Origin of the sequence: Ensifer sp. ENS06 (genome assembly GCF_014852205.1) — a bacterium.
GTDB classification, from domain to species: Bacteria; Pseudomonadota; Alphaproteobacteria; order Rhizobiales; family Rhizobiaceae; genus Ensifer; species Ensifer adhaerens.
On the sequence record NZ_JACVBC010000016.1, the window covers coordinates 1 to 115,343 of the forward strand.

General features: G+C 61.8%; 95 protein-coding genes and 3 pseudogenes (1 of these 98 running past the window's edge). 33 read left to right on the forward strand and 65 right to left on the reverse strand.

The genetic code is table 11. The features are described 5' to 3' along the window. The 3 genes and pseudogenes from IB279_RS37465 to kduI all read right to left on the reverse strand — a co-directional run. Positions 1 to 127, reverse strand: a pseudogene (locus tag IB279_RS37465) (5-dehydro-4-deoxyglucarate dehydratase); the annotation flags it as partial. 92 nt (positions 128 to 219) lie between these two features. Further along, positions 220 to 963, reverse strand: a complete 744-nt coding sequence (gene kduD / locus IB279_RS31865) for a 2-dehydro-3-deoxy-D-gluconate 5-dehydrogenase KduD (protein WP_060644514.1) — start codon at positions 961 to 963, stop codon at positions 220 to 222. Then, a complete protein-coding gene (gene kduI, locus IB279_RS31870; protein ID WP_060610057.1) occupies positions 960 to 1,784 on the reverse strand; it encodes a 5-dehydro-4-deoxy-D-glucuronate isomerase in 825 nt (274 codons plus the stop codon). The genes kduD and kduI overlap by 4 nt, the downstream gene beginning before the upstream one ends. A gap of 85 nt (positions 1,785 to 1,869) precedes the next feature. On the opposite strand from kduI, the gene IB279_RS31875 reads away from it, so the two are divergent. The 9 genes from IB279_RS31875 to IB279_RS31915 all read left to right on the forward strand — a co-directional run bounded on the left by IB279_RS31875 (position 1,870) and on the right by IB279_RS31915 (position 9,837). Continuing rightward, complete coding sequence (locus tag IB279_RS31875; RefSeq protein ID WP_090302369.1) at positions 1,870 to 2,664, forward strand: NAD(P)-dependent oxidoreductase; 795 nt, start codon at positions 1,870 to 1,872, stop codon at positions 2,662 to 2,664. A 2-nt stretch (positions 2,665 to 2,666) separates the two neighbouring features. Continuing rightward, a complete protein-coding gene (locus tag IB279_RS31880; RefSeq protein ID WP_192340525.1) occupies positions 2,667 to 4,184 on the forward strand; it encodes an aldehyde dehydrogenase (NADP(+)) in 1,518 nt (505 codons plus the stop codon). A gap of 83 nt (positions 4,185 to 4,267) precedes the next feature. Beyond that, positions 4,268 to 5,005 carry a FadR/GntR family transcriptional regulator gene (locus IB279_RS31885; protein WP_060516792.1) on the forward strand — a complete coding sequence of 246 codons (738 nt, stop codon included), beginning with the start codon at positions 4,268 to 4,270 and terminating at the stop codon, positions 5,003 to 5,005. Positions 5,006 to 5,085: 80 nt separating this feature from the next. After that, entirely contained in the window at positions 5,086 to 5,826 is a 741-nt protein-coding gene (locus tag IB279_RS31890) for a FadR/GntR family transcriptional regulator (protein ID WP_034801882.1), read from the forward strand. A 74-nt stretch (positions 5,827 to 5,900) separates the two neighbouring features. Beyond that, positions 5,901 to 6,230 (forward strand): cupin domain-containing protein, encoded by a 330-nt coding sequence (locus IB279_RS31895; protein ID WP_060517377.1) that lies wholly within the window; start codon positions 5,901 to 5,903, stop codon positions 6,228 to 6,230. A gap of 95 nt (positions 6,231 to 6,325) precedes the next feature. Next, positions 6,326 to 7,348 (forward strand): ABC transporter permease, encoded by a 1,023-nt coding sequence (locus IB279_RS31900; RefSeq protein ID WP_043619645.1) that lies wholly within the window; start codon positions 6,326 to 6,328, stop codon positions 7,346 to 7,348. Continuing rightward, on the forward strand, positions 7,348 to 8,235 hold the full coding sequence (locus IB279_RS31905) for an ABC transporter permease (RefSeq protein WP_192340527.1): 888 nt from the start codon (positions 7,348 to 7,350) through the stop codon (positions 8,233 to 8,235). The genes IB279_RS31900 and IB279_RS31905 overlap by 1 nt, the downstream gene beginning before the upstream one ends. A gap of 4 nt (positions 8,236 to 8,239) precedes the next feature. Beyond that, the gene (locus IB279_RS31910; protein ID WP_060610052.1) at positions 8,240 to 9,076 is read left to right on the forward strand and encodes an ABC transporter ATP-binding protein; all 837 of its coding nucleotides are present in this window, start codon (positions 8,240 to 8,242) and stop codon (positions 9,074 to 9,076) included. Next, entirely contained in the window at positions 9,076 to 9,837 is a 762-nt protein-coding gene (locus tag IB279_RS31915; RefSeq protein ID WP_034801890.1) for an ABC transporter ATP-binding protein, read from the forward strand. The genes IB279_RS31910 and IB279_RS31915 overlap by 1 nt, the downstream gene beginning before the upstream one ends. 456 nt (positions 9,838 to 10,293) lie before the next feature. Here the strand turns inward: IB279_RS31915 and IB279_RS31920 are convergent, their stop codons facing one another. The 3 genes from IB279_RS31920 to IB279_RS31930 form a co-directional block, all read right to left on the reverse strand. Beyond that, positions 10,294 to 11,892: an ABC transporter substrate-binding protein gene (locus tag IB279_RS31920; RefSeq protein ID WP_060610049.1), complete on the reverse strand. Its 1,599-nt coding sequence runs from the start codon at positions 11,890 to 11,892 to the stop codon at positions 10,294 to 10,296. 90 nt (positions 11,893 to 11,982) lie between these two features. Further along, positions 11,983 to 12,612 carry an SGNH/GDSL hydrolase family protein gene (locus IB279_RS31925; protein ID WP_034801894.1) on the reverse strand — a complete coding sequence of 210 codons (630 nt, stop codon included), beginning with the start codon at positions 12,610 to 12,612 and terminating at the stop codon, positions 11,983 to 11,985. A 17-nt stretch (positions 12,613 to 12,629) separates the two neighbouring features. Further along, positions 12,630 to 13,778, reverse strand: coding sequence for a mandelate racemase family protein (locus tag IB279_RS31930; protein WP_060516797.1), 1,149 nt, complete (start codon positions 13,776 to 13,778; stop codon positions 12,630 to 12,632). Positions 13,779 to 14,432: 654 nt separating this feature from the next. Between IB279_RS31930 and IB279_RS31935 the strand changes: the two genes are divergently transcribed. Further along, complete coding sequence (locus tag IB279_RS31935; protein WP_060644510.1) at positions 14,433 to 14,657, forward strand: hypothetical protein; 225 nt, start codon at positions 14,433 to 14,435, stop codon at positions 14,655 to 14,657. A 102-nt stretch (positions 14,658 to 14,759) separates the two neighbouring features. Here IB279_RS31935 and IB279_RS31940 read toward each other — a convergent pair whose 3' ends face one another. Together IB279_RS31940 and IB279_RS31945 are read right to left on the reverse strand one after the other, a co-directional pair. Then, positions 14,760 to 15,263, reverse strand: a complete 504-nt coding sequence (locus IB279_RS31940) for an SRPBCC family protein (RefSeq protein ID WP_060644509.1) — start codon at positions 15,261 to 15,263, stop codon at positions 14,760 to 14,762. Further along, positions 15,256 to 15,603, reverse strand: a complete 348-nt coding sequence (locus IB279_RS31945; RefSeq protein WP_113136423.1) for a helix-turn-helix transcriptional regulator — start codon at positions 15,601 to 15,603, stop codon at positions 15,256 to 15,258. Before IB279_RS31945 ends, IB279_RS31940 begins: the two co-directional genes overlap by 8 nt. Before the next feature lie 138 nt (positions 15,604 to 15,741). Between IB279_RS31945 and IB279_RS31950 the strand changes: the two genes are divergently transcribed. Beyond that, positions 15,742 to 16,527 carry a L,D-transpeptidase gene (locus IB279_RS31950; RefSeq protein ID WP_113136422.1) on the forward strand — a complete coding sequence of 262 codons (786 nt, stop codon included), beginning with the start codon at positions 15,742 to 15,744 and terminating at the stop codon, positions 16,525 to 16,527. A gap of 298 nt (positions 16,528 to 16,825) precedes the next feature. Here the strand turns inward: IB279_RS31950 and IB279_RS31955 are convergent, their stop codons facing one another. Then, a complete protein-coding gene (locus tag IB279_RS31955) occupies positions 16,826 to 17,311 on the reverse strand; it encodes a BA14K family protein (protein ID WP_060585980.1) in 486 nt (161 codons plus the stop codon). Positions 17,312 to 17,671: 360 nt separating this feature from the next. Next, positions 17,672 to 18,583, reverse strand: coding sequence for a LysR substrate-binding domain-containing protein (locus IB279_RS31960; protein WP_113136420.1), 912 nt, complete (start codon positions 18,581 to 18,583; stop codon positions 17,672 to 17,674). Between the two features lie 122 nt (positions 18,584 to 18,705). Here IB279_RS31960 and IB279_RS31965 point away from each other — a divergent pair, with 122 nt between their 5' ends. Both IB279_RS31965 and IB279_RS31970 read left to right on the forward strand, forming a co-directional pair. Beyond that, positions 18,706 to 19,959: an SRPBCC family protein gene (locus tag IB279_RS31965; RefSeq protein ID WP_060516815.1), complete on the forward strand. Its 1,254-nt coding sequence runs from the start codon at positions 18,706 to 18,708 to the stop codon at positions 19,957 to 19,959. Beyond that, positions 19,949 to 21,034, forward strand: coding sequence for a hybrid-cluster NAD(P)-dependent oxidoreductase (locus IB279_RS31970; RefSeq protein ID WP_090428935.1), 1,086 nt, complete (start codon positions 19,949 to 19,951; stop codon positions 21,032 to 21,034). The genes IB279_RS31965 and IB279_RS31970 overlap by 11 nt, the downstream gene beginning before the upstream one ends. Before the next feature lie 45 nt (positions 21,035 to 21,079). Here IB279_RS31970 and gfa read toward each other — a convergent pair whose 3' ends face one another. The 6 genes and pseudogenes from gfa to IB279_RS32000 all read right to left on the reverse strand — a co-directional run bounded on the left by gfa (position 21,080) and on the right by IB279_RS32000 (position 27,392). Continuing rightward, positions 21,080 to 21,652 carry an S-(hydroxymethyl)glutathione synthase gene (gfa, locus tag IB279_RS31975; RefSeq protein ID WP_060609992.1) on the reverse strand — a complete coding sequence of 191 codons (573 nt, stop codon included), beginning with the start codon at positions 21,650 to 21,652 and terminating at the stop codon, positions 21,080 to 21,082. Between the two features lie 118 nt (positions 21,653 to 21,770). Beyond that, a pseudogene (locus IB279_RS31980) lies at positions 21,771 to 22,897 on the reverse strand (S-(hydroxymethyl)glutathione dehydrogenase/class III alcohol dehydrogenase). Between the two features lie 91 nt (positions 22,898 to 22,988). Beyond that, positions 22,989 to 23,930, reverse strand: a complete 942-nt coding sequence (locus IB279_RS31985) for an electron transfer flavoprotein subunit alpha/FixB family protein (protein WP_192340529.1) — start codon at positions 23,928 to 23,930, stop codon at positions 22,989 to 22,991. A gap of 22 nt (positions 23,931 to 23,952) precedes the next feature. After that, on the reverse strand, positions 23,953 to 24,702 hold the full coding sequence (locus IB279_RS31990; RefSeq protein ID WP_192340531.1) for an electron transfer flavoprotein subunit beta/FixA family protein: 750 nt from the start codon (positions 24,700 to 24,702) through the stop codon (positions 23,953 to 23,955). Between the two features lie 45 nt (positions 24,703 to 24,747). Then, entirely contained in the window at positions 24,748 to 25,353 is a 606-nt protein-coding gene (locus IB279_RS31995) for a dimethylsulfonioproprionate lyase family protein (RefSeq protein ID WP_060607854.1), read from the reverse strand. Between the two features lie 2 nt (positions 25,354 to 25,355). Then, positions 25,356 to 27,392 carry an NADH:flavin oxidoreductase gene (locus IB279_RS32000; RefSeq protein ID WP_113136337.1) on the reverse strand — a complete coding sequence of 679 codons (2,037 nt, stop codon included), beginning with the start codon at positions 27,390 to 27,392 and terminating at the stop codon, positions 25,356 to 25,358. Between the two features lie 147 nt (positions 27,393 to 27,539). On the opposite strand from IB279_RS32000, the gene IB279_RS32005 reads away from it, so the two are divergent. The 7 genes from IB279_RS32005 (at position 27,540) to IB279_RS32035 (ending at position 35,240) form a co-directional block, all read left to right on the forward strand. Continuing rightward, positions 27,540 to 28,169 carry a TetR/AcrR family transcriptional regulator gene (locus IB279_RS32005; protein WP_192340533.1) on the forward strand — a complete coding sequence of 210 codons (630 nt, stop codon included), beginning with the start codon at positions 27,540 to 27,542 and terminating at the stop codon, positions 28,167 to 28,169. Positions 28,170 to 28,176: 7 nt separating this feature from the next. Then, positions 28,177 to 28,977, forward strand: coding sequence for a pyrroline-5-carboxylate reductase (locus IB279_RS32010; protein WP_060519182.1), 801 nt, complete (start codon positions 28,177 to 28,179; stop codon positions 28,975 to 28,977). 65 nt (positions 28,978 to 29,042) lie between these two features. Beyond that, the gene (locus IB279_RS32015) at positions 29,043 to 30,044 is read left to right on the forward strand and encodes an ABC transporter substrate-binding protein (RefSeq protein ID WP_192340535.1); all 1,002 of its coding nucleotides are present in this window, start codon (positions 29,043 to 29,045) and stop codon (positions 30,042 to 30,044) included. A 103-nt stretch (positions 30,045 to 30,147) separates the two neighbouring features. Beyond that, positions 30,148 to 31,035, forward strand: coding sequence for a proline/glycine betaine ABC transporter permease (locus tag IB279_RS32020; protein WP_192340537.1), 888 nt, complete (start codon positions 30,148 to 30,150; stop codon positions 31,033 to 31,035). Continuing rightward, positions 31,028 to 32,107 (forward strand): glycine betaine/L-proline ABC transporter ATP-binding protein, encoded by a 1,080-nt coding sequence (locus tag IB279_RS32025; RefSeq protein ID WP_192340539.1) that lies wholly within the window; start codon positions 31,028 to 31,030, stop codon positions 32,105 to 32,107. The genes IB279_RS32020 and IB279_RS32025 overlap by 8 nt, the downstream gene beginning before the upstream one ends. A 123-nt stretch (positions 32,108 to 32,230) precedes the next feature. Beyond that, positions 32,231 to 34,216, forward strand: coding sequence for an FAD-dependent oxidoreductase (locus tag IB279_RS32030; RefSeq protein WP_192340541.1), 1,986 nt, complete (start codon positions 32,231 to 32,233; stop codon positions 34,214 to 34,216). A gap of 1 nt (position 34,217) precedes the next feature. Continuing rightward, a complete protein-coding gene (locus tag IB279_RS32035; RefSeq protein ID WP_192340543.1) occupies positions 34,218 to 35,240 on the forward strand; it encodes an Ldh family oxidoreductase in 1,023 nt (340 codons plus the stop codon). Between the two features lie 22 nt (positions 35,241 to 35,262). Here the strand turns inward: IB279_RS32035 and IB279_RS32040 are convergent, their stop codons facing one another. The 7 genes from IB279_RS32040 to IB279_RS32070 form a co-directional block, all read right to left on the reverse strand. After that, on the reverse strand, positions 35,263 to 35,436 hold the full coding sequence (locus IB279_RS32040) for an FCD domain-containing protein (RefSeq protein ID WP_192340545.1): 174 nt from the start codon (positions 35,434 to 35,436) through the stop codon (positions 35,263 to 35,265). Between the two features lie 221 nt (positions 35,437 to 35,657). Next, positions 35,658 to 36,479, reverse strand: a complete 822-nt coding sequence (gene proC, locus IB279_RS32045) for a pyrroline-5-carboxylate reductase (protein WP_112986050.1) — start codon at positions 36,477 to 36,479, stop codon at positions 35,658 to 35,660. 48 nt (positions 36,480 to 36,527) lie between these two features. Then, positions 36,528 to 38,060, reverse strand: a complete 1,533-nt coding sequence (locus IB279_RS32050) for an AMP-binding protein (protein WP_192340547.1) — start codon at positions 38,058 to 38,060, stop codon at positions 36,528 to 36,530. A gap of 20 nt (positions 38,061 to 38,080) precedes the next feature. Beyond that, positions 38,081 to 39,847, reverse strand: a complete 1,767-nt coding sequence (locus IB279_RS32055) for an ABC transporter permease subunit (RefSeq protein ID WP_192340549.1) — start codon at positions 39,845 to 39,847, stop codon at positions 38,081 to 38,083. Beyond that, complete coding sequence (locus tag IB279_RS32060; protein ID WP_112986053.1) at positions 39,844 to 40,923, reverse strand: ABC transporter ATP-binding protein; 1,080 nt, start codon at positions 40,921 to 40,923, stop codon at positions 39,844 to 39,846. The genes IB279_RS32055 and IB279_RS32060 overlap by 4 nt, the downstream gene beginning before the upstream one ends. Before the next feature lie 11 nt (positions 40,924 to 40,934). Continuing rightward, positions 40,935 to 42,011, reverse strand: a complete 1,077-nt coding sequence (locus tag IB279_RS32065; protein ID WP_192340551.1) for a polyamine ABC transporter substrate-binding protein — start codon at positions 42,009 to 42,011, stop codon at positions 40,935 to 40,937. A 58-nt stretch (positions 42,012 to 42,069) separates the two neighbouring features. Beyond that, entirely contained in the window at positions 42,070 to 42,840 is a 771-nt protein-coding gene (locus IB279_RS32070; RefSeq protein ID WP_112986055.1) for an enoyl-CoA hydratase/isomerase family protein, read from the reverse strand. A gap of 148 nt (positions 42,841 to 42,988) precedes the next feature. On the opposite strand from IB279_RS32070, the gene IB279_RS32075 reads away from it, so the two are divergent. Further along, positions 42,989 to 43,813 carry an IclR family transcriptional regulator gene (locus IB279_RS32075; protein ID WP_192340553.1) on the forward strand — a complete coding sequence of 275 codons (825 nt, stop codon included), beginning with the start codon at positions 42,989 to 42,991 and terminating at the stop codon, positions 43,811 to 43,813. A gap of 200 nt (positions 43,814 to 44,013) precedes the next feature. Here IB279_RS32075 and IB279_RS32080 read toward each other — a convergent pair whose 3' ends face one another. After that, the gene (locus tag IB279_RS32080; RefSeq protein WP_113294937.1) at positions 44,014 to 44,463 is read right to left on the reverse strand and encodes a lipocalin-like domain-containing protein; all 450 of its coding nucleotides are present in this window, start codon (positions 44,461 to 44,463) and stop codon (positions 44,014 to 44,016) included. Between the two features lie 312 nt (positions 44,464 to 44,775). Next, positions 44,776 to 44,985: a dodecin gene (locus IB279_RS32085; RefSeq protein WP_034799975.1), complete on the reverse strand. Its 210-nt coding sequence runs from the start codon at positions 44,983 to 44,985 to the stop codon at positions 44,776 to 44,778. A 272-nt stretch (positions 44,986 to 45,257) separates the two neighbouring features. Between IB279_RS32085 and IB279_RS32090 the strand changes: the two genes are divergently transcribed. The 5 genes from IB279_RS32090 (at position 45,258) to IB279_RS32110 (ending at position 51,048) form a co-directional block, all read left to right on the forward strand. After that, positions 45,258 to 45,536, forward strand: a complete 279-nt coding sequence (locus IB279_RS32090) for a hypothetical protein (RefSeq protein ID WP_034799974.1) — start codon at positions 45,258 to 45,260, stop codon at positions 45,534 to 45,536. 20 nt (positions 45,537 to 45,556) lie between these two features. Continuing rightward, positions 45,557 to 45,748 carry a hypothetical protein gene (locus IB279_RS32095; RefSeq protein WP_127890351.1) on the forward strand — a complete coding sequence of 64 codons (192 nt, stop codon included), beginning with the start codon at positions 45,557 to 45,559 and terminating at the stop codon, positions 45,746 to 45,748. Positions 45,749 to 46,165: 417 nt separating this feature from the next. Further along, complete coding sequence (aac(3), locus tag IB279_RS32100) at positions 46,166 to 46,978, forward strand: aminoglycoside 3-N-acetyltransferase (protein ID WP_112986060.1); 813 nt, start codon at positions 46,166 to 46,168, stop codon at positions 46,976 to 46,978. Positions 46,979 to 47,856: 878 nt separating this feature from the next. After that, positions 47,857 to 49,812, forward strand: a complete 1,956-nt coding sequence (locus tag IB279_RS32105; protein ID WP_112986061.1) for a hypothetical protein — start codon at positions 47,857 to 47,859, stop codon at positions 49,810 to 49,812. A 3-nt stretch (positions 49,813 to 49,815) separates the two neighbouring features. After that, positions 49,816 to 51,048, forward strand: a complete 1,233-nt coding sequence (locus IB279_RS32110; RefSeq protein WP_192340555.1) for an ABC transporter substrate-binding protein — start codon at positions 49,816 to 49,818, stop codon at positions 51,046 to 51,048. A gap of 441 nt (positions 51,049 to 51,489) precedes the next feature. Here IB279_RS32110 and IB279_RS32115 read toward each other — a convergent pair whose 3' ends face one another. Both IB279_RS32115 and IB279_RS32120 read right to left on the reverse strand, forming a co-directional pair. After that, positions 51,490 to 52,680, reverse strand: coding sequence for a DUF2235 domain-containing protein (locus IB279_RS32115; RefSeq protein ID WP_192340557.1), 1,191 nt, complete (start codon positions 52,678 to 52,680; stop codon positions 51,490 to 51,492). 65 nt (positions 52,681 to 52,745) lie between these two features. Further along, the gene (locus IB279_RS32120; RefSeq protein WP_060643925.1) at positions 52,746 to 54,500 is read right to left on the reverse strand and encodes a lysozyme; all 1,755 of its coding nucleotides are present in this window, start codon (positions 54,498 to 54,500) and stop codon (positions 52,746 to 52,748) included. 475 nt (positions 54,501 to 54,975) lie between these two features. Here IB279_RS32120 and IB279_RS32125 point away from each other — a divergent pair, with 475 nt between their 5' ends. Next, complete coding sequence (locus IB279_RS32125) at positions 54,976 to 55,731, forward strand: hypothetical protein (protein WP_060582062.1); 756 nt, start codon at positions 54,976 to 54,978, stop codon at positions 55,729 to 55,731. 7 nt (positions 55,732 to 55,738) lie between these two features. Here IB279_RS32125 and IB279_RS38225 read toward each other — a convergent pair. From IB279_RS38225 to IB279_RS37730, 21 genes and pseudogenes are all read right to left on the reverse strand, one after another. Continuing rightward, positions 55,739 to 55,909 (reverse strand): annotated as a pseudogene (locus IB279_RS38225) (hypothetical protein); the annotation flags it as partial. Positions 55,910 to 56,063: 154 nt separating this feature from the next. Then, on the reverse strand, positions 56,064 to 59,795 hold the full coding sequence (locus tag IB279_RS32130; RefSeq protein WP_192340559.1) for a DUF6519 domain-containing protein: 3,732 nt from the start codon (positions 59,793 to 59,795) through the stop codon (positions 56,064 to 56,066). Positions 59,796 to 59,805: 10 nt separating this feature from the next. After that, on the reverse strand, positions 59,806 to 61,917 hold the full coding sequence (locus IB279_RS32135; protein ID WP_192340561.1) for a hypothetical protein: 2,112 nt from the start codon (positions 61,915 to 61,917) through the stop codon (positions 59,806 to 59,808). A 94-nt stretch (positions 61,918 to 62,011) separates the two neighbouring features. Further along, on the reverse strand, positions 62,012 to 65,098 hold the full coding sequence (locus IB279_RS32140; protein WP_192340564.1) for a putative baseplate assembly protein: 3,087 nt from the start codon (positions 65,096 to 65,098) through the stop codon (positions 62,012 to 62,014). A gap of 2 nt (positions 65,099 to 65,100) precedes the next feature. Beyond that, entirely contained in the window at positions 65,101 to 67,605 is a 2,505-nt protein-coding gene (locus tag IB279_RS32145; RefSeq protein WP_192340566.1) for a putative baseplate assembly protein, read from the reverse strand. Continuing rightward, positions 67,602 to 67,961 (reverse strand): GPW/gp25 family protein, encoded by a 360-nt coding sequence (locus IB279_RS32150; protein ID WP_090300667.1) that lies wholly within the window; start codon positions 67,959 to 67,961, stop codon positions 67,602 to 67,604. Before IB279_RS32150 ends, IB279_RS32145 begins: the two co-directional genes overlap by 4 nt. After that, on the reverse strand, positions 67,958 to 68,290 hold the full coding sequence (locus IB279_RS32155; protein ID WP_060519092.1) for a hypothetical protein: 333 nt from the start codon (positions 68,288 to 68,290) through the stop codon (positions 67,958 to 67,960). The genes IB279_RS32150 and IB279_RS32155 overlap by 4 nt, the downstream gene beginning before the upstream one ends. Then, positions 68,287 to 68,799, reverse strand: a complete 513-nt coding sequence (locus IB279_RS32160) for a phage baseplate assembly protein V (protein ID WP_090300666.1) — start codon at positions 68,797 to 68,799, stop codon at positions 68,287 to 68,289. The genes IB279_RS32155 and IB279_RS32160 overlap by 4 nt, the downstream gene beginning before the upstream one ends. Further along, positions 68,796 to 69,968 carry a hypothetical protein gene (locus IB279_RS32165; RefSeq protein WP_090300664.1) on the reverse strand — a complete coding sequence of 391 codons (1,173 nt, stop codon included), beginning with the start codon at positions 69,966 to 69,968 and terminating at the stop codon, positions 68,796 to 68,798. Before IB279_RS32165 ends, IB279_RS32160 begins: the two co-directional genes overlap by 4 nt. Then, the gene (locus IB279_RS32170; protein WP_060519086.1) at positions 69,965 to 70,273 is read right to left on the reverse strand and encodes a hypothetical protein; all 309 of its coding nucleotides are present in this window, start codon (positions 70,271 to 70,273) and stop codon (positions 69,965 to 69,967) included. Before IB279_RS32170 ends, IB279_RS32165 begins: the two co-directional genes overlap by 4 nt. 9 nt (positions 70,274 to 70,282) lie before the next feature. After that, positions 70,283 to 70,930 (reverse strand): hypothetical protein, encoded by a 648-nt coding sequence (locus tag IB279_RS32175; RefSeq protein WP_192340568.1) that lies wholly within the window; start codon positions 70,928 to 70,930, stop codon positions 70,283 to 70,285. A gap of 61 nt (positions 70,931 to 70,991) precedes the next feature. Further along, entirely contained in the window at positions 70,992 to 74,867 is a 3,876-nt protein-coding gene (locus tag IB279_RS32180) for a DUF4157 domain-containing protein (protein WP_162741434.1), read from the reverse strand. Between the two features lie 70 nt (positions 74,868 to 74,937). Then, positions 74,938 to 76,530, reverse strand: coding sequence for a DUF4157 domain-containing protein (locus IB279_RS32185; protein ID WP_176960406.1), 1,593 nt, complete (start codon positions 76,528 to 76,530; stop codon positions 74,938 to 74,940). A gap of 86 nt (positions 76,531 to 76,616) precedes the next feature. Continuing rightward, complete coding sequence (locus tag IB279_RS32190; RefSeq protein ID WP_060519078.1) at positions 76,617 to 76,886, reverse strand: hypothetical protein; 270 nt, start codon at positions 76,884 to 76,886, stop codon at positions 76,617 to 76,619. Then, positions 76,883 to 78,763, reverse strand: coding sequence for an ATP-binding protein (locus IB279_RS38025; RefSeq protein WP_060519076.1), 1,881 nt, complete (start codon positions 78,761 to 78,763; stop codon positions 76,883 to 76,885). The genes IB279_RS32190 and IB279_RS38025 overlap by 4 nt, the downstream gene beginning before the upstream one ends. Continuing rightward, the gene (locus tag IB279_RS32200) at positions 78,760 to 80,025 is read right to left on the reverse strand and encodes a DUF4255 domain-containing protein (protein WP_090300660.1); all 1,266 of its coding nucleotides are present in this window, start codon (positions 80,023 to 80,025) and stop codon (positions 78,760 to 78,762) included. The genes IB279_RS38025 and IB279_RS32200 overlap by 4 nt, the downstream gene beginning before the upstream one ends. Positions 80,026 to 80,872: 847 nt before the next feature. Beyond that, positions 80,873 to 81,553, reverse strand: coding sequence for a hypothetical protein (locus IB279_RS32205; protein ID WP_143034295.1), 681 nt, complete (start codon positions 81,551 to 81,553; stop codon positions 80,873 to 80,875). A 41-nt stretch (positions 81,554 to 81,594) separates the two neighbouring features. Then, positions 81,595 to 82,122, reverse strand: coding sequence for a phage tail protein (locus IB279_RS32210; RefSeq protein ID WP_060519070.1), 528 nt, complete (start codon positions 82,120 to 82,122; stop codon positions 81,595 to 81,597). 17 nt (positions 82,123 to 82,139) lie between these two features. Then, a complete protein-coding gene (locus IB279_RS32215; protein ID WP_250806219.1) occupies positions 82,140 to 83,657 on the reverse strand; it encodes a phage tail sheath C-terminal domain-containing protein in 1,518 nt (505 codons plus the stop codon). 148 nt (positions 83,658 to 83,805) lie between these two features. Beyond that, entirely contained in the window at positions 83,806 to 84,180 is a 375-nt protein-coding gene (locus tag IB279_RS32220) for a hypothetical protein (protein ID WP_060519066.1), read from the reverse strand. A 1,043-nt stretch (positions 84,181 to 85,223) separates the two neighbouring features. Beyond that, positions 85,224 to 91,925, reverse strand: coding sequence for an autotransporter outer membrane beta-barrel domain-containing protein (locus IB279_RS37730; protein ID WP_256439308.1), 6,702 nt, complete (start codon positions 91,923 to 91,925; stop codon positions 85,224 to 85,226). 602 nt (positions 91,926 to 92,527) lie between these two features. Between IB279_RS37730 and IB279_RS32230 the strand changes: the two genes are divergently transcribed. Together IB279_RS32230 and IB279_RS32235 are read left to right on the forward strand one after the other, a co-directional pair. Beyond that, positions 92,528 to 93,976, forward strand: coding sequence for a HAMP domain-containing sensor histidine kinase (locus IB279_RS32230; protein ID WP_090300650.1), 1,449 nt, complete (start codon positions 92,528 to 92,530; stop codon positions 93,974 to 93,976). After that, entirely contained in the window at positions 93,973 to 94,668 is a 696-nt protein-coding gene (locus tag IB279_RS32235) for a response regulator transcription factor (protein ID WP_192340572.1), read from the forward strand. Before IB279_RS32230 ends, IB279_RS32235 begins: the two co-directional genes overlap by 4 nt. A 192-nt stretch (positions 94,669 to 94,860) precedes the next feature. On the opposite strand, the gene IB279_RS32240 is transcribed toward IB279_RS32235, so the two are convergent. From IB279_RS32240 to IB279_RS32270, 7 genes are read right to left on the reverse strand one after another with little or no spacing between them, the layout of a single operon-like run. After that, positions 94,861 to 95,916: an ABC transporter substrate-binding protein gene (locus IB279_RS32240; RefSeq protein WP_060519060.1), complete on the reverse strand. Its 1,056-nt coding sequence runs from the start codon at positions 95,914 to 95,916 to the stop codon at positions 94,861 to 94,863. 17 nt (positions 95,917 to 95,933) lie between these two features. Next, a complete protein-coding gene (locus IB279_RS32245) occupies positions 95,934 to 97,076 on the reverse strand; it encodes an FAD-binding oxidoreductase (RefSeq protein ID WP_090300648.1) in 1,143 nt (380 codons plus the stop codon). After that, a complete protein-coding gene (locus IB279_RS32250; protein ID WP_090300646.1) occupies positions 97,073 to 98,476 on the reverse strand; it encodes an NAD(P)/FAD-dependent oxidoreductase in 1,404 nt (467 codons plus the stop codon). Before IB279_RS32250 ends, IB279_RS32245 begins: the two co-directional genes overlap by 4 nt. Then, entirely contained in the window at positions 98,469 to 98,777 is a 309-nt protein-coding gene (locus IB279_RS32255) for a (2Fe-2S)-binding protein (protein WP_246802208.1), read from the reverse strand. The genes IB279_RS32250 and IB279_RS32255 overlap by 8 nt, the downstream gene beginning before the upstream one ends. A gap of 12 nt (positions 98,778 to 98,789) precedes the next feature. Then, positions 98,790 to 99,584 (reverse strand): ABC transporter permease, encoded by a 795-nt coding sequence (locus IB279_RS32260; RefSeq protein ID WP_090300644.1) that lies wholly within the window; start codon positions 99,582 to 99,584, stop codon positions 98,790 to 98,792. 4 nt (positions 99,585 to 99,588) lie between these two features. Then, positions 99,589 to 100,461, reverse strand: coding sequence for an ABC transporter permease (locus IB279_RS32265; protein ID WP_090300642.1), 873 nt, complete (start codon positions 100,459 to 100,461; stop codon positions 99,589 to 99,591). Further along, positions 100,461 to 101,519: an ABC transporter ATP-binding protein gene (locus tag IB279_RS32270; RefSeq protein WP_113188521.1), complete on the reverse strand. Its 1,059-nt coding sequence runs from the start codon at positions 101,517 to 101,519 to the stop codon at positions 100,461 to 100,463. The genes IB279_RS32265 and IB279_RS32270 overlap by 1 nt, the downstream gene beginning before the upstream one ends. A 335-nt stretch (positions 101,520 to 101,854) precedes the next feature. Here IB279_RS32270 and IB279_RS32275 point away from each other — a divergent pair, with 335 nt between their 5' ends. Both IB279_RS32275 and IB279_RS38230 read left to right on the forward strand, forming a co-directional pair. Beyond that, positions 101,855 to 102,679 carry an IclR family transcriptional regulator gene (locus IB279_RS32275; protein ID WP_060519046.1) on the forward strand — a complete coding sequence of 275 codons (825 nt, stop codon included), beginning with the start codon at positions 101,855 to 101,857 and terminating at the stop codon, positions 102,677 to 102,679. Positions 102,680 to 102,691: 12 nt separating this feature from the next. Then, positions 102,692 to 102,967 (forward strand): helix-turn-helix domain-containing protein, encoded by a 276-nt coding sequence (locus tag IB279_RS38230; protein ID WP_082566333.1) that lies wholly within the window; start codon positions 102,692 to 102,694, stop codon positions 102,965 to 102,967. Here the strand turns inward: IB279_RS38230 and IB279_RS32285 are convergent. From IB279_RS32285 to IB279_RS32330, 10 genes are all read right to left on the reverse strand, one after another. Next, the gene (locus IB279_RS32285; RefSeq protein WP_034799947.1) at positions 102,891 to 103,634 is read right to left on the reverse strand and encodes an amino acid ABC transporter ATP-binding protein; all 744 of its coding nucleotides are present in this window, start codon (positions 103,632 to 103,634) and stop codon (positions 102,891 to 102,893) included. The genes IB279_RS38230 and IB279_RS32285 overlap by 77 nt on opposite strands. After that, positions 103,631 to 104,605, reverse strand: coding sequence for an amino acid ABC transporter permease (locus IB279_RS32290; protein ID WP_034799945.1), 975 nt, complete (start codon positions 104,603 to 104,605; stop codon positions 103,631 to 103,633). The genes IB279_RS32285 and IB279_RS32290 overlap by 4 nt, the downstream gene beginning before the upstream one ends. Positions 104,606 to 104,663: 58 nt before the next feature. Next, complete coding sequence (locus IB279_RS32295) at positions 104,664 to 105,494, reverse strand: transporter substrate-binding domain-containing protein (protein WP_060607905.1); 831 nt, start codon at positions 105,492 to 105,494, stop codon at positions 104,664 to 104,666. A 139-nt stretch (positions 105,495 to 105,633) separates the two neighbouring features. Beyond that, positions 105,634 to 106,023 carry a carboxymuconolactone decarboxylase family protein gene (locus tag IB279_RS32300; protein ID WP_090300640.1) on the reverse strand — a complete coding sequence of 130 codons (390 nt, stop codon included), beginning with the start codon at positions 106,021 to 106,023 and terminating at the stop codon, positions 105,634 to 105,636. After that, on the reverse strand, positions 106,016 to 106,825 hold the full coding sequence (locus IB279_RS32305) for an alpha/beta fold hydrolase (RefSeq protein WP_113188515.1): 810 nt from the start codon (positions 106,823 to 106,825) through the stop codon (positions 106,016 to 106,018). Before IB279_RS32305 ends, IB279_RS32300 begins: the two co-directional genes overlap by 8 nt. 2 nt (positions 106,826 to 106,827) lie before the next feature. Next, the gene (locus IB279_RS32310; RefSeq protein ID WP_090300637.1) at positions 106,828 to 107,904 is read right to left on the reverse strand and encodes an LLM class flavin-dependent oxidoreductase; all 1,077 of its coding nucleotides are present in this window, start codon (positions 107,902 to 107,904) and stop codon (positions 106,828 to 106,830) included. Positions 107,905 to 107,938: 34 nt separating this feature from the next. Beyond that, a complete protein-coding gene (locus tag IB279_RS32315; protein WP_060607908.1) occupies positions 107,939 to 109,453 on the reverse strand; it encodes an aldehyde dehydrogenase in 1,515 nt (504 codons plus the stop codon). 1 nt (position 109,454) lies between these two features. Further along, entirely contained in the window at positions 109,455 to 110,450 is a 996-nt protein-coding gene (locus tag IB279_RS32320) for a flavin reductase (protein ID WP_113188514.1), read from the reverse strand. 177 nt (positions 110,451 to 110,627) lie between these two features. After that, positions 110,628 to 112,430, reverse strand: coding sequence for a helix-turn-helix domain-containing protein (locus tag IB279_RS32325; RefSeq protein WP_113080473.1), 1,803 nt, complete (start codon positions 112,428 to 112,430; stop codon positions 110,628 to 110,630). A gap of 171 nt (positions 112,431 to 112,601) precedes the next feature. Then, positions 112,602 to 113,945 carry an amidohydrolase gene (locus IB279_RS32330; RefSeq protein WP_192340574.1) on the reverse strand — a complete coding sequence of 448 codons (1,344 nt, stop codon included), beginning with the start codon at positions 113,943 to 113,945 and terminating at the stop codon, positions 112,602 to 112,604. Positions 113,946 to 114,245: 300 nt separating this feature from the next. On the opposite strand from IB279_RS32330, the gene IB279_RS32335 reads away from it, so the two are divergent. Both IB279_RS32335 and IB279_RS32340 read left to right on the forward strand, forming a co-directional pair. Next, positions 114,246 to 114,848: an amino acid synthesis family protein gene (locus IB279_RS32335; RefSeq protein ID WP_060519031.1), complete on the forward strand. Its 603-nt coding sequence runs from the start codon at positions 114,246 to 114,248 to the stop codon at positions 114,846 to 114,848. Positions 114,849 to 114,885: 37 nt separating this feature from the next. Next, positions 114,886 to 115,343 carry the 5' portion of an Lrp/AsnC family transcriptional regulator gene (locus IB279_RS32340; RefSeq protein WP_060607921.1) on the forward strand. 19 nt of this gene lie beyond the right edge of the window, so 458 of the gene's 477 nt are visible here — the first part of the coding sequence; it begins with the start codon at positions 114,886 to 114,888; the stop codon falls past the right edge of the window.

The following is a 115,343-nucleotide window of genomic DNA, read 5'->3' on the forward strand; positions in this document are numbered from 1 at the left end:
AGCCGGCCAGCCACTCGACATGCGCCCGATAGCTGTCCGGCGCAAACCGACCCTCCGCATCGAAATGCGTCACCGGGAACGAAAGCAGGCCCGATCCAAGCGCGGCCTTGATCTGCTCAGGGTTCATAACGTTGATTTCCTCTATGGTTGATAGCCCCAGATAATCGGGATATCACACCAATGTCAATAGTCATCATACAACTCATCATACAAGTTATTTTAGCGCGCCAGCCAACCGCCATCGACATTCAACACCGCACCATGGATGTAGTTCGCAGCCGCCGAAGACAGAAACACGGTCGCACCCGCAATGTCTTCGGAGCGCCCCCAGCGGCCCGCCGGAATCCGCTCGAGTATTGCCTTGCTACGTTCAGGATCTGCCCTTAGAGCCTCGGTGTTGTTGGTCTCGATATAGCCGGGCGCAACCGCATTGACGTTGATGCCTTTTGACGCCCATTCGTTGGCGAGAAGCTTCGTGACGCCCACAACGCCATGCTTGGCGGCGGTGTAGGACGGTACGCGAATTCCGCCCTGGAAGGAAAGCAGCGACGCGATGTTGACCACCTTGCCGGACATGCCCTTCGCAAGCAGCTCCTTGGCAAAAGCCTGGGTCGTGAAGAACAGTGCCTTGAGGTTCACATCCATGACTGCATCCCAATCAGCTTCGGAAAAATCAACCGCGTCAGCGCGACGGATGATTCCGGCGTTGTTGACGAGAATGTCGAATTCCGCACCGGCAAATACTCCGGTTGCCGCCATCGGATTGGCGAAATCAAGCGCCAGTGCAGTCGCCCTTCCCCCGGCCTTGTCGATGAGCGCAAGGGTCTCGTCGGGCGCCCTGCGCGCGGCGCAGACAACCTCAGCGCCCGCCTGAGCCAGGCCAACTGCGATCGCTTGGCCAAGACCAGTATTCGCCCCTGTGACGAGAGCCTTATGTCCTTCAAGAGAAAAGAGATTTTTCATCGCAGATCCGCCGGTTGAATGAAATCCATATCCGTGTAATCGACGTTGTCGCCGGCCATCGCCCAGATGAAGGTATAAGAGCCGATGCCCGCGCCCGAGTGGATCGACCATGGCGGCGAGATCGCGCCTTCCTCGTTGGCGATAAACAGATGCCTCGTCTGCTGTGGCTCACCCATCAGATGGAGCACGCGAGATTTTTCGTCCATACCGAAATAGAGATAGGCCTCCATGCGGCGATCATGCACGTGGGAGGGGATCGTGTTCCAAACGGAGCCGTCTTCGAGCGTTGTGTAGCCGAGCACGAGCTGGCAGCTTTCCATCACGAGCGGGTGGATGAACTGATTGATGGTCCGCTTGTTGGAGGTTTCCATCGCGCCAAGCTTGACCTCCTTGCTTTCACCGAGTGTCACAAGCCGCGCCGGCAGGCTGCGGTGCGCCGGGCAGGAGACGATGTAGAAACGTCCGCGTCCGGCAAACGTCACCGCACCAGAACCGGCCCCGAGATAGAGCACATCGCCGCGGTTGAGCGCGTATATCTCATCACCGGCTGTCACCGTACCGGCCTCACCGATGTTCACGACACCCATTTCGCGCCGGTCAAGGAAGGACGGCGTCTTCGTTTCATCGACCCGATCGAGCGTCAGCGCAGCACCGTTAGGAACGGCACCTCCCATAACGAAGCGATCGTAGTGCGTGTAGACCAGCCGGATCTCACCGGGCCGGAACATATCCTGCGCCAGGAAATGCTTACGCAGGCCTCCTGTATCGAGCGCTCGCGCATAGTCCGGATTAACGGCCTGCCTTGTTTCGACGGTCAGCATTCGGTCCTCCTTTGAGGTATTGCGAACAAGAGATAATACATGTAAGTCCGTATTGTATGATAACGTGTTCAAGGTCAAGACCCGAATGAAACGCCTCCTGATCACGGGCGCGGCTGGCGCGCTTGGCCGCGCCTTGCGACCGCGACTGGCGTTGCTTGCCGAAACAATCCGTCTTGGCGACATCGCACCGGCTGATGTCACCGGCCCCAACGAGGAATGGATGCACTGCGATCTCGCCGAACCATGGGCCGTCGACGCGATGGTGGCGGGCTGCGACGGTATCGTGCATCTGGGCGGGATCTCCGTCGAACGCCCGTTCGACGAGGTTGTCACCGGCAACATCGTCGGCCTCTACAATCTCTACGAGGCCGCCCGCGCCCATGGCTTGCCCCGCATCATCTTTGCAAGTTCAAACCACACGATCGGCTACTATCCGCAGACTGATCGACTTGGGCCCGATGCACCGTTTCGCCCCGACGGGCTCTATGGTGTGTCCAAATGCTTCGGTGAATCGCTCGCCCGCCTGTACTTCGACAAGTTCGGACAGGAGACAGCACTGGTGCGCATCGGCTCCTGTACAACTGAGCCGATGGACCATCGGATGCTGTCGACCTGGTTTTCTCATGGCGATTTCGCATCGCTGATCGAAGCCGCTTTCCGCTCCCCAGTGCTTGGTTGCCCGGTCATTTGGGGCGTTTCAGCAAACGACAGCTGCTGGTGGGACAATTCGCATCTGGCTTGGCTCGGCTGGAGGGCGAAAGACAACGCCGAGGCCTGGCGCGAGAAAATCCAAACGAACGCCGCGAAACCAACCCCCGACAAATCAATGGCGCGCTTTCAAGGCGGTGCCTTTACCGACAATCCTATCTTCAAGGAGTGACAATGACCTTCACCCCTCACGGCAAACACCTGGTTGCGGGCTTGTGGATCGCGACCGAGCAGACATTCAGCAGCGAACCGGCCCATGGTGCCGCGTTTGACTTTTCCGTCGGCACGCCGGATCTGGTCGACAGGGCCGCGAAATCGGCCGAGGATGCCTTCTGGTCCTATGGCCATTCAAGCCGGAAAGAGCGCGCGGCCTTTCTAGAAACCATTGCCGATGAGATAGAAAGCCGCGGGGCGGCCATTACCGAGATCGGCAGTGCAGAAACCGGTCTGCCGCCCGCCCGGCTAGATGGAGAACGTGGACGCACCACCGGCCAGCTCCGACTTTTTGCAGCCCATCTCGGAAAGGGCGACTATCTCGACAGACGCCACGATGAAGCGCTGCCGGACAGAAAGCCCCTGCCGCGCCCCGATATCCGACTGCTTCAGCGACCTGTCGGTCCGGTTGCGGTGTTCGGTGCCTCCAATTTTCCGCTGGCTTTCTCGACAATGGGCGGCGATACCGCGTCGGCTCTTGCCGCCGGGTGCCCGGTCATCGTGAAGGGCCATTCAGCCCATCCTGGGACGAGCGAAGTGGTTGCCGAGGCTGCCCACGCAGCGATCAGGAAGCAAGGGCTTCACCCCGGCGTATTCTCACTCATCCAGGGCGGTCGCCGGGACGTCGGCACTGGCCTCGTTACACATCCCCTCATCAAGGCCGTCGGCTTTACCGGCTCGCTTGCGGGTGGCCGCGCGCTTTTCGACCTATGTGCGAAGCGCCCGGAACCAATCCCCTTCTTCGGCGAACTGGGTTCGGTCAACCCGATGTTCATCCTGCCCGAAGCCGGCAAGGTCCGCTGCGAGGAAATCGCCAAGGGTTGGGCAAGCTCGTTGACGATGGGCGCCGGACAATTCTGCACCAATCCAGGCATTGCCGTGATCGCAGCAGGCGAGGCGCCAGCGTTTGCGGAAAGCGTGCGTGCGGCGCTTTCGCAGATCGGCGCACAAGTGATGTTGACGGATGGAATTGCCAAAGCGTATCGCGATGGGCGCAATCGCATTGCCTCAGGCCGCGGCGTTCGCGACGTCTTCACATCCAGCTGCGATCGGCGCAACGTCACACCCAATCTCTTCCTCGTCTCTGCACGGGACTGGCTCGCCAACCATACGCTTTCAGAAGAAGTCTTCGGCCCGCTCGGCCTCATCGTCACGGCCGAAAGCATTGAAGAACTGGTCGTCGTCGCCCAGAGTTTCGATGGCCAGCTGACTGCAACTCTTCATCTCAACGACGGAGACACCGATCTTGCACGCCAACTTATGCCGATCCTGGAGCGCAAGGCCGGCCGTCTTCTCGTGAACGGATTTCCCACGGGCGTGGAAGTCTGCGACGCCATGGTTCATGGCGGGCCCTATCCGGCCTCTACGAATTTCGGCGCGACCTCGGTCGGAACTATGGCGATCCGCAGGTTTCTGAGGCCCGTATCCTATCAGAATGTACCTGACGGGCTTTTGCCTGCTGATTTGCTATCGGATTGAGGAGCGATTGCCTCGTCCGCCATCTTTGGCGTATCCAGAGATGAAGCGGCAGGTGCCGCCACATCCTGGAACCGGGCAACCACATGACGATAGCGACTGCTTCCGATACGAACGCCCCGCAGCCCAGGACCCTGGTGGCAAAGGTTACCGACGTTCTGCGCTCCCATATCGCCGAGGGCCGCTACCGGCCCGGCGACCGCCTGCCATCAGAGGCGCAACTGACCAAGGAATTTAACGTCAGCCGCACTGTCGTAAGAGAAGCGATTGCAGCACTGCGTTCCGACGGATTGGTCGAGGCACGACATGGCGTCGGCGTTTTCGTGCTGGAGCCTGCCCCGGCCGCAAGAAATTCGTTTCACAACGTCGATCTCGCCCGCGTCTCATCATTGATCGAGATGCTGGAAATCAGAACGGCAGTCGAAGGCGATGCGGCCGGGTTGGCCGCACTTCGCCGCTCCCCGGGACAGGAAGGCAAAATTATCGAAGCGTTCGAAGCATTTCGCATCCGCGCCGAAAGTGGTGAGCCGACCGCCGAAACCGATTTTGCTTTTCATCTCGCTATTGCCGAAGCGACGAACAATCCAAGGTTTGCCGAGTTTCTCCATGTGCTCGGGCCGGCTGTCATCCCGCGCCGTGCGGTCGCCCGCGAGGGAGAGGAAGCCGCCCTTCCCTCCGTCGAGATGCGCCGGCTTCTCGATGAACACGAGGCGATACTCGACGCGGTCCAAAGCGGGGATGAGGAACAGGCTCGCGCGGCCATGCGCGATCACCTGAAGAACAGCCAGACACGATATCGCTCCATGCTGCGAACCTTGCGCTAGCACTGGTTGAGAGAGCCGCACTTGCATTCGAACAGATTACGACTAACATGCCAGACAGGTTTGAGCATGTTGGGACGAAAATGGAAGCCGTAAACACTATGGAGCGTGGCACGTCGCTTGCGGCAAAAATCAGCGCCGCGCTGCGTCGCGATCTGGCGGAAGGCGTGTTTCGCCCCGGCGACCGGCTTCCGAGCGAAAGCGCTCTGACGCGCGAGTATTCCGTCAGCCGTACAGTCGTAAGGGAAGCGATTGCCATCCTTCGCGCCGACGGGCTGGTCGAAGCGCGCAAGGGCGCCGGCATATTTGCCCTTGAGACAAAGCCGGAAAAGGAGCAGCCTTTCAAGGATTTGAAGACCGAGCGGATTTCGTCGGTCATAGAGCTTCTTGAACTTCGGACGGTTTTCGAGGTGGAATCGGCAGGGCTGGCGGCCGCGCGCCGTTCACCCGCCCAGATCGAAACCATTCTTGAGGCCCATCATCGTGTTGGCGAGTGCCTGGCAACTGGCAATCCTACGCGCGATGCGGATTTCGAGCTTCACCTGGCGATTGCGGAAGCCACGCAAAACCGGCGTTTTCCGGAGTTTCTCCAACTGATCCGTACTGGCATCATTCCGCGCGGCGAGTTGCAGGGATCTGCGCCGGGGTCGCGCCCGAAGGACTACAACCTCCATCTTCAGGAAGAGCATGGCCAGATCGTTGAGGCAATCATCGAAGGCAATGCTGAAGCGGCGCGCGAGCGCATGCGCGCCCACTTGCGGGGAAGCCTTGATCGGTACAACGCGCTCTTGCGTTCCCGCACCATGAGCCCCGACGCAATTTAATAGACGCGCAGAGTTGTCATACAGGCAAAAGGACATGTATGGTGATGTTGGCATACATCATCTATGAGGTCCGCATGTCTCTTCCTACTTTCCCCACGATTTCGACCGATACCGGCGTCACCCGCCAGGTGCTTTCAGATTCGCCTGAGCTCATGGTCGTCTCCTTTCGCTTCGAAAACGGTGCAAAAGGCAAGCTCCACCGCCACCCGCACGTGCAATCGACCTATGTGGCGCGCGGCAAATTCCGCTTCTTTCGCAATGGCCAGACCTATGAATTGAAGACTGGCGACAGCCTCGTAATCCCCGGAAACACGGAACATGGCTGCGAATGCCTGGAGGCAGGAGAGCTCATCGACTGCTTCACGCCCCGCAGAGATGACTTCCTCTCCGTCAGCTCTGCTTGACACTCGACATAACCTGTGACAGGTTCAGTGAAAGTTGTCATACAGGATTGGAGCCTGTAACGCCTCACCGCAGGCGACTGACAAATGGAGGAACCATGTCAATTCGTCGCCTACGCTTCCACGGCGTGGCCGGGCAGGTCGGGACCATTGCGGTCACGTTGCTCGGCCTTCTGCTCCTGACGTTCTTCATCGGCCGCCTTATGCCTGCCGATCCGGTCCGCGCGATCGTCGGGGAGGACGCAACCCGCGAGACCTACGAACAGGTCTATCGTTCGCTCGGGCTTGATCGACCTCTTTGGGAACAATTCGCCTACTATCTTGGAGACGTTTTCACCGGCAACTTCGGAACCTCCATCCGCACGGGCCAGCCGGTCATTCAGGATATCCTGCACGTGATGCCGGCAACGATCGAGCTTGCGACCTTCGCAATCCTCATCGGAGCCGGCCTCGGCGTTCCGCTCGGAGTGCTTGCTGCCGTCAACAAGGACCGCTGGCCCGACCATGTCGTGCGCGTCTTCAGCCTGTTCGGGCACTCCATGCCGATCTTCTGGACCGGCATGATCGCGCTTATCGTCTTTTATGCTTATCTCGGCCTCGTCGGCGGCAGCGGACGCATGGACCAGTTCTATATTGGCCTTGTCGAGGAGCGGACCGGATTCCTGCTGATCGATAGCCTGATCGCCGGCGAAATGGATGTGTTTTGGTCGGCCGTCAACCACATCATCCTGCCGGCGTCGCTGCTTGGCTACTCCTCGTCCGCCTATATCACGCGCATGACCCGCAGCTTCATGCTGGATCAGCTCGGTCAGGAATATGTCACGACGGCGCGCGTCAAAGGCCTTTCTCGCAGCCAGACGATCTGGCAGCACGCCTTCATCAACATTCGGGTGCAACTGGTCACCATCATTGCGCTTGCCTATGGCTCGCTGCTCGAAGGCGCCGTGCTGATCGAGACAGTCTTCGCGTGGCCGGGCTTTGGCCAATATCTCACCAATAACCTCATTACCGGCGACATGAACGCCGTCATGACCTGCGTCCTGATCGTCGGGATTATCTTTATCGCCCTCAATCTTCTGTCCGACGTTCTCTATCGCATCTTCGACCCGAGGACACGCTGATGACCACCCAAGCTGAAACTGCGTTCCGCTTGCCGGCTCCGCTTTACGCACTCAAGAACATCATGCGCTTCCTGTTGAAGAGCCCAACCTCGACCTTCGGTCTTGCGGTCCTGGTGCTGCTCGTCCTTGTCGCAACCTTCGCGCCGCTGATTGCCACCCATGACCCCTATGCCCAGAACCTCGCAAACACGCTGCAGGCGCCTGGAAATGGACATCTGTTCGGCACCGACGAGCTTGGTCGTGACATCTTCAGCCGCCTGGTCTGGGGCTCGCGTATCACGCTTACGATTATCTTCCTCGTCTCGATTGTCGTTGGCCCAATCGGGCTCGTCATCGGCACGACTGCCGGCTATCTCGGCGGGAAGGTCGATACCGTGATGATGCGGATCACGGACATCTTTCTCTCCTTCCCGAGCCTCATTCTTTCGCTCGCCTTCGTTGCAGCGCTGGGTCCAAGCCTGAACAACGCCATTATCGCGATTGCGCTGACCTCTTGGCCACCGATCGCACGCCTCGCGCGCGCAGAGGCAATGACCTTTCGCAAGGCGGACTACATCTCGGCAGCCAGGCTCCAGGGCGCATCGGCCACACGCATCATCGTCAAGTCGATCATGCCCATGTGCCTGCCCTCGGTGCTCATTCGCCTGACACTGAACATGGCGACCGTTATCCTGACGGCTGCCGGTCTCGGTTTTCTGGGGCTCGGCGCCCAACCTCCGCTGCCGGAATGGGGCGCGATGATTGCGACAGGCCGCAAGTACATGCTGGACAGCTGGTGGCTCGTCACCTTCCCGGGTGTCGCCATTCTTTCGGTCAGTCTCGCTTTCAACCTTCTCGGCGACGGGCTGCGCGATGCGCTCGATCCGAAGCAGATGAACCGGAGGTAGACCGATGAGCAAAGACATTCTTCAGGTCGAAAACCTCCGCATCCGCTATGGCGGCGCAGCGACCGATGCCGTGCGCGGCGTGTCCTTCACCCTCGGCCGCGAACGCCTTGGCATCGTTGGCGAGTCCGGTTCCGGCAAATCGACGGTCGGACGGGCCTTGCTGCGACTTCTGCCGGGCGCCACGATTACCGCCGACACGCTGCGCTTTGCCGAGCTTGACCTGACAGCCCTTTCGGAAAAGGAACTGCTCAAGGTTCGCGGCCGGCGCATGTCCATGATCCTTCAGGATCCGAAATTTTCTTTGAACCCTATTCGCCGGGTCGGTGACCAGGTGGCGGAAACCTATCTGCGGCATTTCAATTGCACCAAGGCGGAGGCGCGTGAAAAGGCGCTCGCCATGCTGTCGGCAGTCAAGATCCGCGACCCGGAGCGCGTTTATGACCAGTATCCGCACGAGATATCCGGCGGCATGGGGCAGCGCGTGATGATTGCCATGATGCTGCTTGCTGATCCCGAGCTCGTCATCGCCGACGAACCGACCTCCGCACTCGACGTCACGGTGCGACTTCAGGTGTTGAACATTCTCGATGGGCTGGTGCGGGATCGCGGCATCGGGCTCATCATGATCAGTCACGACTTGAACCTTGTACGCAACTTCTGCGATCGCGTACTCATCATGTATGCCGGCCGTATCGTTGAAACGCTGGCCGCCTGCGATCTCGACAAGGCCCAACATCCCTACACCCGTGGCCTGCTGGCAGCTCAGCCGCGGATCGGCGGCCCACGCGCACCGCTCCGCGTGCTCGATCGCCGTCCCGAATGGCTGGAGGAGAAAGCCTGATGTCCGTCTCTATCGAAGTTCGCGATGTCTCTATCACCTTCGGTAGCGGTCCCACCGCGGTCAAGGTGTTGCCAACCGTCACCTTCTCCGTGGCGCCGGGCGAATGCTTCGGCCTCGTCGGCGAAAGCGGATCAGGCAAGTCCACGGTCCTGCGTTGCATCTCTATGCTGACCGACATCTGGACCGGCGACGTACTGATCGGCGGCAGGTCGGTGCGTGACATGCCGCTGATTGAGCGTTGCCGCACGCTGCAGATGGTCTTCCAGGATCCCTACGGTTCGCTGCATCCACGCCAATCGGTTCGCACGGTGCTGAACGAGCCTCTCGTCATCCACAAGCTCGGCGACCGGGAGGAGCGCATACGCAAGGCAATCACGGATGTGGGGCTGCCGGTCTCCTTTCTCGATCGCTTCCCCCACCAGCTCTCGGGCGGCCAGCGCCAGCGTGTTGCGATCGCGCGGGCGCTGATCCTCGAACCTTCCCTGCTGCTCCTCGACGAGCCGACGTCGGCGCTCGATGTTTCGGTGCAGGCGGAAATCCTGAACCTGCTTCAGCGTCTGCGTGAGGAGCGCGGCTTCACCTACATCATGGTGACGCACGATCTGGCCGTCGTGGACCATATGTGCGACCGTTTCGCGGTCATGTTGCGCGGAGAAATCACCGAAGTGCTGCCGCGCGAGGCGATCCCCGGCAACCAGGCAACCCACGCTTACGCGCGTGAGCTGATCGGCGCCTCGCTGGAGTACGAAGGCTCGCACTGAGCAAGCCGCATCTCCTCCCAAAAGAAGACTCCTCCTCCCCAACTCGCCCGGTCCTGTGCCGGGCTTTTCCTTGCCTGATGGCCCCGGTTGAGGACTATCGGTGTCTGAGCTTGCCAATGATCCCGGGAGCACGCCTGCGACCCTTTCGGCGAGTGCAGCCCGGGCATGTGAACCTGGCCGCGGCACGCTTGCCAATCGCTGCCCCTCCCCAGATGTACCGGTGATGAAGGTCTTCGCGAGGCGAGGGCGATGGGTAGGCAACCACGCAAATCCGCACAGATGAGGAATACTTCGGCTTCAAGCGAGAGGAAACCGAACAGCGGCAGCCACGGGGTGACGTTGCCGATTTCGTTCGGCAACGCGTTGGCGCCCGGCCGACGGCACTTTTCAATGCAAAAAGAAGGCGCATGGTCACATGCGCCTTCTTTCCTTCATTTTATTAATTCCTGGAGCCGATCACCGCTCCTTGGTGACACCTTCGAAGCGCGAGAGCCAGGGGCTGACGATCATCCCTTTCACGTCGCTGCGGTACGCGGCCGTGTCGACCACTTCCGAGAAGGGTTGGATCGACATGACGACCTCGTCCATGTACTGCTGCACGCCCTCGTAGAGCTTGGCCTGCTTGGCCTGGTCGCGCTCAACCAGGGCCTCTTCGATCATCTTGTTCAGCTTTTCGTCATAGAAGCTGGTGCGCCAGCTCTGATAGTTGGTGAGCTTGGCATCGTCCGAATTGTCGGGATTGTAGGCGATAGAGCGTAAATTGTTGTCGGGGTGCGGCTGCTGGCCACCGCCGCCGCGGCCGAGAAGCAGTTCAAAGTTCCGTTCACGCATCGCGCCGTAGATCTGGTCGCCCGAACCGCTGATGAGCTCCGCCTGGATGCCGGCCTGGGCAAGCGTGTTCTGGATGGCCGTCGCAGCCTTCATGAAAGGATCTTCAGACAGCACACGCAACGTCGTCTTAAAGCCGTCCGGGTAGCCTGCCTCGGCAAGCAGCGCCTTTGCCTTGGCCACATCCAGTTTGTAGCCTTCGTCCGGCAGCGCGCCGAGGACGCCTGTCGACAAGGGCCGCTGATGCAGCTTGCCGTAGTAGGGCATGACAGCCTTGTCGAGACCCTCGTAATCGATCAGGTAGCGCAGTGCTTCACGCACTTTCTTGTTGGCGAAGCGCTCATCCTTCATCGAGACGCTGAGGTAGTAAAAACCCGAGCCTGGTGTCGATGCGATGGCGATCGCCTCATCGGCCTCGAGCGACTTCAGGTCCGGCGCCTGCAAGGAATAGGCAACGTCAATGTCGCCTTTTTCCAGAAGCAGCCGCTGCGACTGCGATTCCGGCAGATGGCGCATCAGCACCCGCTTCATTGCGGCCTTTTCACCCCAGTAGTCGTCGTTGCGCGTGAGGATGATGTACTCGTTCGATTTCCACTGCGTGAGCGTGAATGGGCCGGAACCGGCGGAGTTCAGGGTCAGCCAGGCGGCGCCAAGATCGCCGTCCTTCTCGTTTTCGAGAACCGTCTTGCTGTCGAAGATGGAGCCAGGTCCGTTCTGCGCAAGGATCATCAGCAGCAGGTTCGGGTCGTCGGGTTTCGGAAGATTGATAACGAAGGTGTGGTCGTCTTCGGCGACGAAGGCTTTGTCGGCTTCTTCGAGCGTGAAGCCCCTTGTTTTCAGGAAAGAAGACTGCGCGAGATTACGCGCAAGCAGGCGCTTCAGGCTCCAGGCAACATCCTGAGCCGTGACGGGATTGCCCGACGCAAATTTCGCATCGCTACGCAGGTGAAAACGAATTGAATTGCGATCGGCGGAGACCTCCCAGCGCTCGGCAAGGCGTGGCTGGACACTGCGGTCCTTCGGCGAAAGGATGACCAGCGTATCGTAGATGTTGTTGAGGACCTGTACGGTCTCGCGGCCAGTGATGGCAGCGGGATCGAGCGTCAGGATGTTGCTCATTGTCGTTGCGACGACGAGTTGATCTTCCGGAGTTTCGGCGAACACGCCGTGTGGCGTTGAAGCGATGAGAAGCGCGCCGAACGCGACCGTTGCTAGAAAGCGTTTCATGTTTCCTCCTATTGCGGCCGCCCATGCGGGAGTTCGGCCTTCCGGTTACAAGTTCTGCCCCACCTGTTCCTCCACAGGCACCAGGGCAGATCAGCCAAGAATTTCGGCAACGGGTGCTGCGAGCGCCCGGCCAATCGCCGCCGTGGCAGCGGCTTCCAGATGGACCCCATCGACCCGCGAGGCGTGTGCGACAGAGCCGGCATCAAAGAAGGCGTGTCCAAGTTCATCTGCGAGCTTGCGGTAGAGCGGAGAAAGCCGCTCTGATTCAGCAATGCTGCGTCCCGCCGCTGGCACCCCGCCCGGACCGGCGCAACAGGGTGGAGGGGCGACGATCAGCATTTTTGGCCTCGCACCACTTGGCTTGTAGGGAAAAGTGTCGATGATTTGCGCCAACCGGCGCACGCCGGAGACCGCTCCCTCCGCCCGCCCGCCATGCACGGGCTTGATGTCATTTGTACCGAGCATCACGATGATGAGGTCGAGCGGCATGTGGCTTGCGAGCGCCACTTGCAGCGCCTTGGCCCCATTGCGGCACGCCGGTCCACCATGGTCGTCATAGCAGGTTGTGCGGCCACCAAGTCCTTCGGGAATGACCTTTGCCGCACCGTTGAGTTCACGCGAGAGCACCTCGGGCCAGCGGCCTTCAGGCGGATGGCGTAGCCCGGTCTGCGGATCCGCTCCCCACGTCAGGCTGTCTCCAAAAGCGAGAATGGTTTTCATGAAAGATACCCCGCTTCTCACCGCACGCGGTTGTTCTCGATGAACTCGAAGTTGATATCCTCGCCGAGCCCCGGCCGAGCTGGGACATGGACATAGCCCTCGCGATCCATTGGATCGGACAATGACTTTAGGTAGTCGTGCCCGTCGTCGTATTCGAGGAACGGGTGAAGCAGCCCGCGCTCGTACCAGCGGCAATTCTTCGTCGCCGCGACGACATGCAAGTTCATCGCCGTATTGCCGTGTACCTCGCACTCCATCCCGAAGGCCTCGGCAAGATGCATCGTTTTTAATGCCGGCGTGATGCCGCCCACGTCATTCACCCCGGTCCGCAAGATGTCGCAGGCGCCCGCCTTGATCCATTCGGCACGGTGCCAATGCTTGCCGCCAGCGCTTTCCGGACCAACGACGGGGATATCGAGATTGTCGGCCAGCCACTTGTAGGAAGACAGCGACTGCTCATCCATCGGCTCTTCGATCCAATCGAAGCCGAGCTTTTCCAGTCCCCGCCCCAACTCGAGCGCATCCGTGCGCGAGTACCAATGAAAGGCGTCGATCATCAGGCGGATATTCGGTCCGACGGCTTCGCGCACGGCCGCACAGGCCTTGATGTCCATTTTCACATCCGGCGCCCAGCTGACAGGCGGCATCCAGGTGTGCAACTTGATGCCCTTATAGCCGCGCTTGACGAGAGCTTCGGCAAAGCGACCATAGTCTTCAGGTGTTGCGAGCCCCCCTTCCAGTTCGTCGCCGCACATGATGGAACCGTAGGCCAACACCTTATCGCGATAGCCGCCCACCAACTTGTATACAGGTTGCTTCAAACTCCGCCCGGCGAGGTCCCAAAGGGCGCAGTCGACCACCGCGAGCGTGCGATCCGTCAACTGCGCGGCCGATCCGCGTTGCCAATGGGCAAGGTCCTGCCAAAGCCGCTCGCGATCTCGGTGGTCCTGGCCAATCAGGACTTTCTTGACGAATTTGTCGATGACATGCGACCGCACGATTTCCGGCGCCGTGAAGGAATGCCCCTCATGGCCGTCCTCCGTGCGAACAGTCAGCATAGCTTGCTCTACCTGGTGCGGCGGGCCTGGATGCGCGTGACCGGCGCTGTCCGAATGGCGGCGCGTGGTCGTGCGGAAAACCCGCACTTCGACGTCAGTGATGATCATTGGTCCTCCGGCATGTGAAAGGCGCGGCCTGGCCACACCAACTTGTCTAGGGCTAGATTAGACAGATATCAGTCAACCTGTCAAACCTGTATGACATGTTTTTAGAATATACCTGATAAGGACCCGGCCATCCTGTGATTTCGCATAGATCGGGACCCAAGCCATGATGCGAGCGGAGCGACAACTTCGTGCTTCAGCAGGGCGAGCGACCGGCCAACGTGTGAGATCAACATTGACGTGCCGAACGAGGGGAACATGCGCAACAGCAACGGAAACGACCGTCCACTCGCGGGCCGGGTAGGTTTCCAGTCAGCCCCCGAGGATCCAGACGTGAAATTGCCCTCGATTGGAAATCGCGCTGGCTTGTAGCAACGCTCGGCAGACCCGTCCTGATCCGGGTTTCTTCACGGTTACGCACCGCTGAGCAGGGCTTCTGGTAGAAATCGAAGGCTGTGTCACCGGCAGCGCCACAGTGTGGGACCCCATTCCTTCACGACACGCTTTGGAAGCACAAATGCGGCGGCGAGACTGCCCTATCCTTTTTGACTGCGGCTGCTACCAACGAAGGGCTATCGAAAGCACTCCCCGTCCGCACGATGTAGCTCTGATCCTTCGCATACCTTCGCCATCACCTCAGCGGACAGCCTTGCAAAGATGACCTTGAACGAAGCAGATCCTCGCCGAAAATACGCTGTCCGCTATCCGGACGGACTGACATCACGAGAAGCAATCGCCCTGCTCGAGCAGGCATGCGCCGACGTCGCCCCGAACCTAACACTGAGCGAAATGAGTGACGGAGCCACGGTCGAGGGCGAGCCCTGGCACGTTCTGTCGGTCTGCTTGGCGCTGCCGCTGTTCGAGTTGACTGAGATACTCTAGCCGCCCTCGCCAGCTATGCGCCTTTGCCCCAGCCCCCCCCAACGGCCGTGAAGTCCGCGTCAAAGGACCAGACGTCTACCGGGGAGCGTTTCCCGATCTGTGCTACTCGCCGGTGCTGGAAAGCAATTCGTCGAGCTGATCCAACTGCTCGGGCAATGCGGCCGCCCCGCTCTGCAGTGCTTCCTCAAGCGCTTCCTTGGACGGATAGACTTCGTGGAAAGTCAGCAACGTTCTGCCGCCCTCGTCCTTAAAGGTCACGGTCGTGATTGCGCCCTCTTCGCCCTCATCGTTGGTCCAGACGATGCGCTCGTTCGGCACCACCTCAAGATACTTGCCATAAAAGGCCATGGTGTCCGAACCGCCGGCGCCGAATTCCAGCCGATACCTGCCGCCCGTACGCACGTCCATCTGGCACGATACGAGCGAAACGCCAGGTGCCGATTTTGGCACCCACCAGCGCTGGAACAGCTCGGGCTGGCTCCACGCCCGGTAGACCATGCTCGGCGGCGCATTGAAGGTCCGTGTTACGACGAGTTCGCGGTCCCCTTTGCGCTCGACTGACGTGCGGTTCTGCGCGCCAGCGGCTTTGTTGACTTGCTCATTCATCGCTTACCTCCCGTTTCAGTTCGCTGATGATCTCGTCCAGTGCTGCGAAGCGGGCCTCGAAGAGTTTGCGATGCGCCTCGATCCACTCGGCCTCCGCCTCAAGGCCACGTTTCCCAAGCTTGCAGGTTCTCACCCGTCCGACCTTCTGCGTGACGACGAGCCCCGCCCGTTCGAGAACCTGGACGTGCTTCTTCATGCCGGTCAGTGTCATCTGGAACTTGTCCGCCAGACTGGTGATCGACGCGTCCCCTTGCCCAAGTAGATCGATGATCCCGCGACGGGTCGCATCGGACAGCGCCGCGAACGAGAGATCGAGAGGGGCATTATAATACTGAACCATGTAGTTCAGTATTTAACTTGCTTCCGAAGGAAACGCAAGCGGCGCGGCGGGGGACGCTTTCACTTCTTTTTAACCACGAATCGTGAAACTGCGCCGATCCGGAGGCATGATGCCGACGTTCGTCTAGGGTAAAAGTGCATGCGTAACCCGCAAGATCAGAAGCTCACTTCCGGCGCGACCAATTCGGAACCCGGCTACCTCGTCACCCGCCGTGCCCTGCTTTCGAACCTCGGCGTCATGACCCTGCTTGGTGCCTCCGGCTGCTCGCAGTCCCTCGAACTCCCATCGCTCGAGCCGTCCAGTCGGATGTCGACTGCGGGCGTTGACTATATGTCGACCGGGGCAATCCCACCGATCAGTGTCGACAGCAACATCACCGACAACAGCACGATGTATGCCTCGCTGACCGACAATGGCTTCGTCATCCCAGCAATCCCATTCCAGAAAGTCAAACCGCAATTCCGTCGTCAGATCGTTCGCGACCCTACCGGCGAGGCGCCGGGCACGATCGTGGTGAGGCTTAGCGAGCGGCATCTCTATTGGGTGCAGGAAGGTGGAGAAGCGGTCCGCTACGGTGTCGGCATCGGCAAGGCCGGCTTCGAGTGGAGCGGGCGGGCAGAGATCCAGTATACGAAGGTGTGGCCGACCTGGACGCCGCCCAAAGAGATGATTGCGCGCAAGCCGGAGCTGGTGAAATGGACGGGCGGCCAGCCGGGTGGCCTCGACAACCCGCTCGGAGCCCGGGCACACTATATCTTCAAAGACGGCCAAGACACCGGCTATCGCGTGCATGGCTCACCGGAGTGGTGGACCATCGGCACACAGGCATCTTCCGGTTGCGTACGCATGATCAACCAGGACGTTGTCGATCTCTACAACCGGGTCAAGGCGTCGCCGACCAAAGTCCCGATTGTCGTCGCATAAGAGGGCGCTTCGAGCCCATTTCTAACGGTCACGCGGGATGCCAAACACCCGGGCCGATGCGGGTGCGGATAAAGCCGCCGCCACCGCAGCCGAAATCGAGCGGCAAGGTGAAAGCCAGCAATTGACGGCCCGAGCAGCCGTGGAGACGGGGCAAGAAGTAGAGCCCCTACTAGCAGGCGGCATGATCCCCCAAATTCTGGGCCACCACTTCAAGAAACGCGGCTGAAGCAGCGCCCACCACGGTGTCGGAGAGCATCGAAGCGACCCGACGCATTCTCGCAACCGGGCGCCTCGCTGGTCAGTAGTACGGCGACACACATTCCTGGCGCGGCCCATAATAGGGTTGGAAGGAGTTGTCGTAGGCACGGTATGAACGATAGCGGTCATAGCACCATTCGACATGCGACGACGGCGCGTTGGAATAGACCCGCCGAGGCGGTGAGGCGATCGCGCCACCGATGATCACTCCTGTCCCGAATGCGGCCAGGGGATACCACCATCCATCACTGTGACGACGGTACCCGTCGCGGCGGTACCGGTAACCCTCATAGCCATTGTAGTAGCCGTAGCGTGGAGCCGCATTGTAACGGTTGCCGCCGTAACGGTAGACGTCGTAGCCGCGCTTGTGCGGAGGTCCGCCGTAATGACCTGGCTTATGATGGATCAAATCGACCGGCTGGGAAGTCGTCTGCCCAGCGGAAACAGAGAACATCGGCGCCGCCTGCGCCGACACCGCCGATAGCGCCGTACCGGCGGCCAAGAGTACTGCACCTATTTTCTTCATAATTTCCCACCTACAGCGTCAAAGTGATCGGTATTCGACCCCTAACGGGCCAAACGGGCTCGGCACCATGCAGGTGCCACCGATCATCAACAGATCGAATCCCTTCGACGAACTTAGTCAACGCGAGAGGTTCTGCCATAGGACCTCAGTCCGATGGCAGCCGGCAAAGGTCTTATGTGCTCGGCAAGCGCAGCGGTTCGCACCAAAAGAAGAAGGCGCATGTTGTATTCCGGAGCGGCCTCGGCCCGCCGTCGAGGAGCATTTAGCGATCAGCAGACGGCCGTCGCTCAGTGTCTAAAAAAGAAGAGTGGCGGGAGGCGCTAAATTGGTCCCCCGCGACCGCAAGTTACGGACGATTTCTCATTCAGCGATTGCAGAGACCTCGTGCAGCCACTCGATGAACAGCCGTCCGCTTTCCTTTTTCGGTCTTCTCGCCGGCACCACGACAAAATATGCCGCCCTGGTGCGAATGGAGGCTTCGGTAAGGCGGACCAAACGAGTTTGCCGAATAAGGTCGGAGACAAGGCGATTCCAACCGAGCGCAATGCCTTGCCCGTTCATCGCCGCATAAATGGCTTCCGTATAGAAGCTGCATCGCAGGCCGCGGGCGCGTTTCGGCGCCTTTACGGAAAATGCTGCAAGCCATTCATCCCAGCCCGTCCATGTCGGGTCATCAATATCGCTCGTAATCAGCGGATGATTGATGAGGTCTCCCGGCGTGCGGATCGGATCCGCCGTGGCCAGATAATCTGCACTGCAAATCGGGAAAACCTCGTCCTCGAACAAGAACTCCGCCTGGCCGTCCGGCCAGGTGCCGGTCCCATAGCGGATCGCCAGGTCCACATCGCTAGCCTCGATGCTCGTTCGGGCATCTTGTGTGATGATGCGAAGCTTGATTTCGGGATAGGCTCGAGAAAAGGCAGCGATCCTTGGCAGCAGCCAGAAATGTGAAAAGGAGATGGTCGCTGCAATTGCCAGCTCGTCATCTGCTCCCTCCGACCGAAGATCCGCAACGGTGTCGGCAATAAGATTGAACGCGTCGCCGGCCGCTGCGGAAAGCAGCCGGCCTTTATCAGTCAGTTCGATCTTGCGATAAAGCCGCCGAAACAAGGGGAACCCAAAGTCCTCTTCGAGCAAATGGATCTGTCTGCTTATAGCCGCCTGCGTCACGCCGAGTTCCGTCGCGGCCCGTGTGAAGCTCGACAATCGAGCCGCTGCCTCAAAGGCCGTCAGCGCGGTGAGCGGCGGTAGTTTCTTCCTCAGGTTGACCATCTTGGATCCATTACATTTGGTAATGTGAAACGCGCATATTTGTGCCGTTGAGCGACTGCCGCGCCTGAGCGATCCTCTTTGTGGAGCCCGTCGAGCTTCCGATCGGAACATAAGGTGGAATTATGCTGCAGACATTTGCTTCTCCCATATCATCGCTGCTTGATGCAAGAGCGGAGGGCCATTCGCTTCCCGCCGGTCTCTACACGCGAGAGGATGTCTTCGAGGCGGATCTGGAGGTCTTTTTCCGCCGGCACTGGATCTGCATTGGGCTTGAATGCGATGTACCGGAGCCGGGCGATGCAACCGTCGTCGATATTGGCAAGACCAGCCTCATCCTCCTGCGCGACGATGACGGCGGGATCCGCGTCATGCACAATGTCTGCCGCCACCGAGGCGCCCGACTGCTCGATCCAGGCAAGACGATCGTTTCGAAGCTTGTCTGTCCCTACCACACCTGGACCTATGAGCTTTCCGGTGAACTGAGCTATGCGCCCCATATGGGCAAGAGCTTCGACAAGGAATGCCGCAGCCTCAAGCCCGTGATCTTCAAGTCGGTTGGCGGCCTTGTTTATGTCTGCCTTTCGAACGATCCGCCCGAAGATATTGAGCGTCTCGTCGGGGTCATGGCAGAACGACTTGCTCCCTACGATATCGCCAACGCCAAGGTCGCGTATGAATCCGATGTCATCGAACAAGGCAACTGGAAGCTCACGATCGAGAACAACCGTGAATGCTACCACTGTTCCGCCAACCATCCCGAGCTCTGCGTCTCCTTCGTCGACCTCGATTTCGGCTTCGATCCGGACGCTTTGAGCCCGGAAGATCGCGCCCAGGCGGAGGAGCATTTTTCGCTCTATGAGGAGCGCACCAGGCGGTGGGAGGCAGATGGCTACCCCTCCGCGGCGGTCGAGCAACTGGTGGACTGCACCACCAACTTTCGGACGCAACGGCTGATCATTTCGGGGGCGGGCGAATCCCAGACGCCCGACGCGACCGCTGCCTCGGCAAAGCTGCTCGGCACGATGTCGCGCAAGGATCTCGGCGACATGCATCTCTGGGGTCACAACAGCTGGAACCACTTCATGGGCGACCACGCCGTCGTTTCGGTTGTCATCCCGCTCTCGGCCGACAAGACGCTCGTGCGGACGAAATGGCTTGTGCACAAGGATGCCGTCGAGGGGGTCGACTACGAACTCGAAAAACTCACCAACGTCTGGATCGCCACAACCGAGCAGGACGCCGAACTGGTCGCCCGCTCCCATGCCGGCGTCGAAGATCCCGCTTACGTGCCGGGTCCCTACTCGCCCTTCTCCGAAACAAACCTCGACAAATTCGCGTCGTGGTACATCGACCGGATGCGCGCCCATGGATACTAAGAGCAACTTTTCTCCCGCCGGGCGTCTCGAGCCGAGCGATATCTGGAGCCGCGACGCGGACGAGGACCTGGTCTGCATCGATGTCCATCAGGAAACACACGACGTGAAGACCTTTACCTTTGCGTCCACCGAAGGCAAACGTTTTGCCTTCGAAGCCGGTCAGTATTTCCTGTTCGACCTCGATATCGAGGGCGAGCCGGAAAGCCGCTGCTACAGCATCTCGTCCTCGCCGAAGCGCAGCAATGCGTTCTCGGTGACCGTCAAGCGCGTCGCCGACGGCAAGATCTCGAACTGGCTTCACGATCGGCTCACGGTCAACGCCAAGGTCAAGGCGAACGGTCCTCTCGGCCAGTTCATTCGCCCGAACGGTCGGAAGTACCTTTTTCTGTCGGGAGGGTCGGGGATCACACCGGTCATGGCGATGGTTCGCGAATTGGCCGATACATGCGAGCCTGTCGACGTCGTCTTCATGCACGCGGCGCGAACCCCGAAGGACCTCATCTTCCGCGACGAACTCGCGTCACTCGCCAACCGGATGAAGGGCCTGCGCTTGCAGTTTCTGCCGGAAGTCGTTACCGGCGAAACCAACTGGCATGGCCTGACGGGACGCATATCGGCTGCTTACTTGCAGCTTGCTGTTCCCGATATCGCCGAACGCATTGTCATGTGCTGCGGCCCTGCGCCGTTCATGGCGGCAGCGCGCACGATCGCTGCCGAACTCGGCGTTCCGCAATCCAACTACATCGAGGAGAGCTTCGATGCGGCCGTGATCGACACCCCGGATATTCCTATCGTCGATCAGCCGGCGACCCGAACGTTCCAGGTCGAGTTCTCCAAACAGGGCCGCAAGATCGAAATCGGGGGCGAGCAGACCGTGCTCTCCTGCGCAAAGAAAGCGGGCGTAAAACTCGCCTCATCGTGTTCGAACGGCGTCTGCGGCACGTGCAAGTCCAAGCTCGTATCGGGTTCGGTCGAGATGAACCACAATGGCGGAATAAGGCAACGAGAGATCGATGCTGGGCTTTTCCTTCCTTGCTGTTCGAAGCCGCTCAGTGATCTCGTCGTCGATCGCTAGGCTTGGCCTAGCGATCGACATAGCGGACAGTCAGGGGTCTGACTATTAGGCAGGAAGCGCGCCGCTCTTCTTGGCCGCCCAGGTGGCGAGAACGTCCATCAGGACTGGGTTGAGACAGTCATAGGGTTCGAGGCCCAGTTCGCGCAGCCGCGCGCGCATGCTGTCCATTCCGGCCGGGTCATAGCCGCTCTCGATGATCGACGAGACGAAGGCGGCAAAACCCGGTTTTGCCCAGCCTGCCTCCTGGAAGCGCTCAGGATGAACGAAGGAAAGCCCCTTGAACGCGTGGTCACGCTCGACCGGGCCGTACATGTGTACGCCGCAATCCTTGCACGCATGGCGCTGGATCAGCGCCGCCGGGTCCACGACCGCAAGCTTGTTGCCGTTTTCCAGCACCTCGACGTTGGCCGTCGGTGCGACGGCAACGACCGAAAACACCGCACCTTCGGGTTTCCAGCACTTTGTGCAGCCGCAAGCATGGTTGTGGGCGATATCACCCTTGACGCGCACTTTCACGGGATTGCTCGCGCAGTTGCAGACCAGCGTGCCGCCGGAAAAGGCAGCGTCCGTCGCCTTGAACCCGCTGTCGAGGGATGGATGGATCGCAATGCTTGGCATGGGCTTCTCCTCCTTCTGGCCGGCGCACAATGCCCGGCTGCTTGTTGGCGCCGCCGGCTAGATCACGCTGCGGCGCAAAAAGTGCATTTGCAGTCTGGAAACGGTCCTCAACCCGCGCTCAGTATAACACCACGCTGCGGATGCTCTCGCCCGAATGCATCAGTTCGAAACCCTTGTTGATGTCTTCGAGCGGCATCGTATGGGTGATCATCGGGTCGATCTCGATCTTGCCTTCCATGTACCAGTCGACGATCTTCGGCACGTCGGTGCGGCCGCGCGCGCCGCCAAAGGCGGTGCCCATCCAGCTGCGGCCGGTGACGAGCTGGAACGGCCGGGTGGAAATCTCCTGGCCGGCGCCGGCAACGCCGATGACCACCGACTTGCCCCAGCCGCGATGCGAGGCCTCGAGCGCCTGGCGCATGACCTTGGTGTTGCCGGTGCAGTCGAAGGTGTAGTCGGCGCCGCCGATCTGGTCGGCTCCGCGCTTGGTCATGTTGACGAGGTAAGGCACGATGTCGTCGCCGACCTCCTTCGGGTTGACGAAGTGGGTCATGCCGAAGCGTTCGCCCCAGGCCTTCTTGTCGTTGTTGAGGTCGACACCGATGATCATGTCGGCACCGGCAAGGCGCAGGCCCTGAATGACGTTGAGGCCGATGCCGCCGAGACCGAAGACGATCGCAGTCGCACCCATTTCCACCTGTGCCGTGTTGATGACGGCGCCGATGCCGGTCGTCACGCCGCAGCCGATGTAGCAGATCTTGTCGAACGGCGCGTCCGGGTTGACCTTGGCAACCGCGATCTCCGGCAGCACCGTGTAGTTGGCGAAGGTCGAGCAGCCATGTAGTGGTGGATCGTGTCCTTGCCGATCGAGAAGCGCGAGGTGCCGTCGGGCATCAGGCCTTGGCCTTGCGTCGAGCGGATCGCGGTGCACAGATTGGTCTTGCGCGACAGACACGACGGGCAGGAGCGGCACTCGGGCGTGTAGAGCGGGATGACGTGGTCGCCCTTCTTCACCGAGGTCACGCCCGGGCCGACGTCGACGACGATGCCGGCGCCTTCATGGCCGAGGATCGCCGGGAACAGGCCTTCCGGATCGGCGCCGGACAGGGTGAAATCGTCGGTGTGGCAGATGCCTGTGGCCTTGACCTCGATCAGCACTTCGCCGGCCCGCGGGCCTTCGAGCTGAACCGTCATGACCTCGAGCGGCTTGCCTGCCTGAACGGCAACGGCGGCGCGTACATCCACTGTGGTATCCTTTTCGTTGATGCTTCAATCGCGTGGAAGGGCCAACCGAACCACGGTCAGCCCACCTGGGTTCGGTCGCTTAAAAACGGACCTACGAAGCCTTCTGCAACTCCGGCAAAGCGTCGAAGAGATCGGCAACCAGTCCGTAGTCGGCGACCTGGAAGATCGGCGCCTCTTCGTCCTTGTTGATGGCGACGATGACCTTCGAGTCCTTCATGCCGGCGAGGTGCTGGATGGCACCGGAAATGCCGCAGGCGATGTAGAGATCGGGCGCAACGACCTTGCCGGTCTGGCCGACCTGCCAGTCGTTCGGAGCGTAACCGGCGTCGACCGCAGCGCGCGAAGCGCCGACGGCAGCGCCGAGCTTGTCGGCAACCGGCAGGATCACTTGCCTGAACTTCTCGGAAGAACCGAGCGCACGACCGCCGGAGATGATGATCTTGGCAGACGTCAGCTCCGGGCGGTCCGACGACGACAGGGCGTCGGCGACGAAGGAGGAAACGCCCGGGTTGGCGGCAGCCGAGACGGTCTCGATCGCCGCCGAACCGCCTTCAGCGGCAGAGGCGAAGGAGGCGGTGCGCACGGTGATGACGCGCTTGGCTTCGGTCGTCTGCACCGTCTGGATGGCGTTGCCGGCATAGATCGGACGCTTGAAGGTATCCGACGAGACAACTTCGATGATTTCCGAGACCTGGGAAACGTCGAGCAGGGCTGCAACGCGCGGCATGACGTTCTTGCCGACCGAGGTCGCGGCGGCAACGATGGTGTCGTAGCTGCCAGCGAGCGAGACGATCAGGGCAGCGAGCGGCTCTGCCAGGTTGTTGGCAAGCGAGGCGTCGTCGGCGACGAGCACCTTGGCAACGCCCGCAAGCTTGGCGGCCTGTTCGGCTGCAGCCTTGGCGCCGGCGCCCGCAACGAGAACATGCACATCGGCTCCAGTCCCACTGGCGATTTTCGAGGCCGCGCTCAGCGCCTTGGCGGTCTGGTCGGAAAGGTGGTTGCTGTCGTGGTCAGCCAGAAGAAGAATGGCCATGATAAAATCTCCCTTCCTTAAATCAGAGGACGCCGGCTTCGACTTTAAGCTTTTCGACGAGCTCGGCGACCGACTTGACCTTGATGCCGGCCTTGCGGCCCGACGGCTCCTCGGTCTTCAGCACCTTGAGGCGGGCGGCGGTGTCGACGCCGAAGTCGGCCGGGGTGTGTCTGTCGAGCGGCTTCTTCTTCGCCTTCATGATGTTCGGCAGCGAGGCGTAGCGCGGCTCGTTCAAACGCAGGTCGGTGGTGACGACGGCCGGCAGCTTGATGTCGATGGTCTGCAGACCGCCGTCGACTTCGCGGGTCACGGTTGCCTTGCCATCGCCGATCTCGACCTTGGAGGCAAAGGTCCCTTGCGCCCAGCCGAGCAGCGCGGACAGCATCTGGCCGGTCTGGTTCGAATCGTCGTCGATTGCCTGCTTGCCGACGATGATCAGGCCCGGCTGTTCAGCCTCGGCCACGCCCTTGACGATCTTGGCGACAGCGAGCGGCTCGACCTGGTCTTCGGTCTCAACCAGGATGGCGCGGTCGGCACCCATGGCAAGCGCCGTGCGCAGCGTCTCTTCGGCCTTGGCCGGACCAACGGAAACGACGACGACTTCCTCAGCCTTGCCGGCTTCCTTCAGCCTGAGCGCCTCTTCGACCGAGATTTCGTCGAACGGGTTCATCGACATCTTCACGTTCGCAAGTTCGACGCCCGAACCGTCTGCCTTCACCCGGATCTTGACGTTGTAGTCAACGACCCGTTTCACCGTCACAAGTATTTTCATGGCAAACCTTTCTCCCGCGCTCGGTCTCGGCCGAACGCCCTTTCGTCAGTGCCTCGGTCGATCAGGCAACAATGCCCAGAATGCAAACAGCGGTTTTTCACCCGACCGCATGGCGTGTCTGACGCCAGGCGGATTGTAGAAGGAACCTCCGATCCCGGGTGAGAACCATTCGGAATCGCCATGCTGAAACTCGCCTTCCGACAGGACGAGGTACGTCTCTTCCGGGGCGTGGTCGTGGTCGGGATAACGCACATACGGCGCCATCAGCGTCGCGCCGAGCCAGAGGTCCCTCCGGTCCTCCAGGCCGCCCGGTCCGGCGATCATCGCATTGGCGTGGCTCACCAAGAAATTTTCGCTGGCCGTATGGTCGTAGACCGAGCGCCACTTCCATTCGAGCATCGGTTCAAGGTCCGAGAAGCGTCTGATTAGCGTATCCAGGGACGATCGGCCGGTTTCTGCAGCCAGCACACTGTCGAGATGTTGGCTGCAGACCGGGAGGCGCTTGCCGATGTCCAGACGTTGCGGTTGCGGCGCTTCAAGCTGGGCAAAAATCTGCATGAGTGACTGGCGCGCCCTCAGATCCTGTGAAAACTGGTTGAACGCGACAAAGGCCGCGTCCAAAAACGCTTGCAAGGCGTCAAACCGCGCCATTCTCAGATGTCCTTGGCAAGACGCAGCGCATCGTAGATGGCCGCATGTGTATTGCGGGCCGCAACGGCATCGCCGATCCGGAAGAGTTGATAGGCGCCCTCCGGGTTGCGTTCGACGGACTGCGGCGTGCCGGCAATAAGCTCGTCGTAGGAGACTTCGCCAAGGTTCCGCGAGCCAGGCTTCAATTCGAAATAGAGGTCGTCCAGCGGGATGGTTCCGTGGTTGACGACGATCTGGTCGAAGGTCTGCTGCTTGGCAACGCCGCCATAGTCACTGCCAACATGGGCGATGATCTGGTTGCCACTCTTTTCAACCGACTCCAGCCGGTACGTGACTGTGAAGGTGACGTCGAGTTTCTGCAGCGAGCGCATGTAAGGAACGAGGTTCATCGCCATGACTTCGGGCGCGAAGGAGCGGTCCGGTGTCATGATTTCCACCTTGGCACCGGCCTTGGCGAGGAACTCGGCAGCCTGGAGGCCCGCATGGTCGCCGGCGTCGTCGAAGATGAGCACGTTGGTTCCAGGCTTCACATCACCGGAGATGATGTCCCAGGAGGAAACGACGAGTTCGTTGCCCTTCGACAGCACCTCTGTGTGCGGCAATCCACCGGTAGCGATAATGACGACATCGGGCTTTTCGATGAGTACCGTCTCAGCCTCGGCCCAGGTATTGAACCGGAAGGTGACGCCGAGCTTTTCGCACTGGCTCATGCGCCAGTCGATAATGCCGATCATTTCCCGCCGGCGCTCGCTCTGGGCCGTCAGGCGGATTTGACCGCCCGGATTGTTCGCGGCCTCCAAAACAACGACCTCATGACCCCGTTCCGCCGAGACGCGAGCAGCCTCAAGGCCGGCCGGACCGGCACCGACGATGACGACCTTCTTGCGAACGGCAGCCTTCGGGATCCGATGCGGCATCGTTTCTTCGCGACCGGTCGCCGCATTGTGAATGCAGAAAGCCATGCCACCTTGATAGATGCGGTCGAGACAGTAGTTGGCGCCGACGCAGGGGCGAATATCATCCTCGCGCTTTTCCATGATCTTCCGCACGATATGCGGGTCGGTCATGTGGGCGCGGGTCATACCGATCATGTCGACCTTGCCGGCAGCGATTGCATGACGGGCCGTCGCCACGTCCTGGATCTTGGCTGCATGGAAGGTTGGAAATTTGGTTGCCGCGCGCACATCGCCGGCAAAATCCAGATGTGGTGCGCTCGCCATCCCCTGAATCGGGATGACATCTGTGAGGCCCGGATCCGTATCGATATGACCGCGGATGACATTCAGATAATCGATGAGGCCGCTTTCCTTGAGACGACGGGAAATCTCCAGGCCTTCGGCCTTTCCTGTCCCGCCGGGAAGACATTCGTCTGCCGTATAGCGAACGCCAAGGATAAAGTCGTTACCGACCCTTTCGCGCATGGCCCTGAAGACGTCGAAACAAAAGCGCAGGCGGTTATCGAGCGAACCTCCATAAGGACCGTCGAGTTCGTTGGTGAGCGGCGAGGTGAACTGGTCAATAAGATGCCCGTAGGCTTCCAGCTCGACACCATCCATACCGCCCGCCTTCATCCGTTCGGCGGCGTCCGCAAAGTCCTTGATAATGCGCTCGATGTCCCAGTCTTCGAGCTTCTTGGGAAAGGCTCGGTGCGCTGCCTCGCGATGATGTGAGGGTGCAACGACCGGGAGCCAATCGCCCTTGTCCCAGCGGGTACGCCTGCCGAGGTGCGTGAGCTGGATCATGATCGCAGCCCCCTCTTCATGCACGGCGTCGGTCATTTGCCGGATCCAAGGCACGATCTCGTCCTTGTATGCGAGCAGGTTGTTGAAGACCGGAGGGCTGTCCTTGGACACTGCCGCCGAGCCGGCGGTCATCGTCAGCGCCACCCCGCCCTTGGCCCGCTCAACGGTATAGGCGCGGTAGCGGTCCTTCGGCATGCCGTCTTCGGGATAGGCAGGCTCGTGAGACGTAACAATGATGCGGTTGCGCAGGGTCAAATGCTTCAACTGAAACGGCTGAAGCAGGGGATCGTTCGACATGCGACGGGCTCCGGTTTATGGGAATTTATCGCAACGGTAAGCGGAAATGTACATAGGTGTCAATAATCAAAAACACCGTGGTTCAGATATTCGACACATATGTACATTTTGCTTGAAACGGCCGTTTGGATTTGTTAGGAGGCAATCATGGAACAGGCGATGACTGACACTGGCTGGCGCGGTTCTCAGGAGGGATGGCTCGAGGCCGCCTATGACTCCCTGCTCGAGTCGGGCGTGGACTCGGTGAAGATCCTGCCGTTGGCCAAACGGCTCAATCTTTCCCGGACCAGCTTCTATTGGTTCTTCAAGGACCGGGAGGAACTGCTGAGTGCCCTCGTCGCGCGCTGGAGGGAGAAGAATACCGGCAATCTGGTCAAACAGTCCGAAGCCTATGCGGAGTCCTTGGCCGAGGCGATGCTGAACGTTTTCGACTGCTGGGTGAACAAGGAACTGTTCGACTCCCAGTTCGAGTTCGCCGTTCGCAGCTGGGCGCTGCAATCGCCCGAGATACAGGCCGAAGTCCATGAGGCCGATCAGGCGAGAATGGAGGCGCTGGGCCGCATGTTCATGCGGTTCGGATATGACGCGGGACCGGCGGACGTTCGCGCACGAACGACCTACCTGGTCCAGATTGGATACATCTCGATGCAGTCCAAGGAAGATCTTGCGCTCCGCATGAAGCGCATTTCGGAATACATCGCGATTTACACCGGACAAACACCACAGCAGAGGGAGCTCGATCGCTTCTTCGCCCGGCATGGCTACAAACCAGAGTGAGAGAAGCATGGAAACGGGCGGGCCTTTGAGGGTTGGCGTAATTGGTGGTGCGGGATGGCTGGGCGGAGCAATCGCCGACGCCATTCTCGACGCCGGCATCGTCGAGCCTCAGAACCTGTCGCTCTCCTATCGCAGCGAGCGCCCCGACCGTTTCAACCGCTCCTTCTGGACATCGGACAATCAGGCACTTGCCGACCGCTCGGACGTCATCGTTCTCTCCGTCCGTCCGGCCGACTGGCTCAGCCTGAACGTTGTTGCCGAGGGCAAGCTTGTCATCTCCGTCATGGCGGGCATCCGCCTCAGCGCCCTTGTTGAGCATCATCGGACGGACCGCGTGGTCCGTACCCTGCCAAATGCGGCGGCCGAAGTCCGCAAGTCCTATACGCCGTGGGTCGCAGCCGCCGGGCTGCAGAACGACGATCGAGACATCATAAGGGCGATCTTCGATGCTTGCGGTTCTCAGGATGAAGTGCATTCAGAAGCGGAAATCGACTATCTGACCGGCCTCACCGGATCCGGGCCTGCCTTTCCGGCGCTGCTCGCCGAAGCGATGATGGCAGACGCCGTCTCGCAAGGACTGGCTCCCGAGATCGCCAAGCGTGCAGTCAATACCCTTATCACGGGTGCCGGTCGGCTGCTTGAGCAGCGTGACGACTGTCCGACCGACATTGTCCAGACCTTCCTCGACTATCGCGGCACCACCGCGGCCGCGATCGAGGAGATGCGCGCGGCCGGATTCGATACCGCCGTCTCACGCGGATTGAGGGCTGCGTTCAGGAAATCGGTTCGCATGGGAGAAGCCTCCTAGCGTCGTTGAGACGGGGTCCGCGGCGCCCCGCCTCAGAAGAAAAGCCGCCAAAAGAGGGAACGATAATGAAAAGCTTGCTAGCATCGACATGCCTGTTCCTTGGGACCGTCGCCGGTTCGTCGCTCGCCAGCGCGGCAGACTGCGGCAGCGTCACCATCGCCAGCATGAACTGGCAAAGTGCCGAGGTCATTTCCAATCTCGACAAGATCATCCTCAATGAAGGTTACGGCTGCAGCGCCGAAATCACCATCGGCGATACCGTACCGACGATCACCTCCATGGCGGAAAAAGGCGAGCCGGATATCGCGCCCGAGGCCTGGATCGATCTGCTTCCCGACGTGGTCAAGAAGGGAACCGAAGAAGGCCGTATCGTAAAGGTCGGGTCTCCGCTGCCCGATGGCGGCGTTCAGGGCTGGTGGATCCCGAAGTATTTCGCCGATGCCCATCCAGACATCAAGAGTATTCCCGATCTCCTGAAGCATCCCGACCTCATCAAGGGTCCTGAAGACCCGAGCAAGGGCGCGATCTTCAATGGTCCACAGGGTTGGGGTGGAACGGTCGTGACCGCACAGCTCTACAAGGCCTTCGAAGCAGAGAAGGCCGGCTGGACGCTGGTCGACACCGGCTCGGCAGCAGGCCTCGACGGCTCGATTGCCAAGGCCTATGAGCGCAAGGAAGGCTGGGTCGGCTATTACTGGGCACCGACCGCCCTGCTTGGCAAATACGAGATGGTGCAGCTTGAGGCAGGCGTCCCCTATGACGCAGCCGAGTGGAAGCGTTGCATTACGGTTGCCGAATGCACTGACCCGAAGCCGAGCGCCTGGCCGGTCGATACGATCGTGACACTTGTCGCCAAGCCCTTTTCCGAAAAAGCTGGCCCCGAGGTCATGGAGTACCTCAACAAGCGCTCCTGGAGCAACGAGACAATCGCCAAGTTGATGGCCTGGATGACCGACAACCAGGCGAGCGGCGAGGAAGGTGCAAAGCACTTCCTCGAAGAAAACCCGGATATCTGGAAGAAGTGGGTCTCCCCAGAGGCCGCCGCCAAGATCGAGGCTGCGCTGTAGTCAGCACGGCCGAAAACCCGGTGCGGTGTGCCTTCAGCATATCGCACCGTTCTCGCCGACATAACAACAAGAACGCATCGGCTCTTTCGAGAAGGGGAACCGAATGGAGTGGTTTTATCAATTTCCCAGCATGGACGACAACGCGCTTCGAAACCTCAAGAAAGTCATCGACGAAACGTTTCGCGGCTTTACCCGAAACTACGGTGATCTGATCGAGGGCTTCTTCGCGCCGCTCCAGCATTTTCTAATCGCTTCTGAACGGTTCATGACCAAGACGCCCTGGCCGATCATCACGCTCCTCATCCTCGCCATCGCCTGGTCAGCGACCAGAAGCATTCGCATCGCCGCCGGCTGTCTCGTGACGCTGTTGCTCATCGGCTACTTCGACATGTGGGACGATACGATGCGGACGATCTCGATGATCTTCGTCTGCACGATCCTGTCGATCGCGATCGGCCTGCCGATCGGCATTCTCATGTCGCGCTCCGACAGGGTCCAGCGGGTCGTCAACCCGGTGCTCGACGTCATGCAGACCATGCCAAGCTTCGTCTACCTGATCCCCGTCGTCATGCTGCTCGGCATTGGCAAGGTGCCGGGCCTGATCGCCGTCGTCATCTACGCGATCCCGCCGATGATCCGGCTCACCAATCTCGGCATTCGCCTGGTCGACAAGGACGTACTGGAGGCGGCCGATGCCTTCGGCGCCGACAACCGGCAGAAGCTCTTCAAGGTGCAGCTCCCGCTTGCGCTTCCGACCATCATGGCAGGGATCAACCAGACGATCATGATGGCGCTTGCCATGGTCGTCATCGCCTCGATGATCGGTGTTCAGGGTCTTGGCCAACCCGTACTGAAGGCGATCGCCAACCAGTACTTCACGCTCGGTATCTTCAATGGTCTTGCGATCGTCGGCATCGCCATCATGTTCGACCGGGTCAGCCAGGCCTATGGCGAACGATTGCAGAAGCACCGGGAGGTGGTCCATGGCTGAGCACGCTTTCGGCGGCATCGCAATCCGCCATCTCTATAAGATCTTCGGACCGAATGCCCGGGCTCATGTCGAGGCGGTTAGGAACGGCCTCACCAAGACCGAACTGAACGAGCGTCACGGGCACGTGCTCGGCCTTCGCGACATCAACATCGAGATGCCGTCGGGCTCGATCCAGGTGATCATGGGGCTTTCCGGCTCGGGCAAGTCGACGCTCATCCGGCATATCAACCGGCTGATCGATCCGACGGCCGGCGAAGTTCTCGTCGACGGCGTCGATGTGGTGAAGATGCCAGAGGCGGAACTGCGCGAGTTCCGCCGCCACCAGACCGCCATGGTGTTCCAGAAGTTCGCGCTGCTTCCGCATCGAAGCGTGCTCGACAACACGATCTTCGGCCTTGAAATCCAGGGCGTAGCGCGCGCACAAAGCATCGATACTGCCATGCGCTGGCTGGAACGGGTTGGACTTAAGGGCTTCGAGCACAAGTATCCCAATCAGCTCTCCGGCGGCATGCAGCAGCGCGTCGGGCTCGCCCGCGCGCTTGCCAACGACGCACCGGTGCTTTTGATGGATGAGGCCTATTCAGCCCTCGATCCTCTAATCCGCACGGACATGCAGACGGTGCTTCTGGACCTGCAGAAGGAGATTAAAAAGACGATCGTCTTCATCACCCACGACCTCGACGAAGCGCTGAGGCTCGGTGACCAGATTGCCATTTTGCGCGACGGCGAGGTCATCCAGCAGGGCACGAGCCAGGATATCGTGCTGAGGCCTGCCGACGACTATGTCGCCAATTTCGTCAAGGAGGTGAACCGGGGCCGCGTTGTCCATGTGGAGGCGATCATGGCACCGCTTGGCGCAACTGCAGCCGACAGTGGGCAACGGATTGCCGCCGATCTCACAATCGAAGAAGCGGTCCGTACGCTCGCCTCTGCACCCGAAGGTGATATCACCGTCGTCGATCCGTCCGGAATGCCTCTCGGCACTGTCACCTTCCGCCAGCTCGCGGGCGCCATGGTCAATGCGCACGAGACGAACGATCGCGCAATGGCAATCGCGGCCAACGCGGCGTAAGCGTGGATCGGCCGGCGAATGCCATTCCTCCGGGCGGCCGGTCCTCCGCCCGGAAAAGCGCCAAGGGTGGCTCCTCCCTCATTCCATTCCAGTCCCGATCCCCTCCCCGCCAGGAGTTGCGCCATGTTCAAGAAATTTCCTCGGCTGTTTTCCCCTCTCAAACTGCGGTCCCACACGCTGAAGAACAGGATCGTGTTCGGCGCGCACTCGGCGAACATGGCGGTCGAGGGTCTGCCGACCGAACGACATACCGCCTATTACCGGGAACGAGCGATCGGCGGCGCCGCGATGATCGTCGTCGAACCCATGCCCGTCCATGCCGCAGCCGTTTTAACTCGCGGCAATTTTCGCCACTCCGATGACAGTGTCATCCCCCATTTCAAGAAGGTGGTCGAGGCGATCAAAGGGCATGGAGCCATAGCGATCCAGCAGCTCTATCACGTCGGAGCGCATGGGGATTCCGACAATTCGTTCCATCCGCATTGGTCGCCTTCGGGCGGGCCGAGCTATCATGACAGCGACGGCTCGCATCCGATGACCGAAGCGGAAATCCTGGAAACGATCGATGGCTTCGTTGCGGCGGCACGTCGCTGTCGGGACGCCGGCTTTGACGGCGTCGAAGTATGGGCTGCCTATCTCGGTTTGGTCGACCAATTCTGGACGCCATGGTGCAATCGGCGCGACGATCAGTGGGGCGGTTCGCTTAAAAACCGCACGCGGATGTCTCGGGAAATCCTGACGCGGATCAGGGACGTCTGCGGGCCAGATTTCATTGTCGGCCTTGCCGTCAGTGACGAACCGGACGTGAAGGTTGCGCTTCAACGCGACGAGCTTGCCGAAATCATCCGACTGCACGACGAACTGGGCCTTATCGATTATGTCACCTGCGGCTCTGGCGGCTACCTCGATTTCTACAAGCTGATGCCGACGTTCCTCTATCCGGAAAAACTTGGCGCCGATCTCGCTTCAGTCCTGAGGAGTGTCGTCAAGAACGCGCTTGTGATCGCCGAAAGCCACATCCGCACCCCCGAAAACGCCGAAACGGTGCTCGGCCAGGGAGCAGCCGACCTCGTTTCGATCGTGCGCGGGCAGATCGCTGATCCGCATCTTGCAAAGAAGGCGGCCGAAGATCGCCCGGAGGACATTCGCGGCTGCATCTCGTGCAATCAGATGTGCTGGGGACGCCGGTCGCGCGACTACTGGATCAGCTGTCTGATCAATCCGTCCGTCGGCCGCGAGGCCGAATGGAACGGCGACCGCTTTTTGAAGACCAGCGATCCCCAGCGCGTGCTGGTCATCGGTGGCGGCCCAGCCGGACTGGAGGCCGCCCGGGTGGCCGCCGAGCGTGGCCACGAAGTCGCGCTCGCCGAGGCGTCGAACCGCCTCGGCGGTAACTTCCTGCTCGCAGGCATGCAGCCACGAAGGGCCCAGATCCTCGATCTCATCGCCTGGTATGAGCGCCAGCTCGAAAAACTCGGTGTAGAGGTTCGCCTCAACTCCTATGTCGAGGCCGAGGACATCGATCCTTCCGAGTTCGGGCGTGTCATCGTCGCCACCGGCTCCTATTCGCCGGAGACGGTGTTCCAGAAAGCGCTGCCGGCGGTCGAGGCGATGCCGGGCCTGGCGAAGGGTAACGTCTTCACAGTCGAAGCCGTCATGGCGCGGCAGGCAAGGCCGGGCAAGCGCGTTCTGCTTTTGGATGAAGGCGGCGGCTGGCGCGGCTGCGGCACCGCCTGGAAGCTCGCCGAGGAGGGCCACGAGGTGGCGCTCCTGACGCCCGACCCGTTCGTCGGCAAGGAGCTGCAGCGAACCGCAGCCGACGTTCCGATGCGGCAGGCGCTCAGGAAACTCGGCGTCACATGGATCGTCGAAGCCAGCGTCATCGAATGGCACGGCAACGGCGCGACCATCGTCGACCACACCACGGGAGAGTGTCGCTTCATCGACGCGGATGCCTTGGTGACGGCCACCACGAATGCCCCGGCCGACTGGCTGATGCCGGGGCTCGCCGAACGCGGTATCGCTACGCGCCAGATCGGCGATTGCGCCGCACCGCGGCAGGCACCCTATGCGTTTTATGAGGGTAGGAAAGCGGGACTGGAGATCTGAGATGGAAGAGGTCGAACTCAACCAGAGGCAAGCAGAAGATCTGGCGATGAGAGCTTGCCTTGGTGCCGGCGCCAATCCGGCGAGCGCCCGATCGCTCGTGGACGCAACAGTGTCGGCCGCCCGCTTCGGCCCGAGCGCGGTCGGGTTTCCGCACCTCGTCGATTATCTGAACAGTTTTCGCGAGGGGCGCATCAATTGCGATCCCACGCCGGTCGCCACGCGCCCCTTCCCCGCTCACATCACCTGCGATGCCGACCGAGGCATCGCGCAGCTCGGTTTCGACCTTGCCTTCCGTGATCTCGTGGATGCTGCCCGCAACTTCGGGATCGCGCTCTTCACCCAAAAGAACAGCTATACAACGGGCGAACTCGGCTACTACGTGCGCAGGCTCGCGCTGGAAGGCCTGAGCGGTCTTGCGGCGACCAACGCGAATGCCATGGTCGTAGCAAAGGCAGGAGGACCGGCTGTCTTCAGCACGAACCCCATCGCCTTCGGATTTCCGCTCGGCGCCAACGCGCCGCCACTCATCGTCGACCAATCGTCAAGCGCGACTGCCTACGTCAACATTGCCGCCGCCGCCGCCAAGGGGCGAGAAATCCCGGAAGGATGGGCGGTCGACAACGAAGGCGCCGATACCCGGGACGCCGAAAAGGCACTCTTAGGCGCGCTGCTACCCTTCGGTGGCCGCAAGGGTGCGAACGTCGCGCTCCTCGTCGAAATGCTGTCGGCCGGTCTTTCCGGCGGTTCCTGGTCTCTGGACACGCCAAGCTTCAGAACGGGTGAAACCTCTCCCGCTGTCGGGCTGACGGTGTTTGCGATGATGCCGGGCCCGGAAGGGAGCGGCCACATCGCCCGCGCACACGACCAAATCCGGCGGCTGGAGAAGCTCGGCGTTCACGTCCCGGGCGTCAGCGGCAGGCCACCTGGCTCGCCGGAGCAACCATTGCGCATGTCCCGCGCTGTCTTCGACGCCATCGATCGTTTCGCGTCGAATGAACATCAATCGTCCGGCGGGCTAACGTAAGAACACCGGAGGCCCGGATACGTTACACACCAAGAGAAATCGCCATCCCTTCCGGGGCGGCATACATCGCCATGTTCTTGCGCGATAGATCGAGGTGTGCGCGGATCAACGCCTCCGCCCGGTCAGGACCGTGGTTCGCTATTGCATCGATGATTTCGTCGTGCCGGCGTGACGCCTCGTGCAGCTCTACCAACATGATGCCATATCCGAACGGCAACCTGTTTGAGCCATGGACAGCCGTGTTCGGTCATGACGCAGGCGACCGCAGAATTCATCGGTGCTTGGGCCTCACAACATCGATAGTCAACTCGGCAACGGCGCTCGAAGCGCCAACGCTCTAGCGAGGGCGACATCGCTATCCTTGAGCGAATGAACGAGGCGCACCGGTCCGTCATTGTCTCGCACAGGCATTACCGCTCAACCGACAACAGCAAGCTCGAGAGCCCGGTGATGCGCGGCCGCGGCTGCCTCCCTCACCAAAGCCGCCAAACTCGGCTCGGCCATGAGGACCTCAAGTGCCGCAGCAGTCGTGCCGTTCGGGCTGGTTACTTGCTGGCGGAGCTCCGTGGGAGAAAAGACGCTGGCGCTGGCGAGAGTTGAAGCACCGTCAACCGTCTGCTTTGCCAACGCATGCGCAGTCTCTACCGGCAGACCGACAGCGATACCTGCCTCGGTCAAGCACTCGATGAAATGGAAGAGGTAGGCCGGCCCCGACCCCGATATCGCAGTCGCGGCATTGATGAGCTGTTCTTCCGGCAGCCAATGGACGTTTCCGACAGCTGCCAGAAGATCACTCACATAGGCCATCTGAACGTTACCGGTGTGCGCGTTGGCAAAAGCGGCAATAACTCCCATGCCGATCGACGCCGGCATGTTGGGCATGGCGCGCACGATCGGCACCGCACCAAGCGTCGCCTCGAAGGTCGCGATCGGCACGCCGGCGGCGATGCTGACAAAGGCGGCGGTTGCGCTAAACCGCCGGTATGTCGCAAGCATCGAGCCGATGACCTGCGGCTTGACGGCGACAATGACGGCGCGCGGCTGCAGTGCCTGCGGCAGGTCGGACGCATCCGCGTAGGCCGCAGCGCCCGCTGCCGTTGCGCGCCGGCGGAGGGCCTCCACCGGCTCGACCACATGAATTCGGTCAGCGGCAATGCCAAACCGGGCCACCCAGCCTTCAAGCAGCGCAAAACCCATGTTGCCGCAACCAACCAGCACGATTTCGCCAGACTGACCCATACCGTCGCTTCCCTTCATGCGCCGCAGTCGACCCAAAGCACCCCAGCCCTATTTCTGCGCCAGCCGGTCCCAAGAATCGTCGAGTGCGACAGACAGCCGATGCTTCATGATCCGCTGGCTCGGCGTGCGTTCGAACTCGTCGACGACGGCGATGTAGCGCGGGTTCTGGTAAGGCGCGAGCCGATGGGCGAGCCACCCCGAAAGGTCGATCGGATCGATCGCGCTGCCGGGCTTGGGCTTGACGAAAAGCTTGATGTCCTGCTCGCCGACATCGGCGGCAACACCGATCATTGCGCAATCTTCGACCGCCGGATAGGCGGCGGCGACGTGTTCCACCTCCCAGGCGGAAACATTTTCGCCCTTGCAGCGGACACTGTCGGTGAGCCGCCCGTGGAACCAGAGATTACCGTCGGCATCGAACGAGCCGGAATCGCCAGTGTGCAGGGCGCCGCCCCGAAGGGCCTTTTCGGTCGCATCGGGATTGCGCAGGTAGCCTTTGAACAGCGCGCCCTCCAGCGAAGTGCGCACGACGATCTCGCCCTTGTCGCCCGTCGGCACCGACTCACCCTTCTCATCCAGGATATCGACCGAGAACCACGGCATCGGCTGACCGACGGCACCGACGACACCGGCTGCGTTGCAGGTGGTGATGCTGGAGGCTTCCGTCATGCCGTAGCACTCGCGCATCTCTACACCAAAACGCTCCTTGAAGAGCGGCCACACTTCCTTCGGGCAGCCGCCGCCCCATGCGATCCGCACGGGATGCTCGCGATCACCTTTACTTTCGGGCTGTTTTAGCAGGATCTGCAGGATCCCGCCGAGGTAGTGGATATGGGTGGCACCGTAGGTTCTCACCTGATCCCAGAAGCGGCTGGCGCTGAACCGATCCACCATGGCAAGCGACAGGTCCTCGATGATCGGCAGAACGATCAACTGCGCGCCGCCGATGTGATAGAGCGGTTCCCAGACAAAGAAGACGTCGCCTGGACCGGCTACCGAGAGCGTACGCACCGCTTCGCCGGCAAGCCGGATCATACCGTGGGTCACCAGCACGCCCTTGGGTCGCCCAGTGGTGCCGGAGGTATACATGATCGCAAAAAGATCATCGGCGACAGGCGACGCCTCGTTGAAGGCCACCCCTGAAGTCAAGATCGTTTCAAGCGATGCCGCGCCCGTCGGTTCACCCGCGAGAATAATCCCCGCCTCAGGCAGAGCGGCACCGCTCTCAGCGATGGTTTCGGCAAGTTCGGCGTCACAGATGAAGACGCCTGGCTCACAATGTTCCAGGATATAGCGCAGGCCCTCGCCGCGCAGCTGGGCGTTGACCGGAACCCAGATGACGCCGGCCTTGGTAAGGCCGAAGAGGACGGCAAGCGACAGGCGCGAGTTGCGCATCATCACCGCGGCGCGATCGCCGGGTTTCAGGCCACGCTGGCGAAGCGCGGCTGCAAGCGCTGCCGACATTGCATCAAGCGCGCCAAAGGTGATCGGCTCGCCGTTGAAACGGGCGAAAACCTGTTCCGGTTTGCGGGCAGCCTTCATCATGAAGCTTCCGAGGAAGCCTTCGAGAGAAACAGTCATGGGAGATCTCGAATATAGGTTCAGGAGGAGCGGCGGAGTTTTTCCGCCGCCAGGAGAAGTGATGTCACAACGACGAAAACGACGACCGAAACTGCCGCGAGCGTCGGGTTCAGCTGAAGGATCATGTCGTCCCACATCTGTTTCGGCAGGGTCGTCTTGACGCCGCCGCTGACGAAGATTGCCACGGTCAGTTCGTCGAACGAGGTGATGAAGGCGAACAGGAACGCTGCCGTCAGGCCGCTTTTGATTTGCGGTACGGTGACGAAGCGCAGGGCCTGGACGCGGTTTGCCCCGAGCGTCGCGGCTGCCTGGTCGAGCCGCCAGTCATAACTTTTCAGCACCGCGGCGATGGCGACGAAGGCAAAGGGCAATGCCAGCACCGTGTGCCCGATCACCAGGCCTATATCAGTCGCGACCAGGCCTATCTGGGCAAAGAGATAAAACAGGCCGACGGCAATCACGATGCGAGGCACGATCATCGGCGCCAGGAAGAAGGCGAAGATGATGCCGCGCCAGCGCGAGCGCGAACGGGCAAGCGCCAACGCCGCAAAACCGCCGATCACCGTAGCAACTATGGCTGTTGCGAAGGCGACGCCGAACGAGCGGACGGTGGCCGCCACCCAGAGATCGGAAGTGAAGTAAGTCCTGAACCATTCCATCCCATAACCCGGTGGCGGGAACTCGAGGAACTGCGAGCTGGTAAAGGCGATCGGCAGCACGACAAGCGTCGGAAGCATCAGGAAGGCGAACATCAGCAGGCTATAGAGCCCGAGCATCCGGCTCGAAACCGCAGCCCCGAGCAGCCGATGGCTGCCATTCGCGAGGGCGCTGCTGATACCTGCAAACCGATCGAGGACAGCCAGACCGAGCGCACGCAATATGCCCTTGCGGCCGGCCTTGCCGTCAGAAGGTTCGCCAGACAGGCTCGAAAGACCAAACACCCGGTCGTAAAGCCAACACGTGACCAGTGCTGCAGCCAGCATCATGGCAGCCAGTGCCCCGGCAAAGGCCCAGTTCAAGATCTCCTGCACCTGCACAATGATCAGCTGAGCCAGCATCGTCTGCTGACGGCCGCCGAGGAGCGCCGGGACAATGAAGAAGCCAAGCGAGGAGATAAACGTAAGCAGGCCAGCGGCTGCAGCGCCAGGCAGCGAAAGCGGGAAATAGATGAGCCAGAACCCCTTAGCGGGCGTCGCACCCAACGTCCCCGATGCCTGCGTCAATCGGCGATCAACGCCGGTCATCACGGGCAGCATGGTCAGAACCGCAAGCGGAACCATCGCATGAACCATACCGATCATCACGCCGAGTTCATTGTGCAGCAGTTCGAGCGGTTGGCTGAGGAGGCCGGTTCCAAGTCCGATCTGGTTAATGACCCCGGTGCGTCCGAGCACGATTACCCAGGCAAAGCTCTTGACGAGATAACTCGTCCAAAACGGAACCATGACGAGCAGTATCATCATTCCGCGCGTCCGGTCCGGTAGCCGCGACAGCCAATAGGCCAGGGGATATCCCAATAGCAGCGAGAAGAGCGTCGTGAGGCCGGCGATGCGGAAGGTGATCAGAAGCACGCGAAAATACACGTCGGTCTGGAAGATGCGCGCATAGTGGCCCGCGGTCAACACGCCAGTGTCGGCATCCTCGACGCTCAAACCCATCAGCCTTGCGACCGGAACGAGGAAGAAGATCAAAAGAAACGCGATACCCGGTGCGGCAAGCCAGAGCGGCCCAAAGCGGAAACGGCTGGCGCGCGCAGCGCCTGTTGTAGAAACGGTGGTCGCGGTCATGGCATCACCAGAACGGCGGATTCCGGCGCCCAGCTCAGCGTGATGTTTTCGCCAAGACTCGGCAATGGCTTGCCGGGAAGGACACGAACTGTCACGAATTGCTCCGCCGCGATATCAACGAGCAGGCGGGTTTCTGAACCGGCATAGACCAGCTCGACCACCCGACCAGTGATCTCGTTCGCCCCGCTCGATCCGATTTCGAGATGCTCGGGACGCACCACGAGCGCCATCTCTGCATTGTTCGACACGCCTGCGCCATCGATCCCGAAGCGGCCGCTCGCCGTGGCCAGATGGGCGGCACCACTCGATCCGAGCTCAACGCGGCCGCGAAAAATATTGGAGATGCCAATGAAATCGGCGGCAAAGGCGGTTCGTGGCCGGGAGTAGATTTCCTGCGGTGGACCGATCTGCTCGACCATCGCGTGGTTCATCAGGCAGATGCGGTCGGAAAGCGCCAGCGCCTCCTCCTGGTCGTGGGTGACATAGATGATCGTTGCGCCCGTCTGCCGATGCAGCTGCTTGATTTCAAACTGCATATGCTCACGCAACTTCTTGTCGAGTGCCCCCAGAGGCTCGTCCATCAAAATGATCGACGGCTGGTAGACGAAGCAGCGCGCGAGCGCGACGCGCTGCTGCTGACCGCCCGAGAGTTCGCGCGGGAACCGCCCCGACAGATGGCCGAGCTGAACCATGTCCAGGGCTCCGTTGACCTGGCGGTCGATCTCGGCCGAGGTCTTGCCTCGCATCTTCAGGGGAAAGCCGATGTTTTCTGCGACTGTCAGATGGGGAAACAATGCGTAGTGTTGAAAGACCAGGCCGATGTCGCGCTTGTGCACCGGGGTGTTCGTCTCGTCGCCGCCGTCGATGAACAGACGGCCCTCTGTCGGCGTGACCAACCCGCTGATCATCTGCAGCAGGGTGGTCTTGCCTGAGCCCGAAGGCCCGAGAAGCGTCAGGAACTCGCCGGTCTTGACCGCGACATGAGTGGGCTTAAGAGCGATGGCGACGCCGTAGCTCTTTGCCAATCCATCGACAAGGAGTTTTGGGCGAGTGGCTTGTTCGGGCTTCGCGAGCATTGGTTTTCCCCTTAACCCAGGATCCAGGCGTTGAAGCGCTCGGTCATTTCCGAGCGATTGGCGCTCCACCAGTCTTCGCGGGCAATCGTCATGACCTTGAGGTTAGCCTCGGAGGTCGGCAGGGCTGCCGCACGTTCCGCCGGGATATGCTCATAGGCCTTCAGGTTCGTCGGACCGTAGGCAAGGAATTCCGTAAACAGCGCCTGCTGCTTCGCGTCCGCGCAGAACTTGACGAACTGACGGGCGATATCGGCCCGCGGCGATCCCTTGGGAATGCCCCATCCCTCAATCGAGTAAAGGCCCTGGTTCCACAAGATCTTGACCGGGGCGCCGCCATCGATGACCGCCTGGGCGCGAGCGTTCCATAGCGCGATCAGGTCGACTTCACCGCTCTGGATCAGCTGGCTCGACTGCGCCCCACCGGTCCACCAGACGGCGACATGCGGCTTGATCTTCTCGAGGCTTGCATAGGCGCGCTCGATGTCGAGCGGGTAGAGCTCGGCCAGGGGCACGCCATCGGCGAGCAGCGCCTGCTCCAGGGTGTCGATCGGGTTCTTGCGCAGCGCGCGACGTCCCGGGAACTTTTCGATGTTCCAGAAATCGGCCCAGGATCCCGGACCATTGGCAGGGTCAAAACGGTCGGTGCGATAAGCCATGATGGTGGAATAGACGTCCACGCCGAGCCACAGTTCGGTGAGAGCGTCGGGCATCAGGCCGGGTACGTCGGCCGCCGCCAGATTGATCGGCTCCAGCAGGTCGCGCTTCTCCAGGATATCACGGGCCGACAGCGTCAGCGTGCAGACGTCCCAGCTATAGGATTGCGTCTCGACCATCGCCCTGAACTGCGCGGTCGGCTCGGCATCACGTGCAACATTGATGACCTTGATGCCTGTTGCCTGTTCAAAGGGGTCATAGAACGCCTTTCGGTATCCTGGGCTATAGGGACCGCCGGGATCGGCGACGGTCAATTGCTCGGCTGCGAATGCCGATCGTGTGAAGACGGCAGGCGCGGCCAGGGTGACGCCCAAGCCTCCGCCGATTTTCAGCAAGGTGCGACGATCAATCATCATGCGTTTGTCGTTGGTCATTTGTTCTACCCTCTTGTTTTGGATTGTTCGCCGCCTCCCATGAGCGGCATGGCCTTTGTCAGGCTTTGCTGGCTGCACGCCGTGCGAGGAACTGCTCCATCATCCGCGCCGGCTCGCCGGAGGCATAGGCTTCGCGCTGTATGCGCGCGCCGGCTTCGAGGCAGTCGCGGAAACCAGCCTCTGTCATCTCTCTGAAGCGCTGTTTGTCAAGCCGCATGGCGACGGGCGGCTTGGCGCCGAGTTCCTGCGCCAGCGAGAGGGCTTCCTCCATCACGCGTCCCTGCGGAACGATGCGGTTGATGATGCCGATATCCTTGCATTCGTCTGCGTCCATGAGACGACCGCTCAACGTCAAGTCGATGGTGCGGGAGAGGCCGATCATTTCGCGCATCATCCAAGGGCCCGTGGTGCTGGCGATGCCCGAATTGATTTCAGGCTGCCCCATGCGCACGCCAGGATGGGCGACGCGGAAGTCGCACAAAAGCGCCACCTGGAATGCCGAGCCGGCGGCAACGCCGTTGAGCGCAGCAATCAGCGGCTTCGACAGCGAACGCATCGCGTCATAGAGCCGTTCCCATTCACCGACCCATTCCTGGCCGCGGGCGCCATCAAACGAGCGGGCCTCGTTCAGATCCTGGCCTGCACTGAACGCACGGTCGCCGGCACCGGTGAGGATAATTGCACGGACCCCCTCGTCTTCTTCGAACGCCTTGAAGGCGGCAACCAGCTGCTGGCGCATCTGGCTATGCCAGGCATTGAGGATTTCCGGGCGGTTCAGCGTGATCACGCCGACCTCGCCACGTCGTTCTGTCAGGATGAAGCGATCCATGATTTTCTCCGTTGCGATGAAACAACTATTGCAATGCGATAATTGTTATGTCATAGTGTGATTATGTTTATTTTAGCTGTCAAGCAGCTTTTCCGATGCTTGGCGATTCTGTTATCGATATGTGGGAAACCGCGGGAATCGGGGATACATGGCACGCAAGGCGAGCAAGTCTGCGACAGAAGAAAACGAAGCACCGGGAGAAGATCGCGATCCCTTGCTCGTGCAATCGGTCGAGAAGGCCTTCAGGGTTCTGCGAGCCTTTGACGGCCGTCGCCCGAACCTCAGTCTTTCACAGATCGCCGAAGAGACCGGGCTCGACATGAGCGCCGCCCAGCGTTTCACCCACACGCTTTCCAAACTCGGTTATCTCGGCAAGAATCCCGACACCAAGCGCTTTGAACTGACGGTGAAGGCGCTCGATTTCGGATATCACTACACCCGCGCAAGCGGTTTCGTCGAACGCGGCATGCCCTATCTCCTGCACCTGAGCAAGGCGACGGAGGAGACGGTCAACCTCACAGTGCTCGACGATACAGACATCGTTTTCGTTTCGCGCTTCATGAGCCGCCACGTACTCAACAACGACGTCATCACCGGCACACGGCTGCCGGCCTATTGCACGGCGCCGGGTATTGCCATTCTCTCGGGCTTGGCAGAAGACGTCGCGCATTCTATTCTCGAAAGGTCGGATCTCTACCCGTTCACGCCCCAGACGACCTGGGCGATCGAGGCCCTGAAGACAAAGTTGCAGGTGTCCGCGACCAAGGGCTATGCCACCGCCTTCGAAGAGTACTTCCACGGGGACCTGTCGATCGCAGCACCGGTGCTCGATGCCAAGGGCACACCCTATGGCGCTATCAACATTGCCGTCTCGCGCAGTCGCTACACGCCCGAGGAAACTGAGGAACGGTTTGCCCCGCTGGTAACTGCTGCGGCGCGCTCGATCTCGCTCGTCGGTGGCGCGCGGAGATAGGAATCCAGAGCCGTGCCGCGCCAACGCGCGCCGCCTCGTATCCGACCGCTGACATTTCTATTAGGTGTGGCGCGAAACGGCAGGATCCGCTTGATTTCCAGGATCATCGTGCCCGGAGCCTCGTTATGCACGCACAACATCGACGCCTGCGGAGGCCGCTACAAGTTACTGGCAGAATTTTGTAGCGGCACATTCGCTGGTCACTTTTCTCGGACATAAGTCACTTCGTGGACGACCTCACGCCCGTCGAATGGGCTTGGGGCTGGGGCCGAGGTGTAAGTCAGCGTATGTTCGTCGACCTTGCAGAACCTTACCTGCTCTGTGCCGCTCCATGCTTCATTCCAGCTCATATCGACGTGGTGCACGACCCGATCCGACTCAACCGTGTAGGTGCCCGAATAGGCAAACATCGTCTCAAACAAAGCGATCTTCTCTTCGTCTGACGGCGGCAATCGCTCGGGCCGCTTGCGATTGTTCTTGAGAATAAGAAAAGTCACGCGCTGCGGTGTGTAGACGACCGTGCCCTGAGGGTTCTGACCGAGTGCATCCTTGCGCTCTCCAGTCGCGACGTCTCTCGCAACCCACGAGGTCATCCTCCAGCTTCCAAGAAGGAGATCGCGGCTAAGCGGCCCACCTTGCGTATTTTCCATTGCCTATCCTCCCTTTCTCGAGCGAGCATTTGGACGGCCCATATGGCCCCGGCTTCGGCGGAACCTCGCCATGATCCCGCGCAGTCGATCGTTGTCCCGCGTCCTGGCCACCACGTCTTCTTTCGCTCTGCAGCAGCGTGCCCGCAGGGGCTCCATGGCACACCCCTGCCATGCGCGGAGCTTTATGCTGGAGCAGAATGTAGCCCTTACTAACCCTGCACAATCGACTGAGCCGCGTGTTTTACCGGCGTGGCGCAACGATCGTTGCTGCAAGCGCCAGTCGATCCAAGCTGGCGCCCAGGCGTCGCCTGTTCAGTCGTCAATACGAAACCCGACCTTCATGACCACCTGGTAGTGCGCGACTTCGCCATCCTTGATGTGTCCCCTGATCTGGTCGACCTCGAACCATTCCAGGTTTCTCATGGTCTTCGATGCACGCGCGATCGCGGTTTCGATAGCGTCGGTAACAGACGACTTCGAACTGCCGACCAGCTCTACCTTCTTATAGACGTGATCACTCATAACAACCTCCCGTTTGCTTTGAGAAAGGACATCCTACAGGCAAGCTGCAATCCTTGCGCTAACAATCAGCGCAAGGAAGTGTCTGGCTCTATTGTCGCATCAATCTTTTAGCGACCTGTAATTTTTAAATGCCAAATGCATAAATCAAAACTATTGCTTAACACTGGTATGTACCAATTCTGATACGCGCACTTTCGGACATTCTTCCTGGCGTGCGGTCTAGAGCTTCTTGTCTGTCGTTGGTTTTCGCAATGAGAGAGGTTTGCAAGCACATGAACGACTGGAGTACGGACGGGCGTGGCAATGTCAGGTCCTCGACCATCGTCGGCTGGAAAGCCGAGCCGGCAAAAGGCGATGAAACGGGCGACGTTTTCTTGAGGATCGAATTCAGCGTCGACCCCAATCTCACGGATGTGTCGGCGCTGCAGTTCAGATTAACCAGACAACAGGCCGATCACATCAGTGGGACGTTGGGAGGCCTTGCGGATCGGTCTTCATCGCTGCGGGGTGTCTGCCGGGAGGCCGGCGCGCTCGCCCTGCAACGAAAATGACCCAAAGCAAAGGGACGTTCGTGACCACGCGGAAGGAAATCGCCGATCGCGTCGTTGCGAAATGGGCAGAGCGCGGCATGGCGATCGAGCGTGATGCCGAGGTCGAGGTCCTGCTCAAGCTGCGGTTCACCGGCGATGTACCCATCGATTGCATCCGGCGCAGATACCTCAAGTTACTTCAAGAACGCCGGCCAGGGCGCAAGGTCGATTGAAAGCCCTTGGCGGACCAAACCAAATGCGGAACGGGAGGCGACGCTGATGGGATATGACTGGAACGGCCGTCGCGAACGCCGTATGAAGATCGCGAGGTTTGGAACAGCCGTGGCTTTGGCAGCACTCCTGGTATCGATGGCGGCCAAAGTCGCGAGCGAGGCCCTCTAGGCCACGGTGCTCGCTACGGCTCGTCGGGCGTCCGCTTTAAACATCGCATGGAACACGCCTCTGCATCCAGCCTCAATTAAGCATTGTTTGCTCGGAGAGGAGACAGTTCATGCCCTACAATTGGCAAGTCGCCCGCCGGCCTCCGCACACGCATGCTGGCTTTGACCTTCGCCCTCACTGGTAGCGTGGGTACTCGTGCTGGCCCTGGCGGTCTGATTTCAAGACCTCGGAAAATCTGAACTGGTTCGATGAAAACCCGGACTGAAATTACGACGGATCTTCGACAACTGGGCGTTCGAACGGGCGATCTTGTGATGGTGCACGCCTCCTTGAAAGCCGTTGGTGCTGTCAAAGGCGGGCCGACGGCCATTGTCGGCGCACTTCTCGATGCGATTGGGTCATCGGGCACCCTTATGGGCTATGCCTCATGGGACCGCTCACCCTACGAGGAAACTTTGAATGGCGTCCGGATGGCTGATGAAGCGCGTCGTACTTGGCCGCCGTTCGATCCCGCAACCGCTCGCACCTATCCGGGTTTCGGCCTGCTCAACCAGTTTCTTGTTGAAGCGCCCGGCGCACGCCGTAGCGCTCATCCCGACGCATCCATGGTTGCGGTTGGGCCACTTTCCGAGACGTTGATCGAGCCTCATCGGCTTGGCCAGGCTTTGGGAAATGGCTCGCCAATCCAACGATTTGTCGAACTTAGGGGAAAAGTGCTCTTGCTGGGCGCCCCTTTGAACTCCGTTACCGCTCTCCACTATGCGGAAGCCATCGCCGACATCCCCGGCAAGCGGCGCGTGACTTACGAGATGCCGCTTCTTGGTCCGAATGGTGAAACGGTATGGGAGACCGCCGAAGACTTTGACACCAACGGCATCCTTGATTGTTTTGCGGTCGCGGGCCAGGCCGACGCGGTCGAAACGATTGCGAATGCCTACGTTGCCACTAGCCGGCACCGGAGCGGGACGGTCGGAGATGCGTTCTGCCACCTCTTCGACGCGCGGGACATCGTGTCGTTTGGTGTGGCATATCTCGAAAGCCGATTTGGCAAGGGTGCGTAGGCACCGCGAAACGGATCCACGAACACGGCGGTGGTCGCGGTGCCGCTCAGACGGCAAAGTGGGTGTACCAGGCGGCGGCTGCGAAAGCGAACAAAGCCGGTTCGCGCGAACTGCCCGCCCGATCCGCGATTGCGCAAGTCAGGTTCTTCTTCCGTGCAGCAGCCATTCCCTACCTCGCCGTGGAGCGTCCCTTATGGTGCCATGAGGACCGTCTTGTACCAGTTGGCGCCAGCCAGTGGCAGGCCTCCCAGTCCATAACGATGCGGGCCGCCCCATTTGGACGGAAGACTTGGTCCTATCCGGTCGGCGTCAATCTCGTGCGCCGCTTTGGCCTCAGGGTCGCCGCCAGCAACCGTGCACACCAATCGAATGTCAGCGACGGCTCAAGCGCCGCCTATCGTCCCAAAAGGGCATGACATCGGCCCGTAGAGCTGCTGAGATATTCCGCGGCAGCCCGCGGCTGCGCTAGAGATCCATCCATCCGGTTTTCGCCGGCGCGTTGCCTGGAGATCCGGAGATTGGTGACCGCGCTTGCGACGGCGCGGAACGCACAGAGACCGATGTAAATTACACCTGCCCAGAGACTTCAGGTGTTACGAACGTAACATCCACGTCGTGACGCGTTTGGTATCATATAATCGGGAAAGTAGTTCCTTGAACATTCGGTTGTCTTGCTACTTATGCCTTTCGACAACGCGACTTGTTAACTGATCGCTTCCTGCATCAAAAAGCAATATTGCAAGGGAGGATGCCATGATGAAACTATTGCTCGTGCTCATTGCCCTGACGTCATTCGTGCCTGCGACGGCAGCTGCACAATGCAACCCGGCGGTACAGCAGTGCCGTTAAGGCACTGCTCCAAACTGTGATTTACCACCATGCCGAACCTTGTCGCGCTGCTCTTCGGAGCGGCGATTGTCCTGTTTTATTCTTATGGACGCTTCAACCGTGTCACCTACGAAGGTGGACAGCAGATGGAGCGTCTTGTCAGCCTGCTGTCACCCGACAAGCTTCGGGCGCGGCGCATCGTTCTGCATGCCTATACATTTTACGCGCTTATACTGCTGCTCATTTACCTCTTCCTCTGCGCCTACGCCGAACTGTTACCACTGCTCGGGGGGCCGGACCTCACAGTCGGCGCGAGCAAGCTTCCTGTGCCCTCGGCCGATGCGCCAGCGGCTGTAGTCGCTGGCTTCGCTCGGGACAATGACGCTGCTGCCATCCCGTGGACACTGTCAGGCGTTGTAGACTCATCCGCGGAACGCGACTTCGATATCGGGATCGATGCATCCGTGTCGCTTGCCATAGCATTGATCATGGTTGGCCTGGCCCCCACCTTCCCGCTCCTCGCGAACTTCGAGGACTGGATGCGGGGAGCGGCACATCGATTGGCCGGAATTCCCACATACGTCATCGGCGCCAGCGAGGATCTACGCCGAAGGGATCTTAAACTGCGCGAAAAGGATGTTGCGATCTCGACACCGGCTGCCGGGGCGACCGCTGTAAAGCAGTATCTTCTAATTCCGCTTAGCAGTTGGGATCGCTTGAAACACTACCAAGCTGCTGCGAAGGAGCAGGTGAACGACCGAGAGGAATTTCGGTTCGATCTGGAACTGATCTTCGCCGTCTCCTCTTGGATTCTCGATCGAAAGCTCAAGCTCGCCAATGCCCCGGTGCGGGAGCGTTTCCAACGTCTCGAGGAGGAACTACGCAAACGGCTCGATCAGTTGATCTTCGAACTCGACGACCGATCGGGTTTCGGCTCAACCGCAACGAAGCGCATCGCCGCCGCGAGCAGCGGTGCCGGCGATGCAAGCCTTGGCGAGCGCAAACGCGCGAGTTGGGAGCGACTTGCTCTGGACGCTGACAATCTTGCCGACGATTTCTGCTTCTTGCTCGCTCTCTATGTTGAGCATGGCATCATAATTGCTTCTTCTGACGGAGACGCCGCACACCAGCAGTTCGTTGCAAAGAAGAAGCTCGACACCTTCCTCGGCGGGCTGCTTAATCCCCACCCGACCGCGAGCTACCGAAGATCCTATACGACGATGGCTACGCTCTGGACACTTGGCGTCGTGTTCTTCATCAGCCTGTTTTGGAGCATGCTGCCCGGCCGATATGAAAACGAGCTTGCGTGGGACATCCCACCTAATACCTATTCGCGCACGCTGAGCTGTATTTTTTATGCATTCAACAACTACTGCATTCCGGTCATCGTCACGCTAGGACTTCGTGATGCAGCTATGCAATCCCGCCGTTGGCAAAACATCCGCAAAACGAACTGGACCAAATGGCTGCCGCAGCTTGTGCTCGTACTTATCGCGTCATGGGCCGTAGCTACGCTGTTCGTCATCGGCTTGCAGCTCTGGAAATCCGGGCTCGACACTGGTTGGAATGCTGATGGCCAAAGCCTCTGGGTGATCCTACAACTCTCGTTCGAATACAATGCGCCGACAGTTCTCCGAGGCACCGTGCTTGCCCTGATCGTCGCGTTTCTGCTCGATGCATGGTCGGCGCGTGCGTGGTCATTGTCCCTAAGGCCAACTTGTCTTTCGAGTCTAATCTGGGCATTTAGTTCTGCCGTTGTGATGGCTTTGTGTGGGGGGATAACCCGGTACTCCTCGGCGTGGGCCGCGATGCCACTGTCCGCACAGAGCCTCACCGACATGCACAGGGGCCTAATCTACTACTCAATAGTCTTTTCTGCTCTCATTGGTTTCTTTGTCGTATTCTGCATTGTTTCGGCACTCCTCAACCAGCACAGCGGCACCCAACAGCACACTGAACGGAAGACGTCCGGCGGTGCAACGCCAGAGCCAACACCCGCGGAGTAGCCGATGCGCCCGTTGTTTACAAAACTCGTGTTCGCCGCCCTGCTTCCAGCGCACGCTCTGACCTATGCGGCCCGCGCTGACACCATCGGCAGCGAAGAAGCCACGGTCGGGGTACGCAACGACGCACGACCCTTTATTTGGCAGGACAAAAACACAAACGGATATAACGGCTTATTCTGGGATATATGCACAGAAGCGGTCCAACGCGCCGGTTACCGCCTCAAGGCGGTGACCGTCAACACAAGACAACGGGCCGAGTTTCTAAACATGGGAACGGGAGACTTCGACCTTCTGTGTGATCCGACTACAATCACGCTCCGGCGAATGCGGAACTTTGCCTACAACGGCGGCGTACCGTATCTTCAATTCTCACCGATCATCTTTGTTGCAAACGGCTCCTACGTCCAACCACGACGGGGCACCGTTGCGCCAAACGCAGCTGGTGACCTTCCAGAAGGCGCCGACAACCCAACCTGCAACGAAATTGTCAGGTGGATGGACAAGGTTAAAGGCGAGAAACCAGAGGAGTGGAAGTGGTGGCCATCGCCAAAGGCAAAAGCCGCAGATTCGAACGGGTCTCCGCCTCCCGCTTCGAGCGGTTTTCTCGGGTGGCTCAAATACAAGTTCGACCTCACTCTCAGCCGTTCATCGCAGGGTGACGGCATACAAACGAAATCATTTGCATTCTGGGGATATGTCGAAGGATCGACATCCCAGGAGGCGGCCGAGCAACAAGCCAAGGCCCAATCAAAGGACGGTTTGATTGTATGCCCGCGGTCAATGCCCTCGCACGAAGACGCAGCAAAAGAGTTCTGCTCTGGGCGCTTAGCCCGCTATTATGGGGACGTTGAGATGATTAGGGCCGCCCTCGCCGGTTATAGCGAAAACGCCAACACCCGCTGCGGCGCAGATTTCACTCCTGCCGCAACTGGCAGCTATGAGCCTTATGCTCTGGTAGTGTCGTCGCACCACTTTACAGACTTTCCCGAGCGCGTAACTCTTGCGCTCTACGGCATGTTCGAGGATGGCACTGTCGAACGGCTGTTTACGGGCCATTTTCCGGGGGCGCAGAAATCTCAACATCTCGCCACACTGTTCCGGATCAACAGTATCCCCGCGGGAGGCGACGCACCAAAGGAGATAAAAGATCCCCTGCTTGCGTGTTTCCGCTGTCCAGTGGGCGTCCGCCGCGCGAGCCTTTTTACCAGTTCGGCAGTCTACGTTCTAAAACAGTGAAGTCATCACGGACGGGCTAACGAAAATTGTGGGTGGTGTCCAACGGTGTTGTTTTTAGTTCGCAATAAGTCCCCCGCTCCAAAGTCGGAGTAAGAACGCAGCCCAACTGTGGAGTCGCCGGCAGATCAGGTCGCGACATCATCCGGTTGCGCCGGCATTCCTACTCTTGCAACGTACCCTCCCATGGACAGGTGGTGCACACAATTTCTTGGGATTTTCGCCGGATGCAGACGTCGTGCTCCCGGTCTGCATTGGCATCCGCATTTTGATCGCGACAACGCGAATATTCGGGCTACTCTCCAGGTACCCCGTCGATACCTCGCTCTCGCCCATCATCGTCACTGCCTTTCGACTTCAGTATCAGCCTGATCAAAAAGTACCAGGCAAAACCTTCCGGTCTTGCCTGGCACATTCAGCCCCCATGAACTGGATCGATAGAACTCAGGAGGCCCCAAGACCGATTGGCTGCACAGTTCCGACGGAGTTCGGCACCAAGGGGCGCCGTCTCAAGACCGGGGTCGGGAACAGTGGGCCCAGATTTCGTGGTCTGTAGAGCTGCTGCATGCGCGCCGTCGGGTCGTCGTTGGGAGAAAAGAGGGCCATCCGCCCATAGCGGTCGATAACGCTTTGATGGAGAGACTCGTTGATCGTACGCAGAAAGCCTCTTTCATCGCGCGGCCGGTAGAGCGTCTCGTAGTAGTCCACCTTGAACGGCTTTTCGCAGATCTGCCGAAAAGTCGGCGTCAGCCGATCTTTGAAAGACCAGCCTGCGCGCGAGTCGTGGTGGGGAGCATATATGTCGAGCTCTTTCGGCAACATATCCCAGTCGATGACCAATCCGCAGGCCTGCGCTTTTTCGGCCATCCAGACCAGCGGAATGTCGGCCAGCGAACGATCAACATAGCCGCCGCCAACGTCGCCATGACTGCCTGCGAACCAGACCTGTTCAACGGTCCGACCCGACTCTTTTTCTGGGGCGTCGCCGGTCCAAAGCGTCGGCACGAACTCGTCCCTCGCCTCGTCGATGGCCATTGCGTGATAGGCGTGACGCGTTATCCGAGATGCCGTGGTGTTGTGAAAGCCGTATTCCCTTCGGTTGAAGGCACTGAACATGTGGCTGGGCACCCCGAGCGCTCCGACCGTGTCCCAGACCCCCAACATCGTGATTTCAACATCGACATGCGCGTCCGTCGAATACTTCTCCACGAAATCCTCGGGCGACCGTTTCTCGTAATTCCGGTAGTAGTGCCAGGCGTTGCGCAGATCCCCAAGCCGTTGACGCTTGAGAAGCCCGCATGAAGCGACCAGTCCTGCAAGGCTGCGGGCGGAAAAGGCCCCGCGCGAGAAGCCAAAGAGATAGATCTCGTCGCCCGCAACGTAATTTTGGGCCAGGAACATATATCCGGAGCGAATGTTCTCATCGACGCCGGTGCCGATTGCGCCATCCAGGATGCGTTGAATCTGCAGGCCGGACGATCCCACGCCGCGCAGGTAGAGGACCGACTGCGGAATACCACCTGTATCCTGCTGGCATGCGCGAATGGAGCGTGCGATCAGCGCGACATTCGTTTCGGAACGGGCACTATCGGCGTCGTTCCAGGTTCCGTCGAAACAAACAACCAAGCGTTTCATCTCTTTTTTCCTTTATGGCCCTGATGTGCGTTTCCCTGTTGTCTTGGCGTGAGCAGCCGCGGTTCTCACGCGGCCGGCGCTTCAAGCCCGCCCCGAAGGGCGCGGACCCATTTTTCAACCTTGCCCATCACGCCCCAGCCGCTGATCGCGGCAAAGACAGGGAAGGCGGCCGTTACAAGCTCGCTGCCGAGCCCTCCGCCAGCATGCGTCGCCGCCGCTGTGGCGCCCGCGTTCGCCGCCCCCTCGATCAAGGGTGCAGCGATCGCCGTGACCGGCGCCAGCTGCGGGAAGAAGATTGGCAGAAGGGTCGTGGCGAGCATGCCGATGGCACCTATCGCGGTCTTGCGGCCGTCGAGCGCATTCCCGAGCGTCTTTCCGAGCGCACCGTTGACCGGCGTCAGGTCAGGGTCGCTGACCGATGCGAGCGGGTCCGGTTTCGCGCCATTCAGGACAACGCCATTGATCGTCGGTTGGGTGACAAGTGCCCGCAAGACATCGACCAGCCAGGTCATGTCGCCCTGGTTCGCGGGCTTGTGTCCGCGCGACATCGCAGCGAGCGCGAGGATCTGTTGCAGCAATTGTGCGGGGTTCGCCTCGGTCGTCGCCGGAGCCGGTGCCGGCTGCGTGATAACAGGCATGGTCGTTTCCTCCTGTGGGACATCGTCCTGATCGACGAGCAAGTAGTAAAAAGTCTCCTGTCCATGCTTCTTCAGCAGACCGTCTACGAGGGTCTTGAATTCGTTCCACTGATGCGGTGGGACCGTCTGGCAACCGAGGCTGGAGGTGGACGTGACGCCGCCGCGGTGGAGATTGATCCAGAAGCGGCCATCCTGCGAATCCGTATCCTCACCGGTTTCATCGCGAATGACCGTGCAGTCGCTGTCCTGCCGGAAGGCGGGATAGGGTCCGTTCTTGCGCCCAAACCCGTGTAGACCGGGTCTGTACCGGATCGCCTGGCGTGGCTTCAGCCGCGCGATACCGCGACCGAAACGGCTGGGGTCCGTATTGGCGTTGAAGTTGTGGACACCGCTCGGCTCGACGATGAAGATCGCGTCGTCGTAGACGCCGCGATCGTTTGCGCTCTCCTTGCCCATCGAGTTGAGGTAGTAGCCGCGCACGGCGACCAACGTCACAGCGTCATCACGCCCCTCTTCCGGGATGAGGTTTCTAAACTCCTGAAGCACGGTGTTCGTGAGCGCGGCGGATTGCTTGGGCCGGTTGAGCGGGAGAAGCTGCGAGATCGGATTGGCCAGCAGTTCTTCGGTGGTCTGTTCTTCTTCCGAGTTCGGGGCACCCCCGAGGAGCGTCTCGATCTGGTCGGCGGTGAAGATTTCGTCCGGGCCGCCCCTGCTCTCCAGAACGCGGATCTTCGGGCTGCCATACTCTCCCTTTGCGAACATGGCTGCTTCACGCTCGCGACGCGCGACCAAGCCGTCGAGCACCTTGCCGTTGCTCTTGTTCCAGCGCGCAAATTCGGCGGCCGCGCCAACAGCGTCTCCGGCATTGAGCTTCTGCGTCAAGCCTGCCTTCGATATCGCGCCCGTATTGAAGTGCCACGACACAAGGGCATCGAACTGATGCTGCGCCAGTGGGGTCCTGACGGCTGCCTGGACCTGCGCCTCGAACTTGGCAAGATCGGTGCGGAAGATGTTGATCGCCTCCGTCAGGGTGATCGTCAGGCCGGAGCGGGGAACAGGTGGACCGGCCGCCGCCGTATGTCCGGCGCCGACCGTCATGGTTCCTGTGCCATCGTTGTAGGCTGATAGGACGATTGCCTCTTCGGCGAGCATGGCGCATATGCCGCGTACACTTGTCTTCACGGAAGCCTCCCATCGTTTTTGTAGCGCGCTGTTGCCCGCTAGTTCTGCCGCGGCTGATGGTCGGTTTACTGTGCGTTCAAGTTGGCACGGTCACGCCACGCGGGACCTGCCAATCGCCCAGACCAACGCCAGGGCATGTCCAACCGCCGTCGGGCTCTGCTTCACATTGGGACAGAGCCGTCAGTTGGTCGTCGGGTTTCGTATGCAACACTATGGAAAAGATCCACCTCGTTAAAAATTCAACGAGAAACGTTCACTTTGGCGATAAAACAAGGATATCCGTCGGATTTTCGGACGAAAATCCCTGACATTTAGTATCGGACATAGCCTTTGACTGAGTTTATTCAGCCAGCCTCCGATACTTTACATGACGATTGGTGACGAACCTGTTCCAAATGTAACAGTTAAAGCCAAAATGGCTGATTATAATGTTTAAGGATATACGCGATAGCTCGATTTTAGAGCGGGGGCAGCCATGAGCGCCATAGTATATGCCATCGCAAGTATCCCACTGGCTGTGCTGCTTGCCCTGATCCTCAAACATCTGAAGATTGGCGAGAGCACCACCTTCATCGCGCTGCTTCTGCTCCCGCTCGGGGTCTGGGGCATCGCGTCTGGGACGATCAGCGAGTTGTCCGCGGGCGGTGTCGCACTGACGTTTCGCGAGGCCGCTAAATCCGAAGTCAAGCTATTGCCCCTTACGGATGTCGTCGAAAATTTCCAATCGATTGAGAAGGAGGGCGTCGCAGCGATCGAAGGCTTGACGCGCACCCTCACGCCGGGGCGACCGGTAGCGCTTGTCCTCCATCTTGGCCGCCCGGGTTACTACGCCCCGTCGGCCGTCGTCCTCTACCTTCAGGCACTGTCGAGCTTTGATCCGGAATTGACGTTGGTGGTCACGGACCCGGATGGGAAATTCGCCGCGGCCGCCGACGGCCGAGCGGTGATCAGCTACCTGTCGGGCCAGAACGGTTCTGAGACCCAGGCACGATTCCGCGAGGCGCTCGACGCGCCCGACGCCGGCAAACTTCTTGAGCTACCAGGGTTTACGAAGGAAGCGATCGCAGCCGACGCGACGAACGCCGAAGCGCTCACAAAAATGGATCAGCTGGCACGCAAAACGCTGGTTGCCCTGGACCCCGAGGGCCGCCCCAAGGGGTTGGCCAAGCGGGATGCAATCGTCACGTATCTTCTGGTTCAACTGACAACCGATACCGCCAAGACCCCTTGAAGTCACCTACGACCAGCCGGCTCAAAAGATCGGAGATCAGCGTCCTGCCGTCCCGGTGCATCGCCGTGATCTCGCTCGACGTTCCGATCGTCACCTCGGACTGCCCCGGACGTAACGTCTGAGGGTCCGGATCACGTCGTCGAAGCTGGAAAACGGGCAGTCCGGACGGACCCGGCACACAGGTTTTGCATGCCTAAAAATGCGGGAAGCGGACCGGTGTCCCGCTCCGCTTCGCTTACCTGACAGGGACTCGAACCCGGTGGCACCACAAAATCATTGCCATAAGAGCCAGGAAACACAATCATACAACGAAAATCGGCGTCAGGCCATCCTTAGACGCTACGCGTCAGATTGTTCTGGTCGACGAGCTGCCAGGATGGCGTCACCTTCCAGCCACGGATCCCCGGTCCCTCGATCAGGTTTTCGCGGAACACCCAAAGGTGCGGATCCTCGTCGCCGAACGCGACGACCGAAACCAGGCGGATGCCCATCGTGGCCATCGAAATCCGGTTCTCCGCCACCAGCACCTGGTGACCGATGAAGCCCCAGATGCGGATGCCCTGCGCAAAATACCTGCTGAAATTCGGCCGGGTCGACAGTGCCATCTCGTTGCCCCGGATGCGCAGGGTATCGACATTCCCGACAAGCACACCGTAACCGGCATAGGCTTGTGCGTAGGGCGCCATCAACTCCATGCGGTTGTCGTCGATCGACACCGATCTGGCCCGCACATTCGCGTTGCGCATGTGGCTGACCGCCACCCGCACCCCCACCTGGAAGGCGCGGATCGCATTGCCCCGGATCGCGACATTGTCCATCCGCCGTCCACCGCAGACGATGCCCTGCGCCCCCAGGCTGACCGAGTTTTCCTCAAGCCCCTTCAGCCAGTTCTGGACCGATCCCAGCCCGGCGCGGAGCTCGGCATCCTCCAATACCTTCTTCGCCAGGCCGTAGCTCAGCCCCAGAAGTTCGTCTGCATTTGCGATCTTGGCAGCCGAGCCGCTGCGGGAAATGAGCGTCGTCCAATCCTTCTGGCTGAAGGCACTGTCGAAGGCGACGACCTGCCCGTTCGCCTCGACCACGACCTGTCGCTCAGCACCCGATCTCGCATCGAAGCGCTGCACGACCGGGTCGCTCGAAACGAGGAGCGTGGTGCGCACCTTCGTATTGTCCAGCCCCTCACCATGGGTGCCGAACGAGTCCCCAAGCCGCTTCAACTGCTTGCGAAACACCGGCATCCGGTCGGGGTTCTCTGCCACGGAGGCGACGAGCCCCTGCGCCCAGCGACCGAACGTTTCCTGGTTCTTGAGGTCCGCCGCGGCGGGCGGGTTTGTAGCGACCAGCGCGTCCCAGTCCTTCTGCGGCACTGGACTGTCGAAGGTCATGCGCCATTCCTTGACGCCAATCTCCTTGAAGCCGGTACCCCGGCCGACATAGCCCTTCACGGGGCGGGTGATGAAGCTGTTTGCGGTCGTGGCTAGCCAGACCTTGTCGGAAAGGAACGCCTTGATGTTGAGCGAGCCCTTGCCCGGCTTGGCGGTCAGGATGTTGCCGGACACATCGACGTCGACGGCATCGGTCACGACGATCCCCTCCTGAAGGTTGCCGACCGTCAGACTGTTGTTGGTGATCCGAACCGATTGCGTGACCCTCAAGCTCTTCAGCGTCTCGCTGTAGCCCCGGACCGTCAGGCAGGTGCGCTCGGTCGAGGTGCCGCCGCCGCAACTCAGCGTGCAGCCATGCACTTCAACGGCGTAGCAGTGACCGAAGTCCAGCGTGCCCTGACGGTGGATCTTCCGACCGGGATCGACCGCGCTGTTGCTGTCGGGCGTTGCAAATTCAAGCCCGCTGACCACAACGCTGGCGCAGGCTGCAAAGGCGATGGCCGCCTCCGTCCGATAGGCCAGAATCTGGACGGTCCCGGGCCCGGCGCCGCTGATGCGGATATGACCAAGACCGGTCATCTCAACGGTGCGCCCGGTGGTGTAGGTGCCCCTTGCAAAACAGATCGAGGCATTCTCGCCCGGCTGCAGCCCCTCCAGCCGCGCCACCCAGTCCTCACCCGGCTGGATGACGATCGTGGTGCAGCCGACATGCTGGAGCCCCGCCAAAGCCTCGATAGCCTTCTGCACCGTATTGGCGAGCGCAAGCGCGGGCGTATTGGCCGGGTTGAAACTGACGTGGGTCGCACGCGCGAGTGTCGCGTTGAAGCTGATGGGCGCATGGGTCGGTGTTCCGGCGGCATCCAGCCGCTGGGCAAAGACGCGCTGCACCCGGTTCGTGCCGTCAAGGCTAAAGGTCACCGACGCCACGCCGGTGCCATCGGTGGTGGCCTCTTGGGTTGGCATGCCGTTACCAAACTGCCCGGCCCCCTCCGCAACGGTGAAACGGATCGTCTCTCCCTGGACCGGTTTATGGCCGCGCACCACCGCGACGGAAAGCTCCTTTGGTAGAGGTACCAAGGCGGCCGCATTCAGGGGATCGTCCAGGGCCTCTTGCCCGTCGCCGCCGGCGTAGAGCACCTGCTTGGCGCGGGTAATCGGCGGGAAAAGCGGGCGGCAATCTTCGGCTACGGTCCAGGCGCCGGCACCGTCGAGCACGAGCCAGGCGAGCGCCGCATAGTTGCGCCGCGGTCCTTCTGCAGGTTTCGGCAACGGTTCGCCGGTGACCGGATTGCGTGGCCATTCCACATCGCCGGACACGGCGCGCGCCGGAATGATCCAGTGATCGCCGGGTTGATACTGACCAGCTTCGAAGCGGATCTGGACACCATTCTCCAGATCTGCCCAATCGGCCGCGGCATCGTCCACCTGCGCCGGAAGCCCGCCTTCCCAACGGGTGACGAATGCCTCCGCCGGAAGCTTGTCTGTGTCCGGGAGACCGTTGTTGAGGAGTGGCGCAAGCGTGAGCGGATCGCGCAGTTCGGCAAGCGAGACGCGTTGGCCGACCACCTCGTCGATCCGGGCGAAGAAGCCAGGCGCCTCCCCATAGATCGCCGCCTGATCGCGGATCTCGATCCAGTCGCCCGCCTTCAACGCGGTCATCTCATCACGGCCGATGCTGTCCACCACCAAGACGCCTGCGTCGATCTCGCGGTATCGCGTGCGGTGAATGGCATTCTCGCGCGACCATTTGTAGAACGCCGCCGCCTCGTCGCCAGCCAGATGGATCTCGACGCGGAAGAGAAAATTGTCGAGACTGCGGTAGCCCGCGGCGGGCGGCAGGTTGCAGGGGCCGGCGCTAAGGTCGGAAAGCTCCGCCCGCGCGCGCATCTCGCCCTGCGCACGATCGGCAAGGACGGGATCGAACCCCTTTGACAGCGCCGGGCAGGTCAGGTCGGAAGCCGGGTATCCAAGCGCCAGGAGCGCCGCGCGCGCGACCAGCTGGACTTGCCAGATGGTCCGCTCACGATAGGCCGTATCCGGCCCGTCGAAAGCCACCTCGCGCAGCAGCGGTTCATCGAGGGCGGTCACGATCAGATCTGTGGACTTGAGCACGGCCAGGTAGTCGCCGGCCACCGCCGGAAGCGGCGTGCCTGCCCCATATGGTTGCCGCTGGACTGTTGCCGGCCGGAAGGCGCGGGTCACGGCATCACCAAGGGCTGGCGTGGTACGGAAGGTCCGCACGCCGTTCGCATCCTCAGCGAAGTTGCGCACCTTGACGAAAACGCTCAGGCCCGCCGGGTCAGTGCTCAGCACGTCGTCGTCAGCCAGCTCCCCGCCATCGTCGATCCGCCAGACCGCATTGCCGCCGGTGCCCGACTGACGGGTCAGCGAAAAGCCATAAGGCCAGCGCAGCACATGGCCCACACCTGCCACGTATCCGGTACCAGGGGTGATCACCAGCGTTCCGGTCCCGGCATCCGGGATCAGTCCGAAGCCCGCATCGTCCTCCGGAAAGCCGGCGGGGCCGATGATATCAGCTGCCGTCTCCCGATCCGAGGCGCGCAGGATGTCGCCCTGTTCGTTCCAGTCGGCATCGGTGAACAGGCGGCCCTGCTGCATCCCCACAAGGCTGAAATCCTTGACAGGATCGAAGGTCTTTCTCGAAATATCGCCGGTCATGGCAGGCCTCCTAACTCATGTAAATGAAGCCCGGAACAAGGCCGAATGGCGCAAATTCCTCGATGGCATCGCGGATGTTGGCGCGGCGGGCGGGGTCGCGGTTGGCGTAGCCCACTCCCATCTCCATGCCATCCTCGGCCCCTTCGAGGATGGCCCGTGGCGTGCGCAGGCTTAAGAGCCCGAATTCGGGATCCTGAAAACGGGTCGAGACGAAGACCGGCCGCGGCTTGGGGTCGTCGCTCGCACGCGGCACGCAGCGGTAGCGGCGCGGCAAGACCGAGGTCTCGTCGACATAGCAGAACCGGACGCAGCCGCTCTGCCGGTGCTCGACGGTGATCCGCCCAGTGAGGATGCTGTTTTCCGCCTGCAGGCTGCGGCAGGTGGTGCGGCCAAGGACGGTACTGCCGCTGCAGCTCATGTCCATGAGCGGCACGCGCAGCACCAAGGCGCCAGCCCCTGCCCCGCCGCCACCGGCGGTCTGATCCTCCCCGATGATCGATCGCGTGATCTCGATCGCGCCTGTCGCCTGCGGTAGCTCCACCTTGCCGACAATGCAGCGGTCGAGGACCAGGCTCATCCTGGCGTTCTCGGTGGTGGCACGCACCGAATAGTCCAGCGCCGCGCCCGAGGCGCCGATCGTGCAATTGTAAAGCCGGAGAGCCCCAAGATCGCCTCCAGGCCGGGCGGTGAGATTGCCGGTGATCACCAATCCGTCGATCACCAGCGAACCGGCCGGGTCGTCGCCCGCATCCGCCGCCTCGATCATCGCCGGCGCCAGAACAAGAGGCCGCCGGTGCATCGGCGACAATTGGCCCGCAAAGCGGCGACGCACCCCGCCCGGCTCCTCCACCACCGGCCAGGCGGCAGCCACAATCGCCAGCGTTGCGCCTTTCGGCAACGTGATTGCATGGGTGGCGTTCAACGCCTCGACATAGGTGGCGTTGTCCATCACCGCGATGATCCCGCGCGAGCCCGCGGTGGCCTGGGCATTCCAGCGGTCGACCGCATCGCGCAGGCTCGCGACCACCGGCCCACCCTGAAGCGGGTTGTCGGTCACATGGCCCGCCACCTTCGTCACACCGATCTGCCAGGGCGGCGCCTCGCCGGGCACTACGAGATCGGGCAGCCATTTCTCAAGGCTCGACCGCCGGTCATAGGCGCCGCCGCCGATATCGAAGGGCTGCCCGGTGGCAAAACCGGTCTCGACCGCCTTGCCCTCGTCCGAAGCGTGCAGCGAGATCCGGCCGAGCTCAGGGTCGACCATCACCGTGCCAGCCACGGCCGGCCGCCGCCAGGTGCCGTTTTCGGCCTTTTCCAGATTGCAGCAGAAGAGCTTTTCAGGCGACACCTCCGCGCCGTCCAGACGCACTCGAAACGGCGGGCTTTCCTCAAACCAGCGGCCCGGAGTGGCGCCGTCTGCGCGGGCAGCGTTGAGCGCGGCGAAGACCTCATCACGGGACAATGTCGCAGGCACGGTGCGCGCGGTCATCCGCGCACCCACGCTCAGGTCGGCCGCCGGGCGGTTGACCAACGGCAGGTCGCGTCCCAGCGGATCAAAGGTCAAAAGCCCCGGATCCGGTGCATCGGGACGCGGAACGGCCCCGCCCAGATACCCTGCGGCTGGATTTTCCACAGGCCAGATCGGTGCCGCCGCGCGCCGCCAAATGAACAGCCCCAGATGCGGAATGTTGTAGCGCCCGGCATAGGCGCCCGGCTGCCCGGCGGCCGGCGAATGCGCCATCGTTGAGAACGGCGACCGGCTGGCGCGGCAGCGCGCGGTGTTGCGCAGGTCGGCAAAGCCCGGTGCAGCCGGTCGCACATGGTTCATATGCTGCGAGGTCGCAAGCCTCTGGAAGAATTCGACCGCCACCACCGACCATCCGGACACTTCGCGCGCCACCTGCTCGATCGCCGCGGCGGTGCCTTTTGCCTGCCGGTTGCGCAGCACATTGGCGACGTATCCGCGCAGAAGCCCTATCTGGTCGGACCCGATCTCGCGCATCGGCCGGGCGCCGATCAGCGCAGCGATGTAGGGCAGTGCCCACGGCTCGCAGGTCTCGACGAACCAGTCGTCGTAGAGCTGGTCTATGTCGCGCTCCAGGATGACCAGCTCCTGTGCCATGATCTCCATCAGCGCCTGAAGCGCACGACCCTCTTCGGCATCGCGCGTGCGGAAATGGCTGGGCAGCCGTTCGAAAAGGTTGCCGGTCGCGCGATTATACATTTGCGGTCTCCATCATCGTCAGGCTGACCGCCGACGGCAGCACGGTCAGCAATTGCGCCGGGGCAAAGTCGTGGCGCTGCCCGCGCTGGCCCGGCCCGACGGCTGGGAGCGAGGGCAGCACCGAGGACAGATCAGCAGCCACAGAACCGGTGGTAGAGCCGTCGAGCAGCACCTCGAGCGCGTCGAGATCGACCGATACGACACCGCGCGCCCGATGCAGCGCGGCAATGACCTCGGCAGCACTCACCGATTGGGCGAGCTTGCGCGCGTCGTAACCGAAAAGCGCCTCGATCTGCTGGCGCGCCCAGAGCTTGACGTCCTCGGCGCGGTAGGTCGGATCGGGATAAATCTTGGCCGTAAGGGCAAAGAACCGGCGCGCGTAGGGTTGCAAGATCAGGGGACGTGCAGGATCGCGCGCCTTGGCCATTGCATCGGCAAGGTTGGACATCAGCGGATCGCTTGCCGTGAGCTCGGCGTCCGCTTCAGGGGCCACCGTGACATGGATCACCTTGTTCTGCCCTGACCACAGCTCGCACGCCTGGGCCTTGCCGATGCCGGCAAAACTACGCGCAAAATCGGCGTAGTCGGTGAGCGAGACGATGCGCCCGAGGGTCTTGACCGTGCCCGGTGCGGTTTCGCGCGCGCTATCCAGCGTCTCGGGATCGGCCGAGCCTGTTGCGGGCGACGGGTTCACCACTGCGCGCACACCGAGCGGCCGGGTTCTCAGCTGACTGATCGCCTCTTCCGGCACTTCGCCGGCGCGGCCGATGCCGCTGCGGTACTCCGCCTTTACGTTCAGCAAGCCGGTGGGCAGGCGACGCCCGGTCCGGCCGTCACCGAAGCGCACATGCGCCTTGCCGTCGTCGGACAGGCGCACCTCGTAGACGGGGTCCTCCGGCCCGGCCTGGCCCAGTGCCGTCACCTCCTGCCAGAGCGCACCGTCGATACGGATCTTCAGGGTCGAGGCGCGACCGGCCTCGTTTGCGGCTGAAACGTAAGTGAGCGGCGGCTTCTTCAGCGTGAAGGTCTGGAACGTCAGCCGGGCGTCGCCATTCCCGATGTCTTCGGCCACCGCCTCGCCATGGGTGGCGAGCGCGACATTTGCGTTGATGCGCACGGTGGTGCGGTCATAGGGCCAGGCGGTCTCGCCGGTCAGCACCAGCCGCGTGATCCCGTCGATATGCTGGACCTCGTCGATGATATGGGTCTCGCGCCCGGTGATGCCCTCGGCATCGTTGCGTGCGCCGGAAAGCGAAACGGGCCGTCCGCGTTCGAGATCAAGATAAAGCCGGTCCAGCTCGACCGAGGTGGACCTGTGCGGCAGCTCCGGCGACAGCGGCACACCGGCAAGCGGAAGATGCGCGCTGACCGCATGGATCTGCGAACCCCGAAACAGGAAGGAATTGTAGATTGTGGTCGAGTCGGTGCCGCCGAGCTCCAACAGTCCGCCATTGGCGGTGCGGAACCCCACGCCGGTCGACTTTCCCGTGATTGCGTAGTCTGCCCGTGATTCCGCCGCCGCATGCACGACCCGCAAACCGAGAGACCCGCCCGCGGCGTTCTCGATGATCGCCCAGCCGTTGGGCTGCAATTCCTTCAGCTCGCGGTCGAGGTAGACGTGGGAGGCGCCCTTGTCGATGTACTTTGCCCCCATCCCGTCCAGCCAGATCGTGTTGGGTGATCCGCCCGTGGCCCCATCCCAGTTGTGGGTATAGGGACCCTTGTCATAGGTCCCATCGGCCTTGGTGCCATAATTCACCGTGGCGTGGAGCGGCGCAGTACTGCCGAAGAACCCGGAATTGTCGCGCATGACATGCAGGCCGAGTGCCGGCACCTCGCCATCGTCCTTCTCCGGCGGCGGCAAGACCAGCAGGCGAACCAGCGTCATGATTTTGGCGCGCTGCCAGGATTGGGATTGCACCAGCGCCGAGAGCCCGTCTCCCGACCAGGTCCGGCCGCGCACATGCGTCTCGATCGCCTGAGTGCCCAGCGCGATGCGCATCGAGGGCATGATGCCGATCAGCAGTTTCGCGAGCCGGAAGGGCGGTGCGCGGCGCACCTTCTCGGGCGCGTGGCCGCTGCGCGTCAAAACGACTTTCGTCAGGCCGAAGGCTCGGTCCTCGGTGGCCGATACCACCCGCATCGGTATGGCCGTGACCGGCGCGCCATCGCTCGCCGCCTGCGCCACCGCCAACAACCGGGTGCCCTTGCGCAGGTTGAGCCCGAGCCCCGTAAGGCAGACCTCGTTCACCGGCAGCGCGTAGAGCACCGGGTCGATCTCTTCGTTCGTTTCGTTGTCCTCGATACGTTTCGCCAGCGCGGCGGGCAGATCGAGCCGTCGGGTCATCGGGTGGTAGTGTTCCAGATCCGCCTCGGCAGCAATGGTAACGAGGTCAGGATCGGCCAATGTGGCGTCGTCGAAGGAGTTGTCCAGATCGAAGAGGTAGAGCGTGCCGTTGGCTGTGTCCCCATCACTTTCGAGGTTGTTGTAGAGCACCAGGTTCTGAGGACGCTCGGTTCGGGCGTGAATGTTGTTCCATTCGGCGCGTGCGGTGATCTCTTCGACCGTTTCGAAGATCTGCGGCAGTTTGCCCTTCTCGTGCGGAATCGACATCGCCTGCACACCGATACCGATCTGGACCACGCGATAGGGATTGTCCGTGTCCTCGACCGAGAATGCCAGATGGGCGCTGGACGCCACGCCGGGGGCGAGCTCATAGCCGATCATCCGCGCCAATTCGAGCACCGAACGGCGCTGGGTGGCGGTCCCGATGAAACCTTCGTTGGCGATGCGCTCCGAATAGAAGGACACCACGTCGCAGGCCATGGCCCAGGCGTCGAACAGGCTGATCGTCGGATCGCGAAGGTCGCGCGTCCGCAACGCCTCCAACGGCTGGAGCTCGGCACCGGTCTCCGGGTCTATCACCCCGTGTCGCGGCAGAAGATGCAGCATTCGCGCCAGCGCCTCGGGCTGGGTCGTGATCCGGTAATCCACCTGTGAAAGCCCGGCACGGTTGGCAGGGCGATGCGGACCAAGGTCGATGCCGCCACACGGCGAGCTTTTGTCGCGCGTTGCCATGATCAGCGCCCCCCCTCCACGATGAAGCGGACCCGGCCGTTCTCGGGACGGCTGGGATCGTTGTCGAGCCGGGCAATCTCGGCGCTGGCGATCGGCAGGATCGCCTCGGCGGCATAGTCCACACCGGGCTGATCCATCCGGGCAAAACGGCCCACCGGCGCGTTGCTTTCGTCGGTGGTGCCGATCCAGGACACGCCGTCGATCCGCATCGCGCGGGCGATCATCGGCGACAACGCCACGTCCGCTCCGAACTCCAGGACATCCGGATGAAAGAGCCCGCGGGTTCCATCCGGCAGATCGCGATCGGAAAAGAGCGCCAGGAGATCGCGGTTGATGTCCGACGCATAGGCGTCGGGCGCGGCACAGACAAAGAGGATGATGTCGAGCGGTACGAAGACCGGCGAGACAAATTCTAGATCGTGGCCCGCCAACCGATGATCTTCGATGAACGCGCGCAACTCGGCCTCGACTGCAGCGTCCACCTCGCCGCCTCCGACGAGGTCGAGCGCCAGCGTGACCGTGTGCCAGCTGCCGGTCCAGCGGCGGCGCCCGAAGGCTCGTTCGACGCTCGGGTGGCGGGCGGCAACCACGGCGTAGTCGGCCGCCGTGACCGCACGACGCGAGACGCGAAACGCCTGTGGCGCGGCAACATGCACTGCCGTGCGTGGTTCCGGCACGATGCCGCCGGTTGCCGGGACAGGGTTGCTCAGCGCGAAGATGCCGTTGCCGTCGCCGGTCACCACATGGGCGATCGCGCCGGCCCCGATGTTGCCGCGCAAACCGCCGCCGTGACGGATACGCGCGACAAACGCGGCTCCATCGGTTGGGCGGCGGCCCAGTACCCCGTCGCCGAAGCGCACATAGGCCGCCCCTGGCACGGTGCCTGCCTCGACCGCCACATGCGGCGCGAAACGCTCCGACGCCAGAAGGTCCGGCACCGTCGTCCATATCTCACCGTCGCCGACGAGCGCGACCTGTGCGACCGGTTCGGCCACCGGCGAAAGCGACGCAGCCGCCGAGGCGGTGCGTGCACTCTCCGGATCGAAAGGCGGCGCGCGCACCACCTCTCCGGCGGCCAGCCGGTAGCGCAGCACCTGGCCAGGCCCGTCATCTGGCAGCAGGCCGTCGGTGGAGAGGGTTTCCAAGAGGATTTCGTCTTCGTGCGCGGGGTCGCCGTGATCGACGGTACGGCCTTCGTCGACCAATAGAACATTGCCACGCGCCACCGACATCGGCTTGCCATCGAGGGTACCGATCGGCAGAGCGAACCTCAACGCGTCTTCGGCGAACCAGCGCACCTCAGTCAAGGCGAGACCGAAGATCGGATCACTTGCAGGCTTGGGGCCTTCCGACAGACGCACGACCTGGCGGTGCGTCGGATCCGGCGGATCCTCGGTGCTACCGCCAAAAGGAATGCGCTCCTCCAGCAAAAGAAGATCGCCTGCCACAAGGTCAAGATCGCCGGGAGCCTTCGTCAGGAAAGCGGAGGTTGCGCCCTTGGTGAGGCAGCAGCCCTCGTCGCCCCAATCGTGGAAGCCCGCATCGTTGCGCGCCACGCGCAGCGACTTCAGCGGTTCCAGTGCCTCGAACACCACTGACCCACGTCGGACCATGTCTTCGAAAAGCTCCGCCTCTGGTGTGATCACCGTCGGCCGCTGCTGCCCCCGGTCCTCTGGGCGGGTCAGGAACCGGGTGCCGCGCGCAATCACGTCAGGTGCGCCATCCCGGTCGACATCCGCCGTCACGGCGACGGCTGTGCGCGCATTGCAACCCTCGCCCGGACGATAGCCGAGTAGCCGGGCGTGGCGCACGAGTGACTGCCGAAAGCGCGTGCGCTCGAAGAACGCTTCGGTGCCTATGGCGTCCTGAAACCAGCTCACCTTGTCGGCAGCATCCGCCAGCACCTCAACAAGGGTCACGCCCAGATCCGCCGGATTGCGCTCGGTCCAGTCGGCCATGGTGGCAGACATGCGGTCCAGCATCATCGTGCGAAAGCCGGTGAAATCGCGGGTCAGGTAATCTATCGGCGGCCCCTGACGACGCGCCGGAACCGAAAGTGCAGGGTCGGCGCAATCGAAATCCGAGCGGCATTCGACTTTGAAGGAGAAGCACACGCTCGCCAGCTGGCGATCCATATTGGCGGGCGGTGCAGCGTTCACCGCCCCTTGCCGCAGCGACAGCACATAAGGCGAGAAATCCCCGGCCTGGTCCAGGGTCAGCCGCTGGGTCAACCCGTCCGGCTGCAGCGCCAGCGATAGCACCTTGATGCCCTTGACCCGCGTTCCGCCTGTCACGGCGAAGTTGTCCTCGTTCAGGGCCGCGACGCCATCGGGTTTGAGGAAAGCTACGTCGAGCAGTTTCTGCGCCATGCCAGCCGGTGCGCCGCTGTCCAACACCTCGACGAAGTCGATGCCGTTGATCTCAAGCCCGCCGCCCATGTCGGCGTTGCTTTCCAGAACCCTCTGCCGGCGCAGCGACGTGCCGCAATGACACCTGCACTTCGTCATATCGCGCCCTCCACCACGGCGCGGCGAATCTCGTCGTCGCCGAGCCGGCTGTAGACGACCGTGACCCGCAACTGGCTGTCCACGGCCTCAACCCGCACACCACGCAGTTCGATCACCTCGACCAGCCATTGCTGAAGCGCCCCCTGGACCATGTGCTGGACGGCGGCTGCGATCTCCGGCGTGTTCTCCGAAAACACCATCTCGTGCAGCCCGGCACCGAATTCAGGCCGGTTGAGCCGCTCGCCGCGGCGCGTGAACAGCACCTGCTCGATCATGTCGCGGATCTGCTGGTCGCGGTCGACCTCGGCCGTGGTTCCGGCGGCTGAGATCCGGTAGGGGAAGGAAAACCAGGTCATATCGCGACAACCTTGGTTTGCGGCGAAGACCAGACCACCGGACCGTTGGGGATCTGGCCGGATTTGCAAAGGTCGCCGGGATTGACCAACAACACCGGCTTGCCGGCCGACTGCACCTTGCTGGCCGCCTTGGTGAACTCAGCAATGAGACAGGGCTGCGGCTTGGGTTCGGGCGTCGTGAACGGGCAACCTGCGATCGTGCCCTTGTCGCCGAGAAGGGCTGCCGGCGTGCCGTCGATCAAAAGCTTCACACCCGTCGCCGCGATCGTGATCGGGATGGAATGCGGGCAGGTGGCGACGGTTCCCTGCGTGACGATCGGCGTGGTCATGGCAGCACCTTCAGATTTCCGTTGTTGATCGTGACCCCATCGGGACCAAGCTTGACCGTCGATCCGGAAAAGCTCAGTTCCATGGCGTCCGCCCCCGCCTTCAGCACGGCATCCCCCATGGCCGTGGTCATGCTGAGCGTGAGTTCCCCCATGCCCGGCGCGTCGAGCACCTCCAGTTTGAAGTTGTCGCCCGCCCAGATCCGCGTCAGCGCCTGCGTCGGCCCCATCGCCGCCGGCGTGTCTCCGGCGTCCCAGAACCCGCCAGACCAGATTGGATAGTCCGGGTCGCCGCGCTCGAACTCGACCCAGACATTGGCGCCCGAGGGCGGGATGGCGAAGATGCCAACGCCCGGTCCGGCGCCCGGCAGACAGGGCATGGCCCAGGCGAGCGTGCCATCCCCCATGACATCAGCCACGCTGACCTGCACCCGGCCAAGGCCCAAGGGGTCGATGTTGAGCTCAACCTTGCCGCGGTATTTGCCGAAGAATTTTTCGTCCTCGCAGCTCATATCGGCGATACCTCCGGTGCGACGGCCGGCAGGATCGGATAGAGCCCGTCGCGCTGAAGTGCGAACGACTGGGTATAGGCACCGGGTTTGAGCACGTGCCTGACTTCGGCCACCGTATAGGTTCCGTTGTAGATCATCCCCAGGCCGCGGATATCGACCGCGTAGTAGGGTTTAAGCACCGCGTTGTAGCGCGTGTTGTCGATGGTGCCGGTCACCTCCAGTACCCTTTCGGCCGGTTCGTTCACCTCAGCCATCAGACGCGCAAGCACCTGCGCGGTGTTGAGGCCCGAGGTCACTATCTCCTTCGTCTTGATATTGCCCATCTGCGTCAGCGCCTCCGACAGGGCCGACATCGGCGTGTTGGTGGAGGTCGGGATCTCCAGCGAAACCACCTGCCCTGTGGAGCGGTCATGCACCTTGGCGCGCGCAGCCGTCAGGGTCTCGCCATCGTGGTTGACCGTGACGTCGTAGGCATCCGACATTGGCCCCAGATTGACCGAGATCGGCTTCTGCGGCAGGCCGGGGCGCGGCACCGGGCCGAAGTAGAGCTGGCTGATCCCCGGCGCCGGGCCGGGATCGATGAACACCTTGTAGCCGTGGCGCCTGGCCATCTTCTTGGCATAGCCGAGGTCCGTGCAGGTCTGCTGCGGCGTGCGGTCGACCGGGATCGGCGGATCGATCACCGGCGGCGGCATAATCACCGGGATCACGCCGTAGGTGGCATATTTCAGCGCCATGGCATTCATGATCACGGTTTCGTCCTGAGCCGGGTGCTGGGCGCGTTTCTCTTCGCGGTCCATGACAAAAGTCAGGTCGCGGCCCAACATCAGGTACTTGCCTTCATTCGACCCTTCGCCGGGTATGTACTGGGTCTTGGTCACCACCCCGTCGAAGATCGGCGTCGGCACCACCCCGTTCCAGACAACGACCACCACCCGCGCTCCGCGCTGGAACCGGGGATCATTGACGAACGGAGGGCCAAATGCGCCAAGCGGTCCCTCTCGCCCGGCCAGCAGCGTGATCTTGAAGCCTGAGTCCTTTTTCATCGCCTGGCGCACCTCGATCTCTTCGATCGCCTCCATCGCCTCGAGCGGTGCGGGCAGCACGACGGCCTCCCTGCCCAGAAGCAGCGTGACGCGAATGCCGAGGATGTTGCCGAAGGCGCTCACGTGGTCCTGCCTCCCCTCGCATCGGGCATCGGAATGACCAGTGGAGCGCCGGGCACCGCGGTCAACTGGTCGGGATGCGCGGCGGAATTGGCATTGGCGATCATCCACCAGGCGGTCGCCTGGCCATAGGTCTGTGCGGCGATGATATCCGCGCGGTCGCTGTCGGTGACGCGGTGCTGGCGCGCCACGGTGTGATCCTCGGGGTGCGGCAGGATCGGCGGCACGATGTGGCGCACTTTGCTGCCGTCCGGCCGGGTGAATTCGGTTTCGGTGGCGATGGCGTATCGGCTCGTTGCTGTGATCATCACGCCCTCTCAGAAATCCAGGTTGCCCGCCACATCGGCGATGTTGTTGACGCTTGCGACGGTGGCGAGCGTCTCCTTGATCACCTGGTGGGTCAGGAAGGCCCAGTAGCCCGGGTTGGTCATAAACAGATCGTTGTAGGTCAGCACTTTCATCGAGACCGCGACATCGGCGCGGATCGGGTTTAAAGCCGGGTCGTGCGCGGTCTCGGTGATCGACAGACTTTCGATCTTGACAGGCACCACCCGCTTCCAGCCGTAGATGAAAAGCGTCAGCGGTGCGGCCGGCGGCACCACCTCCATGGTTCCTGCCAGCATCAGCGCCTGATTGATCGCAACGGCGATGGTTTTCGGATAGACCATCATCTCGAGTGCTGCGAGATAGCCCGAAATGCCGCCGCCCAGAGGTCCGTTCTCGCCCTCTTCCATCTGGTCGATCAGGTCCATCTTGAGGTTGGCGCTGATCGTCTCCGTGGGAGGCCCCGCCAGCCGCAACGGTTCCGCCCGCCCGTTGCCTGCCTGGCTGTAGTTCGGCGCGATCGACCGGGTGATCTGGTCGGGGTTGTACTGGAAGATCGCCACCGAAGAGAGCGGGTTGAAAAGATCAAGCCCGACAAGAGCGCCTTTCTGGACTTGCGGAGAGATGGTTAGACCCGTCATAGCAAGCTCCGATCTGAGACGCCGGACGTGGAACCAGTGAAGTCATTCTTTGGAAACGGTCTCATCTGTCAGCACTCAGCTTTGCCCAGAATCCGTCGCTGCCGGTGGGATTGATCTCGATTTCGGTATCGTTCTTCAGCACATAGGGGCCGTCCGGGAGGTACTTGATCCAGTCACCGGACTTGTCACGCCCCACCTCGATGACCTTGATCCGGATGGGTAGCGGTCCGAAGGTCTTCAAGTCCGACGTCTGGACGTAGAGGTAGACGTCGAACAAGGTCTTGGCGTCGCCCCGCCCTTGCGCGAAACCACCGGACGGCCCTGGCAGGATGGTGTGATAGCTCGTTACCGTCCCGCTCGGATCGGCGATTTGTCCACGGCGTACCGACTGGGTCGATTGCCCGCCGGATCCGGGTTGGCCGCCGCTGCCGCCGGCCGCGCCGCCTGCGGGCTTCTGCTCGGGGGGCTGTCCCGCGGGCTTGTCTTTTGCCGCGTCGGGTACGGTTTGCTTGTCCGCCGGTGGGCTGCTTTTGGCGGTCGGCGGGCTGCTCTTGTCCGGTGGATCCCAGACCTCCGGAGTGCCCGGAGGCGGCGGCGCTTCCGGCTCGAGCAGCTTGCGGAATTCTTCCGGCAGTTTGCTGCGGTCGACCTTGCCTGCGTTGTCAACGATTCCAGTGCCCAGGCGACCATGTTCGCGGATTTCCTTCTGGGTGGCCCGGCGCTCGTTCATGCCCGGCGGGAAGCCCGGCGGCGGTTTCGAGAGGTCGCTGCCGCCCCGTCCGCTACCTGGATTGTCGATGTCTTCGCACGGGACCTCGGCCGCGTCAGGCAGATCGGGCGCATCGCCGATATGATCGCAAAGCAGCGGCTTCACCTCGGGCGGCAGGATGTCCTTGAGATGGCTGCGGATCGTCTCGGCGATTTCCTTCGGCAGGTTCTGGATGATCGCCCGGCCGAGGATGAACTCCTTGATCAGGTCCTGTGCGACACAGGAGCCCAGCATGTGCGACAGAAGATACTCGCTGGGCGAGATGTCGAAGAGCGAAAGGATGTAGTCGACACCGGCAACGACGCAGGAAATTCCCACCGTTTCGAGCCCGCCGGCGGCGCAGGAGGCGATGCGGGCGACGTTGAACACATGCCGGGCGATGCTGATCAGGGTCTTGGCAGCTTCCCAGGTGTCCATCACGGCTTCATAGATGCTGCCGAAACGGGTCTTGATCGCCTCGGCCGCCTCTTCGACCTTGGCTTCGATCTGAGCCGCGATTTCCTCATACTTCTTGACGAACTCGCCTTCGATCGAGTCGGTGTATTTGCTGAAATCGGAGCCGATCATCGACTTCAGCAGCGATTTGAACCCTTCCTCGACGCAGTCGACCAGATAGGCGCCAACCTGCGGCAGCATGACCTTGATGATCGCGCCGAAGATCACGCCGCCGACCTTCATGATCGCCTTGCCGATCTTGCCGCCACTCGTGCGCTTCTTCGCGCCCGCCAGGAAGTTTTCGAACTTGGTCTTCAGCCGGTGGTAGATGTTGAGCGCCTTGACGAAAGTCGCACCAAAGGTCTTGCGCATTGCCCCGAGCATCCGCCCCGACCGCCCTTCCATGAGCTCGGCACGGTTGAATTCGGTTTGCGCCTTGGTCAGCGCGGCTGTGTCCTGCACCGGTCGCGAACCGTCGGGACCGGTGCCACCCAGCAGCTTGACGGTGTTCTGGATCGCTGTGTCGAAGGCCAGCTTGGCGATGTCCGCCTTACCGGTCCCGGTCTTGATGTTGGTGTAGTCGGCAAAGGTCCTGGTGAAGGTTCTCTGCTTTTCCTTCCAGGTGTTGTACTGCGCCTGGAACGGATCCTCCTGTGGCGGCAGCGGCTTTTTTGGTTTCTTGGGTTGAACGCGGGCATCGGCATGGCGCAGCGGCATCACCTTCTTGCCCGTCGGCGAAGAGACCATTTGGTCGTACAGGGTCTGGCTCGCCTCGGTCAGCTTGTCGCGCCGGTTGGACCGTGATGTGCTGGTGTCCTGTTCCTTGATTTCATCGGGCCAGAACACATACTCCCACAGGAACTTGGCGCCGCTTTTCTGCCGGTAATAGGACTTCCCCGTATAGGTGAACCCTGTAACGTTCTCGTACTTGTCACGACCAAGGATCGTCTTGCTGTACTTGTTGAGGCGCAGCTTCAATGCACTTTCCAGAGGGATGAAATCGCCGCTGCTGGCGGAGCTCGCCATCTTGGCGGCGCTGAAGTTGGTCCTGGCGAGCGAATTGCTTCGCGACGACCCGGTCAGGGTTCCGGCTGGCGCGGTGCCATTCTTGACGGCCTCGCTCTGTTCCACCGTCTTGTTGTAGCGCCGGGCGGCTTCGTTGAAACCGGTGGCGTAGTCGCCAACCTGTTTTTCCGCGTCGCTCATGCGATCCCTGTCACCGGCGAATTTTACGTCGCCAATCTCGTAGCTCGAGGGCGCATCGAGTGCGGATCGAATGAAGTCGGTGGTCGCCCAGCGAGGGCTCGATTCCGTGCTGTATTTCTCGTAGCCTCCGCCCGGTCTCAGCGCGGCGCCGCCGATGTGAAGCGACTTTCTTGTGTCGTAACCCAGGCTCTTGGGTACGACGTTCTTACCGCCGTCCGACACGACGTACCACGGCAGTGCGGTCGGCCCGCCAGCGCCAGTTCCGGTCCCCGTTCCGGTGCTGCTGCCAATGCCAGTGTACGGTGCAAATCGCAGTCCCCAGAGCTTGTTGGGATCTGAGATGACCAGGTCGGCATAGCCAAACCCGTCGTCCACAGAGCCCTTGTCGCGCTGCGCGTTGGGCACCGCCACCTCACCCATGAGTTTTGCATTCTTCTTGACCGCGTCGGCAACGACGAGGTCATGGGTGGGTGTCTTTTGGGGATCCTCGCCGAAGTAGAGCGTTTCGCTGATGATCTCGGACGGGACGCGGCGCACTTTCGGCTGCACTTCATCCGGCTGGGTCTGTTGCAGCACATGCGCCAATTCGTGCGCCATAGTGAAGGACGGCGCTTCCGCTTCGTTTCGCCCCAGCCAGACATGATTGCGGTAGGTAAAGGCGAGCGACGAGATGCTGTCATTCAGCGCATCCGAGGCGCTGCCGCGATGGATGCGCACGTCAGAGAGGTCGCGCCCCATGCGGCTTTCGAAAAAGTCTCGGGTTTGCGGCGAGAGGGCGCTGCCGCCGGATTCCAGCTGACCGGCCGAGGCGGCAATGTGTTCGGTACCCGCAGGGCCGTCGGCCCGCATCCGCGGCATGTCAGTCAAGTCATGCAACATCTCGCGCTCAAGCAGCGGCGAGGGTATGCGCTGCACCGTCGCTACGGCCCGACGCGGCATGACCGGCATCTCTTCCTCAGCAGCGCTGCAAGCGGCGCATTTGCGTTGAACGACCGATCTGCGTGCCATCACTTCCGGCTCGTCGTCTTCGCTCCGGCGCTGAAGACCGGTGCCGGGGCGCTGGGTCATGACGGTCGCTGCGATTGAATCCGCTTCGGCCTCGTGCGGATGGTCAACCGGTCCCACCTCCAGTCTCGGTATCACCGGCGTTTCGTCACCTCCGCAGGCCGAGCATTTCCGCCTGATGCGACGGGGCATGGCGTCCGGCGTTTCTGCGTCGAGCCCGGCACGTTGAACGGAATTTGGCTCGCGGGTCGCCATCACACGTCCGGCTATGTCATCCGCTTCGCGCTCGAACGGGTCGTCCACCGGGCCCACTTCAAGCCGCGGCATGACTGGCATGGTGTGCTCGTCATCCTCTCGGGCGCATTCAGCGCAGACGCGCTGAACCGAAGGAACCGAGGACAGCGAAGAAAGCAGGCGCCGAGGCACCTGGTCTTGATCCGGCAACGGCTCGGCCTTGTGTTTCGTCGGCGTCGCGACGGCAAAGGCGGGGGGCTTGGCGGCTTGGGCGACGCTCACGGACATGGCAGCCCCCCGGCAGCTGGCCTGGTGCTGCAGGTAATCGCCGGCGCAGGTCGCGCTATGTCGCCCCGCCCTACCATTCGAAGCCGATCCCTGTGAGGACCTGGTGCGCCCTTTGGCGCTCCGGTCGGCCTGAAGTGGCGGCATCCTCGTCGCCCAGAGGCGCCAGGAAATTGTAGAGCACCTCCATTTGCACCGGTCCGAAATCATAGCCGAGGCCGCCGCCGGCCTGGAGGCCGAACCCGGCCGGAAGATCGCCGCGCGCGGTATCATAGTAACCGCCTCCGAAGATCCGCCCGTAGAGGGACCGGTAGACACGATACTCCGCACCGCCGCGCAATCCGGCGCGGATAAAGGCGTCCCGATCGTCGACCGGCACATCGACATGAACGCCGGCGGTCAGGGCACCGCCGGCCCAGTCCAGCAGCACATTGTATTGCAGCGAGGCGACGAAACTTGTCCTGTCGCCCGCCACCTCGGCGCCTAACAAGCCGGTTCCCTGACTGGTGAAATGGAAGCCCTGATAGGCAAGCGCGCCGCCGAGCCCAGTCCAGAACCCGACCCTGGTCGCCGGATCGGTATACTCGACCTTGAGCGTGACCGGATTTTTGTAGCCGTCGAGAAAGGCAGCCAGTTCGTCGAAGCTGGTTTGGATATCGATGCAGCCTGAGCTGCCGCGCAGTAGCCCGCCGTGCAGGAAGAACGCGCTTCGCCTTCCGGCATTGCCACACGGCCCCTCCCTGACCGCGACAGGATTGAGGTGCACCCGTCCCGCCCCCCAGTCGCCGGCATGAATGCTCTGCCCCTGGACCGTGACGTTTTTCTTGCCGACGATGCCGCCGACCAAAAGGTCCAGCTGTTCCCCGGTTGAAAATTGGCTGATACCCGGTGGCGAAAAACTATAGGTGCCCTCCGGGATCGGCCCCTTGTCCTTGATGCCGGTGAAACGTTTGTCGTTCAGATAGGTGTCGACATCGACATCTGCGCCGCAGGCCTTGGCATCCTCTTCGGTAATCTTGATCGGGCGACCGGAATCGCCGTCGTAGCGCATGATTTCCTCGCCGTCGCCGTAAACGATCAGTTCCTCACCGTTGAAGACCATCGTGACTTTCTTGAAGTCGGTGGCCTTGCGTTCGCCGTCCGGCGCGCGGCGGATGGTTTGCTCGCCAGCGGTCTGTTGCAGGCTATGCGTCAACTCGTGCGCCATCAGGCGTCGGCCCTCGGTGGTTCCGGGGATGTACTCGCCCTTGGCCAGCGCAATATCGTTTCCAAGCGTATAGGCGCGCGCCCCGATCATGGCCGCGGCCTGATCGACCTGCGGCCCTTCATGGACGCGCACATGCGAAAGGTCCCGCCGGAAACGCGGTACGAAGAAGCCGGCTTCAGCGACACTGAGCATGCGGCCGCCCGCAGAAACCGCTTTGGCCGCCGTGGCAGCGCCGGATGGCCCGCCCCCAGTGTTGCCCCGAGTGTTGCCCCCGGACCCGCCGCCTTGCCGCTGCACCGAAGCGGCCGTCATGGGCGTGACAGCCCGTGCAGCACTGCCCTTTGCGACGGTACCGGCAACCTGATCGGCCTCGCGCTCATAGGCGTCGTTCGCCGGACCGACCACCGGCTTACGCTGAAGTACGCCGGGCACCGCGCTGAGCGATCCGGGCAGCCGCATCTTAGGTTCACACACGCCCGAGCCACCACGGTTGCGTGCGGAACGGGGCATCGAACGTCGGGCACGCAGAGCAGCGCGCAGGGACATCAGCCACCTCCTTTCGGGCGGGTGAGCGCCCCGGCGATCCGCTGACCGGCAAGACGTCCGAGCGCGTTAGGGCCGCGCCCTGCAGCCGGTGGCAGGCTCAAACGCAAATGATCGGCGCCACCCTGCCCGGCCAGCGCGCCGCCATTGGCGGCAAGCTGCGCGGCAAGCGCCGTCCTCAGCCCCTTCGCCAACGCGGCAGCGTCGCTTGCGTGCACGCCATGAACGCGAAGCCGGTCGATGTTGAGAACGATCCGTGGCCCGGCAGTCATTGCAGCCACCCCGCGCGTTCAGCGTCGGTCATCGGCCGGCCAACCTTGTCGTATTCGAGTTGCGCCGCCTGCAGGATCTCGGCCATCGACACTGCGCAACCGCGGTCGGCCGCGAGGAAGGCCGCGCCCAGCGCGATGTTGCGGATCGATCCGCCGGCCAGGTTGAGCTGTGCCAGCTTGTCGTAATCCAGTTGCTCGCGAGGTTGTGCGTCAGGAAAGATCCGCATCCAGATCGCCCGGCGTTCGACCAGATTGGGAAAGCGGAAATCGACGATGAAGCGCAGGCGACGCAGGAACGCGTCGTCGATATTATCGCGCATATTGGTGGTCAGGATGCAAAGCCCGCGATAGGCCTCGAGCCGCTGGAGCAGGTAGCTCACCTCGATATTGGCGTGGCGGTCATGGCTGTCCTTAACCTCGGAGCGGCGGCCGAAGAGCGCATCGGCCTCGTCGAATTGCAGGATCACGCCGCCATCCTCGGCCGCATCGAAGACCCGGCGCAGGTTCTTCTCGGTCTCGCCGACCCATTTCGAGACCATCGCGGAAAGGTCGACGCGGTAGACATCAAGGTCGAGCGCATTGCCGATGACTTCGCCGGCCATCGACTTGCCCGCGCCCGACGGGCCTGAAAATAACGCCGAGACCCCGAGCCCCTTGTGCTGGAGCCGCACGCCGAAGCCCCACTCCTCGTAGACCTGCGTGCGGTTGCGCACCTGGGCAATGATGCTTTCGAGCACATCCTTCTGTCGCGGCGCCAGGATCAGGTCGTCCCACGTCGCGGGCGAGGCCACGCGATGCGCCAGGTCGTCCATGCGGGGCCGCGCGGTGCGGCGGCAGGCCTCCCAGGCGCAGGTCGCCAGATGCTTCGGATCGCGATTGCTCTCCAGCGACATTTCTGCAGCGACAGCACGCGCAACTTCGGGAGCCACGCAGAAGGTGGCGGCAAGGCGCGGCAGGGCCGGGATAAGATCGGTATCGTCATCACTGAGAACGCTGTGCCACACGGCAAGCTGCTCGGACGCCTTCAGGCGCGGCATCTCCAGGCGGAGCGCCAACCGGTGACCGACCCGCATCGGTTCGACCGAGGCGATGGCGAGCGGCCCGCCATAGGTTTCGGCAAAGAGCTGGGCGGTCCGTGTCTCGCCCATGTCGTCATGCATCAGCACCAACCGCCCGGCACACAGCATCATATCCCGGGTGAGCCCAGCGGCGAAGTCCACCAGTTCGACGGCTGTCTGGGGCAGAAGCTGCGAGTTCAGCGCATAGGTGATGGCGTTGATCCCGGCTGAGGCTTCGGCAAAAGCGCAAAGCTTGCCCTCGGGATCGCCGCCGGTCAGGTGCAGCACCGGTGTGTCCGGTAGAGACAGGCGGGAACCGATTTCCCGGGCGAGCGTGGCGCGGTTGGGTGCCAATGACAACGGTCGCGGAATGCGGCGCAGCAGGGCGGAGGCCCCGGCGTCCAGCGAGGGCGCACCGACAAGGCGCAGCAGCACCGTGTCCGCAAGGCGCAGGCGCGCATCGACCAGCGAGCCGCTGCCCTCGATCCGGACCAGCCCTGCCCGGCGCAGTGGCGCCTCGGCCGACAGTCCCTTCCAGTGTGCGCCCGGCAGACGCGTCAGTGCCAGCGACAGCGTGGGGGCAGAGGTCAAAGGATCGTCAAGCAACCGGGCGACGATGTCACGCCCGTCCGGTTCCAAGGCGACATAGGCGCACAAGAGCAGGATGTTGCGACCGAACGCATCCAGTCGGAAGATTTCGGCCAGCTCGCAGGCAGCGGTGCGCGGCGGCTTGGTTTCGGCGACCGGGCCGTGTTCGAGCCAGGCGCGCACGACCGGGAAGGCGTCGGCCAGGGACGCGATATGTTCGGCGCGGCTCACAGCGAAAGCTCCGGGCCGATGATCTGGCCATAGGTGGAGCTGCCCGCGGTGCTGTCGAGCGTGACCGGGCTGAGGAGCCCGTCGACATCGGCCCTCACCAGATAATCGCCGCGCGGCAAGCTGACAAAGGAAAAGGTGAGCGAGGCGGCGTTCGCTCCACCCTCCACAGGGATACGCCCGGCCAGGATCACCTGCGCCGGCGCTGCCGAGTTGCGGACATCGAGAAGCAACCGGACCGCCTGATCCGACCGGATCGAAGGGGTGAAGCCGATATCGACCGTACCTGTCGCCGTCGTTCCACCCGCCGGCGCGGTGATCGTACCGACGACGATCGCTGGGCTGAGTGCAAAGGCCAATGCGTTGGAGCGGGCGCGCACGTGATCCGGCTGGTCAGCGCTGGTCCTGGGTGCAATCGCCTGCAGTTTGTGGACGCCGACGGCCAACTCGACGCCGCCGAAGGTGGGGGCATCGAGCGTCACTGCAAGCGCCGCCTCCGACTGCCGAACCCCGCTCATGGCAAGACCGCCACCATCGACTTCCAGCTCGAGCCCCGGCTTGGCCAGGCCCCTGCCCGCCACGTGGAGGATACCGCCCCAGACCGGCGGGATGATACTGCCGGGCGCCCTGCCCGCTGCGTCGAGCCGGAGCGTTGAAACCGGCGAGACCCAAAGCCCGGGATGCGCCACCGGGGTAGGAACCGGTGGCGTGGCGGACGTCTCGATCACCACATGGCTAACCTCGTAGGAGAGCGACAGCACATAGGGGACCTGATAGAAGATTGACCAGATCTTCGAGAAATCATCGATCGTCATCAGTTGGCGCGTCACGCGCAGCCGCGCCAACGCCGCCTCCAGATCGCTATCTTCCAGCTCGTCGTTGTCTTCGATGGCGTTGTGGATCGTGGTCTTGCTCAGCAGCGGCTCATGCTCCAGAGCCAGCATCACCTCGCCCAGCATCAGATCGGGCTCGAACGCGTCGTGATTGCCGTAGAAGCTCATTACATAGTGCAGGTTCAGCGCCAGCTTGCTGGGGCCGCGCATCTGGCCGGTGGCACCACGCGTCGGCAGATGGTCATTGGCATGGGCGGCATTGGGCTCGACCCGGTAGAGATGAAGATTGACGAGCGGCGCTGCATCCTCGGCAAGCTTGGCCGTGGGCGCCCCCAACCGCACCTTGGCATTTGGCACCGCGGCGTTGGCCGCCGACAGGATGCGCCGGAGAAAGGCTGCGCTGACGGTGGATATGGCCAGCGGGTTGCTCATCGCCCACCTCTCCCGTCGAGAAAGTCATCCAGGCTGATCCCCCGAGCCTCCGCCCTTGCCGGGGCTGGTTGTCCGCCTCGCGGCGGATCCATCACCACTTCGATGGTGCCGATGCGGATCTCGACCTGGGGCGGCTGTTGCGGCTCCACAGCTCGGTCAGCGTTCCTGCCTCGCGGGACCTGCGCTGCCCAATTCGGCGCGGTATCCTCGCGCGCAAGCAATGGCGGGGCGGCCCTCGGGACCGGGACAATCGATGATCGCGATACCGGCCGACCATCGGCAGCGACAGGGGACGCCGCCGGTTCGGGATCCGCCCGGGCCGTTTCGCCGGACATGTCCCCAAGAGCGTCTGCAAGTGTGCCGTTAGCGATCACCGGCGCCGGAGCGGACGGCGCGATGGGCAACGAAACGGGAGCGTGCGCGACCGGAGGGGTTTCAACGGCCAAAACGGCTTGCGACGACGTTGCCACCGGTGGCGTGACCGCCGGCCTCGAAGCAAGAGCAGCCGGAGCAACGCCTGCGGCGGGCGCCAATGGCATCATGCGGCGCGACGGTGCAGCCGGTGCCGACGTGGCTGGCGTGACCGGCGCTGCAGCGTGTGTCGACCTCAGGACCGTCGTAGCTGCTGCGGATATGGTCGGACCCGCGACGGGGGCGGACGCCGGAGGGGCGGCCTCTCTGGTGCGCGGGGTGCGCGACGGAGCCTCGGAAGACATGGACGGCACCGGCCTATCGCTGTCGGAGGGTTCGGACCTTTCACCCAGCGTTTCGAAGGGGCCGGGCCGGCGCGGCGCCAGCCGGGGCAGCGTGCCGCGCGCGCGCGCGGCAAGGTTGCTCAGGAACGCGCTCATGCCAGTGCCTCGGCCACATAAAAGGCCCGCCGATGCTCCGGCAAAGCGAGGATCTCGGCCTCGGACCAGTGGAAGACCCGAGCGATGTGCACGACGTCATGCAGGATCTGCCGCGAAATCTGTTGCAGCTCATGAGCGACGAAATGCACCGAATCGAAAGCCACGGATTGCCTGGCGCCGCACTCCGGGCAGCCGGTCTCCAACCACACATCGGCGCCCGGATCGATCGCCTCCAGAGCCTCGGCAAGGCCATCGAGCGGCAGATCCATTGCCGTTTCCTGGACCCGTGCCGCCAGCATCCGCGCAGCCGTTTCAGGTTCGGCGATGGTCTCGATCTCAAGAATGTCGCCGACGGTCACCGGGCGCACGACCGCCTCGCAGCCACCGATCATCACCTTTTGAAAACCAGGTTCTGGCCAAAGCGCCTCCCCCGCCAGCCCGAGGCTGGCGGGTTCGAGCGTGAGCTCGTAGATCTTACCGCACGCTTCGCAAACCGGTTCCGCCCGGAGCGGGCCCGACCTCAGTCGTGCCCGGATCGCCAGAACCAAACGGTCGCGCGCCCCCATAGGCAGGGCCAAGAGGGTCCCGCACGCGGCCTCGGGATAGGCCCGTTGCAGCAGCGCGACCGACCATTGAGCCGGCGACAGCACGCTCGCGCGGTCGGCCAGCTCAATCACCGCGGAGGCGTCCAGCCGTGAGGGAGCTCCCAGGGGCATGATCAGGCCGGAACTTCGAAGCTGGGCTCTTCAGGCTCAGCCACGTCTTCGTCCCGCTCCCATCCCTCGTTCTCCAGCTTCAGCGTCTGGATCGCGATGGCGCTAGCCGAAGCGTCCATGTCGGAGAAGGCCGAAAACTCGGAGGGCCAGCAACGATAGAGCTTGTAGGCCAAAACAATCTGACCGGCCTCGTTGTAGATTTCGAGTATCAGGTCCTTGCGGAAATCCTTGAGCGACACCTCCGCCCCGAGGCCCGCCCCATAGTTCCACACCTTATTGGCCCATTGCTCGAACTGCTTGGAATGGGTAACCCCGCGCTCCAGCGTGATTGCCTCATATTCGGTCTGGCCCGGCGACTTGCGGCTGGTCGAGGGGTCGCCACCTTCGCGGTGCTTGACCACCTCCGTCGAGCGCTTGAGGGCTGAACACTTGCTGACGCCTGCAACGTAGTCCCCGTCCGGCAAGCGCAGACGGAACTTGTACGTTTTATAGGGGTCGAAACGGTCGGCATTCGTGGTGAACTGTGGCATGTTTGTCCGCCCTCCCTTTAGGACGCGCTGCGGATCTGCTGGATCGAAATGATGACGAATTCGGCCGGCTGCAGCGGCGCGAAGCCGACGACGATGTTGACGATGCCGCGATTGATGTCGTCCTGCGTGGTCGTCGATGCGTCGCACTTGACGAAATAGGCCTCCTTGGCGCTCGCCCCCTGGAACGCGCCCTGCCGGAACAGCCGCTGCATGAACGATCCCACCGAGAGACGGATCTGTGCCCAGAGCGGTTCGTCATTACCTTCGAACACAACCCATTGTGTGCCGCGGAACAGGCTCTCTTCGATGAAGAGCGCGAGGCGCCGGACCGACACGTACTTGTAGTCGTCCGACAGCACGTCCGAGCCCGCCAGCGTGCGAGCGCCCCAGACGACGCGGCCGATGTTCTGGAACGACCTCAGACAATTGACGCCGATCGGGTTCAGCAGGCCGTTTTCCTGATCGGTCAGCTTCACGGTCAACCCCTGGGTATTGGACAGCGTCGCGGCCAGGCCGGCCGGCGCCTTGAAGACCCCACGATTAACGTCGGTGCGGGAGATCACGCCCGCCACCGCCCCACAGGGCGCGAAGGCATCGATTTGACCGCCGCGCAACGGATCACGTTTGAGAAGCCGCGGAAAATAGAGCGCGGCGTTGCGGGCATTGGTGAGTGGAAGCACCTGGTCCGTGGCGTCGAGCTGGGCATTCTTCGCCGTCGTCGCCGCGGTGTCGGGGTTGGCGTCCCATTCGTTCGGCGGATCGACAATGTAAAGCGCGCGCCTTTCAGCGCAAAGTGCAGCGGCCGTTTCCCTGACTGCCTTGGGCAGGGTGGCCTCGCGGGTGTCGGGTGGGATGCAGAGCAGGTTGAAGATGTCCGCCTTGCGCAGCGCCTGCATGCCGGTTTTCAGCGCCGGATCACCTTGGTAGGTCGCATCGGCCAGCGTCGTTCCGTCGTCGCCACCGGTAGCAGTACCTGTGGCGGCATCCGCGGGCCGACTATTGGAAAAGGTCGGGGCCGGCGGCGCTTCAACGAGGTTGCTCTGGGCCGCGAGGATCCGGTCGAACCGGCGCTGGCCCGCATCGCTTCTCATCGACAGGGTACGCAATACCTCCCGGGTGTCAGTGGCAGTGTCGACGATCTCCAGATCGAAGATGTCGTTGACTGTCAGTCCGTACTTCTTGGCAGCTGCGGCCGCGCCCTCGGGATCGGCGACGTCCGGGTGCGAGATTTTCCCTGAGAGCGAATTACCCCAGGCACCAGGGCTCTTGGCCCGCAGGATCAGGGTGCCCACAGTCAAGCCTGCATAGCCGTCGCCGCCGTCCTGCTCGAACAGCCGTACGATCAGGCATTGCCCGCCGCCGTTGGCGAAGAAATCGTCGACGGCGTAGGAGACATTGCTGTCGCTCCAAAGCCCACCGAAGCGGCGATTGAACTCGCCCATGTTGAAGCAGGGCGTCGGTTCCCCGACACCCCCCTTTTTCGTGCGTCCGACGAAAGCGGCAATCGAGGTCGGCACACCGGCGACGGTTCGCACGCCCGAGTCGAGCTCCTGAATGTAGACGCCGGGATAGGTTGGAGAGATGGGCATGCGCGGCTCCTGTTCTCAAACGGATCGTGAATGCAAAAGCGAACGATGCATCGGACGGCCCTTGCGGGCCGTCGAAACCGGATTGAAAGTCAGATCAGACCGTCAGGCCGATCAGAACCGTCACCTTGGCGGCTTTATCCGCCGATGTGTTGTGAACTGTCAGGGTGGTCAGATCGCCCGCAAAGAGCTTGACCGCCTCTCCGAACAAGAGGATCGGACCACTCAGCGCGGAAGCATTGGCCCCGTCTGCCTTGACCGTCACCGAACCGTCGAGAAGATCGGAAGAGATCGCGAGAAAGGCGACGTTGTCGACCTTGTCGACCTGCAGGGCCAGATCGCGCTCTGCACTTCCGGCGTCGAGATCAACAGAGACGGAAACGATACCATCGCCCGTCGATGCGCCCTTGGTCTGGATGGCAGAGCCTGACTTGCCACCTGCGGTTAGGGACCACGTGATTGTTTCTGACATGAAAGGCACCTCGGAGAAAGCGTTGCGCGATCAGTCGGAGAATTCAGTATCACAATTTTAAATTGCGCCAGCAAACACGGACGCTTTAACGAGATCTGCTGCTTTAAGGCCCAGCTCGCCGGATAGTGCTTAGGGAAGCCCAAAAACATTCGCAGCGTCGAACGTAGCAACGTCACGCTTGAGATATACTTATCAGAATGCAAGAAGATAATTATAAAGATACAGAACACAGAAAATGTCAACGGAGATAATTCTAATCTCTACACTGCCGCTTCCAATCGAACACCATTCCACATTAAAATAAACCAAGTATAAATCCCAATAGAATATACGGGACAAAATGTATAAGTTGGGGCTTCCCGCACAGGCTGTGAGACGCGGCTGGCGTAAGTTCAAAAACAATTGCACGACGTTGGTGATTTGCGTTGTTTGTTGCGAGACTAGGTCGCGACCGTCGGCAGAGGCACTACATGCGTTTCTGCTTCGCATTTCCCCAATGATTTGGTCGTTTCAGTGTACATATTATGAGTGCTGAAGCCTCACAGCCAGATCGCAACCATCAGGTGGCAGAGCAACGCCGCAACGTTCCCGACGAAACGTTACGCGATTTTTCTAGCGCTCGCGTCGCGTCATTGGCTAAGCCCAATGTATTACGCAAAATGTCCATTTGGGCGAGTTGCTATGCGGTTTCCCGATTGGCAAACTGCACCTGCATTTGCACACACCGCCACCCTATTTCGACACAGCCGCCGCTGCGTTTACGGTTCATATTTCCGTGTAACTGCTTGATATTTATAAAACTTGTTATTGACAATATATGCGCGCGTGAGCCTCCGCCCCCCTGCGGAGGCTCATTTTCGTTGTGCGCACGCCGGTACGCTAAACCGGTTCTCTGTACATTGTTCTTGGGTCAAGCAAGCGCGCCACCACCTCGTTCGCGCCCTCGTTGACTGGATTTGCCGGTTGGATTGCCCGGGAACGCTTTTTGGGACAGGTTGGACCCACCCACGACGACATGCCCTGTCTTAACATCTTTGATCCCCTCAGAACTTGTAGGCAATCCGCAGTGTGCCGCCATGGCTGGAATAGGTGTCGGAAAACGAGCCCTGGTAGCCGACGCGCAAACTGAAGCCGTCGGCGTTAGCGATGTCGACGCCCGCGCTTAGTCGACCTGCCACATCGGCCAGTGGCACCGTGCTTTCGAAAGCGCCGACCCCAGCTGGTGCATTGGCCAGCCGGGCTGACGTATCCCAGCTGTCAGCGCTGCTGAAGCTCACTCCTGCGGCCGCGTAGGCCCGCATAACCGTTGTTTCGCTCAGATCCACGCGCGTGCCAATCTCAATTGCCGGGGTGGTGGTGAAGCTCCACTGGCGGGTGTCGTTGATCAGGAGATCGAGCGGGCCGGCACCTGACTCTCGGTAGCTACGGGCGTGCGAATAGATCAGGTCAAGGTCGACCAGCGGCCGCACATAGTAGGCATCCTGCGCAAAGGTGTAAGCAGCGCGCAACCGGGTGCTGACATTGTAAACCTCCGGTTCGCCCTCCGCCTGTCCGGCAAAGCCCGGAATCCGGATCGTACGCACGTTGTCGTACCAGCCATAGCTGCCGGAAACAGCGCCCGAAAGAAGCCAAGGACCAATTTCATGCTTCAGTGAGGCACCGGCATAAAGGACGTCGCCGTCGGCGTTGACGCGGCCGTCGTCACCGCGAATGGCACTGCGGTCGTAGCCCCCGGCAAAGCCGACAAACCAGTCGGGCAACACCTCGACCTGGGCGCCGGCCTGCAGCGCATAGGTCGTGCTGTCGAAACCCGAGACGCCGCCGCTGGCCTTCTGGTCAAGCTTCTGTGCACCTGCCTGGCTCCACGCGCACTCCGTCTCAGTCAGGAACGAGGTGTCCGCAGCAAACATCGGGCAACTCAGCAAAAGGTCGAGATGTTGCCGCGTCGTGGCGATGCTGCCGGCCGCGGCCGCTCCTGCGACGCCGGGCGATATATCGGACAGGGCGGACCCGTATGCACCAGAATCGCCATCAGCAAGCGAGCCCAGTGTGCCAAACAGTCTGCCGAAGGAACCACCGCCGGCGTCCCAGATCTCCTGCAGGTGGTTGGCGACGTTGTCCTGGTCCGCGTTCAGCGCAAAGCCAGGCTCGCCGAAATGGGCCGAACCCGTCGCAACTGACAGCTCGTTTCCAGTCCGGGTCAGCACGTAGTCGTAGATTGCCGACTGCCCGCTTAGCGAGTGATCCAAGGTGCCACCCGCAGTGAGAAAAGACAAAGTGATACCGGGCAAGACACTTTCGGCACTCACCGTGAACTTGCCGGCGAGGCTGGCGTCGCCCTCGACCGTCAGTCGATCGATGCGCGAGCCAGCGAAATCGGCGTTGATTGCCAGAACGCCGTCCATAAGCTGGGCAAAGTTGCCGGTGATTTTCGTGGCGTCGATAGCCTCAGAACCGCCGACTGCCAGCCGGCCATGATTGAACACGTCAGCCTCGTAAACCTTTGCACCCGTCAGCAGGCCACCTGTCTCATTGACGACTGAGACCGCCATGCCGCTTCCGACACGGGCCGTCTTCGATATTTTGGCGTCGACGGTGATGGCCCCCTTGACGCTGCCGTCGATGATACCGGCGTTGTTCACCACCATCAGCGTGCCGTCTGAGAGCGGGTTCAGTCCGGCGCTATATTGGACGGCGACACCGGAAGCAGCCGAGATCATGCCTCCGGAATTGACGTTCACGCTATTGTTCTGCCCGCCCGCGACCCAGACACCGGCACCATTGTCACCGGATCCGCCCGTAATGGAACCATCCACCGTCACATTGACCGTACCGTTGTTGGCAGTGCCTCCGTCGCTTTGCGCAAGTATGCCGATCGAGTCTTTGCCGGTCGCTCGGATTTCGTTGCCGGCATTGAGGGTGACCGTCACATCGCCGCTTTTTCCGGCCGAAGAGAGGTTACCGTTCGACCCGATGAAAGCACTGGTCGCGTTGCCGCCGAAACCGCCGCCACCGCCGATTGATTGCGCGAGAACACCGAAGGAATAGTCGCCATCGGCAAGGATGCCGCCGTCGATATTGACGGAAACATCGTCGCCATCACCAAAGCTGGCAGGGCTGTCACCTTTGAAGGAGAGCGGCGCGCCCGAAGCCGTTCCGCCAATGCCGCCGCCACCGCCAATCGATTGGGCAACAATGCCGTGCGCGCCGATGCCACGCGTGTGAACCGTGCTCTCGCTCGTCAGATCGACCGTGACAGCGCCGCCATCCGTGTCGCTGCCGCCCGATCCGCCAACCACAAGCGAGGCTATGCTGTCGGCTTCGCCGGCGCCGCCTATGCCGCCGCCGCCGCCGATTGATTGTGCGACGAGGCCGAACGCCCGGTCTCCATAGGTGTTGAGCGCGGTACCGATGGCAAGGTCGACCTCGCCGCCACGACCGCCAACCCCTCCGCTGCCGCCGACCACGAGGTCGATCGCGTGGCTGTTTTCGTCCTCGGAAGCCGTATGGCTTCCAGCGCCACCGACGCCACCGCCGCCACCGATAGACTGTGCAACGATACCGTGCGCATCGTCGCCGCTGGTCGACAGATTGATCCAACCCTGCGCCTCAACCAGGCCCCCCGACCCACCTGAGCCGCCAGAGCCGCCGAAACCGCCGCCGACGGTGATCTTGCCCGCCGCATGATCCGAACCGTCACCGCCCTGGCCACCGCCACCGCCGATCGACTGTAGGAGCACGCCATAGGCACTGTATCCGGAGGTGTTGATGCTGTTGCCGTGATTGTCGTCGAAGGTGATGTCGACCTCGCCGCCATTTCCCCCCGCACCGCCACGGCCGCCGACGCCAACGGTTATGTTGGCCGTTGCCTGGCTGCCAGACGCGGTAGAGCTACCACCGGCACCGCCGCCGCCGCCAATCGATTGGGCGACGATGCCGTCGGCCCAATCACCCGTGGTGTTGATGCGGCCGGCATGTGTCAACGTGACAGTGTTGCCGTTGGCGGCCGTGCCACCGGTACCGCCGTCATCGATCGTGGCACCGACATTGACATCGAAGCAGTAGCCGGACTTACCGTCACCGTCGTCGCTCAGGCAATCACTGGCGCCCTGGTCATCGAGCGGCTCGGCATCACCGGAGCTCGCCTGCCCCACGGAGCCGCCAAGCCCGCCGCCGCCGCCGATCGACTGCGCGAGCACGCCGTCCGCATCTGCGCCGAAGGTAGCAATATTGCCCGATGTGGTGACGTTGACCGTCCCGGCCGAACCGCCACTGCCGCCGGTCCGGCCAACCGAAACCCCAACCGATGCGGAAAAGTCGCCGCTACTGCCTTCGGGCTCCTCGCCTCCGGGCAGGCTGGCGCTGGCCGACAGCCCGACGCTGACGCCTTGCGAAGTACCACCGCCGCCGCCGATCGACTGGGCGAGCACACCGCGTGCACCCGTGCCGCTGGTCTTTAGGGCTGTGCCTGCGTCAAGATCGACAGTCGTCACCCCGCCGCTTGCGCCACCGCTGCCCGAGCCGCCAACCCCGACATTGGCAGTCAGGTTGAAGCCGCCGCCAATCTGCTTGCTGTTGACGCTGCCGACACCGCCATTGCCGCCACCCCCGCCGATCGATTGCGCCACGATCGCATTGGCATAGTCGTCTGCCGTCGTCACTGAGGCACTATCCTTCAGTGCGACTTTGGCAGCACCACCATTGCCGCCGCCGCCGCCGGAGCCCCCGACCGAAACACCGATGTCGGCACTGACGGTATCCACGGTACCGCCGGTCGCTGCCATCGACGACGCGCTGCCTCCATTCCCGCCGCCGCCGCCGATCGATTGTGCCATCACGCCATGCGACGAAGCGCCTTTCGTAGAGACCGCCGTGCTGCCGTCCAAGCTCACGGAGACGTCGCCCGCAGAGTGGGTTGAGCCGCCGCTACCGCCGACGGCCGTTGAGACACTCATCGCCAAGGAGACATCCTCGCCGGTCGGCACTGCCACGGTGAGCGCATCGGCAACCGAGGAACCACCGCTACCGCCACCGCCGCTAATCGACTGTGCGAGGACGCCGATGGCATCAGTCACATCGCCGCCGTGTTGGCCGGTGCTAATGATGCTATCGGTCAGGTCGACGGAGACGTCGCCACCGGCGCCGCCTGAACCCCCGGTACCACCGACAGCCACCGACGCCGTAAAGCCGAGACCTGCGGAGTAGGAGCTTGCGGAGCCGCCGGTGCCGCCACCACCCCCGACCGATTGCGCAACGATGCCGGCGGCGTGCGAACCTTGAGTGGTAAGGGTCAAGCCCTGGAAGTCGACACTGGTGATGCTGGCATAGCCACCGCCCCCACCGCCCCCGCCAATCTGGAAACTACCAAGCCCGGCATCGCCACCCGTGGCATTTCCGCCGTTGCCTCCGCCGCCACCAATCGACTGTGCGAGCACGCCGACCGCGCCTGAGCCGGCAGTGGCGACATCAACCGCCTCGTGCGCACCAGTCTCTGCGGAACAACCGTCATCGGAATATTGGTTGGTGACGCAAACTTTGCCGCCGGCGCCGCCGCCCGAGGCACTGCCGCCGACACCCAATGCGGGGAGACCAACCGACAGGTCGATCACGTTGCCGCCGTTGCCGCCACCGCCACCGATCGACTGTGCCATGATCGCATGCGCCATCTCACCCCGTGTGGTGACCGAGCCGCCGGGCAAAAATATGCCAGCCTCGCTGCCGTCACCGCCGGCGCTACCTGAACCCCCAACGGTCGCGATGCCCGACGCGCCGGCACCCGAACCGCCACCGCCGCCGATCGATTGCGCCAGGATGCCGATGGCGGCATCCCCGCCGGTACTGATGACACCTGAATTCTGAACCTGCGCATTGCTGCCAAAGTTACCGGAGCCGCCGGAACCGCCGATCGACAGAATTCCACCCGCCATACCGGCAGCGCCGCCGCCGCCGCTGATCGACTGGGCGATGATGCCGTGCGCCGAATAGCCAGATGTGGTGATCGTACCGGCATTCAGGACGCTGGCCGTCTCCGCCGACCCACCACTGCCACCATCGCCACCCAGCTCGAGCGTGAGCCCGGCGGCAATGCCGCCTGTGCCGCCGCTGCCGCCGATCGACTGGACCAGGATACCGTAGGAATGTCCGCCCGCCGTCGTGATTGCTGCATTGTTGTTGACGATAGCCGTGTTGCCACTGCCGCCATTGCCACCATTGCCCGCTCCCCCGCCGAGCACGTCAGTGAAGTCGCCGCCAGTGCCACCACCGCCTCCGATGGAATGCAGGGTGATGGCGGTCGAGTAGTCACCCGTCGTCGTGATCCTGGATGCGCCGTTCGTAAAGGCACCCACGCTGCCGGCGTTACCGCCATAGCCGCCCCCACCACTCGTGCCGACAACAGCCGTTTCGTCGCCGCCATTGCCACCCTGACCGCCTATGCTCTGGCCCAACAGGCCAAAGGCGTTGCTGCCATCTGTCGAAACGCTGCCGCCGGACAGGTTCAACTGGATCTGACCGCCGTTCCCGCCGAGACCGCCGGAGCTGTCCTTCTCTCCGTCCTGGCCGTCGCCGCCACGGCCACCCTGGCTCAATGCGATCACACCGCCAAGGTCGTCGCCCTGCGTCGAAATGATGCCCGAATGGACCGTCACGGTCGTCGCGGCCAGCCCACTGTCTGGCCTGCCACCCTCGCCGCCGGCACCCGCGACGTTCGAGCTCCAACCGTCGCCACCATCGCCACCCCGAGTGACGGCGACGACGCCGCCCGAAAGCTCGGTCACCTGGCCCGTGGCGACGATCGTCATATCTGCGTAGGTGTCGACATTTACGACCGAGCCGCCTCCACCCACACCGCCTTTATCGGAGCTGTCTCGCGATGCCGTGCCGTCGCTGCCCTGGCTCAGCCCATGGATGCCGCGCACGCTGTCGGTGTCGTTTGCGTAAACGCTGATCGCCCCGGCGCTTGCGTTTCCGGAGGAACCGTTCGCGATATCGACGAAGCCGCCCGCACCGCCCGCACCGTTGTCGTGACCGCCCTGCTGACCGGTGGATTCGGCAGCCAGGCCCCACGCATAGTCGAGGCCACTCAGCGAACTGGTCGGGCTGCCGAGATTTACCTGCCCTGTGTTGGCGATGCTGACCGTGCCACCGTTGCCACCGTTGCCGCCCACCTGGTCGCCGGTCGCGCCGCTGTTTTGTTCACCGCCACTGCCTCCCTTGCTCACCGCAAAGATCCCGGCCATGCCTCTGGCCGTGGTCGACTTCAGCGATTCCACGGCCAGCATTCCATAGTTGGTAATCGTTACCGCGCCTCCGGCACCGCCGGCACCACCGTTCGATTTGTAATTGTCATTGTCCTCGTCCCCGGAGCCGCCGAAACTCGTTGCCGAAATCAAACTCCCGATGGTGCCCGGATCCGTAGACGCAGACAGGGTAATGGCGCCGAAATTAGTGATCGTCACGGTCCCGCCGGCACCCGCGCGTCCCTCGTCGACACCGCCGCCGCCCATCGTGTATGTCATGATGACACCGCCGGCTGAGCCCGACGGCACGACGTAGGGGAGACTTGCGCCAGCGGTATACGACGCACTTGTGTTGATCGTTATGTTTGCTCCGGCGTCTCCGTCCTTTTCATCGTCATGATCGACACCGCTGTCGCCCCAACAGGCTGACCACGTATATCCGTAGTCGACCTGGCCGATTGTCTGGTTTGGATCGCCATTGCAGCCGGCAGACGCTTCGCCTGCCATACCAGCTCCACCGAGCCCCAAAGCCAACATGATGAGCACATGCGGGACGTAAACGTTCCGAACGCCGGCCGGGCAACCATCATTGCCCCGCGCTCGGTTCATCAATTTAGGCCGGAAAGGACCAACTTCACGACTGCATGTTTGAGAGAATGGCAACTCCCCCTGGGTGAGGGACGAGGCAGCGTTCGACCGAAGTCGAAATGCTCGCAAGATCTTTCCCGTGCGTTCGGCATGTTTCATACGGCGAGCCCCTTCAAAATTGGAGCAAGCGCGGCCGACTTCGGCGCATACGCAATCTGCGCGCGAAGGGCTCTCCCCCAATCAAACAAATGCAAGGTCACTGTGAAGTGACGGTAAGGCAAATGGGGTCGAGGAATCTACAGAACAAAACTATTCAATTCTGACCAAAACATGCATGAAGGCGAACGAGCCCATCCGAGATTGCCGGTGGAAGACGCCCCTCTCCAATTTAGGTCAAATCTTCAAATTTATTACAGATTCTGCCAAAGCCCGGCTGAACTTACTGTCCTTTCTTTGTCCCTCAACTCGCCGCCTGACGACCTAGACTTGCGCGAACCGCCGCCCTGTGCAAATGCTGAGGGATGCTGGACCTCAAGACAGTGCTCGTCGTCGATCTGGCAACCGCCAGTTTACAGGCGGTCGCGTGGATCTTTGTCTGGCTTGCTTGGCGCCATCTCTATGAATTGAAGTTTCTGGCGGCCGGATACACTGCGATCGCCATCGGGCTGTTCCTGATGATCTTGAGAGGCGATCAGCCAGCTGCGTGGTCGATCGTGCTACACAATACGATCATCAAGCTTGGCCTCGTGTTGCTCGCCGAGGGCCTGGCGCGCTTTTTAGGGCAGCCCCGCTACACCTGGGTCGGCGTCTCGCTGCTTGTCCTTCAGGTCGCAGCCTGGAGTATCGCGGTGACGCTCGATCCGGGCGATCTTGCAATCCGCGTCCACACATCGACCGCCTTTACGGTATTGATGATGTCATTGATGTGTGTGGCCCTCTTGCGCGATCGGACGCAGCCCCGGCTTCTGCGCTGGATTACGATGGCGGTGCTGGGTGAATACATGGCAGCCAGCGTGGTTCATAGCGCGATCGAATTCTGGTTTCCGGCGGCGCACCAGGACATCGCGATCCTTAACAACCGCAACGCCTGGTATCTTCTGCAGGGAAGTCTGTTCCTGATTGCCCTGTTTGCTTGCCTGCTGTTTATGGTCAACTCGCGACTTTCGGCAGCCCTGCGTGAGAAAAACGAAGCCTTATCGCGCGAAGTGCTGGAACGCAGAAGGCTCGAACTCCAACTGAATGCCAGTCTTGAGGCCGAACGCGCCCTTCGTGAAGAACAGGCTGACTTCATGCGCATTGTCAGTCACGAGTTTCGCACGCCTCTTGCAGTCATTCGCAATGCGGTCGACATGATCGGCCTCATAGGTGACACATCCAAAGACGCAACGAAGGAACGGCTTGCCGGCATTGGCGAGGCGCTCGATCGTCTATTCTCCCTGATCGAGCGGTTCATGACAAATGACGGTGACAATCGCTTTCGGCCGGAGCGGATGCAGATCGCATCTCTCATTGCCGACGTGCAATTACATTTCGACATGACCGGTCGCGGTGAACGCTTGCGTTTCAGGACGCAGGGTGAAGCAGTCTCTACGATTGCCGATCCAGACATGCTGGCAACCGTCGTTATCAATCTCATTGACAACGCACTCAAATATTCTCCCGACGATCAGCCTATTCACATTGATGGCCGATCCGATTTCGGGTCCATCGTTATCCAGGTCCGTGATCGCGGCATCGGCATACCCGAAGCGGAGGTTCACAAGATCGGACGCCGGTTCTTCCGTGCCTCCAACACCAAGGCAGGAAGTGGAACAGGGCTCGGGCTGTACTCGTCGCGCAAGCTTCTGGCCTATCATGGTGGCACGCTGGATCTTTTCTCCAATGAAGGAGGGGGGACGACTGCCGTGGCACGCGTGCCCTTGCTGAGGGAGGCGGCGGAGCCAACGCAGCTAAAGGAGAAGATGAATTGACGCATGTTTTGATCGTCGAGGACGAACAGCGGCTGCGCAAGGATCTGGTCGACTTCCTGGCGCTTTGCGGTTTCACCGCCGAAGGAATTGCGACTGCAGAAGCGCTCCATCGAGTACTGGATGATCATGAGCCGCCAGACGTCATCATTCTCGATGTCGGGTTGCCCGATGGCAACGGATTCGACCTCGCGCGAGAAGTCCGCGAGAAACATCGCTGCGGCATTATCATGCTCACAGCTCTTGGCGACAGCGACGACCGCATCCGGGGCTTCGAAAGCGGCGCTGACATCTATCTCGTCAAACACAGTACGCTGCGGGAAATCGAAGCCGTGATCCGCAGCCTGTTGCGACGAACGGGCGAGCACGTCGATTTGGCTGATAGCACTGGAGACAAGTGGGTGCTGGACAGCCGACACTGGACGCTCACTGCGCCGAACCAGCGCTCACTCAAGCTGACGGCGACCGAATTCGCGCTGGTAAGCGCGCTCTGCAAACACGGCGGCGGCATATGCGAGCGGGAAAAGCTGGCGGAGACAATTGCCCGACCTAGGACCCACTTCGACAACCGGCACCTGGATGCCGTCGTCAGTCGCCTTCGGCGTAAAATCGGCGAGCAGACCGACCTCACTGTACCGATCAAGGTGGTTTATGGCGTGGGTTATACGTTCACCGCACCTTCGGCCGTAGAATAGGGGATTTGGTTCGCACGAACGAAGCGACTGGTGGGCCAACAGATCCGCGACAGTAAGACGTTGTGAGACATGTCCGCTTTGCGCCAATAGCCAGCTTCGGTTGCGTGGTCAGACAGGAAGATCACCGCTCCATGTCGCAACGCCAGGCGCACGCCTGCGCGCCTGGCGGACTGATGAGCGTTCCCGCCACACTTACCGTTCGATCATACGGTTCCAGCGCTTGTTCCATTCCTGCCGGTTCTGGTTGATCGCATCCCAATCAAGGACCTTGGCGGTCTCCATGTTGGCCTTGAACGTCGAGAGCTTCGCGTTCGCCGCATCTGTGCCGGCCTTGGCGTTGACGTTTGACGGGATGATGTTGCCGTGATCGAGTGCCAGGCTCTGTGCCTCGGCCGAAAGCAGGTAGTGGGCGAGCTTCTGACTGAGTTCCGGTTCGCTGTTGTTGGCGATCACGCATTCGGTGACGGCGAGCACGACGGAGCCTTCCTTCGGCTGGGCGTATTCCACTGGAATGCCCTTGTCTTTGAGGTTGTTGACGGCTGTTGGGGTCAGCGGGAAGATCGCTGCCTCTCCGGTCTGCACCATTTCGGAGATCTTCGCCGAACTCGGGATGAACTCGATGACGTTCTTGCCGATCGTATCGGAGAACTTGTCGAAGCCCGGTTCAACGTTGGTCTCGTCGCCGCCCTGGATGCGGTTGAACATCAGGAAGGCGTGCAGGCCGAAGCTCGATGCGGAAGCCGACTGGAACACGACGGCGTTTTCGAATTTGGGATCGGCCATGTCCATCCACGAGGTCGGTGCCGGCCAGCCCTTCTCGTCGAAGAGCTTCTTGTTATAGGCAAGGCCGGTCATGCCCATGTCGACGCCGATCGCCATGTCGTCTTTCAGGCGGGCAGCCATCTGGATCTGGTCAAGCACCGGATCAGCAGCAATCTTCTGGCAGAGACCGCCGCCGATGGCGCGCACCATTACGCCATCGTCAAGCAGCATGACATGCATCTGCGGATTGTCCTTGGCGGCGGTTGCCTTGGCGAGGATGTCGGCGGAGGTGCCGGGTACGACGACGACCTTGACGTCGTTCGCCTTTTCGAAAGGCGGCAGCACGTGCTCGGTATAGGCGCGTTCGAAGTTTCCGCCGTTCATGCCGATGTAGAGCGTCTTGGTTTCCGCCGACGCAGAATTCTGCTGCATAACGAACGCCAGCAGTGCGAGGGCCGTGGTTTTGGTAAGCCGTTGGTCGATCATGGTATTCCCCTTTCTGTTTACAACGAGGCTGCAGTTTCGGCCGCCACCTTGCGGAAGCGGCCAATGGAAAAGGCGTCTATCGGCGTAGTGCTGCGGCCCTCGGTGACGAGTTCTGCAAGCACTTCGCCGACGGCGGGCGCGGTCTGAAAACCTGCGCCGCAGAAGCCAAAAGCGTGGAAGAGGCCTGATGTCGTCTCGCTCGGGCCGATCACCGGGTTGCCGTCGGGCATTTCCGCCTCGGTTCCAGACCAGAAGCGGATGACCTGGGCTTCAGCCAGATGCGGAAAGAGCGTGATTGCACGCTGCATGACGGAGGATGCAGCCGTCACCGACGGACGCGAATAGTCGGGATCTCCAAGGGGCAGGCCGCGACCGCCCCCCATGACGTAGTTGCCGCGCGCCACCTGCCGGCCATAGAAGCTGCCGCCCTGTTCACCCATGCTGACGGGCAAACGCAATGGCAGAGGTTCGGTGACCACCATCGAGGGATAGATACGTGTCAGCGGTACAGGCTCGTTGAAATTCGCGGCAAAGCGGTCGGACCAGGCACCGGCGCTGTTGACCAGTTGTTGGCAGCGGATCTCGATGCCGTCGCCGGCGAGGATCTCGAAACCGTTTCCGGTCGCAGCGACGTCGCGCACCGGCGTCTGCTCCAGTACCATCGCGCCGGCGCGCTCGGCGGCTCGTGCGAAGGCGGGCGCAACGAGACGCGGATTGGCGTGGCCGTCATCGGGGCAGAGCGACGCGCCGACCGCCTGGGCGGAAAGCCAGGGGAACCGGTGCGCCAACGCCGAACCGGCAACGAGCTCAAGCCCCAACCCATAGTCCCGAACCGTCTCGGCATAGGCTTCGAGCTTGGCAAAATCCTTTTCCGTGCGGGCGAGCTTCAGATGGCCGGAGCGCATGTACTCGGCATCGATGCCGACCATTGCCTTGAGTTGCGGCCAGATACCGTGTGCGCGCTGCGACAAAGGCAATTGTTCGGGGGCGCGGCCCTGCCGGCGCACGCCGCCATAGTTCACCCCGCTCGCCTGCGCGCCACAATAGCCCCTATCGATGAGGGCGACTGAAAGCCCCGCTTTACGCATGGCAAGTGCTGCGGAGCTGCCGACCAGCCCGCCGCCGATGATCGCGACGTCGACGGAGATGCGCCAGCTCATGACCGAGCCTCCGCTTCTACGGCAGCACCGAAACCAAGCGGGATCGGCTTGACCGGCGCCTGAGCGCGAAGGCGACCAACCTCACCGGGCGAAACGCCACAAAGCCCGCTCAAGAACTCGGTGGCAGCGGCGGAACACATGCGCCCCTGGCAACGTCCCATCCCGACCCGGCTCAGCGCCTTCAGGCGGTTGATCTCGCTGATGGAGCCGCTCGCAATGGCGCGGCGTCCTTCTGCAATGGTAATCTCCTCGCAACGACACAGCGTCGTCTCGTCTGGGACCGTCTCGAACCAATCAACCGGGAAGGGAAAGGCACGTTCGAGGATATCACGCTGCCGCAGGATCGCTTCGCGAGCCGCCACCAGGCGCGCTCCATCCGCTGATGCTTTCCCCGCATCCTCGAGCAGAGCAGCCGCGGCGAGCTCGCCCGAGACTTCCGCCGCATCGGCGCCGGCAATGCCGCTGCCGTCACCGGCAACGTATACGTTGGCCCGGCTGGTGCGCCCCATGGCGTCTCGCTCAGGCAGCCACACGCGATCGCGCTCGTCAAAACAGAAACGGCAGCCGGCAAGATCGGCAAGCTGGGTTTCTGGCCGAAGGGCAAAACCGTAGGCGAGCGCGTCGCAGGATACCGTCTCGACGACCTCACCTTTACTTGCCCGCCGACGGAAGCGAAGACCCTCGACCTGGCCCGCCCCGAGGACCGCCTCCGGCCGCACGCCGTTGCGGATCTTCACGCCGGCCAGCTGGAGCTGGAGCCCGTAGAAAACACCAAGCCCGACGATCCGCGGCGCATGGATGGCAAGCGACAGCAAGTGTCGCTTCGACGTGATGGGTGCTGTGTCGAGCACCGCCTCCACGCACGCGCCGGCCTTCATGTATTGCCAGGCAACGAGGTAGAGCAGCGGACCGGAGCCCATGAAGACGATGCGGTCGCCAATTGTGCAGCCCTGGGCTTTCAGCGCCACTTGGGAGGCGCCGAGCGTGTAAACTCCAGGCGTCGTCCATCCCGGAAACGGCAGCACGCGATCGGTCGCGCCGGTGCACAGGATCAGTTGCGAAAAGCCGATCTGCCGATGCACGCCGGCCAAAAGGACATCGAGCTGATTGCCGCGCTCAGCCGCCGAAACATTCCAGACCAGCGTTTCGGGGCGATAGTCGATCGCAGGCAAGAGTGCCTCGAAAGCCTCGTGTAACCTTCTTGCCTTGCCGGCTTCCGAACCATAGCGGCTGCGATAGGATCGACCGTCGTCGATTAGCGGGCGTCGATAGATCTGCCCGCCAGCGCGCTGACCTTCGTCAAGCACGATCGGCCTGAGACCTGCGCGCACGAGGCGCTCGGCGGCGCGTATGCCCGCCGGTCCGGCGCCAACGATGACGGGCTGCAACGGCTCAGTCATGGGCCGTCTCCGACACCGCGCCGAGATCGGTGATGAAAGCCATGCCCGCGAGCAAGGCGGTGCTGCAGGCGCGGACGCGGCTGCCTTGCGCCGTCATCACATAACAATCCTGACAGGCGCCGATCAGGCAGAAGCCGGCCCGGTTCTCCCCGGTGAATTCGCTCTGTCTCAGGCGACCGCTGACCGAGAGTATCGCCGTCAGTACCGTGTCGCCGCGGCGCCCGGTTTGGGCCGTCCCGTTCAATGTGAAGGGCACGAGTGTCTCGTCCAGGCGGTAGCGGCGCCGGAGTAGCGGGTTCATCGACATCGGATATCAGCCCTTGCCCACAAGCAGCCGGTCGAGACCGAACAGGCGATCGAGGATGATCATCGTAACGGTGGCAAGTGCGATCATGAGCGTCGAAACGGCCGCCATCATCGGATCGATGGATTCGCTCGCGTACATGTACATGCGGACCGGCAGCGTTACCGTCGACGGCGAGGTCACGAAGATCGACATGGTCAGCTCGTCAAAACTGTTGATGAAGGCGAGCAACCAGCCGCCGCTGACACCTGGCAGCATGAGCGGCATGGTGATCCGGCGAAACACCGTCCACTCCACAGCCCCCAGCGTGCGCGCCGCATTTTCGGCGTTGCGGTCCATGCTGGTGAGTGACGCCAGGATCAGCCGCAGCGTATAGGGGGTGACGACGATCGCATGGGTGGCGACAAGCCAACCGAAGGACCCGCCCATGCCCATCAGCGAGAAGAGACGCAGGAAAGCGACGCCGAGGACCAGGTGCGGAATGATCAGTGGCGACAGGAAAAGCGCGTTCAGCGCCTCACGGCCGCGGAAATCGTAGCGGGTAATCGCCAGCGCCGCCGGAACCGCAAAAACGGTGGAGATGGTGGCTGATAGCAGGGCGAGCCTTACGCTGTTGCCGAAGGACGACATAAAGTCGGCATGATGGAAAACCGCCTTGAACCACCGTAGCGACAGCCCATTCCAGGGCATCGCCAGGGTGTTTTCCGGCGTGAAGGCCACGAGGCAAACGACCACCATCGGCGCCAGCATGAAGACGACGACAAGGCTATGGAATGCGAGAGCGATGGGTCCGTTTCTCTGCATGGCTTCAACCCAGCTTGCGCTTCGCCTGCCGCTCGATGAGGCGGTTATAGGCGAGCATGATGACGAGATTGGCGACAAGCACGATGATCGCGATGGTCGCACCGAGCGGCCAGTTCAGCTCGATCAGGAACTCGTCGTAGACAAGTGTTGCCGCCATTTTCAGCCGCCGGCCGCCAAGCAGGCCGGGGATGGCAAACGAGCTTGCCGAGAGTGCAAAGACGATGAGGCTGCCCGAGAGGATGCCGAGAGCCGCCTGCGGAAAGACGACGCGACGAAGGGCGGTGAAGCGCGAGGCGCCGAGGGTGAGCGCTGCCGCCTCGACCGTCGGGTCGAGTTTCTGCAGAACGGTCCAGACGGGGATGACCATGAACGGCAGCATGATATGGACGAGACCGATGACGATCGCCGTCTCGGTGTAGAGAAGCTGCACCGGGTCAAGGCCGACAATGGCAAGCGCGCTGTTTACAAAGCCGTTCTTGCCGAGCAGCATGCTCCAGCCGAAGGTGCGCACCACCACAGAAACAAGCAGCGGGCCGATGATCACGAGCAAGAAGATCGACCGCCAGGGCTTGCGCATGTTCGAGAGGACGTAGGCCTCCGGCACACCGATCGCCACCGCGATGACCGTCGTCAGAAGCGCAAGCCGCAATGTCCGCCAGAAGGTCGAGAGATAATATTCGTCCTGCAACACCGTGAGGTAGTTGGCGAAGGTGAAGTCGCTCTGGATCCCGGCGGTATAGTCATAGCTGTTGAAGGAGAGGATCACCGTCAACAGAAGCGGCAAGAGCACGAGGCCGATGAAGAACAGGGTGGTCGGCCCGGAAAGAGCCAACGGCGCGAGCTGGCGCGGCTTGATGGCGGAGGTACCGGCGCTCATCACTTGGCCGCTCCCGCCAGCACACGACAATCGGCACTCTGCCAGGCAAGCCCAACGGTTTCGCCTTCCATCGGCGGCGGCGCACCGAGATTGGGAACCGCAACGGCAAGAACGCCCGCCGGTGTCTCGGCGCTGACCAGCCATTGGCTCCCCATGAAATAGCGTGTCGTCACTTTGCCCTGGATCTGGCCCTCGCCCGGCTCGGTCAATCGGAGCTTTTCCGGGCGGATGAAGATCGAGACTTTGCCATCCGGCTCGCGGCGGTCGGTGTTGAAGCGGATCGGCGTGTTGTCGATGCAGATCGACGCGCCCTTGCCGTTGAAGGACGAGGTCGCACACAGGAAGTTGGACTTGCCGACGAAGGACGAGATGAAGTCGTTGCGGGGATGCTCATAGAGTTCGTAAGGCGTATCGACCTGGGTGATGCGCCCCTTCTCCATGACGACGACGCGATCGCTGATCGACAGCGCTTCAGCCTGATCATGGGTCACCATGATCGTCGTGATGCCGACGGTCTGCTGGATGCGGCGCAATTCGAACTGCATCTCCTCGCGAAGCTGCGCATCGAGGTTCGATAGCGGCTCGTCAAGCAAAAGCACCGGCGGATTGATGACAAGCGCCCGGGCAATCGCCACGCGCTGGCGCTGCCCGCCCGACATCTCGCGCGGGTAGCGATCGGCAAGCGCCGAGAGATGGACCAGCGACAGGATCTCCTTGATCCGTTTGTCGCGCTCCGGTTTTGCGACCTTGCGCATTTCGAGGCCGAAGGAAACATTCTGCGCCACGGTCATATGGGGGAAGAGCGCATAGCTCTGGAAGACTACGCCCAGTTCGCGTTGCGGCGGCGGCAAATGAGTGATGTCGCGCCCGCCCATGGTTATCGTGCCCGAGGAGGGACGCACGAGCCCGGTGATCATCTGCAGGGTCGTCGTCTTGCCGCAGCCCGAGGGCCCGAGCAGCGAGATAAACTCGCCCTTTTCGACCTCCAGATCGAAATCATGAACGGCTGCGACCGATCCATAATACTTGGAGACCTTCTCAAGGTTCAGGAAACTCATGCTCATTCTCCCCTGGGTCGCTACCCCTGAGATCGCCTGCCCCATTTTTCTTGTCGGCGATCCCGGCGGCTGCGACACGTCGTCAACCATCGAACCTTCCTTCAGGCGTTGAGATCTCCGGCGTACGCGAGTGCACCGATAAAGGCACGGTTTCGCTCTCGGAATAGCCTCTCGGCTATTCACGTCTGGCACATCCACCCCTTGAAGAAGGCTTGTGTGAATTAACTCCAGGAAATTGACGAAAAACACAAATGCAATTTTCTATTTCGGAATTTTTTGTTAGAAAAATCCGATATACGGAATTATGCCACGCAGATTTTGAAAGATTTTCGCAAATGTCGGAATCAGAGAACGCCGGAAGCTCCAGCCTCACCAAGGCGATCCACATCCTGAAAGACCTCGCAGATAACGCGAGCGAGGGTGTGCGGGTCATCGATCTCGCGCGGAGGCTGAATCTCAGCCAGCCATCGGCGCATCGGCTATTGAAGACCCTGATTGCCGAAGGCCTCGTGGAGCAAATGCCAGAGGGGAAATCCTACCGCCTGTCGCTGGAGTTCTTCTCGATCGCCTCGCAGGCGCGCAGGCGAGAAGGCATCCTCGACATCGCCCGGCCGTCGCTCTTGAGGCTGTCCGCCACCTTCAACGATACGGTCTTTCTGCTGGTGCGCAGCAATTTTGACGCAATCTGCCTCGACCGCGTCGAGGGTCCCTTCCCGATCCGCTCCTTTACCGGCGACATCGGTGGCAAGGTGCCGCTCGGCATCGGCCAGGGCAGCATCGCCATCCTCGCCCACCTGCCAGAGGAAGAACGCGAGGCGATCATCAAGTTTAATATGCCTCGCATCATGGACCGGGCGGCGATCGACGAGGTGGACCTGCGCATCAAGATCGAGGAGGTCAGGCGGATCGGCGCAGCCCAGATGAATTTCGAGATGATCGAGGGCATGGCTGGGCTCGGCGTGCCGGTTCTTGACCGCAACGGCATCGCCGTCGCCTCCTTGAGCATCGGCACGCTGGCATCGCGCCTGACGGAAACGCGAAGCGGCACGATCACCGATCTCTTGAAGGCAGAGGCGCAAGCGATCAGCAGTAAGCTCAATCCCTTCGACCCGACCCTACGTTATCCGGCCTCCGCCTTGCGGGCCGCGCAGAAGGGCTGAACCTTTAGGAACATGCGACTGAACTACGGGCGGTACCTGCTTTCCGGGGGCTCGCTGACTGTGATGGAAATTGCAAATATCACAGGCTTCGCGGACACAGCGCACTTCTCGCGTGAGTTTCGCAAAGCGTTCGGAGACACGCCGAGCGCGTTCCGCGCATCAGAACGCACCAACGAGCATCAACTGGTAGCTGAAACTGTTGGGCGCCGAGCTAATGCTTCAGGATCTGACCGAGAAACAGCTTGGTCCGCTCGTGTTTTGGATTGTCGAAGAAATCATCGGGCCTAGCCTCCTCGAGAATCTGTCCCGAGTTCATGAAGATTACGCGATCTGCGACGGCCCTGGCGAACCCCATCTCGTGGGTGACGCAGACCATCGTCATGCCGTCCTTTGCCAGGCTTGTCATGGTATCAAGGACTTCGGACACCATCTCGGGGTCGAGCGCGGATGTCGGTTCGTCAAACAGCATCACGGCCGGCTGCATGCAGAGCGAGCGCGCGATCGCGACGCGCTGCTGTTGGCCGCCGGAAAGCTGGATTGGAAACTTGTGGGCCTGTTCCGGGATGCGTACCCGATCGAGGAATGTGAGCGCCCTTGCCCGCGCCTCCGCTTCCGGCACGCCGTTGATCCACATCGGTCCGACCATGCAGTTCATCAGCACGGTCATGTGCGGGAAAAGGTTGAAGTGCTGGAACACCATGCCGACGTTGCGGCGCACGTCCGAGACATTGCGCATCTTCGGATGCAGGTTGATGCCGTTGACGACGATCTCACCTTCCTGGTGCGCTTCCAAGCGGTTGAAGCACCGGATCAAGGTAGATTTGCCGGATCCGGACGGACCGCAAATCACGATGCGTTCGCCCTTGCGGACCGTCAGGTTGATGTCGGTCAGCACCTGGAAGGCGCCGTACCACTTGGAAACATTTTTGACGTCGATGATGGTCTCGGCGCTCATCTGACCTTGCTCCTGGCATAGTGACGTTCGATGCGGGACTGGATCAGCTCGAGAACGATAGACATCGTCCAGTAGAGCATGGCGGCTGATATGAGCATTTCCATATGCTGGAAGGTCTTCTGGCCGAGCGTCCGTGCGAGAAACATGAGCTCCCAGACACCGATGACGGAGACCAGCGAGCTGTCCTTCAGCATGGAAATGAACTGGTTACCGGTCGGCGGGATGATGACCGGCAACGCCTGAGGCAGGATGACCTTGCGCATCGTCAGCCCGAAGCCGAAGCCGATAGAGCGCGACGCCTCCCACTGGCCGCGGTCGATGCTCTGGATGCCGGAGCGGAAGATTTCCGTCATGTATGCGCCGTAGCAGAGCGAAAGTGCCAGAATACCGGCCGGCACCGCGTCGATGATGAAGCCGAGCTGCGGCAGGCCGAGATAGATCAGATAAACCTGCATCAACAGCGGCAGACCGCGAAAGAAGGACGTGTAGAAGCTCGCAATCGCATAGGCGAAGCCGTTGGTCGAGAGCTTGGCCACGGCGCCAAGGATGGCGATCGCCGAGGCAATCACAATCGAGATCGCCGAAACATAGACCGTCGTCACCAGCCCTTGCGTGATGAGGAACGGCAACTTTTCCTCTATGAAGGGCAGGCTGAGATCGAAGGTCTGGAAGAAGGCGAGGAACAGCGCCAGCAACTCGAGCCAGACGACCACGATCTGGACCCTGAGGCTCGCAAAGCCGATCAGGACGATGTTGAGGCAGAAGAGCACCGCCACGACGAAGGCGGTCGCAAAGCGGCCGTAGAATCCGCTTTCGAGCGGCTCGCCGATCACTGGCCGCATCAGTTCGCCCATCGTTGTGCCGGTCAGGCCGAAGGCCGTGAAGGCAATGAGGACGGCAGCGAACATGCTGGCCACGAACCATGGTTTGTGGACGAGTATTTCGGACTCGACAGTATCGGGATAAAGCATCTTTGGTCCCTTTGGACAACGTGCGGTCCGGCTGCCCGGACCGCCAGACATGGCTGCCTTACTTCACGACGGTGTAGTCGACGCCGTACCATTTCTCCGACAGCTTGCTCAGCGTGCCATCGTCCTGCATCGCCTTGATCGCTTCGGCGATCTTGTCGCTCAGCTCCTTGTCGCCGTGTTCGACGGCGACTGCGAGCGGTTCGTAAAAGACCGGGTCGCCAACCTGCTTGATCGGATAGCCGGCCTTGATTGCGTCGCGAATGCTGGGCAGCGACGATACGACTGCGTCGAGCCGCACGCCGTCACCGAGGCGCAAATCATCGAATGCGGTCGTCGAGTTGGCGTAGGACTTCACCTCTTTCGGCTTGAAGGTGTATTCGAAGGCAGGTGCGCCAGCAGCGTCGAGGGTCAGATCCTGTTTGGCATAGGCTTCGAAGGTGGACGTCGCCGTCGCGCCGACGACCTTGTCGTCCAGATCGATCAGGCCGACCACAGGGCTGTCCTTGTGCACGGCCACGGCGGCCGGGGTGTAGTAGTAGACGGCCGGGAAATCGAAGACCTTGGCACGCTCCTTTGTCGGCGTCATCGAGCCGACATGCATGTCCCAGCGCCCCTGCCAGTTGCCGGCCGTGATGATGTCCCAGCCGGGGGTAACAAACTCGACACCGACACCCAACCGCTTGGCGAGTTCCTTGGCGACATCGACATCGAAGCCGTCCATCTCGTTCTTTTCGTTCATGAAGGACTGCGGCGCCCAGTTGGCGTCGGTCGCTACCTTCAGTGTCTTTGCATCGAGCACGTGGTCGAGTACGGCACCGGCGTGGGCCGGAACGATCGCGAGCGACAAGGCAAACGATGCCGCCGCGGTGAGTTTTGCGAATGTGTTCATGTTGTCGTTCCCTTTTTCGTTCTGGTTTTTGACAGGGTCCTCTTCCTGCCATCGGGTTGATCTTGAGTTCTGAGCCCGCCATCCGTCTTCCGGCGATACGAGGTAGCGCGGCGCTGCCCCTTCCTAAAAAACGTGGAAGTCAGCGCTCTCCTTTTTCAGCCATCTCGTCGCGGACGCGCCGGGCCACACGGAACGCTTCGACGCCTGCGGGAATGCCGCAATAGATCGCGATCTGGACGAGTGCTGCGCGAAGCTCTTCGTCGGTCAAACCGTTGCGGATCGCCCCGCGAAAGTGGACGCCGAATTCGTGCATGCGGTTGAGCGCTGCAAGCATTCCGAGGTTCAGTAGGCTGCGGCTCCTCAGATCGAGGCTTTCGTCCGTCCAGACGGTGCCCCAGCAATGTTCGTTCAACAGATCCTGAAAGGGCCGCGAGAAGGCATCGCTGCTGCCGATTGCCCCATCGACATAGCCATCGCCGAGCACCTGGCGCCGGATGGCCTCTCCCCTTGCTCGCAGTGCCTCATCCATCGACCGTCTCCCCCTGGCTCATGAACTCGCCCATCAGCGTTGCCACGACGTCGGGCGCCTCGATCAAGATGGAATGGCGAAGGCCCGGCAGGATACGAAGCTCGGACACGGGAATGCGCTCGTGCATGTAGCGCGCCATGCGCGGGTTGGAGCCGGCATCGTCTTCGCCGGTAGCAATCAGCGTTGGGCATCGGATCTGGTCGAGAAAGCCGCCGAAATCCGTTTCCGCCAACACACGATAGGCTGCCGCGTAGCAGTCGGGATCGTTTTCGGCATCCCGCGCCCTTAGCCGTTGGATCACCTGCGGGTTGTTCTCCTGGAACTCTTCCGTCAGCCAGCGCGACAGCGAGGCATTGTGATGGTCGGCAGGCGTTCCGTCTCTGAGGGCGGCGAGGCGGTCGAGAACCCGCTCACGCTCGGCCGGCGTGCGGCCGGCGACGGTCGCCAAGAGCGCCAGCCTGCGCAGACGTCCAAGGTGGGTCAGAGCGAGACGCTGGGCGATCAGGCCGCCCAGCGAAAAGCCTGCAAGATTGAAGGTCGGGAAGCCCGCTGCGTCGGCAAGCCCCAGCGTCTCGTTGACGAAGTCGTCGATCTCGTAGCGGCCCTTGACCCGGCTGGAGCGGCCATGACCACGAAGGTCGAATGTCAGGATCGTGAACCGGTCCTTCAAACGTTCGACCACGCCCGACCACGCTTCGAGATAGGAGCCGACGCCGTGGATGCAGACGAGCGGTTCGCCTTCTCCCTCGATGCGGTAGTTGAGCGTCACCTCTCCGACGGTATGGCGCTGAGCTCCTGCCATGTTCAGGCACCCACCGCGATACGCTTCTGTTCCTTCTCACGGGCCGCGAAGAAGGGCATGATTTCGCTGACAAATAGCTCCAGCGTCCGCTTCTGCAGCTCGAACGGCAGATTGAAGGTCAGGCCCAGGCAATACTGGTCCACACCGGCGGCCTCATAGACCAACAGCTTCTCGATCGCTTCGTCCGGCGTGCCGAACATCAGGTTCTTGCGGATGTTGTCCGGATTGTAGTTGTCCTTGCCCTTGACCGCTTCGTAGGGCACTGCCTCGGGGAAGCCGTTGTGCACCGTGCCGATGTTCTGCATGAGGTTTTCGAAGGCGCGGCCGTAGTCCATGCTGTGCTTGACGGCACGTTCCCACCCATCCGGCCGGTCGTAGACGCAGGTGCGGCGCTGCATCATAAAGCGCGGGCGCGGCACCTCCGGATGATCGGCGACCGCCTTGCGAAATTTCTCGGAGAGCACGTGGATTTCGGCTTCCGGCGCGGAGAGCGGCGTCGATAGGATACTGGCGCCGTTTGCGATCGCCCAGTCGAAGGTTCCGGGATCGCGCGCCGCCACCCAGATAGGCGGGTGGGGTTGCTGCAGCGGCTTCGGCACTGCCGCCGTGACCGGAAACTTCCAGTATTGTCCCTCATGGGCATAGTCGCCGGACCAGAGCTTCTTCACGGCCGGCACGATCTCCTTCATGTAGGCCACCCCCTCCTGCTGCGGAATACCACCCGCCATACGGTCGAACTCGTACTGGTAGGAACCGCGCGCGATCCCGAACTCAAGGCGGCCATTGGTCAGGTGATCGCAGAGCGCCGACTCGCCGGCGAGCCGGATGGGATTCCAATAGGGCGCGACCAGAGTGGAGGTGCCGAGCCGGATGCGATCCGTGTGCTGCGCGAGCCAGACCAGCGTCTGGAACGGATTGGGGGAGATCGTGCATTCCAGCGTATGGTGTTCTGCAGTCCACAGCGTTTCGAAGCCGCCTTCGTCGGCAAGCCGCGCGAGTTGCAGCAAGTTGCTCTTGACCTGCTCCATCGGAGTATCGGGGGAGAAGCGTTCCATCGTGAGGGAGACTGCGAACTTCATGTTTTCTGCCTTTCCTGTGCCCGTGCTTTTGCTGTCACTTCAGACGGATGACGAAGGGGTCCTGCATCGCGCCGGAGTAGTCGACGATGACGTTCTTCAACCGCGAGAACTCGTGCATGACCTCGAACCCGCCGCGCCGGCCGTAGCCGCTTTCCTTGAAGCCGCCGTTGGCAGACATGAAAGACGCGGAGCGGTAGGTGTTAATCCAGACGGTCCCGGCATCGATCCGGTTGGCGAACCGCAGCGCCCGGTCGATGTCCTTTGTCCAGATGCCGGAAGCCAAGCCGTATCGCGTATCGTTGGCGAGCCGGATCATCTCTTCCTCGTCGCGGAACGGCATGACGCCGACCACCGGACCGAAGAGTTCGTCGCGCATGAAGGTCATGTCGTTTTGCGCATCGACCATCACTGTCGGCTCGAAATACCAGCCCCCTGACGAAAGCCCTTGCCGCTGCGGACGCCGCCCGCCGGCGGCAACGCGCGCCCCTTCCTTGACGCCGGAGGCCACGTAGGATTCAACCTTGGAGAGCTGATCGGCGAGCGCGAGCGGACCGATGTCGGTGTCCTCGACCGCCGGGAGACCGACCCGTATGCGTTGCGTTCGGGCGACGAGCGCCTCAACGAAGCGATCATAGATGCGCTCCTCGACGAAGCAGCGGGAGCCGGCAACGCAAGTCTGGCCAGCGGCTGCGAAGACCCCGGAGACGACGCCGTTGACCGCATGTTCGATGTCGACATCACCAAAGACGACATGAGGCGACTTGCCGCCAAGCTCCATCGAGCACGGAACAAGGTTCTGCGCGGCGTTGCCGGCGATGCGCCGGCCGGTGGCCGTGCTGCCTGTGAAGACGTATTTCGCAACGCCAGGATGACGCGTCAGCGCCTCACCGGCGCTCTGGCCCGTACCCGTCACGACATTGACGACGCCGGCGGGAAAGCCCGCCTCGTGGATCAGTTCCGCAAGCGCCAAGGTCGAGGCGGTCGCATGTTCCGAGGGCTTGATGACGACCGTATTGCCGATTGCAAGGCACGGTGCCAGCGTGCCGGTCAGAAGCATCAACGGCGAATTCCACGGCGTGATCATGCCGACGACGCCCAAGGGCTCGCGCAGGTTGAAGTTCAGCGTATCGAGACGATTGATTGGAATGGTCTCGCCCTGCAGCTTGTCGGCCATGCCCGCGAAATAGTGATAGCTGTCTGGCATCGAGCGCATCTGCGCCCGGGTTTCCTTGAGAAGCTTGCCGTTGTCGCGCGTCTCGATTTCCGCCAGCCTATCGGCATTGGCGCGAACAAGTTCGGCGAGACGGCGCATCAGCGCGCCGCGATCGGTCTGCGTCATGCGGCGCCAGGCCGGGTCGCGGAAGGCGGCGGCGGCAGCAACGACGGCTGCCCCGACATCGTCCGCACCTGCTTCAGCAAAATGATACCAGGGCTCGCCCGTCGTCGGGTCGAAACTGGCGATGTAGTTGCCGTTCTTCGGTGCCACGAACTGCCCGCCGATGAACAGCAACTGGCGCGAACCCTCGATGGAACTGACCGTCGTCTTCATTTCAATGTCCTTGGTCTTGGGAGGTCTGAAGCCAGGTGCGAGCTTCGCCGTCGATCATCGCCACACGGCCGCCGTCGTCGGAATCCATGTAGATGCCGAAGCGGCCGGCTTGCCGCTCGCGCACGTAGCGGCGCAACATGGATCGCAGTTCGTGCGTCGCGATCGCATCGTCAGGAAGATTGTCGAGCGGGAAGAAGCGCAGATCGGATGGCAGGCTCGTGCCGGCGCCGCCCTCACCCGCCAGCCGTGCGCGATAGACCAGGTAGCCCGGATCGCTGTCGGCGACATCGAAGACCGAGTAAAGGAAGGTCTCGTCCGGGACGAGGCTGAGCGCGTCGCCACCGTCGATGACGAGCTGGCTGTCCGCTTTGCGGCGCCGTGCTGACGGCAGAACCCAGCCGCCCTTGCCATCCGAACGCAGCAGCAAGCCTTCACCGGCCTCGATCAGATAGCCGATGATCATCCCATGCGACGCAAGCCAGCCGTTTGGCAGCGGGTCCTTCACACTGGCATAGCGGCCGCGGCAAAAGCCGAGCGGTGCGGTGGGACTGGTGCCGAATGCGCGAACCTGGCCGATCAGGATTGCATGGTCGCCGGCGTCCACGGTGTTGTAAGTCGTGCAATCGAACCAGGTCAGGCTGTCAGTCAGGACCGGCGCGCCCGTGTGGATATGATCGTGGGTCACCGACTGGAATTTGTCGGGGGATTTCGAGGCAAAGTTTCCCGAGACGTCGACCTGTCCTTCATGGAGGATATTGACCGCAAAACATCCCGCATTCGTGAAGGCAGGATAGCTCGACGCGGATTTCGCGACGCAGACCAATAGCAGCGGCGGATCGAGCGAAACCGACGTGAAGGAATTCGCCGTCATTCCACGCGGCGTGCCGTCTTCGTCGCGGGTGGTGATGACGGTGACACCGGTTACAAACGTGCCGAAGGCGCGACGAAGCGCAATCGGATCAATCGGCACGTCCGTCGATGCTGCTGTCTCAACCATGCGCTTCTCGCCTCCTCACCATCAAGTTGGTTGGAGGCTAACGCCGTGATGGCGACCATGCTTCCATGGCTTCAAAGGAGGAGCGAAGGAACTTCTCCATCGATCCCGAGGAGACGAAAGGCGCAGAAGATCGGTGGCGACGAGGTCACAAGGCGATACTTGGCCGATGAAGATAAGCTAACTGCTGGCGATAGAGCGGTTGTCGATGACGCCGTGCAGGCGGATCGCGAGCTCGACGGCAAAGCGCTTTTCCGGCGTCTCGACATCGACGCCGAACAGTTCCTGGATGCGCGCCAGCCGATAGCGCAGCGTCGTCACATGCAGGCCCATAGCATCGGCACAGGCCTGATTTCGGCAACCTTCCTGCAGATACACCGACAGGGTTTCGAGGTAAGGAGTACCGTTGTCACGGTCGTGATCGGCAATGGCGCCCACGCTCTCCTGCACGAAGCCGCGCACGTCGCCCGCCTCGCAGGCGGCGACCAGCATCGGCAGCGGGCCGAAATCCTGGGCGGAGACCGCCCCGGTCAGGCCGAATGAACGCCCGATGCGGATCATCCGGGCGCAGCGCTCCCAGGCTGGCGGATAGTCCGAAAGGGCCGCACACCGATTGCTGGCGACGACGATAGGTGCCTCGTCGAAATAGCGGCCGAGTTCCTCGGCGATACGCCGCGCGAGCTTTGTCGTGCGCTCTTGCCGCTTACCCGTATCATGAGGGACGAGGCAGACGACGCCGCCCTCGACCGCGATCAGGTTTGCCTGGACGGATGCCTGCTGCATGACACGCGAGAGCGTGTGCTCCACATCGACAGAAGCGCCGCCAAATGCCTTCGTCTTATCCGGAAAATCGACGACGATCATCTGCTGAGGCGTTGAGAAGCTGAGCCCGAGCCGTTGAGCCCGCTGGGCGACATCACCGGCATTACGCCACCGCGCCTCCACGATCTCGAAAAAGAGTTCGGTCTGCGTCCGCGTCTCGAAGCGAAACCGGATGAAGCTTCGCATCATCTGCACGCTCAATGCAAACTTGGCGCTGTCGAGCATCAGGAGATCGAGATCGCTGAATTCGCGGGTCGTCGGGAAAATGATGAGCGCCCCAACCAGTTGATTGTCGACCATCAGCGCTTCGATGCGGGCCGTTATTTTGAACCGTTGCGTGCCGTCGTCGAGGTAGAGGCTCACGGCGTCGGCCGTCCCGCGCTCGACGGCATCACGGGCCGCCTTCATCAGCGGCCGGCTAAGAACGGTAGCGGCCGCCTGCTGCCAACCAGCCTCGTCGTAAAGCGCATTCGGCGACCGGCCAGCAACGACCTGATTGGCCGTGAAATCAACGACGACGGCCGGGTTCGGCAACATCTTCCCAACCATGCTGGAAAGCGATGCGACCGACCCGTCGCTCAACACATGTTCGAGCAGCGACGTATGCGCCTCCAGCGCGCGTTCCAGCCGCTGGGCGGATCGCTTCTCAGCTTCGAGACGGTGTTCCCGTTGGACGGCGATGGCGCCGAGGTGGATGATCGTGCCGAGAAAAGCAAGGTCGTCCTCCGACACTTCAGTCACCTCGCGGGCGATGACGCTGAGCACCATCGGGCGGCCCTCAGCATCCCTGCAGTTCATCGGCATGACGAGCACCGTTCGATAGTCGCGCTCGAAGGCCTCTTTTCTGTAGCCCGGAAACTCGCCCGACGCACGCGCGTCCCTGATATAGACGGGCTCATTGCGCTGCAAGGCGATCAGGGAGGGGCTGGTCGCCAGCTCCCACTTGTCGGGCAGCTGCCGCTCGATCAGCGTTGGATCATGGCGCACGATGACATAGGCGTACCCATGCGCAGCGTCGATCCCCATGATTGAGCCTAGGGCCCAGTTCGCATGGCGGCATGCAGCGGCGATGAGCTGCTGCAATGCCGTCTGAAGATCGCTACCGCTGTTAATCTGGCTCGCGATGTCGCGGAGCGACAATATCCGGGAATTCTGATCCAACTGCCTCGCCTCTTGATTTCTATCAATCAACATGCGCGCCGGTAGTGGACAAGTCTACTTCGTTTCGATGGATATCTTCGGCCAAACTTTCTATGAAAGGTAGTATCTTCAACGCCGAGTTCGAGGTCATCGAACTGGCGATGACCTCGAAGCCGCTATCCCATTCAGGCTTCAGTCAACGCCGGCTTTTTCGAGCACTGAGATCGCCAGAACCTTCGCCCCCGTCTTGATGGAAGTCTCCGGGGCCGGAGCGAAAAATGGCGAATGATTGGAGGGAACGGGCCTGTTCTCTTGGCTGGCTTTTTCAACCTGTTCGGGTGAGGTCCCGCCAACCCAATAGAAAATGGAAGGCACGCCTGCTTCTATGAACTCGGGATAGGTCTCGACGCCCAACGTCGGCTGGACCGCGGTCGGGACGTAGACGACGCCGTCAAAGGACGCATCCAATGCCGGCCTGACATCGCCGATCAGCTCTGACGAGTTCGTGCCGGCCACAGCGCCGCCGCCGATGCGCAGCAGTTCCGGTTCCGGCGCCATGGCCGATTGCGCCGTCGTCCTGGCGACGCGCTGCATCGCCTCCAGCAGCAGCTTGCGCGTCTCCGGCGTGGTCGAACGCATGGTCAACTTCAGCTTGGCCTGATCGGGGATGATGTTGCCCGCAGTCCCCGCCTGAAAACTTCCGACCGTAATCACGCCCGGTTCGCGCGGATCCTTCTCACGGCTCACAACAGCCTGGATATCGGTGACGAAACGGGCCCCCTGGACGATCGGATCGATCGAGAGATGCGGAGCGCTGCCATGCGCCCCGCGACCCTTGAAGGTCAAGTCGAACGTATCGGAGTTTCCGCTGAAGGCACCGTGCTTCACGGTTATTTTGCCGGCGGGATCACCGTTCACGTGCATGGCGAAGCCGAAATCTGGCTTCGGAAACTTCTCGAACAGGCCGGCCTTGAGCATGGCCGTTGCGCCGCCGCCGATTTCTTCGGCCGGCTCACCGACGAGGAGCAGCGTTCCATGCCAATCATCCTTCATCTCGACCAGCAATTGGGCCGCCCCAAGCCATGACGCCATATGGATATCATGGCCGCAGCTATGGGCGACAAAGACCTTTGCCGTCTCATCTGAGTTTCCAGGCCATTGGGTTGCCGGCACCTGTACGCGGCTGGCGTAATCGAGCCCGGTCTTTTCCTCCATCGGCAGCGCATCGAGTTCGGTTCGCAGCATGATCGTCGGGCCGTCGCCATTCCTAAAGACACCGACGAGAGCGGTACCCGCACCCAAGCCGACGGCCACCTCGAAGCCAAGCTTCTCCAATTCTGCCGCCAGACGCTTTGCCGTCCGTGTCTCATGAAAGCCGAGTTCAGGATTGGCATGGAGTTCCTTGTAGACCTTCTCGAGTTCCGGATACTTCTGGTCGATGAGCCTATCGAGCCGTGCGCTCGCAGCGTAAGCTGTGCCCGCGGAAAGCTGCAGGACAAGCATCAAAGCGGTCGTGTTCGCCAGTAACGTCTTCATTTGGTTCCCTTCCATCTGGTGGTCGCCTGTTGGCGGAGCCATGATGGGCGGGCGCAGAGACGGGCGCATTCTCACGGACGGAGGAAGACCGATGCCATTTTTTCTCCACTCGGAACAAAGGCCCGAAATTTCCTCCAAAAAGAAGACGATCTAGATTTCGCTCATTGAGCGGAGACGTTCAACGCGGGGATCTCCTTGTCTTTGCAGCAACGACCGGTGCCCACTTCCTCGAAACAGAGGAAGAAATACCCAGGCGAGCCGGTAAAGTTGTCGCAAGTTTCCACTATCAGCGGCCTCCCAATGACACTCGGCATCCGAAAAATTTGCACCTTCCTGGAAGAAACCCTTATCGAAGGCGGCAAGATAGCGCCGCGCCCGGTCAACGTCGTCTTGGTGGCTGCAGTGATCCAGAACCCCTGGGCAGGGCGAGGCTTTGTCGAAGATCTGCGGCCGGAAATCACTCGCATCGCCGGTGAACTTAGCCAGGAGATGACGGGCCGGCTGCTCCGCCAGATGCCTGCGGATAAGGTCGAGGCTTGCGGCAAGGCCGCGGCCGTCGGCATCGCCGGTGAGATCGAACATGCCTCGGCGATGATCCACACGCTGCGCTTCGGCAACCCCTTCCGCGAAGCGATCGGCGGCACGAACTACCTCGAATTTGCCAACACTCGTAATGCGCCGGGCGCTCTGTTGTCGCTGCCGATGATGCACAAGAGTGAGAACGGCAAACGATCGCATTTCCTAACCGCCAACTTCCAGATCGCCGACGCCCCCGGCCCCGACGAGATCATCGTTGCCATCGGCGCTGCCGATAGCGGTCGCGCGCACGCGCGCATCGCCGACCGTTTTCAAGACATCGCGGAAATGGAAGCAGAAAAGGCGGCATTGCTCGGAAGCGCTTGACGCAGACCAGAGCGCGATACCGCCTCAGGAGTTTGCCATGAGACTTGACGCGATCGACCTACGCATCCTCGACGCCATCCAACGGGATGGCCGCATCACCAAGCTTGCACTCGCAGAAAAGGCGGGCCTTTCTGCCACGCCCTGCTGGATGCGGCTACGCAGATTGGAAAAGGCCGGCATCATCAGCGGATATCACGCGCGCCTATCTCTTCGACGGGTAGCCCCCGTCGCAAGCGCCATGGTCGAATTGACACTTGCCAGCCACCGCCAAGTCGACTTCGACAGATTCGAGCGGGTTGTTCGCGACATTCCCGAAATCGTCTGCTGCTGGTCAGTCGGCGGTGGCGTTGACTATGTCCTGAAGATCGTCGCTGCCGACATCGACGCCTACCAGCGCCTGATCGACACGCTTCTCGACTGGGAACTCGGAATCGCCCGCTACTTCACCTACGTCGTCACGAGGACCGTCAAGGAAGACCCAGTTGTGCCAGTGTC

What these genes read in the sequence shown, in the direction of transcription:
- kduD (WP_060644514.1), bottom strand. Translation starts at nt 963, where the DNA reads ATGAAAAATCTCTTTTCTCTTGAAGGACATAAGGCTCTCGTCACAGGG.
- kduI (WP_060610057.1), bottom strand. Translation starts at nt 1,784, where the DNA reads ATGCTGACCGTCGAAACAAGGCAGGCCGTTAATCCGGACTATGCGCGA.
- IB279_RS31875 (WP_090302369.1), top strand. Translation starts at nt 1,870, where the DNA reads ATGAAACGCCTCCTGATCACGGGCGCGGCTGGCGCGCTTGGCCGCGCC.
- IB279_RS31880 (WP_192340525.1), top strand. Translation starts at nt 2,667, where the DNA reads ATGACCTTCACCCCTCACGGCAAACACCTGGTTGCGGGCTTGTGGATC.
- IB279_RS31885 (WP_060516792.1), top strand. Translation starts at nt 4,268, where the DNA reads ATGACGATAGCGACTGCTTCCGATACGAACGCCCCGCAGCCCAGGACC.
- IB279_RS31890 (WP_034801882.1), top strand. Translation starts at nt 5,086, where the DNA reads ATGGAAGCCGTAAACACTATGGAGCGTGGCACGTCGCTTGCGGCAAAA.
- IB279_RS31895 (WP_060517377.1), top strand. Translation starts at nt 5,901, where the DNA reads ATGTCTCTTCCTACTTTCCCCACGATTTCGACCGATACCGGCGTCACC.
- IB279_RS31900 (WP_043619645.1), top strand. Translation starts at nt 6,326, where the DNA reads ATGTCAATTCGTCGCCTACGCTTCCACGGCGTGGCCGGGCAGGTCGGG.
- IB279_RS31905 (WP_192340527.1), top strand. Translation starts at nt 7,348, where the DNA reads ATGACCACCCAAGCTGAAACTGCGTTCCGCTTGCCGGCTCCGCTTTAC.
- IB279_RS31910 (WP_060610052.1), top strand. Translation starts at nt 8,240, where the DNA reads ATGAGCAAAGACATTCTTCAGGTCGAAAACCTCCGCATCCGCTATGGC.
- IB279_RS31915 (WP_034801890.1), top strand. Translation starts at nt 9,076, where the DNA reads ATGTCCGTCTCTATCGAAGTTCGCGATGTCTCTATCACCTTCGGTAGC.
- IB279_RS31920 (WP_060610049.1), bottom strand. Translation starts at nt 11,892, where the DNA reads ATGAAACGCTTTCTAGCAACGGTCGCGTTCGGCGCGCTTCTCATCGCT.
- IB279_RS31925 (WP_034801894.1), bottom strand. Translation starts at nt 12,612, where the DNA reads ATGAAAACCATTCTCGCTTTTGGAGACAGCCTGACGTGGGGAGCGGAT.
- IB279_RS31930 (WP_060516797.1), bottom strand. Translation starts at nt 13,778, where the DNA reads ATGATCATCACTGACGTCGAAGTGCGGGTTTTCCGCACGACCACGCGC.
- IB279_RS31935 (WP_060644510.1), top strand. Translation starts at nt 14,433, where the DNA reads ATGACCTTGAACGAAGCAGATCCTCGCCGAAAATACGCTGTCCGCTAT.
- IB279_RS31940 (WP_060644509.1), bottom strand. Translation starts at nt 15,263, where the DNA reads ATGAATGAGCAAGTCAACAAAGCCGCTGGCGCGCAGAACCGCACGTCA.
- IB279_RS31945 (WP_113136423.1), bottom strand. Translation starts at nt 15,603, where the DNA reads ATGGTTCAGTATTATAATGCCCCTCTCGATCTCTCGTTCGCGGCGCTG.
- IB279_RS31950 (WP_113136422.1), top strand. Translation starts at nt 15,742, where the DNA reads ATGCGTAACCCGCAAGATCAGAAGCTCACTTCCGGCGCGACCAATTCG.
- IB279_RS31955 (WP_060585980.1), bottom strand. Translation starts at nt 17,311, where the DNA reads ATGAAGAAAATAGGTGCAGTACTCTTGGCCGCCGGTACGGCGCTATCG.
- IB279_RS31960 (WP_113136420.1), bottom strand. Translation starts at nt 18,583, where the DNA reads ATGGTCAACCTGAGGAAGAAACTACCGCCGCTCACCGCGCTGACGGCC.
- IB279_RS31965 (WP_060516815.1), top strand. Translation starts at nt 18,706, where the DNA reads ATGCTGCAGACATTTGCTTCTCCCATATCATCGCTGCTTGATGCAAGA.
- IB279_RS31970 (WP_090428935.1), top strand. Translation starts at nt 19,949, where the DNA reads ATGGATACTAAGAGCAACTTTTCTCCCGCCGGGCGTCTCGAGCCGAGC.
- gfa (WP_060609992.1), bottom strand. Translation starts at nt 21,652, where the DNA reads ATGCCAAGCATTGCGATCCATCCATCCCTCGACAGCGGGTTCAAGGCG.
- IB279_RS31985 (WP_192340529.1), bottom strand. Translation starts at nt 23,930, where the DNA reads ATGGCCATTCTTCTTCTGGCTGACCACGACAGCAACCACCTTTCCGAC.
- IB279_RS31990 (WP_192340531.1), bottom strand. Translation starts at nt 24,702, where the DNA reads ATGAAAATACTTGTGACGGTGAAACGGGTCGTTGACTACAACGTCAAG.
- IB279_RS31995 (WP_060607854.1), bottom strand. Translation starts at nt 25,353, where the DNA reads ATGGCGCGGTTTGACGCCTTGCAAGCGTTTTTGGACGCGGCCTTTGTC.
- IB279_RS32000 (WP_113136337.1), bottom strand. Translation starts at nt 27,392, where the DNA reads ATGTCGAACGATCCCCTGCTTCAGCCGTTTCAGTTGAAGCATTTGACC.
- IB279_RS32005 (WP_192340533.1), top strand. Translation starts at nt 27,540, where the DNA reads ATGGAACAGGCGATGACTGACACTGGCTGGCGCGGTTCTCAGGAGGGA.
- IB279_RS32010 (WP_060519182.1), top strand. Translation starts at nt 28,177, where the DNA reads ATGGAAACGGGCGGGCCTTTGAGGGTTGGCGTAATTGGTGGTGCGGGA.
- IB279_RS32015 (WP_192340535.1), top strand. Translation starts at nt 29,043, where the DNA reads ATGAAAAGCTTGCTAGCATCGACATGCCTGTTCCTTGGGACCGTCGCC.
- IB279_RS32020 (WP_192340537.1), top strand. Translation starts at nt 30,148, where the DNA reads ATGGAGTGGTTTTATCAATTTCCCAGCATGGACGACAACGCGCTTCGA.
- IB279_RS32025 (WP_192340539.1), top strand. Translation starts at nt 31,028, where the DNA reads ATGGCTGAGCACGCTTTCGGCGGCATCGCAATCCGCCATCTCTATAAG.
- IB279_RS32030 (WP_192340541.1), top strand. Translation starts at nt 32,231, where the DNA reads ATGTTCAAGAAATTTCCTCGGCTGTTTTCCCCTCTCAAACTGCGGTCC.
- IB279_RS32035 (WP_192340543.1), top strand. Translation starts at nt 34,218, where the DNA reads ATGGAAGAGGTCGAACTCAACCAGAGGCAAGCAGAAGATCTGGCGATG.
- IB279_RS32040 (WP_192340545.1), bottom strand. Translation starts at nt 35,436, where the DNA reads ATGTTGGTAGAGCTGCACGAGGCGTCACGCCGGCACGACGAAATCATC.
- proC (WP_112986050.1), bottom strand. Translation starts at nt 36,479, where the DNA reads ATGGGTCAGTCTGGCGAAATCGTGCTGGTTGGTTGCGGCAACATGGGT.
- IB279_RS32050 (WP_192340547.1), bottom strand. Translation starts at nt 38,060, where the DNA reads ATGACTGTTTCTCTCGAAGGCTTCCTCGGAAGCTTCATGATGAAGGCT.
- IB279_RS32055 (WP_192340549.1), bottom strand. Translation starts at nt 39,847, where the DNA reads ATGACCGCGACCACCGTTTCTACAACAGGCGCTGCGCGCGCCAGCCGT.
- IB279_RS32060 (WP_112986053.1), bottom strand. Translation starts at nt 40,923, where the DNA reads ATGCTCGCGAAGCCCGAACAAGCCACTCGCCCAAAACTCCTTGTCGAT.
- IB279_RS32065 (WP_192340551.1), bottom strand. Translation starts at nt 42,011, where the DNA reads ATGACCAACGACAAACGCATGATGATTGATCGTCGCACCTTGCTGAAA.
- IB279_RS32070 (WP_112986055.1), bottom strand. Translation starts at nt 42,840, where the DNA reads ATGGATCGCTTCATCCTGACAGAACGACGTGGCGAGGTCGGCGTGATC.
- IB279_RS32075 (WP_192340553.1), top strand. Translation starts at nt 42,989, where the DNA reads ATGGCACGCAAGGCGAGCAAGTCTGCGACAGAAGAAAACGAAGCACCG.
- IB279_RS32080 (WP_113294937.1), bottom strand. Translation starts at nt 44,463, where the DNA reads ATGGAAAATACGCAAGGTGGGCCGCTTAGCCGCGATCTCCTTCTTGGA.
- IB279_RS32085 (WP_034799975.1), bottom strand. Translation starts at nt 44,985, where the DNA reads ATGAGTGATCACGTCTATAAGAAGGTAGAGCTGGTCGGCAGTTCGAAG.
- IB279_RS32090 (WP_034799974.1), top strand. Translation starts at nt 45,258, where the DNA reads ATGAACGACTGGAGTACGGACGGGCGTGGCAATGTCAGGTCCTCGACC.
- IB279_RS32105 (WP_112986061.1), top strand. Translation starts at nt 47,857, where the DNA reads ATGCCGAACCTTGTCGCGCTGCTCTTCGGAGCGGCGATTGTCCTGTTT.
- IB279_RS32110 (WP_192340555.1), top strand. Translation starts at nt 49,816, where the DNA reads ATGCGCCCGTTGTTTACAAAACTCGTGTTCGCCGCCCTGCTTCCAGCG.
- IB279_RS32115 (WP_192340557.1), bottom strand. Translation starts at nt 52,680, where the DNA reads ATGAAACGCTTGGTTGTTTGTTTCGACGGAACCTGGAACGACGCCGAT.
- IB279_RS32125 (WP_060582062.1), top strand. Translation starts at nt 54,976, where the DNA reads ATGAGCGCCATAGTATATGCCATCGCAAGTATCCCACTGGCTGTGCTG.
- IB279_RS32130 (WP_192340559.1), bottom strand. Translation starts at nt 59,795, where the DNA reads ATGACCGGCGATATTTCGAGAAAGACCTTCGATCCTGTCAAGGATTTC.
- IB279_RS32135 (WP_192340561.1), bottom strand. Translation starts at nt 61,917, where the DNA reads ATGGCACAGGAGCTGGTCATCCTGGAGCGCGACATAGACCAGCTCTAC.
- IB279_RS32140 (WP_192340564.1), bottom strand. Translation starts at nt 65,098, where the DNA reads ATGGCAACGCGCGACAAAAGCTCGCCGTGTGGCGGCATCGACCTTGGT.
- IB279_RS32145 (WP_192340566.1), bottom strand. Translation starts at nt 67,605, where the DNA reads ATGACGAAGTGCAGGTGTCATTGCGGCACGTCGCTGCGCCGGCAGAGG.
- IB279_RS32150 (WP_090300667.1), bottom strand. Translation starts at nt 67,961, where the DNA reads ATGACCTGGTTTTCCTTCCCCTACCGGATCTCAGCCGCCGGAACCACG.
- IB279_RS32155 (WP_060519092.1), bottom strand. Translation starts at nt 68,290, where the DNA reads ATGACCACGCCGATCGTCACGCAGGGAACCGTCGCCACCTGCCCGCAT.
- IB279_RS32160 (WP_090300666.1), bottom strand. Translation starts at nt 68,799, where the DNA reads ATGAGCTGCGAGGACGAAAAATTCTTCGGCAAATACCGCGGCAAGGTT.
- IB279_RS32170 (WP_060519086.1), bottom strand. Translation starts at nt 70,273, where the DNA reads ATGATCACAGCAACGAGCCGATACGCCATCGCCACCGAAACCGAATTC.
- IB279_RS32175 (WP_192340568.1), bottom strand. Translation starts at nt 70,930, where the DNA reads ATGACGGGTCTAACCATCTCTCCGCAAGTCCAGAAAGGCGCTCTTGTC.
- IB279_RS32180 (WP_162741434.1), bottom strand. Translation starts at nt 74,867, where the DNA reads ATGTCCGTGAGCGTCGCCCAAGCCGCCAAGCCCCCCGCCTTTGCCGTC.
- IB279_RS32185 (WP_176960406.1), bottom strand. Translation starts at nt 76,530, where the DNA reads ATGCGGCTGCCCGGATCGCTCAGCGCGGTGCCCGGCGTACTTCAGCGT.
- IB279_RS32190 (WP_060519078.1), bottom strand. Translation starts at nt 76,886, where the DNA reads ATGACTGCCGGGCCACGGATCGTTCTCAACATCGACCGGCTTCGCGTT.
- IB279_RS32200 (WP_090300660.1), bottom strand. Translation starts at nt 80,025, where the DNA reads ATGAGCAACCCGCTGGCCATATCCACCGTCAGCGCAGCCTTTCTCCGG.
- IB279_RS32210 (WP_060519070.1), bottom strand. Translation starts at nt 82,122, where the DNA reads ATGCCACAGTTCACCACGAATGCCGACCGTTTCGACCCCTATAAAACG.
- IB279_RS32220 (WP_060519066.1), bottom strand. Translation starts at nt 84,180, where the DNA reads ATGTCAGAAACAATCACGTGGTCCCTAACCGCAGGTGGCAAGTCAGGC.
- IB279_RS37730 (WP_256439308.1), bottom strand. Translation starts at nt 91,925, where the DNA reads ATGGCAGGCGAAGCGTCTGCCGGCTGCAATGGCGATCCAAACCAGACA.
- IB279_RS32230 (WP_090300650.1), top strand. Translation starts at nt 92,528, where the DNA reads ATGCTGGACCTCAAGACAGTGCTCGTCGTCGATCTGGCAACCGCCAGT.
- IB279_RS32240 (WP_060519060.1), bottom strand. Translation starts at nt 95,916, where the DNA reads ATGATCGACCAACGGCTTACCAAAACCACGGCCCTCGCACTGCTGGCG.
- IB279_RS32245 (WP_090300648.1), bottom strand. Translation starts at nt 97,076, where the DNA reads ATGAGCTGGCGCATCTCCGTCGACGTCGCGATCATCGGCGGCGGGCTG.
- IB279_RS32250 (WP_090300646.1), bottom strand. Translation starts at nt 98,476, where the DNA reads ATGACTGAGCCGTTGCAGCCCGTCATCGTTGGCGCCGGACCGGCGGGC.
- IB279_RS32255 (WP_246802208.1), bottom strand. Translation starts at nt 98,777, where the DNA reads ATGAACCCGCTACTCCGGCGCCGCTACCGCCTGGACGAGACACTCGTG.
- IB279_RS32260 (WP_090300644.1), bottom strand. Translation starts at nt 99,584, where the DNA reads ATGCAGAGAAACGGACCCATCGCTCTCGCATTCCATAGCCTTGTCGTC.
- IB279_RS32265 (WP_090300642.1), bottom strand. Translation starts at nt 100,461, where the DNA reads ATGAGCGCCGGTACCTCCGCCATCAAGCCGCGCCAGCTCGCGCCGTTG.
- IB279_RS32270 (WP_113188521.1), bottom strand. Translation starts at nt 101,519, where the DNA reads ATGAGTTTCCTGAACCTTGAGAAGGTCTCCAAGTATTATGGATCGGTC.
- IB279_RS32275 (WP_060519046.1), top strand. Translation starts at nt 101,855, where the DNA reads ATGTCGGAATCAGAGAACGCCGGAAGCTCCAGCCTCACCAAGGCGATC.
- IB279_RS38230 (WP_082566333.1), top strand. Translation starts at nt 102,692, where the DNA reads ATGCGACTGAACTACGGGCGGTACCTGCTTTCCGGGGGCTCGCTGACT.
- IB279_RS32285 (WP_034799947.1), bottom strand. Translation starts at nt 103,634, where the DNA reads ATGAGCGCCGAGACCATCATCGACGTCAAAAATGTTTCCAAGTGGTAC.
- IB279_RS32290 (WP_034799945.1), bottom strand. Translation starts at nt 104,605, where the DNA reads ATGCTTTATCCCGATACTGTCGAGTCCGAAATACTCGTCCACAAACCA.
- IB279_RS32295 (WP_060607905.1), bottom strand. Translation starts at nt 105,494, where the DNA reads ATGAACACATTCGCAAAACTCACCGCGGCGGCATCGTTTGCCTTGTCG.
- IB279_RS32300 (WP_090300640.1), bottom strand. Translation starts at nt 106,023, where the DNA reads ATGGATGAGGCACTGCGAGCAAGGGGAGAGGCCATCCGGCGCCAGGTG.
- IB279_RS32305 (WP_113188515.1), bottom strand. Translation starts at nt 106,825, where the DNA reads ATGGCAGGAGCTCAGCGCCATACCGTCGGAGAGGTGACGCTCAACTAC.
- IB279_RS32310 (WP_090300637.1), bottom strand. Translation starts at nt 107,904, where the DNA reads ATGAAGTTCGCAGTCTCCCTCACGATGGAACGCTTCTCCCCCGATACT.
- IB279_RS32315 (WP_060607908.1), bottom strand. Translation starts at nt 109,453, where the DNA reads ATGAAGACGACGGTCAGTTCCATCGAGGGTTCGCGCCAGTTGCTGTTC.
- IB279_RS32320 (WP_113188514.1), bottom strand. Translation starts at nt 110,450, where the DNA reads ATGGTTGAGACAGCAGCATCGACGGACGTGCCGATTGATCCGATTGCG.
- IB279_RS32330 (WP_192340574.1), bottom strand. Translation starts at nt 113,945, where the DNA reads ATGAAGACGTTACTGGCGAACACGACCGCTTTGATGCTTGTCCTGCAG.
- IB279_RS32335 (WP_060519031.1), top strand. Translation starts at nt 114,246, where the DNA reads ATGACACTCGGCATCCGAAAAATTTGCACCTTCCTGGAAGAAACCCTT.